Origin of the sequence: Xanthomonas sp. GW, assembly GCF_014236815.1 — a bacterium.
GTDB lineage: Bacteria > Pseudomonadota > Gammaproteobacteria > Xanthomonadales > Xanthomonadaceae > Xanthomonas_A.
Map to the genome: position 1 here is coordinate 2,101,948 of NZ_CP051189.1, position 114,535 is coordinate 2,216,482.

General features: G+C 67.5%; 97 protein-coding genes and 4 tRNA genes (2 of these 101 running past the window's edge). 67 read left to right on the forward strand and 34 right to left on the reverse strand.

What is annotated here, in order from left to right; genetic code table 11:
• Positions 1–284, forward strand: partial view of a type IV pilin protein gene (locus tag HEP73_RS08790; RefSeq protein WP_185823358.1) — the 3' portion only. 127 nt of this gene lie to the left of the window's left edge; only the last 284 of its 411 coding nucleotides appear in the window; the start codon falls outside the window, past its left edge; the stop codon is at positions 282–284.
• An 89-nt stretch (positions 285–373) separates the two neighbouring features.
• A tRNA-Asn gene (locus HEP73_RS08795) sits at positions 374–450 on the forward strand.
• A 41-nt stretch (positions 451–491) separates the two neighbouring features.
• Here HEP73_RS08795 and HEP73_RS08800 read toward each other — a convergent pair.
• Positions 492–1,028: a GspH/FimT family pseudopilin gene (locus HEP73_RS08800; RefSeq protein WP_185822892.1), complete on the reverse strand. Its 537-nt coding sequence runs from the start codon at positions 1,026–1,028 to the stop codon at positions 492–494.
• A 149-nt stretch (positions 1,029–1,177) separates the two neighbouring features.
• Between HEP73_RS08800 and uvrB the strand changes: the two genes are divergently transcribed.
• From uvrB to HEP73_RS08890, 18 genes are all read left to right on the forward strand, one after another.
• Positions 1,178–3,199 (forward strand): excinuclease ABC subunit UvrB, encoded by a 2,022-nt coding sequence (gene uvrB, locus HEP73_RS08805; protein ID WP_185816041.1) that lies wholly within the window; start codon positions 1,178–1,180, stop codon positions 3,197–3,199.
• 96 nt (positions 3,200–3,295) lie between these two features.
• Positions 3,296–3,370 (forward strand) — tRNA-Val (locus HEP73_RS08810).
• 173 nt (positions 3,371–3,543) lie between these two features.
• Complete coding sequence (locus tag HEP73_RS08815; RefSeq protein ID WP_185816042.1) at positions 3,544–3,801, forward strand: hypothetical protein; 258 nt, start codon at positions 3,544–3,546, stop codon at positions 3,799–3,801.
• Positions 3,802–3,836: 35 nt separating this feature from the next.
• Positions 3,837–5,510 (forward strand): type IV secretory system conjugative DNA transfer family protein, encoded by a 1,674-nt coding sequence (locus tag HEP73_RS08820; RefSeq protein ID WP_185822893.1) that lies wholly within the window; start codon positions 3,837–3,839, stop codon positions 5,508–5,510.
• A gap of 423 nt (positions 5,511–5,933) precedes the next feature.
• A complete protein-coding gene (locus tag HEP73_RS08825) occupies positions 5,934–6,362 on the forward strand; it encodes a hypothetical protein (RefSeq protein WP_185822894.1) in 429 nt (142 codons plus the stop codon).
• Between the two features lie 62 nt (positions 6,363–6,424).
• Entirely contained in the window at positions 6,425–7,429 is a 1,005-nt protein-coding gene (locus tag HEP73_RS08830) for a VirB8 family type IV secretion system protein (RefSeq protein WP_185822895.1), read from the forward strand.
• Positions 7,426–8,187 (forward strand): TrbG/VirB9 family P-type conjugative transfer protein, encoded by a 762-nt coding sequence (locus HEP73_RS08835; protein ID WP_185822896.1) that lies wholly within the window; start codon positions 7,426–7,428, stop codon positions 8,185–8,187. Before HEP73_RS08830 ends, HEP73_RS08835 begins: the two co-directional genes overlap by 4 nt.
• On the forward strand, positions 8,184–9,362 hold the full coding sequence (locus tag HEP73_RS08840; RefSeq protein WP_185822897.1) for a TrbI/VirB10 family protein: 1,179 nt from the start codon (positions 8,184–8,186) through the stop codon (positions 9,360–9,362). Before HEP73_RS08835 ends, HEP73_RS08840 begins: the two co-directional genes overlap by 4 nt.
• A gap of 18 nt (positions 9,363–9,380) precedes the next feature.
• Positions 9,381–10,424, forward strand: coding sequence for a P-type DNA transfer ATPase VirB11 (virB11, locus tag HEP73_RS08845; protein WP_185822898.1), 1,044 nt, complete (start codon positions 9,381–9,383; stop codon positions 10,422–10,424).
• A gap of 134 nt (positions 10,425–10,558) precedes the next feature.
• Entirely contained in the window at positions 10,559–11,443 is an 885-nt protein-coding gene (locus tag HEP73_RS08850; RefSeq protein ID WP_185822899.1) for a lytic transglycosylase domain-containing protein, read from the forward strand.
• A gap of 71 nt (positions 11,444–11,514) precedes the next feature.
• Positions 11,515–11,922 (forward strand): TrbC/VirB2 family protein, encoded by a 408-nt coding sequence (locus tag HEP73_RS08855; protein WP_185822900.1) that lies wholly within the window; start codon positions 11,515–11,517, stop codon positions 11,920–11,922.
• Entirely contained in the window at positions 11,915–12,226 is a 312-nt protein-coding gene (locus HEP73_RS08860) for a VirB3 family type IV secretion system protein (protein WP_185822901.1), read from the forward strand. The genes HEP73_RS08855 and HEP73_RS08860 overlap by 8 nt, the downstream gene beginning before the upstream one ends.
• A gap of 171 nt (positions 12,227–12,397) precedes the next feature.
• On the forward strand, positions 12,398–14,869 hold the full coding sequence (locus HEP73_RS08865; protein ID WP_185823359.1) for a VirB4 family type IV secretion/conjugal transfer ATPase: 2,472 nt from the start codon (positions 12,398–12,400) through the stop codon (positions 14,867–14,869).
• Between the two features lie 72 nt (positions 14,870–14,941).
• Positions 14,942–15,718, forward strand: a complete 777-nt coding sequence (locus HEP73_RS08870; protein WP_185822902.1) for a hypothetical protein — start codon at positions 14,942–14,944, stop codon at positions 15,716–15,718.
• 88 nt (positions 15,719–15,806) lie between these two features.
• Positions 15,807–16,901, forward strand: a complete 1,095-nt coding sequence (locus tag HEP73_RS08875) for a TrbL/VirB6 family protein (RefSeq protein ID WP_185822903.1) — start codon at positions 15,807–15,809, stop codon at positions 16,899–16,901.
• Positions 16,902–16,937: 36 nt separating this feature from the next.
• Positions 16,938–17,426, forward strand: coding sequence for a DUF4189 domain-containing protein (locus HEP73_RS08880; protein WP_185822904.1), 489 nt, complete (start codon positions 16,938–16,940; stop codon positions 17,424–17,426).
• Positions 17,427–17,526: 100 nt separating this feature from the next.
• On the forward strand, positions 17,527–17,796 hold the full coding sequence (locus tag HEP73_RS22750; RefSeq protein ID WP_345776854.1) for an XVIPCD domain-containing protein: 270 nt from the start codon (positions 17,527–17,529) through the stop codon (positions 17,794–17,796).
• Positions 17,797–18,157: 361 nt separating this feature from the next.
• On the forward strand, positions 18,158–19,768 hold the full coding sequence (locus tag HEP73_RS08890; protein ID WP_185822906.1) for an alpha-glucosidase: 1,611 nt from the start codon (positions 18,158–18,160) through the stop codon (positions 19,766–19,768).
• A gap of 590 nt (positions 19,769–20,358) precedes the next feature.
• On the opposite strand, the gene HEP73_RS08895 is transcribed toward HEP73_RS08890, so the two are convergent.
• A complete protein-coding gene (locus tag HEP73_RS08895) occupies positions 20,359–23,133 on the reverse strand; it encodes a TonB-dependent receptor (protein ID WP_185822907.1) in 2,775 nt (924 codons plus the stop codon).
• A gap of 601 nt (positions 23,134–23,734) precedes the next feature.
• A complete protein-coding gene (locus tag HEP73_RS08900; protein ID WP_185822908.1) occupies positions 23,735–25,843 on the reverse strand; it encodes a glycoside hydrolase family 97 protein in 2,109 nt (702 codons plus the stop codon).
• Between the two features lie 238 nt (positions 25,844–26,081).
• On the opposite strand from HEP73_RS08900, the gene HEP73_RS08905 reads away from it, so the two are divergent.
• The 3 genes from HEP73_RS08905 to HEP73_RS08915 are packed head-to-tail and all read left to right on the forward strand — an operon-like array spanning position 26,082 to position 31,449.
• On the forward strand, positions 26,082–28,283 hold the full coding sequence (locus tag HEP73_RS08905; protein ID WP_185822909.1) for a glucosidase family protein: 2,202 nt from the start codon (positions 26,082–26,084) through the stop codon (positions 28,281–28,283).
• Positions 28,280–29,773, forward strand: coding sequence for an MFS transporter (locus HEP73_RS08910; protein ID WP_185822910.1), 1,494 nt, complete (start codon positions 28,280–28,282; stop codon positions 29,771–29,773). Before HEP73_RS08905 ends, HEP73_RS08910 begins: the two co-directional genes overlap by 4 nt.
• Positions 29,770–31,449, forward strand: coding sequence for an alpha-amylase family glycosyl hydrolase (locus tag HEP73_RS08915; RefSeq protein ID WP_185822911.1), 1,680 nt, complete (start codon positions 29,770–29,772; stop codon positions 31,447–31,449). The genes HEP73_RS08910 and HEP73_RS08915 overlap by 4 nt, the downstream gene beginning before the upstream one ends.
• Before the next feature lie 79 nt (positions 31,450–31,528).
• Here HEP73_RS08915 and HEP73_RS08920 read toward each other — a convergent pair whose 3' ends face one another.
• The 4 genes from HEP73_RS08920 to HEP73_RS08935 form a co-directional block, all read right to left on the reverse strand.
• A complete protein-coding gene (locus HEP73_RS08920) occupies positions 31,529–33,100 on the reverse strand; it encodes a PepSY-associated TM helix domain-containing protein (RefSeq protein WP_185822912.1) in 1,572 nt (523 codons plus the stop codon).
• A gap of 10 nt (positions 33,101–33,110) precedes the next feature.
• On the reverse strand, positions 33,111–33,377 hold the full coding sequence (locus HEP73_RS08925; protein WP_458309662.1) for a hypothetical protein: 267 nt from the start codon (positions 33,375–33,377) through the stop codon (positions 33,111–33,113).
• On the reverse strand, positions 33,374–33,673 hold the full coding sequence (locus tag HEP73_RS08930; protein WP_185822913.1) for a hypothetical protein: 300 nt from the start codon (positions 33,671–33,673) through the stop codon (positions 33,374–33,376). Before HEP73_RS08930 ends, HEP73_RS08925 begins: the two co-directional genes overlap by 4 nt.
• Before the next feature lie 260 nt (positions 33,674–33,933).
• Positions 33,934–34,959 carry a LacI family DNA-binding transcriptional regulator gene (locus HEP73_RS08935; protein ID WP_185823361.1) on the reverse strand — a complete coding sequence of 342 codons (1,026 nt, stop codon included), beginning with the start codon at positions 34,957–34,959 and terminating at the stop codon, positions 33,934–33,936.
• A 404-nt stretch (positions 34,960–35,363) separates the two neighbouring features.
• Between HEP73_RS08935 and thrS the strand changes: the two genes are divergently transcribed.
• The 22 genes from thrS to HEP73_RS09045 all read left to right on the forward strand — a co-directional run bounded on the left by thrS (position 35,364) and on the right by HEP73_RS09045 (position 58,777).
• Positions 35,364–37,268 carry a threonine--tRNA ligase gene (thrS, locus tag HEP73_RS08940; protein WP_185822914.1) on the forward strand — a complete coding sequence of 635 codons (1,905 nt, stop codon included), beginning with the start codon at positions 35,364–35,366 and terminating at the stop codon, positions 37,266–37,268.
• Positions 37,269–37,316: 48 nt separating this feature from the next.
• A complete protein-coding gene (infC, locus tag HEP73_RS08945; protein ID WP_080601535.1) occupies positions 37,317–37,856 on the forward strand; it encodes a translation initiation factor IF-3 in 540 nt (179 codons plus the stop codon).
• Positions 37,857–38,363: 507 nt separating this feature from the next.
• Positions 38,364–38,561, forward strand: a complete 198-nt coding sequence (rpmI, locus tag HEP73_RS08950; RefSeq protein ID WP_002811096.1) for a 50S ribosomal protein L35 — start codon at positions 38,364–38,366, stop codon at positions 38,559–38,561.
• Between the two features lie 10 nt (positions 38,562–38,571).
• Positions 38,572–38,931 carry a 50S ribosomal protein L20 gene (rplT, locus tag HEP73_RS08955; protein ID WP_003466653.1) on the forward strand — a complete coding sequence of 120 codons (360 nt, stop codon included), beginning with the start codon at positions 38,572–38,574 and terminating at the stop codon, positions 38,929–38,931.
• A 198-nt stretch (positions 38,932–39,129) separates the two neighbouring features.
• A complete protein-coding gene (pheS, locus tag HEP73_RS08960) occupies positions 39,130–40,125 on the forward strand; it encodes a phenylalanine--tRNA ligase subunit alpha (protein ID WP_185822915.1) in 996 nt (331 codons plus the stop codon).
• Between the two features lie 120 nt (positions 40,126–40,245).
• Complete coding sequence (pheT, locus tag HEP73_RS08965; protein ID WP_185822916.1) at positions 40,246–42,624, forward strand: phenylalanine--tRNA ligase subunit beta; 2,379 nt, start codon at positions 40,246–40,248, stop codon at positions 42,622–42,624.
• A 21-nt stretch (positions 42,625–42,645) separates the two neighbouring features.
• Positions 42,646–42,945 carry an integration host factor subunit alpha gene (locus tag HEP73_RS08970; RefSeq protein ID WP_003466661.1) on the forward strand — a complete coding sequence of 100 codons (300 nt, stop codon included), beginning with the start codon at positions 42,646–42,648 and terminating at the stop codon, positions 42,943–42,945.
• Entirely contained in the window at positions 42,926–43,282 is a 357-nt protein-coding gene (locus tag HEP73_RS08975; RefSeq protein WP_003466663.1) for a MerR family transcriptional regulator, read from the forward strand. The genes HEP73_RS08970 and HEP73_RS08975 overlap by 20 nt, the downstream gene beginning before the upstream one ends.
• Positions 43,283–43,380: 98 nt before the next feature.
• Positions 43,381–43,457, forward strand: a tRNA-Pro gene (locus HEP73_RS08980).
• A gap of 618 nt (positions 43,458–44,075) precedes the next feature.
• Positions 44,076–44,777 carry a polysaccharide biosynthesis/export family protein gene (locus tag HEP73_RS08985; protein WP_185816062.1) on the forward strand — a complete coding sequence of 234 codons (702 nt, stop codon included), beginning with the start codon at positions 44,076–44,078 and terminating at the stop codon, positions 44,775–44,777.
• Positions 44,759–46,186 (forward strand): GumC family protein, encoded by a 1,428-nt coding sequence (locus HEP73_RS08990; RefSeq protein ID WP_185823362.1) that lies wholly within the window; start codon positions 44,759–44,761, stop codon positions 46,184–46,186. Before HEP73_RS08985 ends, HEP73_RS08990 begins: the two co-directional genes overlap by 19 nt.
• A 317-nt stretch (positions 46,187–46,503) precedes the next feature.
• On the forward strand, positions 46,504–47,964 hold the full coding sequence (locus tag HEP73_RS08995) for an undecaprenyl-phosphate glucose phosphotransferase (protein WP_185822917.1): 1,461 nt from the start codon (positions 46,504–46,506) through the stop codon (positions 47,962–47,964).
• Positions 47,965–48,211: 247 nt separating this feature from the next.
• On the forward strand, positions 48,212–49,468 hold the full coding sequence (locus tag HEP73_RS09000; RefSeq protein ID WP_255423784.1) for a polysaccharide biosynthesis protein GumE: 1,257 nt from the start codon (positions 48,212–48,214) through the stop codon (positions 49,466–49,468).
• Positions 49,465–50,562 carry an acyltransferase family protein gene (locus tag HEP73_RS09005; RefSeq protein ID WP_185822919.1) on the forward strand — a complete coding sequence of 366 codons (1,098 nt, stop codon included), beginning with the start codon at positions 49,465–49,467 and terminating at the stop codon, positions 50,560–50,562. The genes HEP73_RS09000 and HEP73_RS09005 overlap by 4 nt, the downstream gene beginning before the upstream one ends.
• Before the next feature lie 43 nt (positions 50,563–50,605).
• Positions 50,606–51,739, forward strand: coding sequence for a glycosyltransferase family 4 protein (locus tag HEP73_RS09010; protein ID WP_185822920.1), 1,134 nt, complete (start codon positions 50,606–50,608; stop codon positions 51,737–51,739).
• Positions 51,736–52,785 (forward strand): glycosyltransferase family protein, encoded by a 1,050-nt coding sequence (locus HEP73_RS09015; RefSeq protein ID WP_185822921.1) that lies wholly within the window; start codon positions 51,736–51,738, stop codon positions 52,783–52,785. The genes HEP73_RS09010 and HEP73_RS09015 overlap by 4 nt, the downstream gene beginning before the upstream one ends.
• Positions 52,782–54,287, forward strand: a complete 1,506-nt coding sequence (locus HEP73_RS09020; RefSeq protein ID WP_185822922.1) for a lipopolysaccharide biosynthesis protein — start codon at positions 52,782–52,784, stop codon at positions 54,285–54,287. The genes HEP73_RS09015 and HEP73_RS09020 overlap by 4 nt, the downstream gene beginning before the upstream one ends.
• Before the next feature lie 53 nt (positions 54,288–54,340).
• The gene (locus tag HEP73_RS09025) at positions 54,341–55,528 is read left to right on the forward strand and encodes a GumK N-terminal domain-containing glycosyltransferase (RefSeq protein WP_255423726.1); all 1,188 of its coding nucleotides are present in this window, start codon (positions 54,341–54,343) and stop codon (positions 55,526–55,528) included.
• Positions 55,529–55,583: 55 nt separating this feature from the next.
• Positions 55,584–56,375, forward strand: coding sequence for a polysaccharide pyruvyl transferase family protein (locus tag HEP73_RS09030; protein WP_185822923.1), 792 nt, complete (start codon positions 55,584–55,586; stop codon positions 56,373–56,375).
• On the forward strand, positions 56,362–57,123 hold the full coding sequence (locus tag HEP73_RS09035) for a WecB/TagA/CpsF family glycosyltransferase (RefSeq protein ID WP_185822924.1): 762 nt from the start codon (positions 56,362–56,364) through the stop codon (positions 57,121–57,123). The genes HEP73_RS09030 and HEP73_RS09035 overlap by 14 nt, the downstream gene beginning before the upstream one ends.
• 100 nt (positions 57,124–57,223) lie before the next feature.
• Entirely contained in the window at positions 57,224–57,694 is a 471-nt protein-coding gene (locus tag HEP73_RS09040; protein ID WP_185822925.1) for a cupin domain-containing protein, read from the forward strand.
• 96 nt (positions 57,695–57,790) lie between these two features.
• The gene (locus HEP73_RS09045; RefSeq protein ID WP_185822926.1) at positions 57,791–58,777 is read left to right on the forward strand and encodes a TraB/GumN family protein; all 987 of its coding nucleotides are present in this window, start codon (positions 57,791–57,793) and stop codon (positions 58,775–58,777) included.
• A gap of 67 nt (positions 58,778–58,844) precedes the next feature.
• On the opposite strand, the gene dxs is transcribed toward HEP73_RS09045, so the two are convergent.
• The 8 genes from dxs to HEP73_RS09085 all read right to left on the reverse strand — a co-directional run bounded on the left by dxs (position 58,845) and on the right by HEP73_RS09085 (position 68,291).
• The gene (gene dxs / locus HEP73_RS09050) at positions 58,845–60,758 is read right to left on the reverse strand and encodes a 1-deoxy-D-xylulose-5-phosphate synthase (RefSeq protein WP_185822927.1); all 1,914 of its coding nucleotides are present in this window, start codon (positions 60,756–60,758) and stop codon (positions 58,845–58,847) included.
• 150 nt (positions 60,759–60,908) lie between these two features.
• Entirely contained in the window at positions 60,909–61,574 is a 666-nt protein-coding gene (locus HEP73_RS09055; RefSeq protein ID WP_185822928.1) for an HNH endonuclease, read from the reverse strand.
• Positions 61,575–61,676: 102 nt separating this feature from the next.
• Positions 61,677–63,461, reverse strand: coding sequence for an acyl-CoA dehydrogenase C-terminal domain-containing protein (locus HEP73_RS09060; protein ID WP_185822929.1), 1,785 nt, complete (start codon positions 63,459–63,461; stop codon positions 61,677–61,679).
• 203 nt (positions 63,462–63,664) lie between these two features.
• Positions 63,665–64,663: an efflux RND transporter periplasmic adaptor subunit gene (locus HEP73_RS09065; protein ID WP_185822930.1), complete on the reverse strand. Its 999-nt coding sequence runs from the start codon at positions 64,661–64,663 to the stop codon at positions 63,665–63,667.
• An 8-nt stretch (positions 64,664–64,671) separates the two neighbouring features.
• Positions 64,672–64,878 carry a DUF1656 domain-containing protein gene (locus tag HEP73_RS09070; protein WP_179565340.1) on the reverse strand — a complete coding sequence of 69 codons (207 nt, stop codon included), beginning with the start codon at positions 64,876–64,878 and terminating at the stop codon, positions 64,672–64,674.
• Complete coding sequence (locus tag HEP73_RS09075; protein WP_185822931.1) at positions 64,862–67,039, reverse strand: FUSC family protein; 2,178 nt, start codon at positions 67,037–67,039, stop codon at positions 64,862–64,864. Before HEP73_RS09075 ends, HEP73_RS09070 begins: the two co-directional genes overlap by 17 nt.
• The gene (locus HEP73_RS09080; protein ID WP_185822932.1) at positions 67,036–67,533 is read right to left on the reverse strand and encodes a MarR family winged helix-turn-helix transcriptional regulator; all 498 of its coding nucleotides are present in this window, start codon (positions 67,531–67,533) and stop codon (positions 67,036–67,038) included. The genes HEP73_RS09075 and HEP73_RS09080 overlap by 4 nt, the downstream gene beginning before the upstream one ends.
• A 281-nt stretch (positions 67,534–67,814) precedes the next feature.
• On the reverse strand, positions 67,815–68,291 hold the full coding sequence (locus tag HEP73_RS09085) for an LEA/WHy family protein (protein ID WP_185816079.1): 477 nt from the start codon (positions 68,289–68,291) through the stop codon (positions 67,815–67,817).
• Positions 68,292–69,001: 710 nt separating this feature from the next.
• On the opposite strand from HEP73_RS09085, the gene HEP73_RS09090 reads away from it, so the two are divergent.
• The 3 genes from HEP73_RS09090 to HEP73_RS09100 all read left to right on the forward strand — a co-directional run bounded on the left by HEP73_RS09090 (position 69,002) and on the right by HEP73_RS09100 (position 70,549).
• A tRNA-Phe gene (locus tag HEP73_RS09090) sits at positions 69,002–69,077 on the forward strand.
• A gap of 327 nt (positions 69,078–69,404) precedes the next feature.
• Positions 69,405–69,686, forward strand: a complete 282-nt coding sequence (locus tag HEP73_RS09095; RefSeq protein WP_255423727.1) for a hypothetical protein — start codon at positions 69,405–69,407, stop codon at positions 69,684–69,686.
• A gap of 320 nt (positions 69,687–70,006) precedes the next feature.
• Positions 70,007–70,549 (forward strand): lipocalin family protein, encoded by a 543-nt coding sequence (locus HEP73_RS09100; protein WP_185822933.1) that lies wholly within the window; start codon positions 70,007–70,009, stop codon positions 70,547–70,549.
• 39 nt (positions 70,550–70,588) lie between these two features.
• Here HEP73_RS09100 and HEP73_RS09105 read toward each other — a convergent pair whose 3' ends face one another.
• From HEP73_RS09105 to queG, 3 genes are read right to left on the reverse strand one after another with little or no spacing between them, the layout of a single operon-like run.
• On the reverse strand, positions 70,589–70,984 hold the full coding sequence (locus tag HEP73_RS09105; protein WP_185822934.1) for a hypothetical protein: 396 nt from the start codon (positions 70,982–70,984) through the stop codon (positions 70,589–70,591).
• 44 nt (positions 70,985–71,028) lie between these two features.
• Positions 71,029–72,360 (reverse strand): exodeoxyribonuclease VII large subunit, encoded by a 1,332-nt coding sequence (xseA, locus tag HEP73_RS09110; protein WP_185822935.1) that lies wholly within the window; start codon positions 72,358–72,360, stop codon positions 71,029–71,031.
• A gap of 28 nt (positions 72,361–72,388) precedes the next feature.
• Positions 72,389–73,516: a tRNA epoxyqueuosine(34) reductase QueG gene (queG, locus tag HEP73_RS09115; protein ID WP_185822936.1), complete on the reverse strand. Its 1,128-nt coding sequence runs from the start codon at positions 73,514–73,516 to the stop codon at positions 72,389–72,391.
• A gap of 23 nt (positions 73,517–73,539) precedes the next feature.
• On the opposite strand from queG, the gene HEP73_RS09120 reads away from it, so the two are divergent.
• From HEP73_RS09120 to HEP73_RS09145, 6 genes are all read left to right on the forward strand, one after another.
• Positions 73,540–75,024: an NAD(P)H-hydrate dehydratase gene (locus HEP73_RS09120; protein WP_185822937.1), complete on the forward strand. Its 1,485-nt coding sequence runs from the start codon at positions 73,540–73,542 to the stop codon at positions 75,022–75,024.
• Entirely contained in the window at positions 75,021–75,500 is a 480-nt protein-coding gene (tsaE, locus tag HEP73_RS09125; RefSeq protein WP_185822938.1) for a tRNA (adenosine(37)-N6)-threonylcarbamoyltransferase complex ATPase subunit type 1 TsaE, read from the forward strand. Before HEP73_RS09120 ends, tsaE begins: the two co-directional genes overlap by 4 nt.
• Positions 75,501–75,581: 81 nt before the next feature.
• Positions 75,582–77,219: an N-acetylmuramoyl-L-alanine amidase gene (locus HEP73_RS09130; RefSeq protein WP_185822939.1), complete on the forward strand. Its 1,638-nt coding sequence runs from the start codon at positions 75,582–75,584 to the stop codon at positions 77,217–77,219.
• A 159-nt stretch (positions 77,220–77,378) separates the two neighbouring features.
• Entirely contained in the window at positions 77,379–79,241 is a 1,863-nt protein-coding gene (gene mutL / locus HEP73_RS09135; protein WP_185822940.1) for a DNA mismatch repair endonuclease MutL, read from the forward strand.
• Positions 79,241–80,170 (forward strand): DUF1684 domain-containing protein, encoded by a 930-nt coding sequence (locus tag HEP73_RS09140; RefSeq protein ID WP_185822941.1) that lies wholly within the window; start codon positions 79,241–79,243, stop codon positions 80,168–80,170. The genes mutL and HEP73_RS09140 overlap by 1 nt, the downstream gene beginning before the upstream one ends.
• 16 nt (positions 80,171–80,186) lie before the next feature.
• Positions 80,187–81,158 (forward strand): TraB/GumN family protein, encoded by a 972-nt coding sequence (locus HEP73_RS09145; RefSeq protein ID WP_185823364.1) that lies wholly within the window; start codon positions 80,187–80,189, stop codon positions 81,156–81,158.
• A gap of 119 nt (positions 81,159–81,277) precedes the next feature.
• Here the strand turns inward: HEP73_RS09145 and phaR are convergent, their stop codons facing one another.
• Entirely contained in the window at positions 81,278–81,793 is a 516-nt protein-coding gene (phaR, locus tag HEP73_RS09150) for a polyhydroxyalkanoate synthesis repressor PhaR (RefSeq protein ID WP_009597630.1), read from the reverse strand.
• On the opposite strand from phaR, the gene HEP73_RS09155 reads away from it, so the two are divergent.
• On the forward strand, positions 81,792–81,989 hold the full coding sequence (locus HEP73_RS09155) for a hypothetical protein (RefSeq protein ID WP_185822942.1): 198 nt from the start codon (positions 81,792–81,794) through the stop codon (positions 81,987–81,989). The genes phaR and HEP73_RS09155 overlap by 2 nt on opposite strands.
• A gap of 19 nt (positions 81,990–82,008) precedes the next feature.
• Here HEP73_RS09155 and phbB read toward each other — a convergent pair whose 3' ends face one another.
• Together phbB and gluQRS are read right to left on the reverse strand one after the other, a co-directional pair.
• On the reverse strand, positions 82,009–82,749 hold the full coding sequence (phbB, locus tag HEP73_RS09160) for an acetoacetyl-CoA reductase (protein WP_185816091.1): 741 nt from the start codon (positions 82,747–82,749) through the stop codon (positions 82,009–82,011).
• A gap of 57 nt (positions 82,750–82,806) precedes the next feature.
• On the reverse strand, positions 82,807–83,718 hold the full coding sequence (gluQRS, locus tag HEP73_RS09165; RefSeq protein ID WP_185822943.1) for a tRNA glutamyl-Q(34) synthetase GluQRS: 912 nt from the start codon (positions 83,716–83,718) through the stop codon (positions 82,807–82,809).
• A gap of 103 nt (positions 83,719–83,821) precedes the next feature.
• Between gluQRS and htpX the strand changes: the two genes are divergently transcribed.
• Positions 83,822–84,709, forward strand: a complete 888-nt coding sequence (gene htpX / locus HEP73_RS09170) for a protease HtpX (protein ID WP_185822944.1) — start codon at positions 83,822–83,824, stop codon at positions 84,707–84,709.
• Between the two features lie 187 nt (positions 84,710–84,896).
• On the opposite strand, the gene HEP73_RS09175 is transcribed toward htpX, so the two are convergent.
• The 3 genes from HEP73_RS09175 to HEP73_RS09185 all read right to left on the reverse strand — a co-directional run bounded on the left by HEP73_RS09175 (position 84,897) and on the right by HEP73_RS09185 (position 88,889).
• Positions 84,897–86,969 (reverse strand): EAL domain-containing response regulator, encoded by a 2,073-nt coding sequence (locus tag HEP73_RS09175; protein WP_185822945.1) that lies wholly within the window; start codon positions 86,967–86,969, stop codon positions 84,897–84,899.
• Positions 86,970–87,150: 181 nt separating this feature from the next.
• Entirely contained in the window at positions 87,151–88,347 is a 1,197-nt protein-coding gene (locus HEP73_RS09180; protein WP_185822946.1) for a BaiN/RdsA family NAD(P)/FAD-dependent oxidoreductase, read from the reverse strand.
• Positions 88,344–88,889 (reverse strand): YaeQ family protein, encoded by a 546-nt coding sequence (locus HEP73_RS09185; protein WP_185822947.1) that lies wholly within the window; start codon positions 88,887–88,889, stop codon positions 88,344–88,346. The genes HEP73_RS09180 and HEP73_RS09185 overlap by 4 nt, the downstream gene beginning before the upstream one ends.
• A 42-nt stretch (positions 88,890–88,931) precedes the next feature.
• On the opposite strand from HEP73_RS09185, the gene HEP73_RS09190 reads away from it, so the two are divergent.
• The 3 genes from HEP73_RS09190 to HEP73_RS09200 all read left to right on the forward strand — a co-directional run bounded on the left by HEP73_RS09190 (position 88,932) and on the right by HEP73_RS09200 (position 91,670).
• On the forward strand, positions 88,932–89,837 hold the full coding sequence (locus tag HEP73_RS09190; RefSeq protein WP_185822948.1) for a pseudouridine synthase: 906 nt from the start codon (positions 88,932–88,934) through the stop codon (positions 89,835–89,837).
• Between the two features lie 595 nt (positions 89,838–90,432).
• Positions 90,433–90,642, forward strand: a complete 210-nt coding sequence (locus tag HEP73_RS09195) for a cold-shock protein (protein WP_006451993.1) — start codon at positions 90,433–90,435, stop codon at positions 90,640–90,642.
• A 332-nt stretch (positions 90,643–90,974) separates the two neighbouring features.
• On the forward strand, positions 90,975–91,670 hold the full coding sequence (locus HEP73_RS09200) for a glutathione S-transferase family protein (RefSeq protein ID WP_185822949.1): 696 nt from the start codon (positions 90,975–90,977) through the stop codon (positions 91,668–91,670).
• A 69-nt stretch (positions 91,671–91,739) separates the two neighbouring features.
• Here HEP73_RS09200 and HEP73_RS09205 read toward each other — a convergent pair whose 3' ends face one another.
• On the reverse strand, positions 91,740–92,636 hold the full coding sequence (locus tag HEP73_RS09205; RefSeq protein WP_185822950.1) for an alpha/beta hydrolase: 897 nt from the start codon (positions 92,634–92,636) through the stop codon (positions 91,740–91,742).
• 439 nt (positions 92,637–93,075) lie between these two features.
• On the opposite strand from HEP73_RS09205, the gene HEP73_RS09210 reads away from it, so the two are divergent.
• Complete coding sequence (locus tag HEP73_RS09210) at positions 93,076–94,629, forward strand: protein adenylyltransferase SelO (protein ID WP_185822951.1); 1,554 nt, start codon at positions 93,076–93,078, stop codon at positions 94,627–94,629.
• A 130-nt stretch (positions 94,630–94,759) separates the two neighbouring features.
• Here HEP73_RS09210 and HEP73_RS09215 read toward each other — a convergent pair whose 3' ends face one another.
• On the reverse strand, positions 94,760–95,461 hold the full coding sequence (locus HEP73_RS09215) for a TetR/AcrR family transcriptional regulator (RefSeq protein ID WP_255423728.1): 702 nt from the start codon (positions 95,459–95,461) through the stop codon (positions 94,760–94,762).
• A gap of 62 nt (positions 95,462–95,523) precedes the next feature.
• On the opposite strand from HEP73_RS09215, the gene HEP73_RS09220 reads away from it, so the two are divergent.
• From HEP73_RS09220 to HEP73_RS09230, 3 genes are all read left to right on the forward strand, one after another.
• Positions 95,524–96,678, forward strand: a complete 1,155-nt coding sequence (locus HEP73_RS09220) for an efflux RND transporter periplasmic adaptor subunit (protein WP_185816101.1) — start codon at positions 95,524–95,526, stop codon at positions 96,676–96,678.
• Between the two features lie 6 nt (positions 96,679–96,684).
• Complete coding sequence (locus HEP73_RS09225) at positions 96,685–99,798, forward strand: efflux RND transporter permease subunit (protein WP_185822952.1); 3,114 nt, start codon at positions 96,685–96,687, stop codon at positions 99,796–99,798.
• Between the two features lie 81 nt (positions 99,799–99,879).
• Entirely contained in the window at positions 99,880–100,437 is a 558-nt protein-coding gene (locus HEP73_RS09230; RefSeq protein WP_185816103.1) for an adenine phosphoribosyltransferase, read from the forward strand.
• A gap of 196 nt (positions 100,438–100,633) precedes the next feature.
• Here the strand turns inward: HEP73_RS09230 and HEP73_RS09235 are convergent, their stop codons facing one another.
• Together HEP73_RS09235 and dbpA are read right to left on the reverse strand one after the other, a co-directional pair.
• The gene (locus tag HEP73_RS09235) at positions 100,634–101,152 is read right to left on the reverse strand and encodes a DUF6985 domain-containing protein (RefSeq protein ID WP_185822953.1); all 519 of its coding nucleotides are present in this window, start codon (positions 101,150–101,152) and stop codon (positions 100,634–100,636) included.
• Positions 101,149–102,525: an ATP-dependent RNA helicase DbpA gene (gene dbpA / locus HEP73_RS09240; protein ID WP_179565282.1), complete on the reverse strand. Its 1,377-nt coding sequence runs from the start codon at positions 102,523–102,525 to the stop codon at positions 101,149–101,151. The genes HEP73_RS09235 and dbpA overlap by 4 nt, the downstream gene beginning before the upstream one ends.
• 132 nt (positions 102,526–102,657) lie before the next feature.
• Here dbpA and HEP73_RS09245 point away from each other — a divergent pair, with 132 nt between their 5' ends.
• The gene (locus tag HEP73_RS09245) at positions 102,658–104,547 is read left to right on the forward strand and encodes an ATP-binding cassette domain-containing protein (RefSeq protein ID WP_185822954.1); all 1,890 of its coding nucleotides are present in this window, start codon (positions 102,658–102,660) and stop codon (positions 104,545–104,547) included.
• A 457-nt stretch (positions 104,548–105,004) separates the two neighbouring features.
• Here the strand turns inward: HEP73_RS09245 and HEP73_RS09250 are convergent, their stop codons facing one another.
• Both HEP73_RS09250 and HEP73_RS09255 read right to left on the reverse strand, forming a co-directional pair.
• Positions 105,005–105,505 carry a barstar family protein gene (locus HEP73_RS09250; protein WP_185822955.1) on the reverse strand — a complete coding sequence of 167 codons (501 nt, stop codon included), beginning with the start codon at positions 105,503–105,505 and terminating at the stop codon, positions 105,005–105,007.
• Entirely contained in the window at positions 105,502–105,975 is a 474-nt protein-coding gene (locus tag HEP73_RS09255) for a guanyl-specific ribonuclease (protein WP_185816110.1), read from the reverse strand. The genes HEP73_RS09250 and HEP73_RS09255 overlap by 4 nt, the downstream gene beginning before the upstream one ends.
• Before the next feature lie 334 nt (positions 105,976–106,309).
• On the opposite strand from HEP73_RS09255, the gene HEP73_RS09260 reads away from it, so the two are divergent.
• Positions 106,310–106,921, forward strand: a complete 612-nt coding sequence (locus tag HEP73_RS09260; RefSeq protein ID WP_185822956.1) for a superoxide dismutase — start codon at positions 106,310–106,312, stop codon at positions 106,919–106,921.
• A gap of 60 nt (positions 106,922–106,981) precedes the next feature.
• On the opposite strand, the gene HEP73_RS09265 is transcribed toward HEP73_RS09260, so the two are convergent.
• Positions 106,982–107,503, reverse strand: a complete 522-nt coding sequence (locus HEP73_RS09265; RefSeq protein ID WP_255423729.1) for a helix-turn-helix domain-containing protein — start codon at positions 107,501–107,503, stop codon at positions 106,982–106,984.
• Between the two features lie 111 nt (positions 107,504–107,614).
• A complete protein-coding gene (locus tag HEP73_RS09270) occupies positions 107,615–108,013 on the reverse strand; it encodes a hypothetical protein (RefSeq protein WP_185822957.1) in 399 nt (132 codons plus the stop codon).
• 176 nt (positions 108,014–108,189) lie between these two features.
• On the opposite strand from HEP73_RS09270, the gene HEP73_RS09275 reads away from it, so the two are divergent.
• Both HEP73_RS09275 and HEP73_RS09280 read left to right on the forward strand, forming a co-directional pair.
• Positions 108,190–111,195 carry a sensor histidine kinase gene (locus HEP73_RS09275; RefSeq protein WP_185822958.1) on the forward strand — a complete coding sequence of 1,002 codons (3,006 nt, stop codon included), beginning with the start codon at positions 108,190–108,192 and terminating at the stop codon, positions 111,193–111,195.
• Between the two features lie 46 nt (positions 111,196–111,241).
• Entirely contained in the window at positions 111,242–111,859 is a 618-nt protein-coding gene (locus HEP73_RS09280) for a response regulator (protein ID WP_179565666.1), read from the forward strand.
• 17 nt (positions 111,860–111,876) lie between these two features.
• Here HEP73_RS09280 and HEP73_RS09285 read toward each other — a convergent pair whose 3' ends face one another.
• A complete protein-coding gene (locus tag HEP73_RS09285; protein ID WP_185822959.1) occupies positions 111,877–112,791 on the reverse strand; it encodes an endonuclease/exonuclease/phosphatase family protein in 915 nt (304 codons plus the stop codon).
• A 64-nt stretch (positions 112,792–112,855) separates the two neighbouring features.
• Positions 112,856–114,535: the 3' portion of a glycoside hydrolase family 3 C-terminal domain-containing protein gene (locus HEP73_RS09290; RefSeq protein ID WP_185822960.1), read on the reverse strand. It continues 1,302 nt past the right edge of the window; the window shows 1,680 of its 2,982 coding nt (coding positions 1,303–2,982); its start codon lies beyond the right edge, outside the window; the stop codon is at positions 112,856–112,858.

The window sequence follows — 114,535 nt, forward strand, 5'->3', positions numbered from 1 at the left end:
CGAAGGCCGATCTGATGGAGCTCACCCAGCAAGCCGAACGCTACCGCACGACCGAGAACCATTACACGGGCTGGCCGCTGCCGTTCGCGCAGTCGCCTCGCGACGGGACTGCGCAGTACACGCTGTCGGTCGACAATCTGGCTGCAGGGACCTACACCCTGAAGGCGACGCCGGTTGCCGGCTCTCCTCAGGCAAACGATAGGTGCGGTACGCTGAGCATCAATCAGTCTGGGCTGAAGGGTTCCGGCGCCAGTGGCACAGCTTCGAACCCCGATTGTTTTTGAGAGATGGACGTCGCGGCTGTAGGCCACATCCGCGACTTGTCGCCGGGCGCTTGCGCTGCTCCTCGACTTCCTACTACAATGCGTCCCCCGCCCGAATAGCTCAGCCGGTTAGAGCACTTGACTGTTAATCAGGGGGTCGTTGGTTCGAGTCCAACTTCGGGCGCCAAAATCCTGCAGAAGCCGCGAGCAATCGCGGCTTTTGTCGTTTCATCCCGGTGCCGTGCACGGCGGTCGCCCTGAGGGCTTGGCCGAACGCACGCGCCCGACGTTGTTCACCACTACTTCCGCAAGCAGATGGCCGCGGCTGCATATCCTGACGGTGATATTGCTGCCGGAACTGCGGCCATCTGGAAGAAACCGAATGGCGCGTCTGCCCTGGCTGGACAGCAGCGTCATCGCCCCCGTGGCGGGCAAGCGTTCCTGGCTCAGGATGCTGCTCGCGTTCGTAGGCTGGCCCTGGCGGTCCGGATCGCGATAGACAATCCAACCTTGGCTCCAGTTGCTGTCGTCGCGGCAGCCGCCATCGCCCGAGGAGGGGCAGGCGCTCACCGCATCCCCCGAAGAGATCGCGCTGTTGCGTGCCAGTGCCAATTGCGTGCTGAGGCGGTGGATCGTGGCGGCAGTGCGCTGCCGCTCCAGCAAATCCTGGAAGGCTGGTAGGCCGGTTGCCGCCAGGACGCAGATCAGCGCCATCACAGCGGCAAGTTGGAGCAATGTGTAGCCTTGATCTCGGAATTTCTGCATGGCTGTCATCCATTCGGCTGGATGGCTGACAGTCTCCGCACTGCATGCAGGGGCTTGAATGAGAGGGTTCACCGTTCCCATGTAAGGAATCTTCCCGGCGCTGCGTCAGCCGAGGTTCGCTCCACTCAAATTCATCTCGAGGCCCGTTCATGTCCGACCGTTTCCAACTCGTATCGCCGTACTCGCCCGCCGGCGACCAGCCGCAGGCGATCGAGAAGCTGGTGGCCGGCTTCGAGGCCGGGCTGGCCAAGCAGACCCTGCTCGGGGTGACCGGTTCGGGCAAGACCTACACCATCGCCAACGTGGTCGAGGCGATCCAGAAGCCGACCCTGGTGATGGCGCCGAACAAGACCCTGGCGGCGCAGCTGTACGGCGAGTTCAAGGCGTTCTTCCCGAACAACGCGGTCGAGTACTTCGTCAGCTATTACGACTACTACCAGCCCGAGGCCTACGTACCGTCGTCGGACACCTTCATCGAGAAGGACAGTTCGATCAACGAGCACATCGAGCAGATGCGCCTGGCCGCGACCAAGACCCTGCTGTCGCGCCGCGACGCGCTGGTGGTGGCCACGGTGTCGGCGATCTACGGCCTGGGCGCGCCGGAGGACTACCTGTCGCTGCGCCTGATCCTGTCGATCGGTGAGCATATCGAGCAGCGCCAGCTGATCAAGCACCTGACCGACCTGCAATACACCCGCAACGAATACGAACTGCACCGCGGCACGTTCCGCGTGCGCGGCGAAGTCATCGACGTGTTTCCAGCCGAGTCGGACAGCGAGGCGCTGCGCATCGAACTGTTCGACGGCGACGTCGAGCAGCTGACCCTGTTCGATCCGCTGACCGGCGAGACCCTGCGCAAGCTGCAGCGCTACACGGTCTATCCGAAGACCCATTACGCCACCACCCGCGAGCGCACGCTCAGTGCCGTGGACACGATCAAGATCGAGCTGAAGGAACGGCTGGAGCAGCTGTATGCGCAGAACAAGCTGGTCGAAGCGCAGCGGCTGGCGCAGCGTACCCAGTTCGACCTGGAGATGATGGCCGAGGTCGGCTACTGCAACGGCATCGAGAACTACTCGCGGCATCTCACCGGCAAGGCCGCGGGCGAGCCGCCGCCGACCCTGTTCGACTATCTGCCGGCCGACGCGCTGCTGGTCGTGGATGAGTCGCACGTCACCGTTCCGCAAATCGGCGCGATGTACAAGGGCGACCGCTCGCGCAAGGAGACGCTGGTGGAGTTCGGCTTCCGCCTGCCATCGGCGCTGGACAACCGGCCGCTGCGCTTCGAGGAATGGGAGGCGCGCTCGCCGCGCAGCATCTATGTGTCGGCCACGCCCGGTCCGTACGAACTGCGCGAGTCGGCCGGCGAGATCACCGAACTGGTGGTGCGCCCGACCGGGCTGATCGATCCGGAGGTGGAGATCCGTCCGGTCGGCACCCAGGTCGACGACCTGTTGTCGGAGATCGGGCTACGCGTGGCGCTGGGCGATCGCGTGCTGGTCACCACGCTGACCAAGCGCATGTCGGAGAATCTCACCGAATACCTGAGCGAACACGGAGTCAAGGTGCGCTACCTGCACTCGGACATCGACACGGTCGAGCGCGTGGAGATCATTCGCGACCTGCGCCTGGGCAAGTTCGACGTGCTGGTCGGCATCAATCTGCTGCGCGAGGGCCTGGACATGCCCGAGGTGTCGCTGGTGGCGATCCTGGATGCGGACAAGGAGGGCTTCCTGCGTTCCACCGGTTCGCTGATCCAGACCATCGGCCGCGCCGCGCGCAACCTGCGCGGCAAGGCGATCCTGTACGCGGACCGGATGACCCGTTCGATGCAGGCGGCGATCGACGAGACCGGGCGTCGCCGCGAGAAGCAGGTGGAGTACAACCTCGAGCACGGCATCACCCCGAAGTCGGTGGCGCGGCCGATCGTCGACATCCTGGAGGGCGCGCGCGCCGATGGCGCGGTCGAGACCAAGTCCGGCAAGGGCAAGGGACGCCGGGTGGCGGAAGAGCCGGCCGACTACCGCATGCTGGAGCCGGCCGAGGTCGCATCCCGGCTCAAGGCGCTGGAGCAGAAGATGTACCAGCACGCCCGCGACCTGGAGTTCGAGGACGCGGCGCGGGTGCGCGACCAGATCAAGAAGCTGCGCGACGCCAGCCTGGTCAGCTAGCCGCACGGCGGCTGGCCTGGTCCGCGCGGCTATTGTTCTTGGCCGCAAGGTGGGCTAAGATTCGCGCCCCTGCAGCGGTATGTCCGCAGCAGCGATGGGCGGTTAGCTCAGCGGTAGAGCACTACCTTGACATGGTAGGGGTCACAGGTTCGAACCCTGTACCGCCCACCACGACATGCAGGCAATGCACTCGTGGAACACGACAAGCCGGCGCCCGCCGGCTTTTTTGTTGCCTATCGTCCAGAGCAGAGCAGAGCAGGGCGGTCGCGTACCGGCGGCGGGTGGCCCTGGCGCCCAGCTTGCTTTAGCATCCAGGCCGACGATCAGGCGAGGAGGCCGTACGCATGATGGAATATCATCATACGATTCAAGTCAAAGGACGCTACCAGCTGGTGGCGTTGACGCGCGAACCGGAATACAGCCCCGCCAACGTGGTGGGCTACACCGTGACCACCGAGGGTGGCGCACGCCTGGACTCGCGCGACATGTCCTGGGACGAGGCGCGGGTCTGGATGGATAACCTGGTCGAGCAGGACGGCGGCGGCGTCAGCGTCGAAAAAAAGCCGTCGAAGAGCAAGCCGAGTACCCGGCGCCGAAGCTAGAATAGTCGCCAAGGTGCATCAGGGAGGATAGGGGCTTGTCGAATCGTAAGATCGTTGCGGCTGTGGTCGTCGTCGCACTCACTGTCGTTGTCGGCTATTTCCTGTCCGGCTACATGGTGTTGCTGCTGCTCAAGCTGGACACGCGCCTGTTCGGGCTGGGCACCTATTACGAATACGTGCATGCCATCGGCTTGCCGCAGGTCGCGCCCTACGTCGGCAAGATCAAGTGGGCCGGCTACCTGGGCTTCGGCTTGCCTGGGCTGCTGTGCCTGCTGACCCTGTTCTTGATGTTCAAGCCGCGCAAGCAGGCCTTGCACGGCGACGCCCGTTTCGCCGGCGCCGCCGACCTGGCCAAGCACGGCCTGTTCAAGCAGAGCGGCAACGGCATCGTGGTCGGCAAGTTCCGCGGCAAGCTGGTGCGCCTGAGCGGTCAGCAGTTCGTCATCCTGGCCGCGCCCACCCGTTCGGGCAAGGGCGTCGGCGTGGTGATCCCGAACCTGCTCGAGTATCAGGAATCGGTGGTGGTCCTGGACATCAAGCAGGAAAACTTCGATCTCACCAGCGGCTGGCGCGCCAGCCAGGGACAGGAGGTGTTCCTGTTCAACCCGTTCGCCGAAGACCGGCGCACGCATCGCTGGAATCCGCTCAGCTACGTGTCCGACGACCCGGCGTTCCGCGTTTCGGATCTGATGAGCATCGCCGCGATGCTGTATCCGGACGGATCGGATGACCAGAAATTCTGGGTCAGCCAGGCGCGCAACGCGTTCATGGCGTTCGCGCTGTACCTGTTCGAGAACTGGGACGATGAGCGCAACATCGGCTTCCCGGGCGGCCTCGGCACCCCGACGCTGGGGGCGATCTACCGCCTGTCCTCGGGCGACGGCAGCGACCTGAAGAAATACCTGAAGTCGTTGTCGGAACGGCGCTTCCTCAGCAGCAATGCCAAGTCGGCGTTTTCCAACATGCTGTCGCAGGCCGAGGAGACGTTCGCCTCGATCCTGGGCACGTTGAAGGAACCGCTCAATGCCTGGATCAATCCGGTGCTCGATGCGGCCACCAGCGACAACGACTTCCTGCTGACCGACCTGCGCAAGAAGAAGATGACCATCTACATCGGCATCCAGCCCAACAAGCTGGCCGAGAGCCGCCTGATCATCAACCTGTTCTTCAGCCAGATCATCAACCTCAACACCAAGGAATTGCCCAAGAGCAACCCGGCGTTGAAGTACCAATGCCTGCTGCTGATGGACGAGTTCACCGCGATCGGCAAGGTCGACATCATCGCCTCGGCGGTGTCATACATGGCCGGCTACAATGTCCGCCTTCTGCCGATCATCCAGAGCATGGCGCAGCTGGACGCGACCTACGGCAAGGACGTGTCGCGCACCATCATCACGAACCATGCACTGCAGATCCTCTACGCTCCGCGCGAGCAGCAGGACGCCAACGACTACTCGGAGATGCTCGGCTACACCACCTTCCGCAAGCAGAACGTGACGCGCGGCAAGGACGTGACCCGCAGCGTGTCGGAAGAGAGGAGGGCGCTGATGCTGCCGCAGGAACTCAAGGCGATGGGGAACGATCACGAAGTGTTCCTGTACGAGGGCATCCCGCATCCTGTGAAGTGCGACAAGATCAAGTACTACAAGGACCGGCACTTCACCGCAAGGCTGAAGCCGAAGGTGGATGTGCCAACGCTTTCCTTGTGACATAGAGTGACGTAGTTCGCAAAATTATTGGCAATCTGGCTGGATTGAACGCTTTTTTGCCAAATGCTTGACGTGAGCATGGCCCTGCGGCACATTCTCGCGATGCTGGTGCGGGGCAATTGGCAATAGGAACAGGGGCGTGGGTTCTCGGAACGCACGCGAGGGTGACATGGAAAGTTTTCTGAAAAATTCCGTTTTTCTCGGCGCTGACAGCCTGTCCTCGGACGTTCTTCGTCCGCAGGAGCGCGTGCGTGCGCCGGATTTACGCGTCCCCCGACTCTGTCACCAGGTTCTTGCGCCGGCTGCGCATCGCGCCGTGCCGTCCCTGTGGCGAAACCTGCAGTTCTCAGACCGTCGGCCATTTGCCGGCCGTCCATCAAAAAACGTTTCCGCAATTTAGAGGCTCGCGTGAAAAGAACGCATATGTTTCGGATGATCGCCACTCTGAGCGCCGTTGCGCTGCTGAGCGCCTGTGCCACCAGGCCGGCGCCTGATTTCCGCGGCAGGTGGAAGCCGGTCAACCGGTTCTCCGAGTCGACGATGGAGATCCCGCTGTACTCCTCGTACGTCTATCAGGCTGCGCCGATGGACGGCACCCTGAAGACGATGCTCGAGCGCTGGGCCAAGGACTCGAACATGCAGCTGAGCTACAGCATCCAGTCCGACTACACGCTCTATGCGCCTGTAGCCAAGATCAACACCACGAGCATCCAGCAGGCGGTCGCCGAACTCAGTGTGGTCTATGCCCAGGAAGGCGTCACCGTCTCCGCTGCGGGCAACCGCATTCTTGTGCAGCCATCTTCGTCGCTGAGCGGGACCGTGTCGCCGGCCGGCGACGGCAACGCGAAGTGACTTTACTTTCGGAGGCGATCCATGCGCCTCCGCAGCCACATTACGTAACCTGGTGAAGTCTGATGTTCGGTAAAAAACCAGTTGAGAGCGAAAGCGTCAACAAGGCGGTTGCAAAGGCTGTCAACTACGAGGTCAGCATCGCTGATCTGGCGAGGCGCAGCGAGCGCCGTGCATGGTGGGTCGCGTTCGGCGCGATCGTCATGTGCCTGCTGCTGGGCGGCGGTTATTACTACATGCTGCCGCTGAAGGAGAAAGTTCCTTATCTGGTGATGGCCGATGCGTACACCGGAACTTCTACGGTTTCCGTACTGAAGAATCCGGGCGAGGTCCGCAGCATCACCATGAGCGAGGCCTTGGCCCGAAGCAACGTGGCCCGCTTCATCACCGCCCGCGAGTCCTACGACTTCGAGATGATGGGTCTCAACGACTGGAACACGGTGTTTTCGATGGCGCCGGCAGAGACCGCGGTAGGCGCCGAGTACAGGGCGCTTCACGCGCAGACCAATCCGTCGTCACCTTATTTCGTCTATGGCAAGATCCGCTCCATCCGAGTCAATATTCTGAGCATGAACCTGCTGGGCGGCGGCGACAAGCCCTATACCGGCGCAAATGTCCGCTTCCAGCGCAGTATCTACGACAAGAAGACCGGGCAGGCCACGCTGCTGGACAACAAGTTCGCGATCATGGGCTTTCGCTATAACGGCGACCTTGTCATGAAGGAGGAGCTGCGCGTACAGAATCCACTGGGGTTCCAGGTCACTGACTACCGCGTTGACAACGATTACGCGGCGATTCCTGCGCCACCACCCAGCGCGATCCAGCAGACGCCAGCCGCTGCGGCCGGCCAGCAAGTGATGCCTGGGCAGATTCCCGTGCAGCAGCAGGTGCCAGGCCAGCCGATGACGCAGCCGGCAGCGCCGGGGACCAATGGCGCAATGCCCATGCAGCAGGCACCTGCAGCCGCGCCCGGCACTACGCCTGTCTATCCCGGGTCGCAGCCCACTGCCGCCCCACCGCTACCCAACGCTGCACCTCAGAACAATGGCAATGGAGCGAACGTTCGATGAGTTTCATGACGAAAACAGGTTCGGCGTGTGCCGCGATGCTGGCACTGGCCTTGTTCGCGCCGCTTGCCTCGGCGCAGGTGGTCCAGCAGTACGAATACGAGCCTGACAAGATCTACCAGGTGCGGACCGGCCTCGGGATCACGACGCAGGTCGAACTGAGTCCGAACGAGAAGATCCTCGATTACAGCACCGGTTTCACCAGTGGCTGGGAGCTCAGTCGTCGCGAGAACGTCTTCTATCTGAAGCCGAAGAACGTCGACGTCGACACCAACATGATGATCCGCACGGCCACTCATTCTTATATCCTGGAATTGAAGGTGGTCGCCACGGATTGGCAGAGGCTGGAGCAGGCCAAGCAGGCCGGTGTGCAATACAAGGTGACTTTCACCTATCCCAAGGACACCAGCTTCGCTGCGGCCACTGACGAGGTGAAAGACGAGTCTCAGCTCGATACCCGTCTGTCCAAGGATCGACATTATTATTTCGATTATGACTATTCGACGCGCTCGAAGCAGGCATGGATCGTGCCGAGCAGCGTCTACGACGATGGTAAATTCACCTACATCAAGATGGATCTGACGCGCTTCCCGACAGGTAATTTCCCGGCCGTGTTCGGTCGCGAAAAGGAAAATGACGAGGATTTTCTGGTCAATACAACAGTCGAGGGCAATACCCTGATTGTCCACGGGACCTATCCTTTCCTGGTTGTCCGCCACGGCAAGAATGTTGTCGGCTTGCGTAGGAATAAGCAAAAGTGAACTCGAACATACCTCCGTCTGACGAAAATAACGGCCACGAACAGGGTCAGCCGCGTTCTGCGCAAGCGGGCGACACGGGCAAGGAAAATCCCTATTTCGCCCGTCAGCGCCAAGCTGCCGATCCGGATCTCGATGCCAACGAACCGGTGTTGCGCTCCAGCGACGTTCAGAAGCTCAACAGGAAGGCGCTTTTCTTCCTCGCCGGCATTGCGTTGTTGCTGATTCTGGCGATCTTTTGGCTGGTAAGCGGCAGTGGACCCAGTGAGCCGCCGCCCAAGCCGAAGCAGGAGGCGGTCGTCGCGCCTGCGTTGCCGCAGACTGCCGCGCCGTTGCCCACACAGCCAGCCGAACCGGTCGCGCTCGAGACGCAATCCCTGCCGCCGTTGCCGCCGCCGCCGACGGATATCGACATGTCCGATCAGCCGGCTTCGCGGCAGGAGCGCGGCCCATCGCTGCTGGAGCGGCGCATGGCGGGAATGCAGGATTCTGCCGGCCAGCAGGGTGGTGGACTTGCCGGTATGTTGCCCGGGCAGCAACCGGATGGGCCGATCCAGGAGGAGCAGCAGACCTCGGCAAAGCCCATCGCCAATCCTGACGGCCTGCTGGTGCGAGGCACCTACATTCGTTGCGTGCTGGAGACGCGGATCATCACCGACTTCCCCGGTTTCACGTCCTGCATCATCACCGAGCCGGTCTACTCCATCAACGGCAGGCGCTTGCTGTTGCCGAAGGGCTCAAAGATGCTTGGCCAGTATGGTTCGATGGAACCAACCGGTCCGCGGATGCAGGTCGTCTGGGACCGTATCACCACGCCAACCGGCATCGATGTGTCGTTGATGGGGCCTGGCGTCGACAACCTCGGTAGCGCCGGTCACCCTGGACAGTACAGTGCCCATTGGGCGAGCCGGATTTCCTCGGCATTGATGATCAGCTTGCTCAGCGATGCATTCAAATGGGCGGCGGCCAAGAACGGTCCCTCTACGACCACGGTGGGTATCAACTCCGGCGTTGTGACCGAGCAGCCGTTCGAAAGCAACACGGCGCAGGCCATCCAGCGCTTGTCGGAGCAGGCGTTGGAGCGTCGCCGTCCTGCCACCGTGACCATCAACCAAGGCACCGTCGTCAACGTCTATGTGGCAAAAGACGTTGACTTCACCGCCGTGCTGCCCCGTTGATCGCGTAGAGACAGCCTCGTGACCCTCGACGACTCCCCGACCGCGCAGATTTCCACGGACTTCCTGGATTACCAGTACTCGGTGCTGGGCATCCTGGATTACCTGAATTCGCCGGAAGTGACGGAAATCTGCATCAACCGTCCCGGCGAGTTGTACCTGGAGACGCTGCGCGGCTGGCAGAAGATGGACATCCCGTCGCTGACCTTCGATCGGGCTCGCCAGTTCTGTACGGCGGTGGTCAACGAAAGCAACACGGGTCAGCGCATCACCGATACCGATCCGGTGGTGTCGCTGACCTTCCCGACCGGGCAGCGCGCGCAGTTCGTCATTCCGCCTGCCTGCGATGCGGGCAAGGTGTCGATCACGATCCGCTTGCCGTCCAAACACACGAAGACGCTGGAGCAGTACAAGGAAGACGGATTCTTCGAGGAGATCCTGGAGCAGAAAGCGGGCGTCAGCGATCAGGATCGCGAGCTGCTCGAGCTCAGGCGCGAACGTAACTACGCCGAGTTCTTCAAGAAGGCGGTGCTGTTCAAGAAGAATGTCGTCGTCGCCGGTGCCACCGGTAGCGGCAAGACCACATTCATGAAGTCGTTGGTGAACCACATTCCCAATGAGGAACGCCTGGTCACCATCGAGGACGCGCGCGAGCTTTTCATCAGCCAACCCAATTCCGTGCATTTGCTCTATTCGAAAGGCGGACAAAGTACGAGTAACGTGACCGCAAAGAGCTGCATGGAGGCTTGCCTGCGCATGAAGCCGGATCGCATCATCCTGGCGGAGTTGCGCGGCGACGAATCGTTCTACTTCATCCGCAACTGCGCCTCCGGTCATCCCGGCTCCATCACCAGTTGCCACGCTGGCAGCATCGGTCAGACCTGGGATCAGTTGGCGTTGATGGTGAAGGCGTCTACCGAGGGTTCGGGCCTTGAGTTCTCGGTCATCAAGCGTCTGCTGATGATGACCATCGACATCGTGGTGCACATCAAGTCGCATGCCGGCCGGCGCTATATCACCGGCATCGATTTCGATCCGGAGCGCACGCTCAGTGGGAGTCAATGAATATGTTCATTGAGGTGAGATCCCATACCTCGTCGTATTGACTTTGATTTTTCCTTCGAACACGATTGTTTGCGTCATCTGCGACTCGCCAGCTATTCGCCGGCACGGTCGATGGACACAGGAGTAAGCGCGGCATGTTGCCAGGCATGGAACTATTGAGTTGCCCCGAAATGGCGGTTCCTGCCGAAGTGATGCAGCACGTCGTGCGCGTCGAGTCGTCGCATAATCCCTTTGCGATCGGTGTGGTCGGCGGCCGCCTGGTGCGGCAGCCGCAGAACATCTCCGAAGCCGTCGCCACCGCGCGCATGCTCGAACAAAAGGGCTACAACTTCTCGCTTGGCCTGGGGCAGGTCAACCGCTACAACCTGGTGAAGTACGGGCTCGATTCCTACGAGAAGGCCTTCAAGACCTGCCCGAACCTGCAGGCTGCCTCCAGGATCCTCGCAGAATGCTATAGCCGTTCGGGTGGCAATTGGGGGAAATCCTTCAGCTGCTACTACTCGGGCAATTTCGAGACGGGCTACAAGCACGGCTACGTACAGAAGGTCTACGCCTCGATCAACCAGGGGCGCGTGCAGGCGGACATTCCTGCAGGGGCGATTCCTCTGGCTTCATCCGGTGTACGTCGCATTGCTGGCGAGACCGCGAAAGCCGCGGTGGTGCGCGAGATCGATTCGATCGTGTCACGTCGCATCGAATCCGCAAGCCAGCTTGCGAACGGGCTGGCGACGCAGCCGCAGCCGTCTGCGCTGTACCGGGCCGCCGCCGAGGCGCCGGCGCAGCAGGCCGCAGTAGTCGCCGCTGGCGGCGCCGCTGCGTTGCCGGCAGCTGCATCCAACCCGGATCTTTACGTGATACGACCGACAGGTGCCGGCAAGGGAGTGGCGATGCCTGCGGTTAGCGGAGCCGATCCAGCTTCGCACGCGTCTGCAGGCGGGCCTCGGCCTGCTGCAGATGCGGCCGTCCCTGGCCTGAACCGTCCGCCGCCGCCCCCAGGCGACGGAGCTTTTGTGTTCTAGCCAGTAGCAGTAGCGCTGCCATGCGAATGGCTTTTCTCGATACCCCTCTGTTCCACTTAAGGAGATAGACCATGAAGTTCAACCAATTTGAAGTGAATTCGAACGCGAAGGTAGTCGGCATGGCCGCGTTGAAGGCCGCATTTTTCACCGCTGCTGTATTCGCCTCTGGCGTCGCCATGGCGTCGGGTGGAGATATGTATGCTGGCGCAGATACCAAGGTTTGCGGCTTTCTGGGCAAGACGAACAATATCCTGAATATGGCTTCGGTCGTCGTCGTGACCATCGCGGTCGTCTTCGCCGGCTACCAGATCGCTTTCGCGCACAAGCGTGTTTCCGAAGTGGCGCCTGTGCTGCTGGGTGGCGTGCTAATCGGTGCGGCTGGTCAGTTGGCCAAGATGCTGATCGGCGATACCGGTCAGACGGAGTGCAAGGCCACCGCAGCGATTCAGATGATCCAGCACGCACTGCACTATGCATAAGAACGTACTTTTCCGGGGCTGCACCCGACCTGCGATGTTTTTCGGGGTGCCTTACATCCCGTTCTTCATCGGCGCGGGCGGCGGCTTTCTGATGGGTATCTATTTCAATATGTGGCTGCTGCTGTTCATTCCGGTGATCGTCTTCGTCATGCAGCAGATGACCAAGCGCGACGAGATGATATTCAGGATGCTTGGGTTGCGCTGGATGCTAAGGATGCGAGTGCGCAACCTGCAGCGCTATTCCGGCATGTGGGTATTTTCTCCCAATGAATACAGGAGAAATGTTCCAGGCGCCAAGCCGTAGCCCGACTTGGCAGTGTGCCTCGACCCCATGCACGAACGGTTTCGTGCATGGGGTTGTTCGGTTTCCGCGATGCCGCAGACAGGGCGCGCGTAGACAGGTGATTGTTTGATTGTTCCCGCCTCAATCGAGTCGGGCCTTGGCAAGACGAAATGGATTCAGAGTCATCCCACTATGTTCATTCCAGATACTTCGATCAGCGAATTCATCTCCATCTCCACGCATGTGGCGCCTTCGGTGCTCAAGACGACGGGGGGAGACTTCATGTTGACCTGGCATCTGGGAGGGCTGCCGTTCGTCGGTCGCGAGGAGTGGGAGATCGAGCATCGCCACAATACCTTCAACCGGATGCTGCAGACCTTGCGCGCGCCGGACTTCGCCAACGTAGCTTTCTGGGTGCATGACGTTCGCCGCCGCCGGCGTATCAAGTCGAGCGGCAAGTTCCGCCAGGCCTTCAATCAGGCGCTGTCGGACGAATACTATGGCGCGCTTTCTTCGCAGAAGATCATGCAGAATGAGTTGTATCTGACCATGATCTACCGCCCCGTGGTCACGGGAAAGCGGCTGATGAACAAATCGTCGGATATCTCACAGCTGCAGAACGAGCAGGATCAGGCGATCACCAAGATCCTGGAGTTGGCCGGCAACGTCGAAGCCGTGTTGAAGGACTATTCGCCTTACCGGCTCAGCATGTACGAAGCCAGCAACGGCGTTGTGTTCTCCGAGGCGCTCGAGTTCTTCGGCTACCTCATCAATCGCATCGACGAGCCGGTACCCGTGCTGCAGGCGCCGGTTCCCGCCTACCTGCCGGTCAGCAAGCACATGTTCGCCAACAAGACCGGCGACTTCGTGATCAAGACGCCCGAAGGCGTCAACCACTTCGGTGCGATCCTGAACATCAAGGAATACACCGATGGAACCTATCCTGGCATCTTGAATGGTCTGAAGTATCTGGATTTCGAATATGTCGTGACCCATTCCTTCAGCCCGATGGGGCGCCACGACGCGCTGAAGGTGCTGGACCGGACCAAGGGCATGATGATCTCGTCTGGCGACAAGGCGGTGAGTCAGATCCACGAACTGGACCTGGCGATGGACCAGCTGTCGTCGGGCAATTTCGTGCTCGGCGAATACCATTTCACCATCGCCATCTATGCAGACTCCCAGGAAAAGCTGTCGCAACAGACCGCGACCACCCGTGCAGAATTGTCCAACGCCGGGTTCGTCTCCACAAAAGAAGACCTTGCCATCACGTCGTCTTTCTATGCGCAGCTTCCCGGCAACTGGAAGTACCGCACGCGCCTGGCCAACGTCAGTTCGCTGAATTTCCTTGGCCTGTCCCCGTTGCACAATTTTGCCCAGGGCAAGCGCGACAACAACCCGTGGGGCGAGTGCGTCACTACGTTGCAGACCACCAACGGGCAGCCTTACTACTTCAATTTCCACGCGACGCATCCGGCGGAGAATTCGTTGGGCGAAAAGGCGATCGCCAATACGATGGTCATCGGTAAGTCGGGTACCGGTAAAACGGCGCTGATCAACTTCCTGCTCAGCCAGGTGCAGAAGTTCGACCCAATTCCGACCATCTTCTTCTTCGACAAGGATCGCGGCGCGGAGATCTTCGTGCGCGCCTGCGGCGGCAACTATCTGGCCCTGGAAAACGGCCGCCCGACCGGCTTCAATCCGTTCCAGTGCGAGCGCAGCGAGGCCAACCTGCAGTTCCTGGCCGACCTGGTCAAGGTCCTGGCCGGCAAGCTTGAGTACACCTCGCGCGAGGAAGAGGACATCTTCCGCGGTGTAGAAGGCATGCTGGATACGCCCATGCACTTGCGCAGCATGACCAACTTCCGCAAGAGCCTGCCCAATATGGGCGACGACGGCCTGTATGCGCGCATGCGCAAGTGGACCGCGGGCAACTCGCACGGTTGGGTGTTCGACAATCCGGTCGATACCATCGACCTGGAGAAGGCCAGCATCATCGGCTTCGACTACACCGACGTTATCGACAACCCGGAAGTGCGGGTGCCGGTCATCAACTATCTGCTGCACCGCCTCGAGGCCTTGATCGACGGACGCCCGCTGATCTACGTCATGGACGAGTTCTGGAAAATCTTGGACGGCAAGGGCGGGCTCAAGGAATTCGCCAAGAACAAGCAGAAGACCATCCGTAAACAGAACGGCATGGGCATCTTCGCCACGCAGAGCCCGGAAGATGCGCTGGCCAGCGACATCTCGGCGGCCCTGGTCGAGCAGACCGCCACCATGATCCTGCTCCCGAACCCCAACGCCAGCAAGGAAGACTACATGGAAGGTCTCAAGCTCACCGAAGCCGAGTACCAGGTGGTGGTCAATCTCGACGAACGCTCGCGCTGCTTCTTGGTAAAGCAGGGTCATGGCTCGTCGGTCTGCCAGCTCAATCTGCGCGGCATGGACGATGCGCTGGCCGTCATCTCGGCCTCTACCGACAATATCGAAGTCATGCACCAGGTGCTTGAGCAAAAAGCCAAGGTACATGGCGTGGCGCCGGATGATCTAACGCCCGAGCAATGGCTCGGCGAATTTTATGCCAAGCGCAAGGGGTCCGGAAAATCGGCATCCGGGAAGCCGTCGCCTTCGGATAGCCGCGGTGCTACCACAGTCGTCTGATGGCGCTCGTTTGGATCGTGATCGCTATGTTCTCCTACAAGTTTCAGTGTTGAGGTGTTTATGGACAGAACTATGAAATCTTCCAATCGGTTCCGCATCGTCTTTGTCTTGTTCGCGCTTTGCGCGCTGGCGCCTGTCACGGCGCTTGCGGACTGGAGGGTGATTGACCAAACGCAAATTGACAAGAATAAAGAAAATACCAATACGTTGGATGGAAAGCTCAAAAGCATCCGCGATAACCACTATATCGGCAAAAGCACAGGCGAAAAACCGAGCGGGGAAGAAGTTGAAAAGCCGAAGGAAACGCTCGTAAAGAGGAAAGACGACGAGGGCATTTCGCAATGTGCGAAATCCACGTCGGGTACGTCTGTTTCCACCGAACAGCAGAAGACTTGCGAAATCATCACGCGCACACGCAACTCGCAATACAACTACATGGTTGCGATGTACGACATCACCGCCAAGCGGCTGGAACGCCTGCGCGTGATCGAGAGAGAGCGCCAGAATATCAAGCCGGAAGAAATCGGCAAACTCGAAGACAACACCAACAAGCTGATCGCCTTGAAGACATTGATGGACATCGACCGCCAACAGACCGAGGCGGCCATGTTCGCCTATGAAAAGCGCCTTGCATTTCTGAACGATGTGCAGTCGGCGGGGGCGCGGGCCGCGATGAATGGCCAGAAACCGCCATCGGCGGACGGAGCGCAGGCCGATGGTTTGTTCCCGGGCTGGACCGGGCTGGGAGACATAGCGAGCAAAATGATTGGCGGTGCGGTCATGACAGGAGCGCTGGAAACCGCAAAGTCGTCGAAACCCAAGGGTTTCCAGAAATTAGACATCGATTGATGATTCGCATTGTGCCGAGTCCTTTTTTAGGGGATCGGTTCGTAGGAATTGCGTTCAGCGATGAATGCGCCGCGCTATGGAGTAGTTTATGCCGGATGTGACGAGCTTGTTGAGCAACCTTGGCAATTACGCCTTATTTACGCTCATCAACAACTTTCTGCGCGACGAGATCGACTATTTTCAGTGGTCGCTCTTGATCCGCATGTCGTGGTGGGTGACGGTGACGGCGATGAGTGCGCTGACGCTGTGGGTCTTGTTCAAGGGGTACCAGGTGGCCACCGGTCAGTCGCGACAGTCGGCGATGGAGTTGGTGGTGACGTCGCTGCGCGCATCGCTGATTGTCGGTGTGGCGATGGGCATGGTGTCCGCGGCCAAACCGAACGGAGACGAGACCAGCCTCTACTGGAGGGCGACGGACGGGCTGAGCAGCGCGATCGTGAAAACGGTGACGGGGAGTTCGGACAGCCCGTACAAGGAGATCGACAAGAACCTGGCGCTGATGCAGGTGGGGATGACGATCATCGACCAGATCAATACGGCGGGCGATCCGGAGCGCGACAAGGAGAAGGATCGGGCGCGGATGTTCTCGGGCATAGGCATGGCCGGTCCTGGCGTGGTGGGCGGTTCGCTGTTGCTGCTGAACAAGCTGGCGATCGCCTTGTTCATCGGCTTTGGGCCGTTGTTCATCCTGTGCCTGCTATTTGATGCGACGAAGTCGTTGTTCCAGAAGTGGTTGCTGTACGGGATCGGGACGATGTTTTCGTTGTCGGTGCTGACGTTCACGGTGAGCCTGGCGACGAAGGTGACGACGGCGGTAGCGGCGGGATTCATTGCGAAGTGGGCGGCCACCAATGGCACAGCAGGCGAGGGCGTGATGAGCATGGCGTTGCAGCAGGGAGGGATCGGGTTGGTACTGAGCACGCTGATCCTGACCGCACCGCCGATGGCGGCGGCGTTCTTCCAGGGCACCCTGGGGCAGTTCAATGCGTATTCGCAGCTGGGTCAGGTAGGTAAGGACCCGGCGACGGGGCAGCCTTATACGCCGCAGGCGCCGGCTCATAACACTACAGCACGGCAAGAAACAACCGCTAATACTATGAATCATACAGTCACTGGTGCTCAATCCTCCTCACCTCAGCAAGAGCCGGGACGGCTTGGTAAGGCTAACAATTTAAATTCATAGAATTTTTGATGTTTTTATTTTTTGGAGTTCAATGGCATGAATTTTATTAGATATAGGGCAATTTTATTGCCCGTCGTTTTTTTTGTATTTTCGAGCGCCTCGTTTGCACAGACTCGCTGTCCTGGTGGAGTCCAGCCTGGGAGCGCTCAATGTCTTCCTGATGATCAGGGGGCAGCGCCTCCACGCCCTACGGGGGAATGGATTAAAACATGGGGAAGTATTGCAACTTCGCCAAGCGGCAAGAGTGGCGTGAGTTCGGGTAGGTTGTCCAAAGAAGAAGCCGAAGATGTTGCGTTGCAAAACTGCCAGAGTTCTGGTGCAAAAAAATGCACCGTCGACTTCACCTATAACAATCAGTGCGTTGCGGCGGTTTATCCCGTGGATGGAGCCGGAACTACGTTTGTTACTGCAGCAACTGTAGAGGAAGCGGTCAGTCGAGCGAAGTCTAAATGTGAGGCGTCTGCAAAAGGCGAGTGTAGAGTGGCTTTATCCGAGTGTTCAGAGCCTGTCTTTAAAAAGTATTGAATATAATCTTCAATGTTTTTTGGATGTTTCATTGTGTGCCGGTGTCTTGCGATAGTTGGAAGGCTTGGGTGAACGCGGCGGTTTGGCCGATGGCCAGGCTATGGAGCAGGCTGCCGGACAGATGGCGTTTGGGGCAAAGGTCAACGCTCTTGATCAGATCGATCACGTTGTGCTGCGCAAGGATGGCCGTGGCTTGATCGGCGTTCAGGGCGAGCTTAACGATCCGGCGATGCACCGGGTTTACGTGGATCGCGAACAGGCGCAAGTGCAGTCGTTGCAAGAATGCACGCGGCAGATGGCAGAGGAAGTGCGTGAGGCGCAGACGCAGCAAATTGAGTCGAGAGAGCCGACGCCCTCGATGGCGCGATAAACTTGAACGGTTTGCGCGCTCGGTGGTCGCCACTGATTCGCATGTCGTGGTGGGCGACGGCGACGGCTATGTGCGTGCTGACGCTGTGTATCTTGTTCAAGGATTACAAGGTGACCACTGGCTAGTCGCGGAAATCGGCGATGGAATTGGTGGTGAATTCGCTGCATGCGTCGCTGATTGTCTGTGTGGCGACGCGGGCGATGGTGATCCAATAGTTGCCCGCTTGTTATCTCCGAAGTCACGGTCCGTTTTCGCTGAATACGTATGCAAGCGTCTGTTCGATTCGCACATCGACGTTACCCTAACGCAGCTTTCCGCGTGCCCACTGCGCGCGTGATCTCTGCCCGAAGGGGGGCGTTGCATGACTCAGGCTCCATGGTGGCGCGGTGCCGTCATCTATCAGATCTATCCGCGTAGCTTTCTCGATGCGAACGGCGATGGCATCGGCGATCTGCCCGGCATCGTGCAGAAGCTGGACTACATCGCGTCGCTTGGCGTGGACGCGATCTGGATCTCGCCGTTCTTCAAGTCGCCGATGGCCGATTTCGGCTACGACATCGCAGACTATCGCGAGGTCGATCCGCTGTTCGGCACCATGGATGACTTCGATCGCTTGCTGGCCAAGGCGCATGCGCTGGGCTTGAAGGTGATGATCGATCAGGTGCTCAGCCACACGTCGGTGGAGCATGCGTGGTTCAAGGAAAGCCGCCAGAGCCGCGACAATCCCAAGGCCGATTGGTACGTCTGGGCGGACGCGCGCGAGGATGGCACGCCGCCGAACAACTGGATGTCGATCTTCGGCGGCGTCGCCTGGCAGTGGGAGCCGCGTCGCGGCCAGTACTACCTGCACAACTTCCTGTCGTCGCAGCCGGACCTCAACTTCCACAATCCCGAGGTGCAGCAGGCCACGTTGGACAATGTCGAGTTCTGGCTCGCGCGCGGGGTCGATGGGTTCCGTCTGGATGCGATCAATTTCTGCTTCCACGATCCCTTGCTGCGGGACAATCCGCCAAAGCCTTTGGAAAAACGGGTGGGGCGGGGCTTCAGTCCGGACAATCCGTATGCGTTCCAGTACCACTACTACAACAACACGCAGGCGGAGAACCTGCCGTTCCTGCAGAAGCTGCGCGGTCTGCTCGATCGCTATCCAGGCACGGTGAGCCTGGGCGAGATCTCGTCCGAGGACTCGCTCGCCACCACCGCCGAGTACACGCGGGCCGGGCATCTGCATATGGGCTACAGCTTCGAGCTGTTGACCGACGATTTCAGCGCGCGCTACATCCGCGAGACGGTGTCGAGTCTGGAAGTGGCGATGACCGAAGGCTGGCCGTGCTGGGCGATTTCCAACCACGATGTGCAGCGTGCGGTGACGCGCTGGGGGCGCGGCGCGCAGACGCCTGCGTTCGCGCGGCTGCTGATCGCGCTGCTGTGTTCGTTGCGCGGTTCGGTGTGCGTTTATCAGGGCGAGGAGTTGGGCCTGGACGAAGCCGAGGTGCCGTTCGAGGCACTGCAGGATCCGTATGGCATCGCATTCTGGCCGAGCTTCAAGGGCCGCGATGGATGCCGTACGCCGATGCCGTGGGACGACAGCGCGCAAGCCGGCTTCAGTACCGGGAAGCCGTGGTTGCCGGTGGCGCCGGCGCATCGCGCGCAGTCGGTGGCGGCGCAGCTGGCCGATCCGCATTCGGTGTTGATCGCGTTCCAGCAGTTCCAGACCTGGCGTAAACAGCATGCGTCTTTGCGCGAAGGCGATATCGTGTTCGTCGAGACCGCCGAGCCGGTGCTGATGTTCCAGCGCCGGCATGCGCAGCAGACGCTGCTGCTGGCATTCAATCTGTCGGCGCAAGCGGCCGAGGTGGCGTTGTCCGAGGGGCAATGGCGACAGCTGGCAGTGCCTGGTATCGACACAGGTAAGGTCGACGGCGGCCTGCAGCTGCCCGGTTATGCGATGGTTTGCCTGGAAGGCGTGTAGCCGTCGCGCAATCCTCCAGTTCCGCTGTCTGGGTGCCAGGCCGCGAAAGCGCCGTTCTTCTTCCCGATGGCTGACGCTGTCGGGCCTGGCAGTGCAGAGTTCCTCCATGGCGCAGGACGTTCGCCTGTTTCCTGCATGCCGCTGCGCTCGATATAAACGTGCGGACCGCTGCTCGCGATACATATCCAAAACCCGCATGGTGCCGCCATGGCAGCGCCCAGAGCGCGAGCGGGTTGCGAAGCATTGGCTTGCGTTGTCCTATCGTGCACACAAGCCGTTGCCCTGACTGAAGTCTTGCTTGTCCACGCTCCTTGGGCGAAAGCGCTTCTTGCGATGCATATGGCCGTCTCGTTGCGGACGACACCGACACTGGCATCGGTGCAGCCCTGGCCACTGTGCATTTGGCATAGGCAAAAGACGGGCGGCAATCGCCTGCGCCATCATTATTTTCGCGCCGGCATCGCCGGTTTGCTCCAAGTCGGACTGGCGGATCGATACGTCTCGCCGTGCGTCGCGGCACAGCACACTGGGCACAAAAAAAGCCCGCCGGCATCGCGCCGGCGGGCTTGCTGCAGGCACGGAGCGTTGGCCTAGAACTTGTAGTTCACCCCGAGCACGTAGGTGCGGCCCCACTCGGTGTATTCCAGTGGACGGTCCTTGCTGCCTGCATAGGTGCGGTACGGTTCGTTGGTCAGGTTGCTGGCCTGCAGCAGCAGGGTCAATCCGCCCAATGTGCTGCTGTCGCCGAAGGTATAGCTGAGCTGCGCATCGGTCACGTTCTCGCCGACCACGTAGCGCAGGGTGCGGTTGCCGTTGAAGTTGCCGATCTCGCCGATGAAGTCCGAACGCCGGCGTTGGCTGACGCGTGCTTCGAAGCCGTTGCGCTCGTAGTAGGCGGTGAAGTTGTACACCCGCTTGGACAGGCCCGGCAGGCTGATCGGATCTGAGCCCACGCTGGAGGCGCTCTCTGGGTCGAGGATCTTGATGTCGCTGTCGTTGAACGTGGCGCTGGCCTGTACGCCGAAGCCGCGCAAGCTGTCGGTCAGCATGTCCAGCGGCAGCGAAGCGGTGAGCTCCAGGCCGCGCAGGGTGCCGCCCTTGCCGTTCTGCGGCGAGGAGAACGTGCCGATGGTCTGCACCGGTGCGGTCATGCCCGGCGGCACGACGTAGCTGGCGACCAAGTCGGAGAAGTCGTAGTCGTCGCGCGATTGCGTGTAGACGTAGCTCTTCAGGTCCTTGTAGAAGATCGCCGCGGCCACGTAGGCCTTTTCGTCGAAGTATTTCTCGTATGACAGGTCCAGCGCGGTGGCGCGCCACGGATCCAGCAGCGGGTTGCCGCCGCTGCCGCCGGGCCTGCCGGTGGACGTGTCGACCCCGAACTCCAGGCCGGCCCGCATCTGGTCCACACGCGGGCGTGCGACCTGCTTGGCGGCCGCGAAGCGCAGGGTCTGCTGGTGCGGAAACGCGAAGGCCAGGTTCAAGCTGGGCAGCCAGTCGTTGTAGGTCTTGCCCGAATCGATCGGCAGGACGTTCTGGCCAGCCGGGCGCGAGCGATCGAAGTAGCTGGACTGCGAGCTCTGGTCGGTGTGCTGCATCTGCACGCCGATGTTGCCGCGCACGGCGACTTCGCCGATGTCGGTATTGATGTTGGCGCGTAGCCAGGCGGTGGTGATTTTTTCCTGCACGGTCCACGACTTCGGGATCAGATAGTCGAGATCGGTGACCGGATTGAACGTCATGTAGCGCCCGACCGCGGCCGGCACGTTCCAGGCCGGGATGTAGCCGATACCAGCGAAGCCCAGGTTCACCGGGTCGTATTGCAGATCGCTGGCGATGCTGGTTTCGCCCTGCGCGCCGAGCAGGATATTGCCCTCGGCCTGAGTCTTTTGCTTTCGCCGGTCGGCGTAGTTCACGCCGACGTCGATATCCGAGAACCACGACAAGGCCTGCGGCGCCGGCAGGGTCGCCGACAGGCGTCCGCCCTTCAGGCGGTCTTCGATCTGCGGCACCTTGCCGTAGCCGGAGCCGTAGATGGTATTGGTCAGAAACAGCGCATCGGGATTGGAATAGTCCAGGCCGGGGCGGATCTGCGAGAAGCCGTCGGGGCTGACGGCGACGCCGATGGTGTCGAACTGCGGGCGCGGAATCAGCTGGAGGTTGTTCTCCAGGTTGGTCTCCTTGCGGGTGGCCTTGGAGTAATTCAGGTCGGCGACCAGCTTGACGCTCTCGAAGTTGAACGCGTTGTTCCAGCCGAACGCATCGATCTTGTCCTTGCGCTTGTTGTACATGCCCCTGACCAGCGGATACGCGTTGGAGAGCGTGCCGCCGGTGAAGGTGCCGTCGGCGTTGCGCCCGACGTTGCTGAAGACCGGCAGGAGCGCATTCGGATTGCTGGCATCTTCGCCGTTGCCGCTCAGACTCAGTTCGAACTGGTTGGCGGTGTCGATCTGTTCGGCTTCGGTGTGGAACGCATCGAAGGTGCTGGTCCAGGTGCTGGACGGGCGGAATTGCACGGTGGCCATCACACCGTCGCGTTTGTTGTTGCCGGTGCGGCGTAAGGCCTTGATGCCGTCGGAGAAGTAGGTGCCCGGAGCGACGCCGGCGCGTTCGCCAGCGTCGGTGTGCTCGGTGGTCCATGGTTCGTACAGGCCGACCTGGTTCTCCTGGATCGGGTTGTCGCTGTGCGCGTAGCCGATCGAGATGCCCAGGGTCTTGTCGAAGAACTGGTCGATGTAGCTGGCGCTGAAGCGGTTGCCGTAGGCGTCGACGTCGGCCGCCTTGCCCAGCGAGGTCTTCTGCAGGCGGCCGCTGACGGCGATCACCCGTTCCGGGAAGCTCAGCGGGCGCACGGTCTGCATGTCGATGGTGCCGGACAGGCCTTGGCCGACCAGCGCGGCGTCGGGAGTCTTGTACACGGTCACGCCGTTGACCAGCTCCGAGGGGTACTGGTCGAATTCGACGCTGCGGTTGTCGCCGGTGCTGACCACTTCGCGGCCGTTGAGCAGGGTGGTGGCGAAGTCGGGCGACAGGCCGCGCACGCTGATGACCTGGGCGCGACCGGCCACGCGTTGCGCGGCCAGCCCGGGCAGGCGGCCCAGCGATTCGGCGATGCTCACGTCCGGCAGCTTGCCGATGTCCTCGGCCGAAATCGCCTCGACGATGGACGTGGCGTCCTGCTTCACCGCGATCGCGTTCTCGATGCCGCGGCGGATGCCGGTCACCTGGACCTTGTCCAGTTCGGTGACCTGGTTCTGCGCCGGCGCAGCAGCGGTGCCGGATTGCGTCTCGGACTGTGCGGCGGCCAGCATCGGCGTCATGGCGATGGCCAACGCCAGCGTCAGCGCATTGCGCTTGTGGTTCAACATTTTCCCCTCCCAGGCAATGTTGTCGTGCAAATTTTCTGATCCGGAAGATCGGCCGGATGTAGGGATCGCGCCACCGGTTTTCGGTGACGCGACTGCGACGTATGGTAGACACGGCAATCCGCTGCGAACGCGGCCTGCATACGTATTCACTGGGTGTCATCGCATTGGAATCGATTCCACGGTGGCGATGTCGTGTGGCGGTGAAGCATGGGCGTGTCGCGATCGCCAAGTCGGTGTGCGGGAATTTGCGGCGCAGTGCGCTGTGAAGTGCGTGGACGCGCGGCCTGCAGGCAGCGGCGGCAGTCGACGCATGCCGATGGGGAGAGCGGAGGCCTGGGAGCAAGATGCGGATACGGGGCGCGACCCGCTTGATGGGCCGGGGCGGCAGGCGTTTGCGCGCAGCATGCTCGGGTGACGGAAAAGGCGGCGTTGCGCGGATGCGTCAGTCATCCGTCCGACGCAGAGCTTTGCCGATCGCCTGAGCGAGTGCAGGCTGTTAAGCGACTTCGATCTTGGCGGGCCTTGTCGGTAAAGCCCGTCGCGGCTGAAGCCGCTCCTACAGGTAACGTCATCCAGCGACTCGGTCCGGAATGGAAATGCGCTATTGGCGAGCCGCTGGATCGCCCTTGGCAGCGGTCGCCGCGTCCAGCGGCGTAAAGCGGATCGCCTGGCCGCCGCCCGGTGCCAGCTTCAGCTCCAGCCGGTCGCCGCTGCCGACTTCGCGTTGCTCGCGCACGAAGTCGAACGGGTTGTGCCGGTAGTCGGCGGCGTCGCCGTCGCGGTAGATCTCGGCGCGGTAGCGCACGCCCGGTTCCAGGAACGACAGCGACACCGGCAGCACCCGGCCGTGTTCGTCGGTGATGCTGCCCAGGTACCAGTCGCGGCTGTGGCGGTCCTTGCGCACGATGGTCACGTAGTCGCCGACTTCGCCGTCGAGGACGCGGCTGTCGTCCCAGTCCACCGCCACGTCCTCGATGAAGCGGAACGCGTCGCGGTGCTGCAGGTAGTGCTCGGGCAGGTCGGCGGCCATCTGGATCGGGCTGTAGATCGCCACATACAGCGCCAGCTGCCGCGCCAGCGTGCTCGGGATCGGTTGGCCGTCGCGGCCCTTCAGGCTGAGGATGCCCGGGGTGTAGTCCATCGGCCCCGCCAGCATACGGGTGAAGACCAGGTTGACCTCGTGCTCGGGCGGGTTCGGCGGCTGACCCCAGGCGTTGTATTCCATGCCGCGCGCACCTTCGCGCGACAGCCAGTTGGGATAGGTGCGGCGCAGGCCGGTGTCCTTGATCGGCTCGTGCGCGTTGACCGACAGGTGCCGCGCCGCGGCTTCGCGCACCACCTTCAGGTGATGCTGCGCCATGAACTGGCCGTCGTGCCATTCGCGCCATAGTGGCCCGCCGGCCGGATTGCGCCGATCCACCTGGCCGTCGTCGCAGACGTAGCCGGTCTTGAACGTGTCAACGCCCAGGCGTGCGTACAGGTCGAGAGCGGCGTCGAGCTGGTCTTCGTAGTGCTGCACCGCGCAGCCGGTCTCGTGGTGGCCGATCAGGCGCACGCCGCGCTTGGCGGCGTATGCGCTGAGCGCTTGGATGTCGAAATCCGGGGTCGACCGGGTGAAGTCGAAGCCGCCGCCGTTGCCGAACCATTCGCCGTTCCAGCCGGGATTCCAGCCTTCCACCAGCACGCCACGGAAGCCGTGCGCGGCGGCGAAGTCGATGTAGCGGCGGGTGTTGGCGGTAGTCGCGCCGTGCTTCGGTCCGGTCGCCCAGGTTGCCTGGTTCAAATGCATCGACCACCACACGCCCACGTACTTGGCCGGATGCACCCAGCTCACGTCGCCCAGCGCATTGGGTTCGTTGAGGTTGAGGATCAGGTCGGAGTCGACCAGGCCGCCGGCGTGGTCGGCGATCTGCACGGTGCGCCACGGCGTGTCGAACGGCAGGCTGCGCTTGACCTTCCAGCCTTGCGCCGACGGCGACAGCTGCGCGTGCAGGCGCTGGCGGTCGCCGCGGCGCAGCCACATCCCTGCGTAATCGACCAGGGCCGCTTCGTGCAGGGCGATGTGCAGGCCGTCGCGGCTGCGCAAGGTGATCGGCGTATGCGCCAGCGCGACCTGGTTCAGCGGTGTTTGCCGGTACAGGTATTCGTAGTGGATCGGCTCGCCGGCCGGGATCCACCATGCGGTCGCTTCCGGCACGATGTCGAATTCGGTCAATTCCTCGTCGATGATCGCCTCGCGCAGACCCGGTTGCTGCGGAAAGCTGTAGCGGAAGCCGAGACCGTCGTCGTAGACCCGGAAGACGACCGCGAAGCGCCGCCGCTGGCCGCTGCGCTCGCCCAGCTCCACGCGCAGTTCGTTGTAGTGGTTGCGCACGTAGCGGCGCTCGCCCCACGGTTGTTCCCAGGTCTCGTCCACACTGCGCGTGGCCTGCGCCAGCACCGCCAGATCGCGGTCCAGGCGTCCGTCGCGCAACTGGAAGCCCAGTCTGGATTCGCCGATCACGGTGTCGCCCAGGCGCTGCACGCGGTAGCTCGGCTTGCCGTCGTCCAGTTGCAGCGCGACCTGCAGCACCTTGCCCGGCGAGTCCACGCTGGCCACGGTCCTGGGTTCTGCGCGCAGCAGCGGCGCGATGCACAGCAGCGCAGCGGCGAGCAGCAGCGACCGGCGTGGCGCCTTGTGCACGCGTGAGATGGCGTGAAGCTGCGGCATATCCCCTCCCAAGGCGGCCGTTGCAGGTGCGGCGACTATAGCGAGGGGTTGCGAGTGCGCTGCGGCCAAAGCGATGAATACGTATGCAGCTGCGCGCGGTGCGCTGCGGCGCGTCTACCATGTCGGCAGCGCTTCTCGAAGAGGCCGCGAGCGCGGTGCCGGCATGCCGGTGCGGCGAACCCACAATGCAGGCAAAGAGGGAGGGAGGCAGACGGGCGCGAGCCGGTCCGCCGCTTCGATGCTGAAGATGATCTGCTTGGCCGCCACCTTGGGTGCCGCGGTGTCGGCGTCTGCGTGGCAGACGTCGTTGCAATGGCGCGGCCGGACCGCGCAGGCCGTGGCCACCGCCGACGGCGGCTTCGTGCTGAGCTCGGCGCAGGGCACGCGCACGCTGGCGGCGCAGCCGCTGCGCAGCGACACCGCCAGCCCGCTGTTCGATGCGCTGTTCGCGCTGGCGCAGCAGGAGTTGCGCGACGACCAGGTCGACGCGATCCGCGATCCCGCCTTCGACCACGGCAAGCCGCTGCCGTGCGACTGCTACCAGACCGGCGAACGCTGGCCCTACGTGTGGACCCGCGACGTCAGCTATGCCGCCGATCTGGCGCTGGCGCGGCTGGATCCGCAGCGCACGCGGCGCTCGCTGCGCTTCAAGCTGTCGGCGATGCGCGGCGCGGATGCGCTGCCCGGCCTGTTCGTGGCCCAGGACACCGGCTCCGGCGGCAGCTGGCCGGTGAGCAGCGACCGCGTGGTCTGGTTCCTGGCCGCGCGGCATCTGCTCGACGATGCGCAATTCGCCGCCGACACCCGTGCCGCACTCGAGGCGACCCTGGCGCAGGACCGCGCATTCGCATTCGACCCGCGCATCGGCCTGTACCGAGGCGAAACCTCGTTCCTGGATTGGCGCGAGCAGACCTATCCGGCCTGGACCCGCAACGACGTGCGCTTCATCGCCGAGTCGTTCGCGCTGTCCACCAACGTGCTGCACTATCAGGCGCTGCGCCTGGGCGAGCGGCTGGCGCGCGGGCAGGGCGACAACGCGGTGGCGGTGCGCTATGCCGGCTGGGCGGACGCGCTGAAGCAGGCGATCGCGCAGCGCTTCTGGCGCGAGGATCGCGGCACCTACGTCAGCTATCTCGGCAGCGCTGCGCATCCGGTGGCCTACGAAAGCTACGATCTGCTCGGCCTGTCGCTGGCGGTGCTGGCCGACGTGCTGCCGCGCGAACGCGCGCGGCAGGCGCTGGCGCGCTATCCCGCGGTCGAGGCCGGCAGCCCGGTGGTCTGGCCGCAGCAGCAGGACGTGCCGATCTACCACAACCGCGCGATCTGGCCGTTCGTCAGCGCTTATGCGCTGCGCGCGGCGCGGCATACCGACGACAGCGCGCGCATCGCCTTCGAAGTGCGCTCGCTGCTGCGCGGCGCCGCGCTGGCCGGCTCGAACATGGAGAACTACGAATTCCTGAGCCAGGCCGCGCATGTGGACGATGGCCCGCTCAGCGGACCGGTGGTCAATTCGCCGCGGCAGCTGTGGTCGGTGGCCGGCTATCTGGCGATGGTGATCGAGGGCGTGTTCGGCGTCGAAGACGATGGCAACGTGGCGCCCAAGCTGCCGGTGAGCCTGGTGCCGATGCTGTTCGGCGAACGCGACGCGATCGCGCTGCAGCTGCGCGAGCGGCGCATTGTGCTGCGGCGGCCGGCGCAACTGCATGGCGACCTGCTGGTGGCCGGCGACACGCACACCCACGACGGCGTGACCACCGTGCAATTGGTCGCGCGCGACACCGAGAGTGTTCCTGTGCCGCTGCTCGCAGCCGCCGATGCGTTCGCCCCGCTCGCGCCGCCAGCGCCGCGCGTCGAGCGCGATGCGCAGGGTTGGCGCGTCGCGGCGGCCGCCGACACGGTGCTGTACGTCGATGGACAGCGCCAGCCAAGCGCTGCCAACGGCGCGCGCTTGCCGCTGCGCGAGCAGGTGCAGTGCCTGAGCCTGACCCGGCACGATGCGCATTGGGAATCGCTGCATAGCCACAGCGTCTGCGTCGGCGACGTGGTCCGCCTGGCCGGTGGCGACGACTGGCGCTGGACCGCGCCGCGCGATGGCGAGTACCGGCTGAGCCTGCGCTACGTCAACGCGCACGGCCCGATCAATACCGGCGTCACAGCTGCGGTGAAGCAGCTGCAACTGCAATGCGGCGATGCCGCGCCCCAGCGCATGCCGGTGGTGATGCCGCACAGCATCGGCGAACAGGAGTCCACCGCCGCCGTGTTCGCGCTCAAGGCCGGGCAGTCCTGCCGCATCCGCCTGGCGCCTGCGGCGAACATGAGCGCATTGCAGCACTTCGCGCGCTACACCGGCGGCCAGGGCGGCGCCGATGGCGTGGTCAATGCGGCCGACGTCGCCGCGCTGTTGATCGCGCCGGCCGGCGCCGTACAGGTGCGCCGATGAGCACGGTGCCGCGCGCCAAGCCGGCGCTGTCGTTCTGGCAGATCTGGAACATGTGCTTCGGCTTCCTCGGCATCCAGTTCGGCTTCGCGCTACAGAACGCCAACGCCAGCCGTATCTTCCAGACCCTGGGCGCGGACATGGAGCAGGTGCCGGGGCTATGGATCGCCGCGCCGCTGACCGGGCTGATCGTGCAGCCGATCGTCGGCTATCTGTCCGACCGCACCTGGAACCGCTTCGGCCGGCGCCGCCCGTATTTCATGGTCGGCGCGCTGTTCACCACGCTGGCGCTGCTGGTGATGCCGAACTCGCCGGCGCTGTGGGTGGCGGCCGGCACGCTGTGGATCCTGGACGCGTCGATCAACATCTCGATGGAGCCGTTCCGCGCCTTCGTCGGCGACCAGTTGCCGCAACGCCAGCGCGCCAGCGGCTATGCGATGCAGAGTTTCTTCATCGGCGTCGGCGCGGTGGTGGCGAGCATGCTGCCATGGCTGTTGGCGCAGTGGGGCGTGAGCAATACCGCCGCGCCCGGGCACGTGCCGGCCACGGTGCGCTACGCGTTCTACCTGGGCGGCGCGGTGTTGTTCCTGTCGATCGGCTGGACCGTGCTGCGCACGCGCGAGTATCCGCCCGAAACGCTGCACGCGTTCGACGACGCGCCGCCGTCGCACGCCGCCGAACACGCGACTACCATGCCGCGTTCGGATGCCGCCGCGGCGCTCTGGCTGCTGCTGGGCCTTGCCGGCGCGGCGGCGATCTTCTGGAGCGGCGGCGACCGCATGCTGTACGTGCTGGCCGGTTTGTTCGCCGGCTACGGGCTGCTGCAATGGCTGGCGCCGCGACTGCGGCCGGAGCACATGCTGGCCGCGATCATGCGCGACGTGCAGGCGATGCCGCAGGCGATGCGGCGCCTGGCCTGGGTGCAGTTCTTCTCGTGGTTCGCGCTGTTCGCGATGTGGATCTACACCACCGCGGCGGTGACGCAGACGCACTACGGCGCCACCGACACCACCTCGGCGGCCTACAACGGCGGCGCAAACTGGGTGGGCGTGCTGTTCGGCGCCTACAACGGCTTCGCCGCGCTGGCGGCGATCGCCATTCCGCTGCTGGTGCGCGCGGTCGGCCTGCGCCTCAGCCATCTGCTCAACCTGTGCCTGGGCGCGGCCGGCTTGCTGTCGTTCCTGTGGATCCGCGATCCGCAGTGGCTGCTGCTGTCGATGCTCGGCGTCGGCTTCGCCTGGGCCTCGATCCTGTCGCTGCCGTACGCCTTGCTGTCCGACAGCGTGCCGGCGGCGAAGATGGGCGTGTACATGGGCATCTTCAATTTCTTCATCGTGATCCCGCAGTTGGTCGCGGTCAGCGTGCTGGGCTTCGTGCTCACGCACTGGCTCGGCGGCCGGCCGCTGTACGCGCTGGGCATCGGCGGCGTCAGCCTGCTGCTGGCGGCGCTGTGCGTGCTGCGGGTCCCCGCCGAACAGGGAGCAAGCCAATGACGTATCGGATCTCGCTGCTGGCGCTGGCCTTGCTGGGCGCCGTCGCGCCACCGGCGCGCGCGCAGGCAGCGGCGGAGTACTACGGCACGCTGCAGCCGTTCGCCAGCGAGGCAGTGTATTTCGTGGTCACCGACCGCTTCGTCAACGGCGATCCCGGCAACGATCATCGCGACCAGGGCGGCGCGCACCGCACTTTCGACATCCCGCTGCCGGCACCGCCGGGCGAGAGCGACAACATCGGCTACCTGGGCGGCGACTTCAAGGGCGTGGTCGACAATGCTGGCTATATCCGCGGCCTGGGCTTCGGCGCGGTGTGGATCACCCCGATCGTCGACAACCCCGACGAAGCGTTCACCGGCGGCAAGCCGATCAGCTGGGGCAGCAACCTGAGCGATCGCGGCAAGACCGGCTATCACGGCTACTGGGGCGTCAATTTCTACAAGTTGGACGAACACCTGCCCAGCCTGGGTCTGGATTTCGCCGGCTTCACCCAGGCGATGCATGCGCAACGGTTGAAGGTGGTGCTGGACATCGTCGGCAACCATGGCTCGCCGGCGTACACGATGCCCAAGCGGCAGCCGATGTTCGGCCAGGTGTTCGATCGCGACGGCAAGCGCGTCGCCGATCACCAGAACCTGCCGCCGGCCAGGCTGGATCCGGTGCACAACCCGCTGCATGCGTTCTACAACACCGGCGGCGGCCTGGCCGAGCTGTCGGATTTCAACGAGCGCAATCCGGCGGTGATGGAGTATTTGGTCGGCGCCTATTCGCAATGGCTGGGGCAGGGCGCGGACGCCTTCCGCATCGACACTATCGGCTGGATGCCGGACAGTTTCTGGCACGAGTTCGTGCGCCGCATCCGCGCGCAGCGGCCGGGCATGTTCATGTTCGGCGAGGCCTTCGACTACGACGCGCGCAAGATCGCCGGCCACACCTGGGCGCGCAACGCTGGGGTCAGCGTGCTGGATTTCCCGTTGAAGCAGGCGCTGTCCACGGTGTTCGGGCATGCGCGCGGCGGCTTTGAGCAGTTGCAGGCGCCGCTGTACCTTGAGCGCGGCCCGTACGCGAATCCGTACGAGCTGATGACCTTCTACGACAACCACGACATGGCGCGGCTGGATGCCAGCGATGCCGGCTTCATCGATGCGCACAACTGGTTGTTCACCGCGCGCGGCATTCCGGTGCTCTATTACGGCTCGGAAACCGGCTTCATGCGCGGCCGCGCCGAGCACGCCGGCAATCGCAATTATTTCGGACAAGCGCGGGTGGATGCGGCGCCGCAGAGTCCGATCTTCGCGCCGTTGCAGCGCATCGCGTTGCTGCGGCAACGCACGCCGGCGCTGCAGCGTGGGCTGCAGCTCAACCTGCGCCTGTCCGGCGACGAGGCGATGTTCTATCGGGTGTTCCAGCATGCAGGCAGCACTCAGACCGCGCTGGTACTGCTGAACAAGAGCGACGCGCCGAAGACGCTGGAAGTGCGGCGTTACCTGCAGCCGGGCACCTGGCGCGACGGCTTCGACGGCAGTGCGGTCGAGATCGTGGACGGTTTGCGCGCCGAGGTGCCGGCGCACGGCGTGCGCGTGTTCCTGTCCGATGCGCCGATCGTTCGCTCGGATCTGCGCGCGCGGCTGGACTGGCTGATGGCGGCGAAGGACGGCGTGGAGCCGCCACTGTAGGAGCGGCTTCAGCCGCGACCGCGCATTACCGATCGCATCCGATCGCGGCTGAAGCCGCTCCTACAAAAAAAATGGGCGGTTACGCTGCCGCCGGCTGCGGTTCGGCCCACACGCTGTTCGGTTCGCCATGCCTGGCGCGGCGCGCGGTTGCGCGTGCCAGTGCGGCGAAGCCCACCGCCATCGCCACGGCCATGCCATCGACCCAGAACAACGGCCATTGCCCGGCGGCGGCGCTGGTCCACATCCACCAGCCGCTGGCCAGGCCGTGCGCCAGCGGGATCGCCGCGGTCACCGCGGCCGCGGTCCACAACAGTTCGCGCGCGGCCTGCGCCGGCGCGCGCAGCGCCGCCCACAGCGCGCACAGCGCCCAGCTGCCGAAGCAGGTCCAGCGCATGCCGGCATCCACCGCGTCCGGCGCGGCGCGTTCCAGCACCTGCACCGCGACGAACGCCGCCGAGATCGCTACGCACAGGCCGATGCACACGCCGACCGTGGCCCGCGCCATGTTGATCTGCGCGCGGCCCTGCTGCGCCTGGCGGCGCTTGCGCCGCGACTCGATCCACAGCAGGTTGCCCGAATAGAACAGGAACGCGCCGCCGATGCCGAGCAGGAAGTACAGCCATGGCACCAGCGCATTGCCGTACTCGCCGAAATGCAGTGCGTAGGCCGAGGTCAGCGTGGCGTGGTTGGCGTCGCGGCGGCCGGGCAGCTGAGTGGCGATCACCTTGCCGCTGGCCGCGTCCAGCGCCACCGTTCCGGTCGGCCCCAGCGTGCCGGGCGACTCGCCGCTGATTTCCACCGTGGCGTTACGGTCGCCTGCGTGCTGCAGCTTCATGTACACCGGCTCGAACTCGTGCAGCCCTTGCCGCCGCGCCTCGGCGACGGCGCGCGCGCTCCAGTCGGCCAGCGTGCCCACCGGCGCAGGCGTGCCGCTGGCGCTGCGCACCGGCGCGGTGTCCATCGCCACCGGCACCGCGTCCTGCACCTTGCCGTCGAAGACCAGCGGATTCAGCGCCGCCATCAGTACCAGCGACAGGCACAGCACCGCGCCGGTCACCGCGAACATCAGGTGCAGCGGCAGGCTCAGCACCCCGACCACGTTGTGCGCATCCAGCCAGAACTGCTTGAGATTGCGGCCCGGGCGCAGCGCGAACAGGTCCTTGAGCAGCTTCGGCAGATGGATGATCACCCCGGACACGATCGCCACCGCGTACAGCAGGCTGACGATGCCCATCAGATAGACGCCGGCCACCGGCAGGCCCAGCGTGTAGTGCAGTTCGTTGACCAGGGTCGCCAGGCCCGCCTGCGGCAGTTCCGGCCCGCCCTCCAGGTCGTCGAGTGTGGCCATCTGCCACACGCCCTCGGCATCGGGCCAGTAGATCAGCGCCTTGGGAAATTCGCTGCTGGGGAACAGCATGCCGAGCATCGGCTTGGCTTGCGGATGCCGCGCCAAGGTCGCGTCGAGCAGGCGCTGCGCATCGTCCACGGTCTGCACCGGCACCACCTGCTGCGATTGCCAGCGCGGCAGGTCGTGGTGGAACACGGTGATCGCGCCGGCATAGAAGGCGACGAACAAGGCGAAGCCGGCGACCAGGCCCATCCAGGTATGCAGCGCGGTGAAGGTGCGCAGCGTGGTGGCGTGCAGTTTCATGCGAATGTCCTCATTGCGCCCAGCCCAGGGCCTTCAGCGCCCACAGCAGGGCGAAGCCGGCCAGCGCCAGCGCGCTCAGCCAGCTCCAGGCGCGGCGCCCGCTGGCGCAGCAATAGGCGCCGATCGCCACGCCCACCCACAGCGGCACGAACGCGATCAGCGCCGGGACCAGCGCCTGCTGCCACGGTCCCGGCGGCAGCCAGCAGACCAGGCCGGTCAGCGCGGTGGCCAGGAAGAAACCGGGAATCAGCCCGGCCAGCCCGCGGCTCCACATCATCGCGGCCGGCTCCGCACGCCGTGGCCCGGATCGCCGCGCAGCGCGCCGAAGGTCGGTATCAGCATCAGCGCCAGCATCCAATTGGCCAGCATCGCGCACAGCCCGGCGCCGGCGCCCAATTGCGCGATCCACGCCACCAGCGAGGCACCGGCCAGCGCCAGGCCCAGCCAGTTGCCGAACCGGCGCAGGCGCCGCAGCGGCGCCAGGCGGCAGTTCGGCGAGCCGGCGTACAGGGCCAGCGCGGACAGCGCCGCGCACACGGCGGCCAGGACGATCCCGGCAATGGCCGCGCTCATCGGGTGCCGATCCACGCAGCCGATCGCGCCTGCCTGCGCTTTGCGGCGGCTGCGGGCGGTACGGCGGAGGGCGGATGGGAAGCGGGGCGGGCAGGGCATCGGCATTCCAGGCGGCGGCGTGCAGCCGCGGCAATCCGCGGCGCTCTCTCGCGGATGATAATCATTCTGCTTTCGTAAGGAAAACGCAGCCGGCGCGCGTGGGCCTAGCGGCCCGGAGCGAATGCAGCGTCTGCGGCCGCGTCCGCGGGCCGGTCGGGGGATCAGCTGCGCAGCGAGGAGCCGCGCAGCGCCAGTGTCACCGGCAGGGTGCGGCTGGCCACCGGCTGCCCGGCGATCTGCGCCAGCAGGGTCTCGACCAGCACCGCGCCGGCCAGCTTGGTGTCCTGCTGCACGGTCGACAGCGCCGGCGCCACGCAGGCGGCGATCGGGATGTCGTCGAAGCCGGCCAGGGCCACGTCCTCGGGCACGCGCAGGCCGTGTTCGCGCAAGGCCTTCAGCGCGCCGATCGCGATCAGGTCACTGGCGGCGAATACCGCATCGAAGCGTTCGCCGCCGCGCAACAGCGCCAGCGCCGCCTCGTAGCCGGATTGCTCGGTGGTGATCGCATCCAGCTGCAGGCCGGGAACGATGTCCGATCCGGTCGCGCGCAGCGCTTGGGCGTGGCCGCGGTAGCGCTCCAGAAATTCGGGATAGTGGTTGGAGGCGTCGCCGAGGAAGGCGATGCGCCGGCAGCCCTGTTGCAGCAGATGCGCGGTGATGTCGTGGCCGCCCTGGAAGTTGTCGCTGCCGATCGACACCCCCGGCTGCCCCGGCAGCACCGCGCCCCAGCGCACGAAGTGGGTGCCTTGCTCGACCAGGTGCTGCAGCCGCTGCTGCGCCTGCAGATAGTCGCCATAGCCGAGCAGGATCAGGCCATCGGCCTTCTGGCTGTCGCCGTAGTCGGCACGCCAGTTGTCCGACAGCTGCTGGAACGACACCAGCAGGTCGTAGCCGTGGCGCGCGCAGGCGCGGGTGATCGAGCCCAGCATCGAGTGGAAGAACGGGTTGATCAGCGAGTCGTCGGTGGTCGGGTCTTCGAAGAACAGCAGCGCCAGCGTGCCGGCATTGCGCAGGCGCAGGCTGGAGGCGTGCTTGTCGACCTTGTAGTTCAGCTCGTTGGCGATCGCCAGGATCTTGCGCCGGGTCTGCTCGTTGACCGCCGGGCTGCCGCGCAGTGCGCGCGACACGGTGGGCTGCGATACGCCCGCCAGATAGGCGATATCGAGCGATGTGGCCTTGCCTTTGATGACGGCGCTCGCAGTGCAGGGAAAACAGATCGAAGCATGCCATGGCGTACGGGAGAGCACTTGCTGCGGCGCAGCGTAGGCTCGGGATTCGGGATTCGGGATTCGGGATTCGGGATTCGGGATTCGCGGCGGCTGCGGCGGTGTGCCGACGGTGCGAATTCACAATTCCGCCAAATGGGTTACCATTTGCTAATTCTTCAATGCGGAACTACGGGTGGCCCGCGGCAACGCCGGCCGAGCGTGCGACATGAGCACTACCATCGTCCCAGCATGAACCCCCGTCCAAGGCTGTCCGAGCAGGCGCCCTTGTGGCGCCTTCTTTGTATCCCGAGCCTTGCGCCGCCGGCTTCCGGCGCGCGGCGGGAAACGCCCGATCCGCCTCGCTTTCCTTCTTGCCGACTCCCATGATCACGATCACGCTCCCCGACGGCAGCCGCCGCGAATTCGAACACCCCGTTAGTCCCATGGACGTGGCCCAGTCCATCGGCCCGGGCTTGGCCAAGGCGACCATCGCCGGTCAGGTCGACGGCCGCCTGGTCGACGCCTGCGACCTCATCGAGCACGACGCCAGCCTGCGCCTCATCACCGCCAAGGATGCCGAGGGCGTGGAGATCATCCGCCACTCCTGCGCGCACCTGGTCGGCCATGCGGTCAAGCAGCTGTATCCCGAGGTCAAGATGGTGATCGGCCCGGTCATCGCCGAGGGCTTCTACTACGACATCTACAGCGAGCGCCCGTTCACCCCCGAGGACATGGCGGCGATCGAAAAGCGCATGCAGGAGCTGATCGCGCAGGACTACGACGTGGTCAAGAAGGTCACCCCGCGCGCCGAGGTGATCGAGCTGTTCCGCCAGCGCGGCGAGGACTACAAGCTGCGCCTGATCGAGGACATGGCCGACGACGTCACCGCGATGGGCCTGTACTACCACCAGGAATACGTGGACATGTGCCGCGGCCCGCACGTGCCCAACACGCGCTTCCTCAAGGCGTTCAAGCTGACCCGCATCTCCGGCGCCTACTGGCGCGGCGATGCCAAGAACGAGCAGCTGCAGCGCATCTACGGCACCGCCTGGGCCGACAAGAAGCAACTGGACGCCTACATCCTGCGCATGGAGGAAGCGGACAAGCGCGACCATCGCAAGATCGGCAAGCAGCAGGGCCTGTTCCATCTGCAGGAAGAGGGTCCGGGCCTGGTGTTCTGGCATCCGAAGGGCTGGTCGATCTGGCAGGTGGTCGAGCAGTACATGCGCAAGGTGTACCGCGCCAGCGGCTACGGCGAGGTGCGCTGCCCGCAGATCCTGGACGTGTCGCTGTGGCAGAAATCCGGCCACTGGGACAACTACCAGGACAACATGTTCTTCACCGAGTCGGAGAAGCGCACCTACGCGGTCAAGCCGATGAACTGCCCGGGCCACGTGCAGGTGTTCAACCAGGGCCTGCACAGCTACCGCGACCTGCCGATCCGCTACGGCGAGTTCGGCGCCTGCCACCGCAACGAGCCGTCCGGCGCGCTGCACGGCATCCTGCGCGTGCGCGGTTTCACCCAGGACGATGGGCACATCTTCTGCACCGAAGAGCAGATCGAGTCCGAGGTCACCGCGTTTCACCAGCAGGCGCTGAAGGTGTACGCCGATTTCGGTTTCGACGACATCCAGATCAAGATCGCGCTGCGCCCGGAAAAACGCCTGGGCGACGACGCGACCTGGGACAAGGCCGAGGCCGCGCTGCGCGCCGCGCTCGGCGCCTGTGGCGTGGAATGGCAGGAGCTGCCGGGCGAGGGCGCGTTCTACGGCCCGAAGATCGAGTACCACCTGAAGGACGCGATCGGCCGCACCTGGCAGCTGGGCACGATGCAGGTCGACTTCATGATGCCCGGCCGCCTCGGCGCCGAGTACGTGGACGAGAACAGCCAGAAGCAGCACCCGGTCATGCTGCACCGGGCCATCGTCGGCTCGATGGAGCGGTTCATCGGCATCCTGATCGAACACCATGCCGGCGCGTTCCCGGCCTGGCTGTCGCCGGTGCAGGCAATGGTGATGAACATCACCGATGCCCAGGCCGACTATGTAGACAGTGTGCGGAAACTCCTTGCAAATCAAGGCTTCCGCATCGAGGTCGATTTGCGGAACGAAAAAATCGGCTATAAGATTCGCGAACACACGCTGCAGCGGGTGCCGTACCTGTTGGTGGCGGGCGACCGCGAGAAGGAAAACGGCGCCATTGCAGTGCGCACGCGATCGGGGGAGGATCTGGGAACCATGTCGGTTGCCGCCTTCGCCGAACGGCTGATCGCCGAGCAACTGGCGTAAGACAACCCCGATGCGGGCGGAGCCTCCGCCCGCGTCGGTCCGATTCCCCTGGGAGATTGCAACATCAGTACCCCTGACAACAAACAGAACCGTAAGAACCAAGAGATCCGTGTCCCGCGCGTTCGCGTGATCGGCAAGGACGGCGAGATGGTCGGCGTGCTGACCCGCGACGAAGCGCTGGCGCTGGCCGAAGAGGATGGACTCGACCTGGTCGAGATCCAGCCGCAGGCCGATCCGCCCGTCTGCAAGATCATGGACTTCGGCAAGTTCAAGTTCGAGCAGCAGAAGAAGGCGAACGAAGCCAAGAAGAAGACCAAGCAGGTCGAGATCAAGGAAATCAAGTTCCGTCCGGTCACGGACGAGGGCGATTACCAGATCAAGCTGCGCAACATGCGTCGCTTCCTCGAAGAGGGCGACAAGGTCAAGGTCAACATCCGTTTCCGTGGCCGCGAGATGAGCCACCAGGAACTCGGGCGCGAAATGGCGTCGCGGATCGAGGCCGACCTCGGCGAAGACATCGTCATCGAATCGCGTCCGCGCCTGGAAGGCCGGCAGATGGTGATGATGATCGCGCCGAAGAAGCGCTGACCGCAGCAGCTTGAGGATCGCGCCCCGCCCATGTGCGGGAGCGCGGCCGCTGCCGGGCGCCTGTTGGCGCCCTTCGCGTTTTCCGATCGTCGCTTCCCGCCGCCGCCTGGTGGTGGAGGCGCGTGGCTGCCCGCTGTCCGGGGGTAAGCCGCCCGCTGCGCCCATCCGGTGTCGCAAGCAGGGGCCGGTATCCGTTCGAGGCAGCAGCGCACTGCAAGCGCTTCCCTGTCCGATGGTGCGCAAGCGCCCGCCGATGCCGCAGCCTTTCCGAATCCCGAATCCCGAATCCCGGCGCGCCAGCGCCCATCCCGAAATACATGATTTGCAAGGCATTCCAAGCCCTGGCATAATGCGCGGCCCAGTACATCGGGTTTGCCGTCAACGCGGCAATAGGACCCGCCCTGATTCTTTGAGGATCAAGGGCTTACAAGCCGGTACGGGCACGGACGGAAAGCGTGGCGCAGCCACCGCCCTGACCAGTGACAAAACACCATCAAGGACATTGCAATGCCCAAGATCAAGACCAACCGGGCGGCGGCCAAGCGTTTCCGCAAGACCGCCTCCGGCAAGTACAAGTGCGGCCACGCCAACCGTAGCCATATCCTCACCAAGAAAGCGACCAAGCGGAAGCGCAACCTGCGGCAGACGAACCATGTTCGTGCCGAGGACGCTGGCCGTCTTGACCGTATGCTGCCTTACCTCTGAGGACTGAACCATGGCTCGAGTAAAACGTGGCGTCCAGGCACGCCGTCGTCACAAGAAAGTTCTGAACCTGGCCAAGGGCTACTACAACGCCCGTCGCAAGGTCTTCCGCGTCGCCAAGCAGGCGGTGATCAAGGCGCAGCAGTACGCCTACATCGGCCGCAAGCAGAAGAAGCGCGTGTTCCGTTCGCTGTGGATCACCCGCATCAATGCGGCGGCCCGCATCAATGGCCTGAGCTACAGCCGTTTCATGAACGGCCTGCTCAAGGCTGGCATCACCCTGGATCGCAAGGTGCTGGCGGACATCGCCGTGCACGACGCGCAGGGCTTTGCCGCCTTGGCTGAGAAGGCAAAGGGCGCGCTGGCGGCATAAGTGCGAGTCCCTCGCAGGAGCCCGCACATCCATGTGCGGGTTTCCAACGAGGAGCCATCGCCAACATGCAGGGGAAGGGCGCGAGTCCTTCCCCTTTTTGCGTTTTGTGCATCCCGATATCGGGTTTTCCCGTGATCGAGATTCTCCCGATCGCGTGATCCGGGTCGGGTTGGTCGGCTGAAGTGAGGCGCGAGTGCAATGAGTGAGATCGAATCCCTGAGCGGACAGGCGCTGGCGGACATCGCCGCGGCGCAAAGTCCCGAAGCGCTGGAGCAGCTGCGCGTCGCGCTGCTGGGCAAGAGCGGCAGCATCACCGCGCAGCTGAAGCAGCTTGGCGGGCTGCCGCCGGAGCAGCGCAAGCTGGCCGGCGAGGCGATCAACCAGGCGCGCGACGCGGTCTCCGCGGCGCTGGCCGAACGCCGTGCGTTGCTGGAAGGCGCGGCGCTGGACGCGCGTCTGGCGGCCGAGCGCATCGACGTGACCCTGCCGGGCCGGCGCGGCGAACGCGGCGGGCTGCATCCGGTCACGCGCACGCTGGAGCGCATCACCGAGATCTTCGCGCGGCTGGGCTACGAACTGTCCGACGGTCCGGAGATCGAGGACGACTGGCACAACTTCGAGGCGTTGAACTTTCCGCCGCACCATCCGGCGCGGGCGATGCACGACACCTTCTACTTCGGCGATGGTCGCCTGCTGCGCACCCACACCTCCGGCGTGCAGGTGCGCTATATGGGCGAGCATGCGCCGCCGCTGCGCATGATCGCCGCCGGCAAGGTCTACCGCAGCGACAGCGACCAGACCCATTCGCCGATGTTCCACCAGGTCGAAGGCCTGCTGGTCGACGAGCATTCCACCTTCGCCGACCTCAAGGGCACCTTGTCCGAGTTCGTGCGCGCGTTCTTCGAGCGCGACTTCGAGATGCGCTTCCGCCCCAGCTATTTCCCGTTCGTCGAACCCGGCGCGGAAGTGGACATCGCCTGGCAGCAGCCCGACGGCAGCACCCGCTGGCTGGAAGTGCTCGGCTGCGGCATGGTCCACCCGAACGTGCTGCGCAGCGTCGGCATCGATCCGGAGCGCTACACCGGCTTCGCCTTCGGCATGGGCGTGGAGCGCTTCGCGATGCTGCGCTACGGCGTCAACGACCTGCGCGCGTTCTTCGAGAACGATGTGCGGTTCCTCAGGCAGTTTGCCTGAGGGCTGGGATTGGGGATTCGGGATTTGGGATTCGCGAAAGCGGGTCCATCCTGGTTTCTGGTCCCGCATGAAGCCGCTGTTACGAATCTCCAATCCCGAATCCCCAATCCCGGCCTCTCAATGAAATTCAGCGAAAACTGGCTGCGCAGCCACGTCCCCACCCAGGCCACGCGCGATGAACTGGCCGCGACCCTGACCGCCATCGGTCTGGAGGTCGAAGAGGTCACGCCGCTCGGCGAATCGCTGCAGCAGGTGGTGGTGGCGCGCATCGTCGAAGCGACGCGGCACCCGGAGGCCGATCGGCTGCAGGTGTGCCAGGTCGATGCCGGGCAGGGCGGCTTGCTGCAGATCGTCTGCGGCGCGCCGAACGCGCGCGCCGGGCTGGTCGCGCCGCTGGCGCTGGTCGGCGCCCAGGTCGGCGGCATCGCGATCAAGGCGGCCAAGCTGCGCGGCGTGGAGTCCAACGGCATGCTGTGCTCGGCCAAGGAACTGGGCCTGGACAGCGATGCGTCGGGCCTGTTCGAACTGCCCGACGACGCGCCGATCGGTCAGGCGCTGAGCGACTACCTTGGTTTGCCCGACGCCAGCATCGAGATCAAGTTGACCCCGAACCGCGCCGATTGCTTCGGCGTGCGCGGCATCGCCTACGACGTGGCCGCGGCCTGCGCCAGCGAAGTGTTGCCGTTCGCGGCCGAGCCGGTCGCCGTTTCCAGCGAGCGCCGCCTCGAGGTGCGCCTGCAGGCGGGCGGCGATGCGCCGCGCTACTGCGGCCGCGTCGTCGAGGATCTCGATCCGGCGGCGAAGACGCCGCTGTGGATGGCCGAACGCCTGCGCCGCAGCGGCGTGCGCCCGGTGTCGCTGCTGGTCGATATCACCCAATACGTGATGCTGGAACTGGGCCAGCCGATGCATGCCTTCGACCTGGAGACGCTACATGGCCCGGTCGGCGTGCGCCGTGCGCGCGCCGGCGAGACGCTGAAACTGCTCGACGGCCGCGACGCCACGCTCGACGACGGCTTCCTGGCCGTCACCGACGGCGACCGCGTGGTTGCCCTGGCCGGCTTGATGGGCGGCCACGACACCCGCGTCACCGATACGACCCGGCATGTGTTCCTGGAAGCGGCGCACTTCGCGCCGGCGGCGATCATGGGCCGCGGCCGCAAGCTCGGCCTGCACACCGACGCCGGCCACCGCTTCGAACGCGGCGTGGACCCGGCGCTGCCGCGGCGGGCGCTGGAACTGGCGACGCGGCTGGTGCTGGAGTTGGCCGGCGGCCGCGCCGGCCCGGTGGTGGAGGCCGAGTTGCGCGAGCACCTGCCGACGCCGGCGCCGATCACGCTGCGCCGCGCGCGCATCGTGCGCGTGCTCGGCATCGAGATCGCCGACGCCGAAGTCGAGCGCATCCTGCGCGCGCTGGGCATGGAGGTCGTGGCAACCGGCAATGGCTGGCAGGTCACCGCGCCCAGCCGCCGCTTCGATGTCGCCTTGGAAGAGGACCTGATCGAGGAACTGGCGCGTATCCACGGCTACGACCGCTTGCCGACCACGCTGCCGGGCGGCGCCTCGCGCATCGCCATGGGCAGCGAGACGCAGCTGGACGAACTGAGCGTGCGCCGCCAGCTGGTCGCGCGCGAGATGCTGGAAACCATCAACTACGCCTTCGTCGATGCGGTGCTGCTGGACCAGTGGGGACTGGATGAGCGGCGCGTGGCGCTGGCCAACCCGCTCAGCGCCGAGCTGGCGGTGATGCGTCCGTCGCTGTTGCCCGGGCTGGTCGCGGCGCTGGGCCGCAACGTCGCCCGGCAGGCCGGGCGGGTGCGCCTGTTCGAGCTGGGCAAGGTGTTCGCGGCCGCGGCGACGGCCGGTGCCGCGCCGGCGGAGACGCAGCGGGTGGCGGCCGCGGTGTGCGGCGATGCCGAGGCGTTGCAGTGGGGCCTGCCGGCGCGCAAGGTCGACTTCCACGACCTGAAGGGCGACCTGGACGCGCTGGCCAGCGCCTCCGGCGCGCGCCTGGACTACCGTCCGTCGGCGTTGCCGTTCGCGCATCCGACCCGTGCCGCCGACGTGTACCGCGATGGCGCGCGGATCGGCTGGATCGGCCAGCTGCATCCGCGCCTGCTGCAGGCAATGCAGATCGACGTGGAGGTGCTCGGCTTCGAGCTGGACCTGGCGCCGCTGGCGGCGCGCGCGCTGCCGCGGGCCGCCGAGCTGTCGCGGTTCCCGTCGGTCCGCCGCGACCTGGCCTTCCTAGTACCGGAGGCGGTGGCCTGGTCGGCGCTGGCGAGCAGCGTGCGCGGCGCGGTCGGGCCGCTGCTGCGCGACGTGGTGCTGTTCGATCGCTACGTCGGGCCGGGGGTCGAGGCGGGTTTCAAGAGTCTCGCTATGGGCTTGATTTTGCAGGACAACTCGCGCACTCTGACGGATCGCGATGTGGATGCCGTGGTCGCCGATGCAGTGGCGGCGCTGGCGCGCGAACACGATGCGCGGATTCGCGGCTGAGACGTAGGGGATAGCAGGGCAATGGCGTTGACCAAAGCGGAAATGGCCGAACGGTTGTTCGACGAAGTCGGGCTGAACAAGCGCGAGGCCAAGGAATTCGTCGATGCTTTCTTCGATGTGCTGCGCGATGCGCTGGAGCAGGGACGGCAGGTGAAGCTGTCCGGTTTCGGCAACTTCGATCTGCGCCGCAAGAACCAACGGCCCGGTCGCAATCCCAAGACCGGCGAAGAAATCCCGATCTCGGCGCGGACGGTGGTGACCTTCCGCCCGGGACAGAAGCTCAAGGAGCGAGTGGAGGCTTATGCTGGACCCGGGCAGTAACCGCGAACTTCCGCCGATTCCGGCCAAGCGCTACTTCACCATCGGTGAGGTCAGCGAGCTGTGCGACGTCAAACCGCACGTGCTGCGTTACTGGGAAACCGAATTTCCCAGCCTGGAACCGGTCAAGCGCCGCGGCAACCGCCGCTACTACCAGCGCCACGACGTGCTGATGGTGCGGCAGATCCGCAGCCTGCTGTACGAACAGGGCTATACGATCGGCGGCGCGCGTCTGCGCCTGGAGGGCGAGGGCGCCAAGCAGGAGTCGGCGCTGAGCAACCAGATCATCAAGCAGGTGCGGCAGGAACTGGAAGAAGTGCTGCAGTTGCTGCGGCGCTGAGCGGCAACGGCGCAACCGGCTAGGAATGGCCGCGCCAATCCCGCTATAATCGCCAGCTCGCCGCAAGGCGTGACCGCCGCAACGGCGGACGTTTTTACCGGGGTATAGCGCAGCCTGGTAGCGCACTAGTCTGGGGGACTAGTGGTCGTCGGTTCAAATCCGGCTACCCCGACCATCTTCGAAGGCCCATGTCAGCGACATGGGCCTTTTTCGTTTTGCGGGGTTTGCGCGGCCTGGGCGTACACAGGTACGCAGCCAGCAGCTGCGGGAATCCGCGGCAGGAAGTCGTCGTAATGAACGCCCATGCGGCGGTCGCCGATTGCCCGCTCAGCCGATGCCGGCCCGACACCGATAGGGCGGTCAGTTCGGTTCGGACGAAGGTGTAGACAAACGCACCGGCGTCGATGCGATGTCTGCCGGAGCCGCCGCAGGACCTGCGACGGCCAGGACGGAAATCCGGCAGAGAACTGCGGACGAGGGCCGTCAATGCCTTGACATGCGTCACGTTAACGTCGTGTATTTTGCGACGCGGCTTCGTTCGTCATGCTGAATATTCGGACATGTACTTGAATCCACGCGGTATAGCGTCAAAAAAATGCCGCAAGATGTCTTGGTGAGGACGGGTAGCTGTGCCATAGTGCACTGCAACACGAGGCTTCGCTGTTGGCCTGGGCAGTCGTCCCAGGCAGGAAATGACACTGCAATCGTCTTGCCCGACCGGTGATGGAGCGCTGGCCGGATAGAGGAGTGCGGCGTTCCCAAAACCACTCGACAGAGGGCGTCTGCATCACGCATGGGTAAACTCTCCGGTACGTTCAACTGGGCATTGTGTTTGGCCCTTTCTTGTCTGGTCTTCCTGTCTGGCTGCAGTAGCGCCGGGCCGAAGATGCTGACGGAATTGCCGCCAGGCGATCCGCTGGCCGCCTCCATGGGACAGCCGGAGTACCTGCTCGGCCCCGGCGATCTGCTGACGATCAAGGTATTCCAGGTGGACGACCTGGAGCGCCAGGTGCGGGTCGACAACGCGGGCCGCATCTCGCTGCCGCTGGTCGGCGACATCAAGGCCGCCGGGCTCAGCGCCAACGCCTTGCAGAAGGACATCACCGAACGCTACCGCAACGGCTATCTGCAGAATCCGCAGGTGTCGGTGCTGGTCGACGAGTTCACCGGCAACCGGGTCACCGTCACCGGTGCGGTAGGCGAGCCGGGCATCTACCCGATCGCCGGCTCGGCGCTGACCCTGCAGCAGGCGCTGTCGCTGGGCAAGGGCGTCAGCGATGTGGCCAGCCGCGGCAACATCGTGGTGTTCCGCAACGTCGGCGGGCAGAAGATGCTGGCCCGTTTCGATCTGCGCGATATCCAGAAGGGCGCCTCGCCGGATCCTGAAATCTACGGCGGCGACATCGTCGTGGTGTACCGCTCCGATGCGCTCGTGGTGCTGCGCACCATGGTGCAGTTGACCCCGTTCGTCATGGTCTGGCGGGCATACCGATGAGTTCCTCGAGCATGCACACCCGTACCACCTCCTCGGCGCCGCTGAGCCCCGCCGACATCAGCCTGCTGGACTACTGGAACGCCCTGTACCGTCAGCGCTGGCTGATCGTCGGCCTCACCGTGGCGGTCGTCGCGCTGGCGCTGCTGGTAACGTTATTGATGACGCCCAAGTATCGCGCCACCAGCGTGTTGCAGATCGAGCGCGAGTCCTTGAACGTCACCAACGTGGCCAACCTGATGCCGGTGGAATCGCCGCAGGATCGCGATTTCTACCAGACCCAGTACGAACTGCTCGGCAGCCGCTCGCTGGCCCGCGCGGTGATCCGCGAGGCGCGGCTGACCCAGGACCCGGCGTTCAAGCCGCTGGTCGACGAGGCGCTGGAGAAGCTGCAGGGCAATGGCGATGGCCGTGCCCCGTCGCCGGAGGCGCGCGCCGCCGCCGCCGAGAACGCGCTGGTCGGCCCGGTGCTGGACGCGTTGACGATCGAGCCGGTGCGCGATTCGCGGCTGGTGCGGATCAACTTCGATTCGCCCGACCGGGTGCTGGCCACGCGCGTGGCCAATACCTACGCCAAGATGTTCATCGCCTCGACCCAGGAGCGGCGCCTGCAGGCGTCCTCGTTCGCCGCCAAGTACCTGTCCGAGCGGCTGGAGCAGCTGCGCGACAAGGTGGAAGAGTCGGAGAAGAACACGGTCGACTACTCCAGCAAGGAGCAGATCGTGTCGCTGGGCGACGACAAGCCGTCGCTGCCGACGCAGAACATGAGCGAGTTGAACGTGCGCCTGGCCGCCGCGCAGGATGCGCGGATCAAGGCGGAGTCGGCCTGGCGCCAGGCCGGGATCGGCGACGGCCTGGGCCTGCCGCAGGTGATCAGCAGCCCGCTGATCCAGAGCCTGCGCGCCGAGCAGGCCAAGCTGGCGGCCGACTACCAGCAGAAGCTGGCCACCTTCCAGCCCGGCTACCCGGAGATGCAGCGCCTGCAGAACCAGATCGCCGAGACCAAGCGCCAGATCGGCAACGAGATCGCCAACATCCGCAGCGGGCTGAAGAACGATTACGAAGCGGCGCGGCAACAGGAGACGCTGTTGTCCGAACGCATTTCCAGCCTGAAGAACGACGAGCTGGATCTGCAGACCCGCAGCATCCGCTACAACATGCTGCGGCGCGAAGCCGACACCAACCGCCAGCTCTACGACGCGCTGCTGCAGCGCTACAAGGAGATCGGCGTGGCCGGCAACGTGGGCACCAACAACGTGTCGATCGTCGACCGCGCCGATGTGCCGGGCAAGCCGAGTTCGCCGAAGACCTTGCTGAACCTGGCGCTGGCATTCGTGTTCGGCCTGTTCTCGGCGATCGCCATCGCCTTGATCCGCTATTTCCTGCGCGAAGCGCAGGCGGCCGCGGCATGAAGCGCGCGACGCGACGCCTGCTGCGATGCGCCGTGACCGCGGTCGCGACCGATGCGACGACGCAGGCACATCGTCATGTTTCCTACGCAAATTCTTCAGAGAGGTGATACGTGGTTCAGCTAAGTACAGAGGTGTTCCATTATTTTCCTGACCGGTTGTACGCAGTCGCGGTTCTGTTGAAATAAACACGGGCTGCCGTGGACCTGGGGTCGGTGAGGAAGGCACCGCAGCGGTCCACTGGCAGATGAGATCGAGGCTCGCATACGTCGCATGTTCCCCCGCATGCCACCGACCGAGTTTGGATGGGAATCCCGACCATGCTTCTGGCAGACCTGAGTAGCGCCACCTATACAACTTCGTCCCCCCGCCTGCTGTCCAAATATGCAGCCGCCGCGGACATCCTGCTGCGCGTGTCGGATCTGACGGTCATCGTCGCCGGTGCGTTGCTGACCCACCGCCTGCTGTTCGGCAACTGGATGCCGGAAGCGTCCTACCGCGTCGCGATCGGCACCACGCTGCTGTACGCGGTGATCTGTTTCGCGCTGTTCCCGCTGTACCGCAGCTGGCGCGGGCGCGGCCTGATGCGCGAGATGATGGTGCTGAGCCTGGCCTGCGGCGGCGTGTTCGCGCTGTTCGCGGTGCACGCCTTCGTGGTGCAGTTCGGGCAGCAGGTCTCGCGGCTGTGGATCGGCCTGTGGTTCGCCACCAGCCTGGCCACGCTGCTGGTCTCGCGCACCATGGTGCGCGGCGTGCTCAACCACCTGCGCTCGGAAGGCGTGGACGTGCAGCGCGTGGTGGTGGTCGGCCTGCGCCATCCGGTGGTCAAGATCCACAACTACCTGAGCCGCAATCCGTGGGTGGGCATGCAGCTGGTCGGCTATTTCAGCAGCGACTACGACCTGTCGGTGGCCGATCATCCGCAGAAGCTGCACTGCCTGGGGGCGGGCACGCCGGAGTCGCTGATCGACTACCTCAACAACAACGAGGTCGAGCAGGTGTGGATCTCGCTGCCGCTGGGCGAGCGCGACCACATCAAGCAGCTGCTGCAGCAGATGGACCGCTATCCGATCCAGGTCAGGCTGATCCCGGACCTGTTCGACTTCGGCATGCTCAACCAGTCCGGCGATCAGATCGGCAACGTGCCGGTGATCAACCTGCGCCAGGGCGGGGTGGACCGCAACACCTACTTCGTGGTTGCCAAGGCGCTGCAGGACAAGGTTGTGGCGCTGGCCGCGCTGGCGATGCTGTGGCCGGTGATGCTGGCGATCGCGGTGGGGGTGAAGCTGAGTTCGCCGGGTCCGGTGTTCTTCCGCCAGCGCCGCCATGGCCTGGGCGGGCGCGAGTTCTACATGTACAAGTTCCGCTCGATGCGCGTGCAGCAGGAGCCGAGCGACGTGGTGGTGCAGGCCAAGCGCGGCGACAGCCGGGTCACCCCGTTCGGCGCGTTCCTGCGCCGCAGCAGCCTGGACGAGCTGCCGCAGCTGTTCAACGTGCTCGGCGGCAGCATGTCGGTGGTGGGGCCGCGTCCGCATGCGGCGCAGCACAACACCCACTACGAAAAGCTGATCAACCATTACATGCAGCGGCACTACGTCAAGCCGGGCATCACCGGCTGGGCCCAGGTCAACGGGTTCCGTGGCGAGACGCCGGAGCTGCGGACGATGAAGAAGCGCATCCAATACGATCTGGACTACATCCGGCGTTGGTCGCTGTGGCTGGATACGCGGATCATCGTGCTCACCGCAGTGAAGGTGCTTGGGCAGAAGACCGCCTACTGATGCGCCAGATGTACCGTTATCGCGCCGACCGTCCCCACTGCCGGCGCCGCCCCGTCGTCGCCGCCGGTGGCGGGGACGGCGGCGGCCGGGCCGGGTGCCGCAGCGCCATCGAGGTCGCTTGCCACAGTGCCGTGCGCGCTTGGCGTGCCGCCGTTGGTGCGTGGCGCCGGCCGTTGTCGCAACGCCTGGCGCGTCGCGTCGCGCAGCGAGGTGCCGCGTGCTGAACGCCGCCATCGCTGCGCCGCCGATGACGCTGCGCGAGCAGCGCCACAATCTTCTGATCGAGCTGGTGCTGCTGTTCGCCATCGGCTACAACTTCCTGCTCGCGGTGGTCAACGCCAAGGTGTTCCGGGTCAGCCCGGCGATGACCTATGTCGCGGAACTGGCGATCTACGGCGCCTGCTTCCTGATCGGCCTGTGGTCGCTGGACCGCAAGCGCACGGCGATGGTGTTCACCGGCATCGGCCTGCTGGCGCTGCTGATGCTGGTGCGGTTGTTCCTGGTCTGGTCGATCGATCCCAAGTTCTTCCGCGATGCGCTGATCCCGTTTGCGTTCCTGGTGCTGGGCGCGGCCTATACCGGTTCGTTGCCCAAACTTTTTCTGCGCATGGCGCTGATCGTGTCGCTGGTGGCGGCGTTCGAACTGGCCTTGCCCAAGGTCTACGGCGATGTGGTCAACCCGAAGAGCTACTTCGTCAATGCGCGCGGCGCCAGCGCGTCGAGCTTCTGGAACCAGGACAGCAATCTGTTCGTCAGCGCGACCCGGCCGGGCGCGCGCAACTTCCTGCCGTCCTCCAACCTGCCGCGTGCCTCTTCGGTGTTCATCGAGCCGGTGACGATGGGTAACTTCATCATCTTCTTCACCGCGATCCTGCTGACCTTCTGGCGCTGGATGCGGCCGGTGGGCATCGCCGCGTCGGTGGCGATGATCGGCTTCCTGATCGTGGCCTCGGACGGACGCCTGGCCGCCGGCACCTGCGTGATGATGGTGGCGCTGACGCCGCTGCTGCTGCGCATGGACCAGCGCCTGGGCTTCCTGATCTTCTTCGGCGTGTTGCTGGGCGCGTGGCTGATGGTGTGGGCGTCCGGCATCCAGAGCTACGAAGACACCACCCTGGGGCGGGTGTTCTTCACCGTGTATTCGATCCGCAACATGACCGCCGAAGCGTGGCTGGGCCTGGATTTCGATACGCCGTACAAGTATTTCGACAGCGGCATCGCCTATTTCATCTCCTCGCAGTCGGTGGTGCTGGTGCTGGCGTTCCTGCTCGCCTATTCGTTCGCGATGCTGATGCGCACGATCGAGGGCCAGCTGTTCAAGAACCTGCTGATCTTCGCGTTCGCGTTGAGCCTGCTGGTCTCCAACGGCTACTTCTCGATCAAGACCGCGGCGCTGTGGTGGTTCGTCTGCGGCTGCCTGTGGCAGATGGTGCCGCGGCGCGCAGCGGCGGCTGCGTTGCCGCCGGCAACCGACACCACGCCGCGTGCGGCGGCGGCGACATGAGCGCCTCCACGCCGGCCCTGCAGACGGTGCTGGCCGAGCAGCCGGCGCGCAGCGGCGTGCGCGGTACGCGCGATGCGCGCATCGATGCGGCCAAGGCGCTGGCGATCCTGCTGGTGGTGTTCGGCCACGCCAAGGGCATCCCGCATGCCTATGTGATCCTGGCCTACAGCTTCCACGTGCCGATGTTCTTCGTGCTGTCCGGCTGGGTCGGCGAGGCGTTCGGCAAGCGGCCGCTGGGCATGGCGACCTGGACCAAGCTGGCGCGCAGCCTGCTGCTGCCGTATCTGGCGTTCTTCCTGGTCGCGTATGGCTATTGGATGCTGACCCGCAACATCGGTTCCAAGGCGCAGCTATGGGGCGACCGGCCGTGGTGGGAACCGTTGCTGGGCCTGGTCAGCGGCATCGGCCCCAAGCTCTACGTGATGCCGGCGCTGTGGTTCCTGCCGGCCCTGTTCGTGACCACGCTGAGCTATCTGTACCTGCGCCGGCGCCTGTCGCTGGAAGTGCTGGCGGTGTTGTCGCTGCTGCTGGCCTGGGGCTGGGCGATCTGGTTCCCGACCCAGGATTACCGGCTTCCTTTTGCGCTGGATGTACTACCGGTGTCGCTGTGTTTCTTCGCGATCGGCGCGGCCGCAGCCAAGCGCAGCGGCCTGCTTCCGACCAGCCGCATGGGCAACGCGCTGGCCGCATTGCTGCTCGGCGCGGCGTGGTTCGCGATCGCCTGGAACAACGGGCGGGTGGACGTGAACATGATGAAGTTCGGGCATTCGCCGCTGGGCTTCCTCGCCGCCAGCCTGCTCGGCAGCGCGATGGCGCTGTGCGCGGCGCGGCTGGTGCAGGAGTGGGCGTGGGTGCAGTGGATCGGACGCAACACCTTGCTGATCCTGTGCACGCATACGCTGCTGTTCTCGGTCATGGCCGGGGTGGCCAGCCGCACCGGCCTGGTCCGCGGCGATGCCTGGGGTCCGGCCTGGGCGGTGTCGGTGAGCGTGGTGGCGGTACTCGCCAGCGTGCCGATGCGCGCGGTGATCGTGCGCGTGGCGCCGTGGATGATCGGGCTGCGGCGCGAGCCGGCAAGACAGGAGGCGAACTGATGGCGCTATCGCAATGCTGTATGTGGTCCCGCGGGAGCGCGCAATGAAGGTGGTTCACGTCGTGCGCCAGTTCCATCCGTCGGTGGGCGGCATGGAGGAGGTCGTGCTCAACATCGCGCGCCGGCATCTGCAGCAGGGCCGCGACCAGGTCGAAGTGGTCACCCTGGACCGGGTCTTCACCCGGCCGCAGGAGCGGCTCGCGCAGCGCGATGCGTATCAGGACGTGCCGATCGTGCGGTTGCCGTTCCGCGGGTCCTCGCGTTATCCGCTGGCGCCGAAGGTGCTGGCCGCGCTGCGCGGCGCCGATCTGGTGCACGTGCACGGCATCGATTTCTTCTACGACTTCCTGGCCTTGACCCGGGTGCTGCACGGCACGCCGATGATCGTCTCCACCCATGGCGGCTTCTTCCACACCACCTATGCCTCGCGGCTGAAGATGCTGTGGTTCAAGACGCTGACCCGGGCCTCGGCCTGGGCCTACGCGCGGGTCGTGGCGACCAGCGAGAACGATGGCCAGGTGTTCTCGGCGGTCGTCGCGCCGCAGCGGCTGCGGGTGATCGAGAACGGCGTGGACGTGAGCAAGTTCGCCGGGCAGGGCAGCGCCATGCCGGGGCGCACGCTGATCTATTTCGGGCGCTGGTCGGTCAACAAGGGCTTGCTGGAAACGCTGGACCTGCTGCGCGCGCTGGCGGCGCAGGATCCTGCCTGGCAACTGATCGTGGCCGGGCGCGAATACGACTTCACCCAGGCCGATCTGCTGCAGGCGATCGCCGAACGCGGCCTGCAGGACCGCGTGCAGCTGCGCGTGGCGCCGTCGCAGGAGGAACTGGCGCAGTTGCTCGGCAGCGCGCAGTACTTCGTGTGCCTGTCGCGTCACGAAGGCTTCGGCCTGGCCGCGGTCGAAGCGATGAGCGCCGGCCTGTTGCCGGTGCTGAGCGACATCCCGCCGTTCGCGCGCCTGGTGCGCGAATCGGCGCAAGGCGTGCTGCTGGATCCGGCCGATCCGCAGCGCGCTGCCGCCGCGGTACAAGCCTATGCCGCCGCCACCGACGCGACGTTCCCCGCGCAACGGCAGGCGGCCATGGCCTATGCGCAGCGCTACGACTGGGAGCATGTGGTCGGCGCCTATCTGGACGAATACCGCGCGGTGCTGGGCAAGACGGAGGGAGGGCGATGAGCGGCGAACCGCGTTGCAGCGGCGATGCGCGCGTGCCGGGCCCGCCGGTCACGGTGCTGCTGTCGACCGAGCGGCCGAGCGCGACCACCAATCCGTACCTGACCCAGTTGTACGCGGCATTGCCGCAGCAGGTGCAGTTGCGGTTCTTCTCGATGCGCGCGGCGCTGCTGTCGCGCTATGACGTGCTGCACGTGCACTGGCCGGAATACATGATGCGGCACCCCACCGCCGTGGGCACGCTGGCCAAGCAGGCGTGCATGGCGCTGTTGCTGCTGCGGCTCAAGCTCGGCGGCGTGCCGCTGGTGCGCACCCTGCACAACGTGGCCCCGCACGAGGACAAGGGCTGGCGCGAAAGGCTGCTGCTGCGCTGGACCGATCGCCTGACCGCGCGCTGGATCCGCATCAACGCGACCACCCCGGAGCGTGCGCCGGCCACCGACACGATCCTGCACGGCCACTACCGCGACTGGTACGCGGCGATGCCGCAGCCGCCGCGGGTGCCGGGACGGCTGCTGCACTTCGGCCTGCTGCGCCCGTACAAGGGCGTGGAAACCCTGGTCGCGACGCTGCAGGCCTTGCCCGATCCGGCGCTGAGCCTGCGCATCGCCGGCAATCCGATCAATTCTGATATCCGCGCCGTGGTCGAACAGGCCTGCGCCGCCGATCCGCGGATCAGCGCGCGCCTGCAGTACGTGGAAGACGAGGTGCTGGCGCGCGAAGTCGGCGAGGCCGAACTGGTGGTGTTGCCGTATCGGCAGATGCACAACTCCGGCACGTTGCTGCTGGCCCTGTCGTTGGCGCGGCCAGTGCTGGCGCCGTGGAACGAGGCCACGGCGGCGATCGCCGACGAGGTCGGGCCGCAGTGGGTGCTGCTGTATCGCGGCGAGCTGGATGCCGCGCAGCTGGCCGGCGCGCTGGCGCAGGCGCAGCGCCTGCCCGCCGACGCGGTGCCCGACCTGTCGCGGCGCGACTGGAGCGCGATCGGCGTGCAGCACTACCGCAGCTATCTGGATGCGCGCGGCGTGCGCAGCGAGGCACGGGCATGAGCGCGACCGAAACCCCGGGTCCCGCCGCGCCGCCGGAGCGCAGCCTGGGTTCGCGCGCGGCCGGTGGCGCCGCGGTGACCATGGCCGGGCAGCTGGCGAAGATGGTGGTGCAGTTCGGCGGCATCGTGCTGCTGGCGCGCTTGCTGACGCCGTACGACTACGGCCTGATGGCGATGGTCACCGCGATCGTCGGCATGGCCGAGATCCTGCGCGACTTCGGCCTGTCCTCGGCCGCGATCCAGGCCAAGCACGTCAGCCGCGAGCAGCGCGACAACCTGTTCTGGATCAACAGCGGCATCGGCCTGGTGCTGGCGATCGTGGTGTTCCTGTCCTCGTCGTGGATCGCGCACTTCTATCGCGAACCGGCGCTGCTGGGCATCTCGCAGTCGCTGGCGGTGACCTTCCTGCTCAACGGCATGACCACCCAGTACCGCGCGCATCTCAGCCGCGGGCTGCGCTTCGGCCAGGTGTCGCTGAGCGATGTCGGCGCGCAGGTGATGGGCCTGATCGCCGGCGTCGGCGTGGCCCTGGCCGGCTACGGCTACTGGGCGCTGGTCTGGCAGCAGGTGGTGCAGGCGCTGGTCAACCTGGCGATCGCCGGCGCCTGCGCGCGCTGGCTGCCGCGCGGCTATCGCCGCGACGCGCCGATGCGCGCATTCCTGAGCTTTGGCTGGAACCTGATGGCCGCGCAGTTGCTCGGCTACGCCAGCCGCAACGTCGGCCAGGTGATCATCGGCCACCGCATCGGCGCCGAGGCGCTGGGCCTGTACAACCGCGCGTTCCAGCTGCTGATGATGCCGCTGAACCAGATCAATGCGCCGGCCACCTCGGTGGCGTTGCCGGTGCTGTCGCAGCTGCAGGACGATCCGCCGCGCTTCGGCAGCTTCCTGCTGCGCGGGCAGACGGTGATGGTGCATCTGATCGTGGCGTTGTTCTCCTGCGCCTGCGCGCTGGCGCTGCCGCTGATCGTGCTGGTGCTCGGCGAACAATGGCGGCCGGCGGTGCCGCTGTTCCAGGTGCTGACTCTCGGCGGCATCTTCCAGACCGCGTCCTACGCCACCTACTGGGTGTTCCTGGCGCATGGCCTGATGCGCGAACAGCTGGTGTATTCGGTGGTCGGGCGGGTGATGCTGATCGCCTGCATCTTCGCCGGCTCGGCCTGGGGCGTGATGGGCGTGACCGTTGGCTACACGCTGGGCCTGCTGGTGATGTGGCCGCTGTCGGTGATCTGGATCGCCAAGGTGGCGCCGCAGGTGCCGGCGCTGGAATTGTTCAACAACGGCCTGCGCGCGATCCTCGGCTACGGCGCGGCCGGCGTGGCGGCGTACTTCGCCGCGCAGCAGTGGGGCGGCAGTTCGCTGTGGCAGCAGCTGGCGGTGGGCGGCGCGGCGATGGCGCTGGGCTGCGTGCTGGTGTTCGCGCTGTGGCCGGCGTTCCGCCGCGACGTGATGGCAATCCTCAACATGCGCACCTTGCTGCGCGATGCCAGGGCCAAACGATGACCCGCGATCCGGCGATTTTCCCCGACACCCCTCTACCGCAAAGGAGCGATGGCATGAGCGATTCTTCCGCATCGGCGACGCTCGCCGCGGCACCGGCCGCCGCCCTTGCCGGGCGCCCGCCGTGCTATCTGGTGCTGTCGGCGCACGACTACCGCACGCCGCGCCGCGCCAACATCCACTTCATCGCCGACGAACTTGCCAAGCGCGGCACCACGCGCTTCTTCTCGCTGCGCTACAGCCTGCTGTCGCGAATGAAGGGCGACCTGCGGCTGCCGCTGGATGCCACCGCCAACACCGTGGTCACCCACAACGGCGTGGACTGCTACCTGTGGCGCGCGCCCGTGCATCCGTTCAACACGCGGCGGCGCTGGCTGCGGCCGCTGGAAGACCTGATGTTCAAGCTGTACGCGGCCAAGCCGCCGGCCACGCTGCTGCGTTGGATGCAGGAAGCGGATGTGATCGTGTTCGAAAGCGGCATCGCGGTGGCCTTCATCGAGCTGGCGGCGCGCATCAATCCGACCGCGCGCAAGGTCTACCGCGCCTCCGACGGCCTGAGCACGATCAACGTCGCCGACTTCATCGAGCGCGAGTTCGACCGCGTGGCGCCGAGCCTGGACGTGATCGCGCTGGTGTCGCCGGCGATGGCCGATGAGATTTCCAGCCGCCACAACGTGTTCCACGTCGGCCATGGCGTGGACCACAACCTGGACACGCTCGGCGATCCGTCGCCGTACGGCGAGGGCATCCATGCGGTGGCGGTCGGTTCGATGCTGTTCGATCCGGAATTCTTCGTCGCCGCCAGCCGCGCCTTCCCGCAGGTCACCTTCCACGTGATCGGCTCGGGCATGGGCCGCGCGCCGGGCTACGGCGACAACGTGGTGGTGTACGGCGAGATGAAGCACGCCGAGACCATCGGCTACATCAAGCACGCGCGCTTCGGCATCGCACCGTATGCCTCGGAGCAGGTGCCGGTGTATCTGGCCGACAGCTCGATGAAGCTGCTGCAGTACGACTTCTTCGGGCTGCCCGCGGTGTGTCCGAACGCGGTGGTCGGCAGCTACCAATCGCGCTTCGGCTATACCCCGGGCGACGAGGCCTCGATCGTCGCGGCGATCGAGAAAGCGCTGCATGCGCCGCACGTGCGCCACCGCCAATGCCTGAGCTGGTCCGAGACCACCGACCGCGTCCTGGATCCGTCGGCCTATCCGGAAACCCGGCTTTTCGCAGGCGACCCCGCCTGACACGGAGCTTGCTCGCCCGCGAACGGCGTTCGCGTACACAAGGGAGGATTTCGCATTGTCCGCACTGCAAAAATGGATCGACTACGAAGAACGCCGCGCGCTGTTCTGGTGGAAGCCGAAGAACGGGGAGATCAACGTCGGCGATCACCTGTCCAAGATCATCGTGTCCAACGTGCTGGCACAGCGCGACCGGACCCTGCTGGACAAGCGCGACAAGCGCAAGCGCCTGATCGCGATCGGCTCGGTGCTGCATTTCGCCAGCGATGGCGACACGGTGTGGGGCAGCGGCGTCAACGGCAAGATCCCGGCCGATCGGCATCGCTTCCGCATGCTGGACGTGCGTGCCGTGCGCGGACCCAAGACCCGCGCGTTCCTGCAGGAACGCGGGCTGCAGGTGCCGGAGATCTACGGCGATCCGGGACTGCTGATGCCGCTGTTCTTTCCGCGCGACGCGCTGGCGCCGCCGGCCACGCGGCAGCCGTTCCTGATCGTGCCGCACTTCAACGAGCCGTCGGACAAATACGCGCGCTACAAGGACCAACTGGTGCTGCCCAACCGGCAGCCGGCCGGGTTCGTGCGGCAATTGCTGGCCGCCGAACTGGTGGTCTCCAGTTCCCTGCACGGCCTGATCCTGGCCGAAGCCTACGGCGTGCCGTCGGTGTACCTGGACTGGGGCAACGGCGAGGACCGCTTCAAGTACGACGATTACTACTACGGCACCGGGCGCACGCAGTGGCATGCCGGCCACAGCGTCGAGGAGTGCCTGGCCCTGGGCGGCAACGCCCGGTTCGACCTGCATGCCGTGCAGCGCGGTCTCTTGGACAGCTTCCCCCATGACCTCTGGTGATGCGCATTCCGAACCGCAGGAGGTGATGGCGCTGGGCGGCTATCCGATCCTGCGCACCACCGAAGCGGCGTTCGCGCACACACTGTTCCAGGCACAGGCGCGCGGCGAGCAGCGCCAGGTGTTCTTCGCCAACACCAACTTCGTGGTGCAGTGCCAGGCGCTGCGCGAGCGCCTGCGTGCGCCGGGCGTGCGCATCGTCAACGACGGCATCGGCATGGACCTGGGCGCGCTGCTGGTGCACCGGCGCCGCTTCGCCGGCAACCTCAACGGCACCGACCTGATTCCGTACCTGTGCCGGCACAGCCGGCGGCCGCTGCGCTTCTTCCTGCTCGGCGGCCGTCCCGGCGTGGCCCAGACCGCCGCGCAGACCTTGCGGCAGACGCTGGGCCAGACCGTGGTCGGCACCTGCGACGGCTACGCCGAGTTCGCGGCCGCGGGCGCGGCACTAACCGAACGCATCAACGCCAGCGGCGCCGACGTGGTGCTGGTGGCGTTCGGCAATCCGCTGCAGGAAAGCTGGATCCTCGACCATGCCGCGCAGTTGGATGCGCGCTTGCTGTTCGGGGTCGGCGCGCTGCTGGATTTCCTGTCCGGCAACGCGCAGCGGGCGCCGGGCTGGGTGCGCCGACTGCACATGGAGTGGATGTACCGCCTGTTGCGCGAGCCGCGGCGCCTGCTCAAGCGCTACAGCTGGGACCTGCTGGTGTTCTTCGGGGTCTGCCTGCGCAACGGCCGGCGCCTGGGCTAGCCAGCCAGGGCGGGCCGGCACTCGCCGGCGCCCGCCAACCGCCGGAACGGCACGCGCCGGTGGTCTAGCCCAAGCCCGCCGACAGGCCCTAAACTGGGCCATGTCTACGAAATCGTCCACTCGTATCGCCACCTTGCTGCGCGACTTGTCGCTGCTGCCGCACCCGGAGGGCGGGCGCTATGCGCGCGTGCACACCTCCGCGCTGCAGGTCCAGCACGAGGGCGTCACGCGTCCGGCCTGCACTGCGATCCGCTTCCTGTTGGTGCGCGGCGAGTGCAGCGACTGGCACCGGATCGATGCCGACGAAACCTGGCAATGGGAGGAGGGCGGCGCGCTGGAACTGCTGAGCTTCGATCCGCAGCATGGCCTGCAGCGCTACCGGATGGACGCCAGCGAGCGCGGCGGCCTGCCGTCGGTGGTGATCCCGGCCGGCAGCTGGCAAGCGGCGCGGCCGCTGGACGACTACAGTCTGGTGCGCTGCGTGGTGACGCCGGGATTCCTGTGGGAGCGCTTCGAGCTGCTGCCCGCCACCGATCCGCTGGCCGCCTACTTGCCCAAGCTGTCGGGCTGATATCGTCGCGCCGCGCCGGATCGTCGGCGCCGGTCAGAATTCCTGGAGAGTGTCGCGATGCGCGTGGCGACTGCGGTGAGAGGTCTGTGTGCGGCAATGCTGCTGGCGTTCGCAGGCCTGGCCGTCGCCGCGCATCCGGCGGTCCCGCCGGCGCCGCCCGCTGCCGCGCCGGTGGTCGATCTGGAGGCGGTGCTGGTGACCGGCCAGCAGCCCGGTCCCGGGCTGTGGCAGGTGCGCCGCGGCGACCACGTGCTGTGGATCCTGGGCACGGTGTCGCCGTTGCCCAAGCGCATGCAGTGGGCGTCGGGCGAGGTGGAGCGGGTGATCGGCCAGTCGCAGCAGGTCATCGCGGCGCCGACGCTGTCGCTGTCCTCCAACCTGGGCGTGTTCCGCAGCATGCTGTTGCTGCCGTCGCTGCTGAAGGCGCGGCGCAACCCGGACGACCAGACCCTGCAGCAGGTACTGCCGGCCGACCTGTACGCGCAATGGCTGCCGCTGAAGGCGCGCTACCTGGGCCGCGACGCCAGCGTGGAGAAGTGGCGGCCGGTGTTCGCCGCGCAGGAGTTGTACGAGGCGGCGATGCGCAAGTCCGGGCTGAGCATGGCCAGCGTCACCGCGCCGGTGATCGAGCGCGCGGCCAAGCGCGCCAAGGTGCCGATCGTGCCGGTGGTGGTGGAAGTGAAAGTGCCCGACGCCAAGCGCGCGCTGCAGGAATTCCGCGCGACGGCCTTGAACGACCGCAACTGCTTCGCGCGCACCCTGCAGGTCATCCAAAGCGACCTGGAAACGATGCGGCAGCGCGCCAATGCCTGGTCCGAGGGCGACCTCGACGCGCTCGGCAAGCTGCCGGGCAACGACCAGTATCGGGTGTGCATGGACGCGGTCGGCGAGGCGGCGGTCGCGCGCAAGCTGGGCCTGGGCGATGTGCGCCAGCGCGCGCTGGGCAAATGGATGGAGGCGGCCGAGCGCGCGCTGGCGCAGAACCGCTCCAGCTTCGCGGTGCTGTCGATGCAGACCCTGCAGGACACCGATGGTCCGCTGGACCGGCTGCGCGCACGCGGCTACGAGGTGATCGCGCCTTGAGTCCGGCACTGTGCGGCGCGCCGCTGGGCTGGCGACGCCGCACCTGAAGTGCCGAAGTTCGCCGCGCTCAGCCGGCGGCGGAACGCGCTGCGTTGGCGCTGGCCGCCAGCTGCGGCCAGCGCGCCAGGATCGCCGCGCGGATGCCGGCGGCGTCGATGCCGGCTTCGGCCAGCAACTGCTCGCGACTGGCGTGGTGCTGGAATGCGTCGGGCAGGCCAAGGTGCAGCACCGGGCGCAGCACGCCTTCGGCATTGAGCAGTTCGGCCACGCCGGAACCGGCGCCGCCGGCCACCACGTTGTCCTCGATGGTCACGAAGCCGTCGTGGCTGCGGGCAAGCTCGAGCAGCAGCGCGCGGTCCAGCGGTTTGACGAAGCGCATGTTGACCACGCTCAGGCCCAGTTCGCGGCCGACCTGTTCGGCCGCGGCCACGGTCGCGCCGAACGCCAGCAGCGCCAGCGTGGCGCCCTGGACGCGGACCTGCGCCTTGCCGATCGGCAGCGTGTCCAGCGCCGTGCCGGGCGCCACGCCGGGACCGGTGCCGCGCGGATAGCGTACCGCGGCCGGGCCGGCGTGCTGCAGGCCGGTGCTGAGCATCTGCCGGCACTCGGCCTCGTCGGCCGGGGCCATGACCACCATATGCGGCACGCAGCGCAGGAAGCTCAGGTCCAGGTTGCCGGCATGGGTGGCGCCGTCCGGGCCAACCACGCCGCCGCGGTCGATCGCGAACAGCACGTCGAGCTTCTGCACCGCCACGTCGTGCACCAGCTGGTCGTAGCCGCGCTGCAGGAAGGTCGAATAGATCGCCACCACCGGCTTGGCGCCCTGCGTGGCCATGCCCGCGGCCAGCGTCACCGCATGCTGCTCGGCGATCGCCACGTCGAAGTAGCGCTGCGGGTATTCCTTGCTGAAGCGCACCAGGCCCGAGCCCTCGCGCATCGCCGGGGTGATCGCCAGCAGCGCCGGTTCGGCGGCGGCCATGTCGCAGATCCAGTCGCCGAACACGTCGGTATAGGTCGGCGCCTTGGCGCCCGGCTTGGACACCAGGCCCTTGCTGGGATCGAACGGGCCGACCGCGTGGTAGCCGATCTGGTCGCCCTCGGCCAGTTCGTAGCCCTTGCCCTTGGTGGTGATCACGTGCAGCAGCTGCGGACCTTTCAGCGTCTGCAGCGTCTTCAGCGCACCGATCAGCGCCGGCAGGTCGTGGCCGTCGATCGGCCCGGTGTAGTGGAAGCCCATCTCCTCGAACAGCGTGGAGGGCACGAACATGCCTTTCCAGTGCTCTTCCCAGCGGCGCACGAAACGCGCGGTGGGATTGCTCTTCTTGTCGCCGAGGATTTTCTTGCCGCCCTCGCGGATCGCATTGAGGGTCTTGCTGCCGCTCATCCGGCCGAGCATCTTGGTGACCCCGCCGACCGCTTCGGAGATCGACATGCGGTTGTCGTTGAGGATCACCAGCAGGTTCGGTTCCTGGTCCATGCCGCCGGCGTGGTTCAAGGCCTCGTAGGCCATGCCCGCGGTCATCGCGCCGTCGCCGATCACCGCCACCACCTTGCGCTCGTCGCCGGCGCGCTGCAGCGCGATGGCCATGCCCAGCGCCGCGGAGATCGAGGTGGAGGAATGGCCGACGCCGAAGGTGTCGTACTCGCTCTCCTCGCGCTTGGGAAACGGCGCCACGCCGTCGGCCTGCTTGACCGAATGGATCTGGTCGCGGCGCCCGGTCAGGATCTTGTGCGGATAGGTCTGATGGCCGACGTCCCACACCAACTGGTCGACCGGGGTGTCGTAGAGATAGTGCAGGGCCACGGTGAGTTCGATCACGCCCAGGCCGGCGCCGAAATGGCCGCCGCTCTTGCCGACGCACTCGATCAGGTAGGCGCGCAGTTCCTCCGCGATCGCCGGCAGCTCCGACTCCTCGAAGCGGCGCAGTTCGGCGGGGATCTGAATGCGCGAGAGGCGCGGATAGCGGGTGGGGTCGATCATCGGAATTCGGGTTCAGCGGACCGTCCATTTTCCTCTCCATTCCGGGCACGGGCAAGCAACCCGTTCAGTTGCGCACGGGCGCAGGCCACGCTGGAAGGCGGGTGCGGCAATCCGTCGCAGTGCGCGGCGCGTCGTGCGCCGGCCTGGAGCTCAGACCGAAAGCTTGGACCGCTTGGGCAGTTGCGCCTTCAGGAACGACATCTGGTCGGCGAGGATATTGCGGTTGGACAGGATCAGATGCTCGATCCAGCTCGGCCGGTACGGCACCGCCAGCAGCGGCATCGACGCCTGCTGCGGGGTGCGGTTGCCCTTGCGCGAGTTGCAGTGGAAACACGCGGTGACCACGTTTTCCCAGGTGTCGCGACCGCCCTTGGAGACCGGCAGCACGTGGTCGCGGGTCAGTTGCGGGCGGCTGAACTGCTGGCCGCAGTACAGGCACAGCTGCGCGTCGCGGGCGAACAGCGCGGTATTGGTCAGGGTGGGCGTGGGATCCAGCGCGCGCGAGCGGGCATGGCCGCGCGCGGCGATGATCGGATGCAGGTGCAGCACGCTGCGCTCGCCGCTGGCGCGCGACATGCCGCCATGGATGTGCATGCACGGCTCGCCCAGGGTCCAGGCCACCGCGCCGCGCGCATACAGGCAGGCCGCCGATTGCCAGTTGATCCAGTCCAGCACCCGGCCATGCGCGTCCAGCGACAGCAGTCGCACCGAAGGCAGGTGGGCGTGAACGGTGGGCGGCGGCAACGACGCGTCGCCGGCCGAAGCGGCGAAGGCTCCGGTATCGATCAGACCAAGCGTTGTTGTGTCTGTCTCCATCGGGAAAACAGCTTATACCCGATTGGTGACGATTTGTGTATCGAAGCGGGACGGATCCGCGCGACCGACGCAGTGCGTCGCCGGTCGCGCAGTGCGCGTTGCTCAGAAGTGCGCGTCGGCCATCGCCATCAGCGGTTCGGCACCGGCCTCGATCACCGCGGCGTGGGTCAGCGTGCGCGGCAGCAGCTTGGCGTAGTAGAAGCGCGCGGTCTCGCGCTTGGACTGCTTGAACGCTTCGCTCTGCGCCGAGGCATCGGCGGCGGCGACGCTGCGCGCCCACCAGTAGGCCAGCACCACGTAGCCAGAATAGAACACGTAGTCGTAGCTGGCCGCGCCCAGCTCGTCGGCATTGCCGGCGGCGCGCTGCAGGATGCGCTTGGTCAGCGCCGCCCATTCGCCGGCCTTCTCGCGCAGCGGGCCGGCGAACTCGGCCACGCTCGGGTTGTCGGCATGCTCGGCAAGGAAGGCCTCGATCTGCGCCAGGAACAGCTTCAGCCCCGCGCCCTGGCTGGACGCGGTCTTGCGCCCGATCAGGTCCAGCGCCTGGATGCCGGTGGTGCCTTCGTACAGCGTAGTGATGCGTGCGTCGCGCGCCAGCTGCTCCATGCCGTGCTCGTGGATATAGCCGTGGCCGCCGAAGCACTGCAGCGCGTGATAGGTGTTCTCCACGCCCCATTCGGTCTGGCAGGCCTTGGAGATCGGGGTCAGGAAGCTGACCAGTACGTCGGCCTGCTCGCGCTCGGCCGGGTCCTGCGCATGGTGGGCGACGTCGATCAGGGTCGCGGCGTGCAGCGCCAGCAGGCGGCTGCCTTCGGTCAGCGCCTTCACCGTCAGCAGCATGCGGCGCACGTCCGGGTGCACCAGGATCGGGTCGGCCGGCTTGTCCGGCAGCTTGGCGCCGGTCAGCGAACGCGACTGCAGGCGCTCGCGCGCATAGCGCAGCGCGTTCTGATAAGCGCGCTCGGACAGGCCGATGCCTTGCAGGCCGACGCCCAGCCGCGCCGTGTTCATCATCGTAAACATGGCCTGCAGGCCCTTGTGCGGCTGGCCGACCAGATAGCCCTGCGCGCCGTCGAAGTTCATCACGCAGGTGGCCGAGCCGTGGATGCCCATCTTGTGCTCCAGCGAGCCGCAGCGCACCGCGTTACGTTCGCCGACGCTGCCGTCGCGGGCGACCTTGAACTTGGGCACCACCAGCAGCGAGATGCCCTTGGCCCCGGCCGGCGCATCCGGCAGCCGCGCCAGTACCAGGTGCACGATGTTGTCGGTGAAGTCGTGCTCGCCGGCGGTGATGAAGATCTTGGTGCCGCTGACCGACCAGCTGCCGTCGGCATTGGGTTCGGCGCGGGTCTTGAGCAGGCCCAGGTCGGTGCCGCAGTGCGGCTCGGTCAGGCACATGGTGCCGGTCCAGCGGCCATCCACCAGCGGCTTCAGGAACACCTCCTGCTGCCAGGCCTCGCCGTGCTGCTTCAGCGCCTCGACCGCGCCATGCGACAGCAGCGGGAAGTTGCCCCAGGCCAGGTTGGCGGCGTTGACCATCTCGTTCAGCGGTACGCCCAGCGTATGCGGCAGGCCCTGGCCGCCGAATTCGACCGCGGCTGTCAGCCCGGTCCAGCCGCTGTCGGCGAACTGCCGGTAGGCCTCGCGGAAGCCGGGGGCGGTGGTGACCGCGCCGGTGGCCGCGTCCAGCGTGCAGCCGTGCTCGTCGCCGACCCGGTTCAGCGGCGCCAGCACGCTGCCGGTGAAGCGCGCAGCTTCCTCCAGCACGGCGTCGACCACGTCGGTGGTGGCCTCGGCATAGCCGAGGCGGGCGAACAGCGCCTCCACCTGCAGCACGTCGTGCAACGCGAAGCGCAGGTCGGTCAGCGGGGCTTGGTAGGTGCTCATGCGGTCGCTCGAACAGAGGCCGCGGCGCGGCCGAGGTGCGCAGGATACTACGGCGTATGGATGTGGAGCCGGGATTGGGGATTCGAGATTGGGGATTCGTAACGGCGGTCGCGTGGTGCGGATGGATCGGGACTCGCTGTTAGCTTTTACGAATCCCGAATCTCCGAAGCGCTTCACAACGGCCGTAGGCCGGTCATCCCAAATCACGGCTCCCCACGCACCGTGACCGTCGCGGTCATGCCCGCGGCCAGGACCGTGTTCGGCGGCACGCTGGCCGGATCGATGCGCACGCGCACCGGCACCCGCTGCGCCAGGCGGATCCAGTTGAAGGTGGGGCTGACGTCGGCGAGCAGCGAGGCGCTGGTCGGGTTGTCGCTGTCGGCGATGCCGCGGGCGATGCCTTCGACCTTGCCGTGCAGCATCACCCCGCCGCTCATCAGGCGGATGTCGGCGCGGTCGCCGACGTGCACCCGCGGCAGCTTGGTTTCCTCGAAGTAGCCGTAGATCCACATCGCGTCGTCGCGCACCAGCGCCAGCCGCGCGCTGCCGGCCTGGGCGTAGTCGCCGACGCGCACGTCCAGATTGGTGATGTAGCCGTCGGCGGTGGCGCGCACCTGGGTGCGTTGCAGATCCAGTTCGGCCAGATCGACCGCGGCCTGCGCCTGCGCCACTGCCGCCAGCGCCTGCGCCTGGGCGGCGCTGGCCTGGCCGCGCACGGCGGCGGTGCGGTGCACGTCCGCCTGCGCCGAGCGCGCGGTGGCCTCGGCATCGGAACGGGCTTCGGCGGAGATCACCGACGCGGCGCGGGCACGACGTTCGGCCTGCGCGCGGCGCATCTGGAATTCGGCCTCGCTGGCCGCCTGGCTGGCGGCCGCGGCGGAGATGCTGGCGCCGGCCGAGCGCGCCTGCGCCTGCGCCGCGGCCAGGTCGGCGCGGGCCTGCGCCAGGGCCAGCTCGAAGCGCCGCCGATCGACGCTGAACAGCACCTCGCCGCGCTTGACGTGCTGGTTGTCGGCCACCGCGACCGCATCGACCAGGCCGGACACGTCCGGGGCGATGCGCACCACCTCGGCACGCACGCGGCCGTCGCGCGTCCACGGCGACAGCATGTAGTGCCGCCACAGCGCGTGCGCGAGCAGGGCGGCGATCAGCACGATCGCGGCGGTCAGGGCGAAACGGATCAGGGCGGGCGTTGTTTTCATGGCGGGACTCACGGCAAGAGGAGCAGGCCGAGCGCGGCGAACACGCCGACGTACAGGGCCAGACGGAACAGCGGTGGATGCCAGGCGTAGCGATACAGCCCGGCGCGGCCGGCGAGCGCATCCACCGCCCAGGCGGCGAACAGCAGCGCCACCGCCAGCACCAGCAGGCCGGGCACGTACACGCCGGCGATCGAGATTTCAGCGGGCAGCGCCATCGGCGGCTCCTGGCGAGGTGGGTGCGGGCGCATGCCCGGCGGCGAGGGCGGCGAGCACCGAATCGGCATCGAGCAGCGCGCCGCGCAGCAGGTGCAGGTGCTCGCGGGTGCGCTTCCAGCGCAGCGGCACCGCGTCGTCGCGACGGCTCGCCGCCAGCGCCGTATCGATGCGCTGCAGCGCAAGCCGATGCCGTTCGGGCGAAGGCGCCAGATACAGCTCGGCCAGCGCCTGCACCGCAGCGTCCACCTCGTTGGACAGTGCGGCAGGCAACTCGCCTTCGGCGGCGTCGCGGCGCAATTCGACCAGGGTGCGCCCGGTCTCGTGCACCGACAGCGCCCAGCCCAACAGGTCGCGCAGCTCGTCGCTGCCCGGCGGGGTATGCGCGACGATCTGCTGGAACAGATCGCGGTTGACGCTTTCCAGGCGCAAATGCAGACCGGGCAGCGGCGCGCGTGCGGCCAGCGTGGTCTGCCGGCGCAGCTGTTCCAGCAGGCGCTGGCGATGCCAGCGCGTGCCGATCACCGGCGGCACGAACACGAACGCCACGCTCACCGCCAGCGTGCCCAGCAACAGCGGCACCACGCTATTGAAGGTGGCGACGGCGTTGAAGCTCGGCGTCGGCTGCACCGCCAGGATCGAGACGAAGGCCAGATTGGTGCCGGTGGCGAAGCCGAACAGCGCCGGCTTGGAGGCCAGGTACAGGGTCAGCAGCAGGAACGGCGCGGTACCGGCGACGAACAGGCCGTAGCCATCCATCTGCGGCAGCACCAGCAACTGGCAGACCGCGCCCAGCGCGGCGCCGAACACGAAGCCCTTGAACAGCGAGCGCGCCGCCGCCGGCGCGTTGGCGCTGGACGACAGGATCGCGCTCAACGCCACCGCCTGGAAAACCGCGGTGGCGCCGCTGATCCAGCCGGCCTGGATCCACAGCCAGCACATCGCCGCCACCAGCAGTGCGCTGCGCAGCGCGGTCAGCGCTGCGGCCGCGTAGTCGTTGCCGCGCAGGAACACCGCGGTATCGCCGCCGGCCTGCGGCGTGCGCCACTGCTGCGGGGCGACCAGCGCGGCCTCGGCGGCGACGTAGTCGTGCAGCTCGCCGAAGAAGCGCCGCAGCAGCGACACGCCGGTATCGAAATCCTCATGGCGCGCGCTTGGCAGGGCGTCGCGCACTGCGGCGGCGCGCGGCGCCAGCGCGTCGCGGCATTCGGCCAGCCGCCGCGCGGTCTCGGCGGTGCGCTCGCGGCCGCCGCGTTCGCTCAGCGCCGCCTTCAGTGGGCGGTACAGGCCGATCAGCGCCTCGGCGACATCGCCTTCGGCCTGGCGCAGCAGGCGGTTGATGTAGTGGTGCAGCGACTGGAAGCTGGTGGACACCGCCATGAAGCGCTGGTTGAGCAGGCGCAGGCGGCCGCTGCGCACGCGCGCCTCCGGGTCTTCGAACACCACCGAACTGCGCAGGTCCTCGATCTCCACCGCGTCGCGGACGAAGCGCAGGTGCGCCTGTTCCATCGATGCGCGCGACAACTGGCCGCCGGTGGCGTCGCGGACGAAATCCAGGAAGCCGTCGTAGGCGCGGCGCACGGTGTCGCGCAGGGTCTGGCGCAGGCGGCTCGGGAACACCACGTCGCTGATCACGCCGGTCACCAGCAGCCCGAGCAGCACCTCGGTGACGCGCGCGGTGACCAGCGCGAACACGTTCTGCGGCTGGTTCACCGCCGGCAGCGCGATCAGCGCCACGGTGTAGCCGGACAGCACGAACGCGTACGCCTTGAAGTTGCGGTACAGCAGCGCGCCGCCGGTGCACAGGCCGATCCAGATCGCCAGCACCAGCACGAACAACACTGGTTCCTGCGGGAACAGCGCCACCATCGCCAGCGCGGCGACGCTGCCGATCAGCGTGCCCAGCACGCGATAGAAGCCCTTCGCGAACACCATGCCGGTCTGCCGGTGCATCACCACCACCACCGTGATCATCGCGGTCATCGGCGAGGACAGGTCCAGGCGCAGCGCAATCCAGCCGGCCAGGTAGATCGACAGCAGCGTGCGCAGCACGAACAGCCAGGCCTCGCCTTCGCCGCGCAGGGCGTCGGCCAGCACGGTGCGCAACCGCGGCTGGGCTACCGCGGTTGCGTTGGCTGCGACATCGGCGCCGCGCGCGCTCATGCGTCGCCTTCCACGCTGCGCAGCAGTTGCTTCAGCAAGATTTCCAACTGCGCCAGTTCGGCGCTTTGCAGATGCTGCGTGTAACCGCGCAGCTGGGCGAATACGTCGGGCATGAACGCGGCGATCAGGCGTTCGCCCTCGGCGGTCAGGCGCAGCAGCAACATGCGCCGGTCCTCGGCGCTGGGGGTGCGCTGGATCAGGCCCTTGTCGACCAGGTGGCTGGTCAGGCGGGTGATGTTGGCCGACTTCTCGCTGGCCGCGTCGCTCAGCTGCGATGGGTTCAAGGTCCCGTCCGGGCTGGCGTCGATCATCATCAGCACGTTGTATTCGGAGTAGTTCAGGCCGTAGGCGCGCAGCATGTCGTTGCCCTGATCCAGGATCAGCTTGTGCAATAGCTTTATCAGGCGCACCACCATGGCCGCGTCACGAGGAAACCCCGGATGCTTTTGACCGGTGACGTCTAGGCGCTGTTCGGTGGCAGCGAAGCGGCTCATGACTGGCTAGGCATTTCGTACATATGTATATATTACATTTATGTATTAAATGCGCGGTAATGGCGGCTGAACGCGTGCTGAGAGGCACGGCGCTCTGAGTCAGGGATTTGGGGCGACGGCAGCGGTCGTGAAGCGACCCTAAGATGCGGTCGGCTTGCCAGCACAGCGGTTGTGGGGCCTGGCCGAAGCGCCGATCGACGGACACGGCATCGCTGCCCTAAGTCATAGCGGGCGTACGAAGTGAAGGCGGGACCGCGCCTTGTCGGCGCAGTGGGATGCGGCTAGCGCAGGACGCCGTCCAGGCCAGGGGCGGGCGTGAGCATGTTGCGCGTATCGATCTCGAACGTGCGCTGCTTCTTCTCTTCCGGGGTGGCGTCGATGCTGCCCTTGAGCGTGTAATCGAGGCTGCGGCGGCCGGCCAGGGCATCGGCGACGGCGATGCGTGCGGCCGAACTCGGGCGCAGCGCGACGCTGACCACGTCCGCGGTTTCCGGTCCGATCGAGATTCCGGGCGCGAGCTGAAGGGTCCCGGCGGCTTCGCCGCCCACGCCCAGGTCCAGGCGCACGCGGTCGTAACGCATCGGGATGCTGCTGTAGTTCTGCAGGCGCAACTCCACCTTCCAACTGCCGTCCATGTTGACGGTGAGCTGCTGCAGGCTGGCCGCGGGGTCGGACACGCGCCGCACCATGCCATCGCCGCAGGCGGCCAGCAGTGCAGTGCACAACACGAGCAAGCCGAAGCGAAGCCGCTGACGCATGACCGGATTCCAGGACGTGAAGACCGACGAAGAATACTACGGCGCCCAGGGACCCAGCGTGGCCAGCGCTGGCTGCCGTCGCGCGCCGCCAGCAGCGAACCGCCAGCCGCGACACCCTGGTGGCGCGGTTTCTCTGGAAGCCACGCCGTCTCCAGCCCGGCATTGCGGCAGGCGCGCTCGTTGCTTAAGTGCTTCGCCATCCGCTGTCCCGGCGCTTCGACACGCTCAGGTGCTTCGATATGCTCAGGTGCTTCGATATGCTCAGGTGCTTCGACACGCTTAGGTGCGGCGCCGCTCCAATGCGACCGCGGCCCGTCATCCGCTGCACTACTGCCTTGCAGGTCCGCAGGTCGGCGGCGCTCGCGGCTTTCGGGCGAAGGCGTTCGCGGCCAGTCTCGCGGCAGGGCCGGCTGGCCGGTCACCCGGATCGGACGCACTACGGCAGTGTCATCGCTCCAACAGCGGACACCCCGGACCGGACCGCGTCGCGGTGTCCTCGGCGGCCTGGCCTATGACCATCACCAGCGGCATCCGTGCCCGTGCATAGGCCAGGCGCCGAGGACGCCCTCAGCATGCGCGACGGCGGAATCCGGCGCAGTCGGCGTGGGCCGCGTCGTCCGGTAGGAAAATTCCGAAATGCCGCACTTGCCCAATCCCGAGCGCATCGCTATGATGCGCGTCCCCGCACCGGTCCTGCCGCGTTGCGCAGTGGCCGAGTAGCTCAGTTGGTAGAGCAGGGGATTGAAAATCCCCGTGTCGGCGGTTCGATTCCGTCCTCGGCCACCATTCCATGAAAGGCTTGCAGAAATGCAGGCCTTTTTCTTTGCGCTGCCATGTCCCGCGCGGCGCGATGACGGGCGTATCGCCGGGGAGGTCGCGCCCGGGTAGCACGCGGGTCCGCGATGCCGAACGCCTGCGACGGGCCAGACGAGCGCGGCATTGTGTGCCGACTTCCGCATTGGAGCTGGCCTATTCATGCTAGACCGTGCGGCAGTGGTCGCGTTTACGCTCGTAGACAAGTGCGCAAATTCTCAGGTTTCCCGTGATGTAGCGCTCAACTATGTAGAGCCGATGTCGTAATCATGGGTACATGGTTAATCTGGGAGTGGGCCAATGCACAAGGAATTGACATGGCTATGTGTACTGGCCCTTGCGTTGGCGGTGGCTGGTGGCGCCAGCGCCGCGCCGACGCCTGACAAGCTGGATGCCTCCTACCAGCGCGGCCACGATCCAGGCGCGCCGTATATCGAACAGGTCGGCTCCGAGTGCGTGATGGTCAACGTGTACCTGGAGCAGCGCGACGGTGTCGCCCAGCAAGTCGTTCTGCGCGAGCCGGTGGAATGCAGCAGCGGCAGCCAAGGCCAGGACCTTGCCGTGGCCGACCTTTCGCCTTAGCGCGTCGGCTTGGCACGCGGGAGGCTTGCGTCTCCAAGCGTTGCCGTCGCAGCGGGTGGCACCTGTTTCGCCAGGCGTAGCGTAGTCGGGTGCGCCGTGTTGCATGCGCTGCCGCCGCGCTTCGCGCAGACTACGTGATTCGTCCATTTCTTGCTTGCGTGACGCTGTCCTGCCGCCGCGGCGCGGACCATCGCGTGTGGTGTCGTCATGGCATGCCGCCGCAATGGCGGTTCGTCGCAGGCCTGCGCGAAGGCTGCGCTTTACATCGCAGCGTCGCTCCTGCATAAGGCTGGTCTTCTCCTTTTTGCTGGATCGCTCGCATGCGTCTTCCATCGATCGCGATGCTACTGGCATGCCTGCTGTGCCTGGCGCTGCCGGCACGGGCCGCGCGACCGGTGACGTCGGTCGCCGAGTTCGATCTCGGTCGCTATGCCGGGCAGTGGCACGAAATTGCGCACCTGCCGGTGTCGTTCCAGAAGAAATGCGTCGCGGACATCACCGCCGCCTACGTGCTGCGCGACGACGGGCTGATCGGCGTGCGCAACGCCTGCCGCACCGGCAAGGGCGACCTGCTTGCCGCCGAAGGCGTGGCGCGGCGGGTGGCCGGTCATCCCGGCCGGCTGCAGGTGCGGTTCGCGCCGGATTGGCTGGCCTGGGTGCCGCTGGTCTGGGCCGACTACTGGGTGATCGCGCTGGATCCGGATTACCAGTGGGTGCTGATCGGCGAGCCGGATCGCAAGTATCTGTGGGTGCTGTCGCGTTCGCCGCGGATGCCGCGCGCGCTGTTCGAGCAGGTCAAGGCCAGGGCAGTGGCGATGGGCTACGATCTGGATCCGTTGTTGGTCGTCGCGCCGCTGGATTGAGCGGCCTGTCGGTCTGGGCGCAAGAGCCGCACGGCGCCGCTAGCCGGCGAAGCAGGCGCGGGCCGCATCCAGCAGCCGCGCGCTGGCGCCGTCCCGCAGCAGCTGCCGCGGCGTATGCCCGCCGAGCTGCGCGTGGCTGCCGCTGAGCCACTGCGACAGCGCGGCGCGGTCGCCGCCGCAACCGTTGCAGACGATGCAGATCGTCTCGCCGATATCGAGCAGATGCTCGTTGCGCAACGTTGCCAACGTGTCCGCATCGCGCGCCAGCCAGTCGAGCACGCGTTGCGCGTCCTCGGTGGAGCCGTAGCTGGCGCCGTCGATCAGGGACAGCGTGTCGATCGAGCGCGACAGCCGGCCGGCCTTGTCGCGCTCGGCGCGACGCATGCCTTGCAGCACCGCCTTGACGCGTTGTTCGTTTGAGGCTGGCTGCGACATGGCAATGCACTGGCGGTGAGTAGCGGCCGACAGGTGTACAGCAGTCATTCTGTACGCAGCGTCACTTCGCCGTCGGCAAGCCTCGCGCGCAGGCGGTCGCCCGGCGCGACCTGCGCGGTCGAGCGCACCAGGGTGCCGTCGTCGACCCGGGTCAGGATCGCGTAGCCGCGCGTCACCGTGGCCAACGGGCTGACCGTCTCCAGCGCGCGGGCCAGCGCGCGCAGGCGTTGCGCATCGGCCTGCAGCTGCCGCGCCATCGCCGCCTGCGGGCGCCGGCCGAGCGCGAGCAGGCGCTCGTGCAGTGCGGCCAGTCGCCGTTGCGGCTGGGCTGCGCGCAATACCGCGGCGGCGTGGCGCAGGCGCGCGCCGCGGCGTTCGTGCTGTTGCCGCCACAACGCCAGCAAGCGGCGCGCGGCATCCTGCTGGCGCCGCTTCAGCATGTGCAGTTGCGCCTGCGGGCTCTGCGCCTGCAGCCGCAGCAAGGCGCGATCGGCGCGCTGCATCGCCTGGCGCCGGCGGTGCTGCTGCCACTGCAGCAGCCGTGCGTGCTGGCCGCGCAGGCGTGCGGCGAGGTCGCGCTGGTCGGGGGCGAGCAGCTCCGCGGCCACCGACGGCGTCGGCGCGCGCAGATCGGCGGCGAAGTCGGCCAGGGTCACGTCGGTTTCGTGGCCGACCGCCGACACCACCGGCGTGGCCGCGGCGGCGATTGCCCGCGCCAGGCGTTCGTCGTTGAACGCCCACAGGTCTTCCAGCGAGCCGCCGCCGCGGGTCAGCAGGATCGCGTCGTAGCGGCCACTGGCATCGGCGCGCTGCAGCAGCGAGGTCAATTGCGCGGCGGCGCTGTCGCCCTGCACCAGGCTCGGCAGGATGTCCACCTGCAACAACGGCAGGCGCCGGCCGAGCACGCTCAGCACGTCACGCACCGCCGCGCCGCTGGGCGAGGTGATCACCGCCAGGCGGCGCACGAAGGCGGGCAGGGCACGTTTGCGCTCGCTGGCGAACAGGCCCTCGGCGGCGAGCCTGGCCTTGAGTTCCTCGAACGCGCGGCGCAGCGCGCCTTCGCCGGCTTCCTCCAGGTGATCGAGTACCAGTTGGTAGTCGCCGCGCGCCTCGTACAGGGTCAGCCGGCCGCGCGCGAGCACGCGCAGGCCTTCGCGCGGAACGAACTTCAGCCATTGGCTCTTCGGCTTGAACATCGCGCAGCGCACCTGCGCGCGCGCGTCCTTCAAGGTGAAGTACAGATGGCCGGACGAAGGCCGGGTGACGTTGCCCAGCTCGCCTTCCACCCAGGCCAGCGGGAACGCGCTTTCCAGCAGGTCGCGCGCCAGCGTGTTGAGCTGGCTCGGGCTGAGGATCTGGTCGTCGCGATCGGGCATGCGGGCGCTGCGTGGGCGTGCGGGGCGCCTATCCTCGCACGTCGCCGTGAGCGGCCGGTCGCGGCACTGCGGCCTCGCCCGTGGACGCTCGGTCCGCATGCTGCGCCAGCGCCCACTGCACGTGGTCGCGCACCAGCGGCGAGGCATGCTGCGCGCGCGCGCCGAGCGCGGCCAGCACCTGTGGCGTGGTCGGTGCGTTGCCCAGCGCCACCGCCAGGTTGCGCAGCCAGCGCTCGTGGCCGCTGCGGCGGATCGCGCTGCCTTCGGTGCGGCGCAGGAACTCGTCTTCGTCCCAGGCGAACAGCTGCGCCAGCGTGGCCCGGTCGAGATCGTTGCGCGCGCGGAAATCGGGTTCGTCGCTGCGCTTGGCGAACTTGTTCCAGGGGCACACCAGCTGACAGTCGTCGCAGCCGAAGATGCGGTTGCCGATCGCCGGGCGCAGCTCTTCGGGGATCGCGCCGTCGTGCTCGATGGTCAGGTAGGCGATGCAGCGGCGCGCGTCCAGCCGGTACGGGGCGACGATCGCCTGGGTCGGGCACACGTCGATGCAGCGCGTGCAGGTGCCGCAGTGTGCGCTGGCCGGCGGATCGATCGGCAGCGGCAGGTCGACGTAGATTTCGCCGAGGAAGAACCAGGAGCCGCCGTTGCGGTCGATCAGGCAGGTGTGCTTGCCGATCCAGCCCAGTCCGGCGTCGCGCGCCAGGGCGCGCTCCAGCACCGGCGCCGAATCGACGAAGACGCGATGGCCGAATGGGCCGATCTCGGCCTGGATGCGCTCGGCCAGTTTCTGCAGGCGGTTGCGCATCAGCTTGTGGTAGTCGCGACCCAGTGCGTAGCGGGCGACGTAGGCGCGCTCGCCATCGTGCAGCGTGTCCCAGGCCGAATCGTCGTCGTTGCGTCCGTAGTCCAGGCCGACCGAGATCACCCGCAGCGTGCCTGGAATCAATTCGGCCGGACGCGCGCGCTTGTCGCCATGCTGCGCCATCCACTGCATCGTGCCGTACAGGCCTTGCGCCAGCCAGTCGCGCAGATGCGCTTCGTCCTGTTGCAGCTCGATCCCGGCGATGCCGCAGCGCTGGAAGCCGAACTCGCGCGACAACGCGCGGATGCGCGCGGCAACGGTGTGGGGATCGGCGGGGGCAATGCTGCTGGACATGACGCAAGTATAGAATCTCGCGCATGTCCGACTCGTTCGATCTCTACGACACCGCCGCAGCGCGGCGCATCGATGCGCAGGCCACGGCCTTGCTCGGCGGCGACGGCTACACGCTGATGCAGCGTGCAGGCCAGGCCGCCTGGCAGGCGCTGCTGCAGCATTGGCCGCAGGCGCAGCGCGTCCTGGTGGCCTGCGGCACCGGCAACAACGGCGGCGATGGGTACGTGCTGGCGCGGCTCGCGCATTGCGCCGGACGCCGCGTGCGGGTGCTGCATCTGCCTGGGCGCGGGCCGCAATCGGCGTTGGCGCAACGCGCCTGCACCGATTACATCGGCGTCGGCGGCCGGATCGAGGTGTTCGATGCGGCATTGGACCCGGCCGACGTGGTCGTCGATGCGCTGCTTGGCATCGGCCTCAATCGCGCGCCCGACGCTGAACTGGCCGCGCTGCTCGGCGCGCTCGCCGGGCTCGGTGCGCCGGTATTGGCGCTGGATGTGCCCAGCGGCGTGGATGCCGAACACGGCACCGTGCAGGGTGCGGCGTTGCCGGCAACGCTGACCGTGCAATTCATTGTCGCCCATGCCGGCTTGCATACCGGGGCGGCGCTGAACCATGTCGGCGCTACCGCGCTGGCGCCGCTGGAGGTGCCGGCCGCCGCGTTCGACGGCTGCGCGGCGCAGGCGCAGGCCTGGACCGGCGCGGCGCTGGCCGCGCGCCTGGCACCGCGTCGGCGCGACAGCCACAAGGGTGATTCCGGGCATGTCCTGTGCATCGGCGGCAATCTCGGCAGCGGCGGTGCGGTCATGCTCGCTGCCGAATCGGCGTTGCGCAGCGGCGCCGGCCTGGTCAGCGTGGCGACCCGCGCCGCGCATGTCGCGCCGCTGCTGGCGCGTTGTCCGGAGGCGATGACGCACGCGGTCGAGGACGGCGCGGCGCTGGCACCGCTGTTGCGCAGGGCGAGCGTGGTCGCGCTGGGCCCCGGGCTGGGCCAGGACGAATGGGCGCAAGGCCTGTGGCGGCTGGCACTGGCTGCCGAGCTGCCGTTGGTGATCGACGCCGATGCGCTGAACCTGTTGGCGCAGGCGCCGCGGGCGTTGCCGGATGCAGTGCTGACCCCGCACCCGGGCGAGGCCGGGCGCCTGCTCGGCATCGCCACCGCCGAAGTGCAGCGCGACCGCTTCGCCGCCGCCGCGGCGCTGGCCGAGCGCTACCAGGCGGTGGTGGTGTTGAAAGGCGCCGGCAGCATCGTCGCCGCGCCGGGGCGGGTCCCGCGCGTCATCGCCGCCGGCAATCCGGGCATGGCGGTCGGCGGCATGGGCGATCTGCTGACCGGGGTGATCGCGGCGCTGCGCGCGCAAGGCCTGGCCGCCTTCGAAGCGGCCAGCGTCGGCGCGTTGCTGCATGCGGCTGCAGGCGATCGCGCCGCCGCCGCCGGCCAGCGCGGCCTGCTGCCGTCCGACCTGCTGCCGGCGCTGCGCCACCTGGCCAATCCGGACGCGAACCGATGATGCGGCTGCAACTGCAAGACAGCGACGCCACCGAGCGCCTCGGCCAGGTTCTGGCCGCCACGCGCCCGGCGCAGGCGATGGTGCATCTGCGCGGCGATCTCGGCGCCGGCAAGTCGACCCTGGCGCGGGCCTTGCTGCGCGCGCTGGGCGTGCAGGGCGCGATTCGCAGTCCGACCTACACCTTGGTCGAGCGCTATCCGCTGGCCGATGGCGAGGCCTGGCACCTGGACCTGTATCGGATCGGTGCCGCCGGCGAACTGGATTTCCTCGGGCTGGACGAGGCATCGGCGACCCTGTGGCTGGTGGAATGGCCGGAACGCGGCGGCGATGTGCTGCCGCCTGCCGACCTGATCGTGGCCCTGGCACTGCACGACGACGGACGCGCCGTGCAACTGCAGGCCGGCACCGCGGTCGGCGCGGCCTGGTTGTCGCGGATGGCGGAACGGGACGACTTGCAGGGTTTTTCTGCCGGCTGACACTAGGAAGTGCGGGCAGGTTATGGATTATTAAGGGAAAACCGCTTGTGTTTATGTCCGCGGGATGCTTGAATCGCCTCCATGCGCCTGGGGACCCGTTTTTTCGCCTGTTCCGCCATCGCCGCAGGCTGGTGCCTAGCGGCGCAATCGGCGTTTGCCGGTCAGGTCCAGGCGGTCTCGGTTGGTAATGGCGCCACCGGCACGCGTGCCGAGATCCGGCTGCAGGGCAGTGGCGGCTTCACCACGCTGACCCTGGCCAACCCCAACCGGTTGGTCGTCGACCTGCCCGAATCCTCCGCTGCGCAGGGCTTGAAGCTGCCTGCGGGCAACGGCGTGGTCACGGCCGTGCGTACCGGTCATCCGGTCCCCGGCACCTTGCGCATCGTGTTCGACCTGAGCAGCCCGGTGGTGGCGTTCAAGCCGCAGATGCAGACCGTGGCCAGCAGTTCGGTGCTGGTGATCGAGTGGCCGGGCGATGCGGCGTCGGCGAAGCCGGTGGCCAATGCAGGCAATGGCGTGGCGACGCCCGCGCCGACGGCCTCCGCGGCGCCCACCACAGTAGCGGTCGAACCCAAGCCGACGCCCGATCCGCGCCTGGAAGCGGCGCGCGCGACGGCGGCCCTGACCTCGTCGGTGGTGCAACGCGCAGCGCCGCCGCCGACACCGGTACAGCAGGCACCCATACAGCAGGCACCGACGACGGCCGCGGCGACTCGCCCGGGCGTCGTGCCGGCGCCGGCTGCTGCACCCGGCACCTCCGTTGCCGCGATGGCGCCGACCGCATCTGCATCCGCGTCGGTCGGCGCCGCCGTGCCGGCGCAGCAGGGCGCCGTCGCCACAGCGCCGATGTCCGACCGGCCCGACGCGGCCAGCACCGACGATGTGGCCGTCGCCGCCGCCGCCGAGGCGCGCCCGGTGATGCCGAGCGCGCCGTCGCGGGTGGCGATGAAGCCGGGCATGCGGCCGTTGATCGTGGCCATCGATCCCGGCCATGGCGGCCAGGATCCCGGCGCGATGGGGCCGACCGGCAAGCGCGAGAAGGACGTGACCCTGGCGATCGGCCGCGAACTGGCGCGGCAGATCAACGCTACGCCGGGCATGAAGGCCTACATGACCCGCGATACCGACGTGTTCATCCCGCTGCCGATGCGCGCGCAGAAGGCGCGCGCGGCCAAGGCCGACATCTTCATCTCGATCCACGCCGACGCCGCCGAGAACCGCAGCGCGACCGGTTCCTCGGTCTACGTGCTGTCGACCAAGGGCGCCTCCTCGCAGCGCGCGCGCTGGCTGGCGGACAAGGAAAACGCGGCCGACCTGGTCGGTGGCGTGCGCCTGCAGAAGACCGACAGCACCCTGGCCAGCGTGTTGCTGGACCTGGCCCAGAGCGGGCACATGAAGGCCTCCGAAGACGCCGCCGGGCACGTGCTGGGCGGACTCAAGCGGATCGGCAACAACCACAAGCCGGAACTGGAGCGGGCCAACTTCGCGGTGCTGCGCACCTCGGACATGCCGGCGATGCTGGTCGAAACCGCCTTCATCTCCAATCCGGACGAAGAGCGCCGGCTGACCGATCCGGGTTACCAGCGGCGCCTGGCCGGCGCGGTGCTGGACGGCGTCAATACGTTCTTTACCCGCCAGCCGCCGCCGGGCACGCTGTTCGCCGCGCGCGCGCAGGCCGAGGCGGAAGCGGCCAGCACCGTGGCTGGCGGCAGCCGCTGAGGCGCTCGGCTATCATCGCCGGCTGATCCCGATGGCGGCGTCCGCGCCGTGAGCCGTGCCGATGTCCCGTAACAGTTTCTGTTCTGCCTTCTCCGAGTCCGGCGCGATCGCGCGTTGGCCGCGTTGCGCGTGCGCGCCGCAGTGTGGGAGGGAGCCGGCATGAGCATTCGCCAATTGCCCGAGATCCTGATCAACCAGATCGCCGCGGGCGAAGTGGTCGAGCGCCCGGCCTCGGTGGTCAAGGAACTGGTCGAGAACGCGCTGGATGCCGGTGCGCGCCGCGTCGACATCGACCTGGAAGAAGGCGGCGTGCGCCTGATCCGGATCCGCGACGACGGCGGCGGCATCCCGCCCGAGGAACTGCCGCTGGCGGTATCGCGGCACGCCACCAGCAAGATCGCCTCGCTCGACGACCTGGAATCGGTCGGCACGCTCGGCTTCCGTGGCGAAGCGCTGCCGTCGATTGCCTCGGTCAGCCGCTTCACCCTGTCCTCGCGCCGCCCCGGCGACGAGCACGGCGCCGCGCTGCAGGTCGATGGCGGCAAGGTCGGGCAGGTGCAGCCGCGCGCGCAGGCGCCGGGCACCACGGTCGAGGTGCGTGAGCTGTTTTACAACGTGCCGGCGCGGCGCAAGTTCCTGCGCGCCGAGCGCACCGAACTCGGTCACATCGAGGAATGGCTGCGTTCGCTGGCGCTGGCGCGCCCGGACGTGGAACTGCGTGTGTCGCACAACGGCAAGCCGTCGCGGCGCTACAAGCCGGGCGACCTGTATTCGGATGCGCGGCTGGGCGAGACCCTGGGCGAGGATTTCGCGCGGCAGGCGCTGCGCGTGGACCACAGCGGCGCCGGGCTGCGCCTGCACGGCTGGATCGCGCAGCCGCACTATTCGCGCGCCAGCGCCGACCAGCAGTACCTGTACGTCAACGGCCGCTCGGTGCGCGACCGCAGCGTCGCGCATGCGGTGAAGATGGCCTACGGCGACGTGCTGTTCCATGGCCGCCAGCCCGCGTACGTGCTGTTCCTGGAGCTGGAGCCGTCGCGGGTCGACGTCAACGTGCACCCGGCCAAGCACGAGGTGCGCTTCCGCGATGCGCGGCTGATCCACGACTTCGTCTATCGCACGCTGCAGGACGCGCTGGCGCAGACCCGCGCCGGCAGCACGCCGACCGCGGGCGATGCCGCGCAGGCGGCGCCGCTGGCGTATGCAGGCGGCGCGTTGTCGTCCGGCAACCCGAGCGGCGGTGGTTCGGGCGGCCAGGGCTACGGTGCGCAATGGCGCCCGGCGCAGTCGCCGCTCGGCCTGCGCGTCAACGAGGCGCCGGCCGCCTACGCCGCGCTGTACGCCGCGCCGGCAGGCGCCGCCGATGCCGCGGCGGGGATGCCGCTGCTCGCACAGGACGCAGCCGGCGGCCTGCCGGCGACCTCGCCCGACAGTGGCGTGCCGCCGCTCGGCTATGCGATCGCACAGTTGCACGGCATCTACATCCTGGCCGAGAACGCCGAAGGCCTGATCGTGGTGGACATGCACGCCGCGCACGAGCGCATCGGCTACGAGCGGCTGAAGAACGCGCACGACGGCATCGGCCTGCATGCGCAACCGCTGCTGGTGCCGATCACCCTGGCGGTGGGCGAGCGCGACGCCGACACCGCCGAACGCGAGGCGGAGACGCTGGCCGCGCTCGGCTTCGAGATCACCCGCAGCGGCCCGCAATCGCTGCACGTGCGCAGCATCCCGGCGTTGCTGGCGCAGGCCGAGCCGGAAGCCTTGCTGCGCGACGTGCTGACCGACCTGCGCGAACACGGCCACAGCCGCCGCGTCGCCGGCGCGCGCGACGAACTGCTGTCGACGATGGCCTGCCACGGCGCGGTGCGCGCCAACCGGCGCCTCACCGTGCCGGAAATGAACGCGCTGCTGCGCGACATGGAAGCCACCGAGCGCTCCGGGCAATGCAATCATGGGCGCCCGACCTGGGCGCGGTTCACGCTGGGCGAGATCGATCGTTGGTTCTTACGGGGGCGCTGATGGGCAAGCGGGGAAGGGCGGCGGCGCTGCTGGCAGCGCTGCTCGCGTTGGGCGCATGCGGCAAGCAGGCACCGGCACCGGCCGCGCCGGCGGTCGCCGACAAGGCGTTCCTGGCCGAGCAGCAGCGTTGGCGCGAACAGCGCAAGCAGGAACTGCAGGCCGCCGACGGCTGGACCAGCCTGGTCGGCCTGCACTGGCTGGAACTGAAGGAGCACTACATCGGCAGCGGCCCCGGCAGCGGCATCCGCCTGGCGGTCGGACCGGCGCGGATGGCGTTGGTGTCGCGGGTGGGCGCGCAGGTGTTCCTGACCCCGGAACCCGGCGCGGCGCTGAGCATGGACGGCAAGCCGCTGCAGCGGCGCACGCGCGTGTACAGCGACCACGACGCGACGCCGAGCGTGATCGACTTCGACGGCGGCAAGGGCAAGCTGAGCCTGATCGAGCGCGGCGGCCGCTACGCGCTGCGGGTCAAGCACGCCGATGCGCCGACCCGGCTCGGCTTCGCCGGGTTGAACGATTGGCCGCCAGCCGAATCCTGGCGCATCCGCGGCCGTTTCGTGCCCAACGCGCCGGGCAAGACCCTGCCGATCGTCGACATCATCGGCGTCACCACCGAATCGCCCAATGCTGGCGCGCTGGAGTTCGAGCGCGACGGCAAGCGCTTCCGCCTGGAAGCGATCGGCGAACCCGGACGCCCGCTGTTCGTGGTGTTCGCCGACCGCACCAGCGGCCGCGGCAGCTATCCGGCCGGACGCTTCCTGGACGTGCCGGCGCCGAACGCCGACGGCAGCGTGGTGCTGGATTTCAATCGCGCCTACAACCCGCCGTGCGCGTTCACCCCGTTCGCGACCTGTCCGCTGCCGCCGCCGGAGAACCGGCTGGACCTGGCGGTGGAAGCCGGCGAGAAGACCTATGCCGCCGCACATTGAACCGAGACTTCCGATGATGCCGATCCCGCGCCTGCTGCGCTGCCTGCTGTTATGTCTGACCCTGTTCGCCGCCGCGCCGGTGCCGGCGCGCACACCGCCCGCGCCTGCGCCTGCGGCGCCCAGCGCGACGCCCGCGCCGCCGACGCCGCTGCTGTGGAAAGTCAGCGGGCCGCGCGGCGCGCTGTACCTGCTCGGTTCGTTCCACCTGCTCAAGCCGGACGACTATCCGCTGGCGCACGAGGTGGACGCGGCCTATGCCGCGTCGCCGCGGCTGCTGTTCGAACTGTCGCCGCAGGACGTGGAGTCGCCGCAGCTGGGCGCGCAGATGCTGCAGGCGGCGCAGCGCCAGGACGGCAAGCGCCTGCAGGACGATCTGGACGCGGCCACCTGGCAGCGCCTGCGCCGCTACGCCGCCGGCCACGGCCTGCCGCTGGAGCAGATGGGCGGATTCGAACCCTGGTTCGTCGGCCTGAGCATCAGCATCGCCGAGATGAAGGGGCAGGGGCTGCAGGCCGATGCCGGCCTGGACCGGCATTTCATGGACATGGCGGTGCAGGCCGGCAAGACGGTCGAGGGCCTGGAAACCGCGCAGGCGCAGATCGCGATGCTCGACGGCATGGAGCCGGTGGAGCAGAAGCAGATGCTGATCGAGGCGCTGGACGATGCCGAACAGGGCGCGGCGCAGACCCAGCGCCTGCACGATGCCTGGCGCCGCGGCGACGAGCGCATGCTGTGGCAGGACATGGGCGTGGAGATGAAGCGCGACTACCCGCGGCTATACCAGCGCATCAACGTCGATCGCAATCAGGCCTGGGTGCCGCGGCTGGAGCAGCGCCTGCGCGACGGCCAGGGCGACACGCTGGTGGTGGTCGGCGCCTTGCACCTGCTCGGCCCCGACGGCGTGGTCGAGGCGTTGCGCGCGCGCGGTTACAAGGTCGAGCGGATCTGTGCCGGTTGCCGGACGTCGCCAGCGCCGCGTTCGCGCTGAGGTAGCGGCAAAATTTTATAGGAGCGGCTTCAGCCGCGACAGGCACTACTGATAAAGCCTGTCGCGGCTGAAGCCGCTCATGCAGTGGCCGTGAGCGGCGGAGCGCTCCGCGGCGCGGCTCAGCGCGCGCGCGACTTCGGTGCGGCGCCGGCGGCCGGCGGCTCGCTCGGCTTGGTGCCACCCGCGGCGGGGCGGCCGAAGCCGGTGCCGAGGTTGCGCTGGAATTCCTGCCACAGCTCCATGTTGCGCTCGGTGAGTTGGTTCATCATGGTCCACGGGGTCTGCCCGAGCAGATTGCCCATCTGCTGGCGGAACTGCTGCTGCTGGTCCAGGAACACCTGCATGCTGCGCTCCAGGTAGTTGCCCATGAAGCCCTGCAGCGAATCGCCGTAGAAACGGATGATCTGGCTGAGCAACTGGGTGGACAGCATCGGTTCGCCGTCCTGTTCCTGGTCGGCGATGATCTGCAGCAATACCGCGCGGCTGAGGTCTTCGCCGGTCTTGGCGTCGCGGACCTCGAATTCTTCGCCGTCGATGATCAGCTGGCGGACGTCTTCGATGGTGATGTAACTGGAAATCTCGGTGTCGTAGAGGCGGCGATTGGGGTACTTCTTGATGATGCGGATCTCAGCCATGAAGCGTTCGCTCTTGACGGTAAGCGCGCAGCATGGCGCAGCGCAGCAGGGCTTGCAACCGCCAAAAGCCCCTGAACTCGGGCGCGACGGCAAAAAAAATGCTGCGCAGCACGCACGCAGCACGGATGCGAAGCGCGCAATGCCAGCTGCAGCATTTTCGGTAGCGTTACCTCGACTGTGCCGCCCGCGCGCCTGAGCGGTTCAGTCGCCTGTCGCTACCAGCCCATGTGGTGGCCGCCGTTGATGTCCAGGTTGGAGCCGGTGATCCAGGCCGCCTCTTCGGCGACCAGGAACGCGACCGCGTAGGCGATCTCTTCCGGCCTGCCCAGGCGCCCGGTGGGGATGTCGGCGATGATCTTGGCGCGCACTTCTTCCGGCACCGACATCACCATGTCGGTGGCCACGTAGCCCGGCGACACGGTGTTGACGGTGATGCCGTAGCCGGCGTTCTCGCGTGCCAGGGAAATGGTGAAGCCGTGCATGCCGGCCTTGGCCGCGGCGTAGTTGGCCTGGCCGTACTGGCCCTTCAGGCCATTGATCGAACTGATCTGGATGACCCGGCCCCAGCGCTGCTTGCGCATGGCTTCGATCACCGGGCGGGTGACGTTGAACACCGAGTTGAGGTTGGTGTTGATGACCTCGTGCCACTGCTCGGCGGTCATCTTGTGGAAGGTGGTGTCTCGGGTGATGCCGGCGTTGTTGATCAGCACCTCGATCGGGCCGAGCTGCCGCTCCACTTCCTGCACCAGCGCCTGCGCGTGGTCGGGCGAGGCGACGTCGCCGGCGACGATGGCGATCTCGTGGCCGCGTTCGCGCATGCGCTGCTGCCAGGCGTGCGCCTTGGCCGCGTCGCGGTAGTTGCTGGCCACGCGGTGGCCCTGTGCGGCCAACCGCTCGCAGATGGCGGTGCCGATGCCGCCGGTACCGCCGGTGACCAGCGCAACGCGTGATGTCATGGATTCGCTCCGGATGGGGGAAGAGGAGAGGGCCGCGCCGCAGCCGAAACCCCGATTCTAGTCAGCCTTGGCGTCGCTGGGGATACCGGTCGCGTCCGCCAGCGTCCGATCCTGCGCCGGCAGCCGTGCCGGCTCGAACGCGCGCAGCGCCGCGGCCAGCAGTGCGGCCACCGAGCCGGCCCCAGCCAGCGCCGCCGGAACCTGACCCAGCAGGGTCCAGGCCAGGCGCAGCGCGGGCAGCGGATCGGCGTCGTCCAGCGGCAGCGCCGCATGCGATTTGGACAGCTTGCGGCCGTCGCCGCCGAGCAGCAGCGGCAGGTGCAGGTAGTTCGGCGTCGGCAGGCCCAGTGCGCGCTGCAGCAGGATCTGCCGCGGCGTCGAATCGAGCAGGTCGGCGCCGCGGACCACGTCGCTGATGCCTTGCGCGGCATCGTCGACCACCACCGCCAACTGATAGGCCCAGCAGCCGTCGGCGCGCAGCAGCACGAAATCGCCGACCTCGGCATGCACGTCCTGTTCGACATCGCCGCGCGCGCCGTCGCGAAACCCGACCGTGCTACCCGCGGCCACGCGCAGGCGCAGCGCCGGTTGCGGACGCACCTGCGCGGCCACGCAGCGGTGGTGCACGCCGCCTTGCGCGGCCAGTTCGCTGCGGCTGCAACTGCAGGCGAACGCCTGGCCGCTCTGCAGCAGGCGCTGCGCGGCGGCCTGGTAGACGGCGCCGCGCTCGCTCTGGCGCAGGATCTGCCCATCTGCTTCCAGCCCGAAGGCGCGCAGGCTGGCGAGTTGGCGTTCGGCTGCGCCAGGCACGCTGCGCGGCCGGTCCACGTCCTCGATGCGCAGCAACCACTCGCCGCCGGCATGGCGCGCCAGCAGCCAGCTGCCGAACGCGGCGAGCAGCGAGCCCAGGTGCAGCGGACCGGTGGGCGAGGGCGCGAAACGGCCGCGGTAGGGAGGGGGCGAGGACATGGGCAAGCTGAATCGTCGGTCAGGTATGCGCTTGAATTCAAGCTGTACGCGCCGCAGATTCGAGCCAGTCCTTCATTTTTCCTGGTGCGGAGTCCACGCCTACATGTTCAATCGAATCGCCCTGTTCCTCATCACCAATCTGGCGGTGCTGGTGCTGGCCGGCATTGTCATGTCCGTGTTCGGGATCAATCCCAACCAGATGGGCGGCCTGCTGGTGATGGCCGCGCTGTTCGGCTTCGGCGGCTCGCTGGTGTCGCTGCTGCTGTCCAAGTTCATGGCCAAGCGCGCCACCGGCGCGCAGGTGATCACCGAGCCGCGCAATCACACCGAGCGCTGGCTGCTGGAGACGGTGCGGCGGCAGGCGCAGGCCGCCGGCATCGGCATGCCCGAGGTCGCGGTCTACGACGGTCCGGAGATCAACGCCTTCGCCACCGGCGCCAACCGCAACAACGCGCTGGTGGCGGTGTCCACCGGCCTGCTGCGGAACATGACCGAGGACGAAGCGGAAGCCGTGCTCGCGCATGAGATCAGCCACGTCGCCAACGGCGACATGGTGACGATGGCGCTGCTGCAGGGCGTGCTGAACACCTTCGTGATCGTGCTGGCGCGGGTGGTCGGCGGGGTGGTGGACGGCTACCTGTCCGGCAACCGCGACGGCGGCCGCCGCGGCCTGGCCTACTACGCCATCGTGATGGTGCTGGAGATGGTGTTCGGCCTGTTCGCGACGATGATCGCGATGTGGTTCTCGCGCTACCGCGAGTTCCGCGCCGACGCCGGCGGCGCCAGCCTGGCCGGACGCAGCAAGATGATCGCGGCGCTGCAGCGGCTGGAACTCAACCACGGGCAGAGCACGCTGCCGTCGCAGGTGCAGGCGTTCGGCATCGCCGGTGGCCTGGGCCAGGGCTTGCGCAAGCTGTTCATGAGCCACCCGCCGCTGTCCGAGCGCATCGCCACGCTGCGCGCTTCGCACACTAACGCGACGGTGAGTTGATCGCCGGGGGCTGGCGCTCCTCCCGGATGGTGCTTCGCCGAACTCGAATCGCCGCCTGCAACCGCAGTCGGCTCAGGCAACGCCAGGCAGGTCACCCCGCCTGGCGTTTCTTTTTGCAGGATCGTGTGGAACGGCCTGGCCACTGCGCCGTTGCAAATCCCCAATCCCGAATCCCAAATCCCGGCCTTCAAGCAAAATCGAAGCTCATCCCCGGTCCCGCCAGGCCGACGAATTCGCCTTGCACGTAGTCGACGCCGGCGCTGAACAGCAGGCTCATCGAGGTGGCGTCGGCGACGAACTCGGCGATGCTGCGGATCCCGGCCGACTGCGCGCGCTCGGTGATCTCGCGGATCTTTTCCTGGTGCTCGCGGGTCTGCGCAAGATCCTGGGTGAAGCCGCGATCCAGTTTCAGGAACGAGGGCTGGAAATGCGCAAGCAGCTGGAACGAGTCCAGGCCCGAGCCGAACTGCTCCAGGCCGACCTTGCAGCCCAGCCCGGTGGCTGCCGCCAGGAACTGCTGCGCATTGCGCAGGTGGGTGAACACCTTGGCTTCCGGCGTCTGCAGCCACAGGCGCTCGCCGGGCACGCCGTGCGCGGCCAGTTCGCGGCGGATCAGCTCCACCATCTGCAGGTCGGCGAAGGCGTCCGGGCTGATCTTGACCAGCAGGCTGGTGGCATGGCCGGCACGCTGGCGCTCGCCGATCACCGCGATCGCGCGGGCCACCACCCAGCGGTCGATCTCGGCCATCAGCCCGTGTTCGGTGGCGATGCCGAGGAACGTGGTCGGGCCGATGATCTCGTCGTTGCGCTCCAGGCGCAGGTAGGCCTCGTACAGTTCGTGCGGCTCGCCCTGCAGGTTCAGCACCGGCTGGTAGTGCAGCAGGAAGCCGTCGCCGGCCAGCGCGTCGCGCAGTTGCTGCACCCAGCGCTGGATGCGCTCTTCCTCGACCCGGTCGGCGGCGCCGGGGTCGAAGATCTTGCAGGCGTTGCCGCCCAGTTCGATGGTGGCCTGCACGTTCTCGCTGGCGCGGGCCAGGACCTGGCCGACGGTGGCGATCTTCTCGCCGATCTGCACGCCGCCGATGCTGACGGTGACCGTGGCCGAGCGCTCGCCGACGCTGAACACGTGGGCGGCGTAGGCGTTGAGCAGGCGCTCGGCCTGCGCCGAGGTGCGGGCGTAGTCGCCCTGCAGCAGCAGCGCGAAATTGTGCTCGCCGAAGCGCGCCGCCTGCACGTCGCCGTCGATCGCCGCGGCCAGGTGCTGGGCCAGCGCCGCCACCAGCGCGTCGGCCGAGTCCAGGCCGATATCGGCCAGCAGCCGCGTGTAGTGGTCGGGTTCGACCAGCAGGAAGCCGTAATGGCCGTCGCCGCGGCCGACCTGGGCCACCGCGTTCTCCAGCGCCAGCATGAAGGTCGGACGGTTGAGCAGGCCGGTGACCTGGTCGCGCTGGCGCAGGTCCTCGACCTCGCGCGCCAGTTCCGGATCGAATTCCTCGCGGCGGCGGAACACCACCTGCACGCAGGCCTCGCCCTCGTAGCTGGCGGTGGCGAACTCCATCGTCGCCGGGAAGCTCTCGCCCTCCATCGTGCGCGCGTCGACCTGGTACTGCGCCGGCGGCGGTTCGCCCTTGCCCAGCGATTTCAGCAGTTGCTTGAATTCCTCCACGTGCTGCGGCGCGACCATGTCCAGCAGCGAGACGCCTTCCACGTCGTCGAACGAGTCGAAGCCGAACATCTCCAGGTAGGCGTCGTTGGCGCGGATGTGCATGCCTTCGTGGATGTAGGCGATCGGATCGCGCGAGGAGGCGATCAGCGCATCGCAGCGGCGCTCGGTCTCGCGCATCTGCGCCTCGATCCGGCGCAGGCCGCGGCGCGCGTGCAGGTCGGCCCAGGTGTTGCGCAGCACCGACAGCAGGTGCTCGGGACGCTGGCGCAGGGCGATCGCGCGCGCGCCGCCGGCCACCGCCTCGACCCATTCGTTCTCGTCGATGCTGTCGGCGAGCAGGATCACCGGGATGTCCTTGCCGCTGGCGCCCACGCGCTGCAGCACCTGCGGCAGCGGGATGGCCTGCGAGCGCGCGCTCAGCACCAGGTCGATCGGCTGCGCGGCGAGCATGGCGCCCAGTTCCTCTGCGTGCTGCGGCCGCGACGGCCGCACCGCGATGCCGCTGTTGCGCAGGCTGCTGACGATCGCTTCGGCGTCTTCACCGCTGTCGTCGACGATCATCAGGCGCAGGGTGGTGTCTTTGCCTGTTTGCATGAAGCCTCCCGGAGACGGGGTTTAATACACGATGCCCGCAGCGGCGTCCATGTGTGGCCGGGATTGGGGATTTGGGATTGGGGATTCGTTACAGCGGTTCCCGGTGCCTGAACGTTCGTGGGTTGACCAAAGCTGGGTGTAAACATCGAAGCGCGCCGTTGCGAATCCCCAATCCCGGCCGTCAGGCCCCGCCGCCAGCGGCATGGCCCGAGGCCCAGGCCCACTGGAAGTTGTAGCCGCCCAGCCAGCCGGTCACGTCCAGCACCTCGCCGACGAAGTACAGGCCGGGCACCTGGCGCGATTCCATGGTCGCCGACGACACCTGATCGGTATCCACTCCGCCCAGGGTGACCTCGGCGGTGCGGTAGCCCTCGGTGCCGCTGGCCACCAGCGGCCACGCGCCGAGCAGGGCCGCGGCGGCGCGCAGCTGCGGTTCGTCGAGCTGGCGGACCGGCTTGTCCGGCAGCCAGACCTCGCACAGGCGCTGCGCGAAGCGGCGCGGCAAGGCCTCGCCCAGTACCGTGCGCAGCTCGGCGGCGCCGCGCAGGCGCTTCTGCTCGCGCAGCCACGCGGCCGCGTCCTGCCCGGGCAGCAGGTCCAGGCGCAGGTCGTCGCCCGGCTGCCAGTACGAGGAGATCTGCAGGATCGCCGGGCCGCTGATGCCGCGATGGGTGATCAGCATGAAGTTGCGGAAGCTGGCGCCATTGCAACTGGCTTCCACCGGCAGCGCCAGCCCCGACAGGTCCTGCAGGCGTTCCTGGTGCTTGCCGCTGAGGGTCAGCGGCACCAGTCCGGCGCGGGTCGGCAGCACGGCGTGGCCGAACTGGCGGGCCAGTTCGTAGCCGAAGCCGGTGGCGCCCAGGCTGGGAATGGACAGCCCGCCGCTGGCCACGACCAGCGAGGCGGCGTGTACCGGGCCGTCGTCGCTGTCGATGCGGAACCCCTCGCTGCCGCGTTCCACGCCGCGCACCGCGCACTGGGTGCGAATGGTCACCCCGGCCGCGTCGCATTCGTCCACCAGCATGCGCACGATCTGCTTGGAGGAGATGTCGCAGAACAGCTGGCCCAGTTCCTTCTCGTGATAGGCGATGCCGTGGCGCTCGACCATCTCGATGAAATCGGCCGGGCGGTAGCGCGCCAGCGCCGACTTGCAGAAGTGTGGGTTGGCGGACAGGAAATTGCCTGGGCCGGTGCCGGTGTTGGTGAAATTGCAGCGCCCGCCGCCGGACATCAGGATCTTCTTGCCGACCTTGTTGGCATGCTCGATCACCCGCACACGGCGCCCGCGGCGGCCGGCGGTCAGCGCGCACATCAGCCCGGCGGCGCCGGCGCCGATGATCGCGACGTCGACCCGGATCGGCTCGGCGCGCGCGCTCATGCCGCGGCTTTGCGCACCGTCGGGGTGAAGGTGACGCTGCCCTCGTCGCCGAGCAGCTGCACTTCGCCGTCCTGGATCACCACGTCGAAACGCATGCTGCGCTGGATCAGTTCGGCGGCCGATGCGACCGCGTCGCCGGGCAGGTCGATCACCTGCAGCGGCTTGAGCTTGAGCAGGCCGGAGGCGTTCTTCTCCCACCAGATGTCGGCGACGCGGCCGCCGTAGTTGACTACCACCACGTCGCGGGCGCGGCCGCAGGCCTTGCGGATGCGCGATTCGTCGGGCTGGCCGACCTCGATCCACTGCTCGACCGCGCCGGTGTAGTCCATCCGCCACAGGTCCGGCTCGTCGTCGCTGCTCAGGCCCTTGCCGAACAGCAGGCGTTCCTCGGCGAACAGGGCGAAGGTCAGCAGCCGCGCCATCAGCCGCTGGTCGGTTTCGGACGGGTGCTGGGCCAGGGTCAGCGAATGCGCCGCGTAATAGCCGCGGTCCATGTCGGAAATCTGCAGCTCGGCCTTGCGGAGGGTGGCGGTGAGGGCCATGCGGCTACCGGGATCAAAGGGCGGCCATGATAATGCGTGACGATGTCCGATCCCCGCCCACCGTCCGCATTGGTTCCGGCCCCGAGCCGCTGGCAGCTGCCGCCAGGGCCGTGGCCGACGCTGCTGGACGGCTTGTGCGCGCGCTTCCCGCAGGTGTCGCGGGCGCAATGGCAGGATCGCTGCGCCCGCGGCCGCGTGCAGGATCTGCACGGGCAGCCGTTGCCGGCGTCGCTGCCGTACCGGGTCGGGCTGGACGTGCGCTATTTCCGCGAGGTCGCCGACGAGGCGCCGATCGCCGGGGTGGAACGCATCGTCCATGCCGATGCGCATCTGGTGGTGGCCGACAAGCCGCACGGGCTGCCGGTGACCCCGTCCGGGCGCTACCTGCGCGAGACCTTGCTGGCGCGGCTGGTGGCGCGGCTGGGCAATCCGGCGCTGGTGCCGCTGCACCGGCTGGACCGCGCCACCGCAGGGCTGGTGCTGTTCTCGGCCGATCCACGCAGCCGCGCCGCCTACCAGGCGCTGTTCCGCGAACGGCGCATCGCCAAGGCCTATCAGGCGCTGGCCCCGGCCTTGCCAGGGCAGGCGTTCCCGCTGCTGCGCGCGAGCCGGCTGGTACGCGGCGAGCCGTTCTTCCGCATGGCCGAGGCCGACGGCGAGGCCAACAGCCTGACCCGGATCGAGGTGCTGGACGCTCCGGACGGACCGCTGTGGCGCTACGCGCTGGCGCCGGTGACCGGCCGCAAACACCAGTTGCGCGTGCACATGGCGGCGCTGGGCGCGCCGATCCTGGGCGATGCGCTGTATCCGCAGTTGCGCGCGGAGGGGGAGGGCGCTGCCGCCGACACGCTGCACTTGTTGGCCTGCGGCCTGGAGTTCGACGACCCGCTCAGTGGGCAGGCGCGCAGTTTCGTCAGTGCGCAGACCTTGGTTTGGCCGCCGGTGTAGACAACGTAATCCAATTCCGCGAGCCGCTTCGCGCCGTACCCTCACCCCAACCCCTGTCCCGGCGGGAGAGGGGCTATGCACCCCTGGCTGTTCCCTTCTCCCACCGGGAGAAGGTGGCCCGCAGGGCCGGATGAGGGTACGGGCGCAGCCTCGTGCATCCCAAACTTCGCGAGACGCTGCGCGCCGGACCCTCACCCCAACCCCTCTCCCGATGGGAGAGGGGCTTGTAGTGTCATAGTGGGCGACTGTTCCGTGCGCCGGCACGCTATCCAGTGGAATGCCCGGCAAGGGCAGGGCGGCTGCGCAATTTGCGTAGAACGGCAGGTGTATCGACCGCACTGCCGCGAACTTTAGGCCTGGGTTCAGCATCTTTGTGGGCGATCTCGGTTTGTCTACACAAACTTGTCGCTTTTTGCGGACGACCCGCGTATGGTTGGTCCACTGTGTTTGCTAGGGTCACCGTGAATCGTGGCCTGGTGCAGTTGATCTCGCGATCCGCTTCATCGTTCCGCTTTACCAACGCCTGCAACTCAGTCTCGGCCCCGATACCCGGTGGCTGCGATTTTCTTCAATTCAATGTTTCAGGAGTTAGTAAATGTCTGATCGTCAGAGCGGTACCGTGAAGTGGTTCAACGATGCCAAGGGCTTCGGCTTCATCACCCCGGAAAGCGGCCCGGACCTGTTCGTGCATTTCCGCGCCATCCAGGGCACCGGCTTCAAGTCGCTGCAGGAAGGCCAGAAGGTGACCTTCGTCGCCGTGCAGGGCCAGAAGGGCATGCAGGCTGACCAGGTGCAGGCCGTCTAATTTAGACGCCAGCTACCGCAAGGTCGCCAGAACGCCGGGAGCGCAAGCTTCCGGCGTTTTTATTTGTGCGCGTACCTGCTGCATCTGCCTGGCCCAGCCTGGAGCCGTATCGGCGTCGGCGCCAAGCGCAGCTCCAGCGTCGTCGATACCGGAGACGCTGCGCGGCCATAGGGCTTCTGGAAACCCTCTATTTCTTAATTTCACGTAAGCGTATCAATGGCTTGCGAGCGTGCCGGTTGAATTTTTCGGGGTGATTGGAAGTTCCCTGTAGCCGCGATCCCCACGCAGACCCGGCTACCATGGCCGCCCCCCGCGCCTTCGGAACCGTCGCCATGATCACCGTCCACCATCTCAACCAGTCCCGTTCCCAGCGCGTGCTGTGGCTGCTGGAGGAACTGGCGCTGCCGTACCAGGTGGTCAAGTACCAGCGCGACAAGCAGACCATGCTGGCGCCGCCGGAACTGCGCGCGATCCATCCGCTGGGCAAGTCGCCGGTGCTGGTCGACGACGGCCATGTGCTGGCCGAATCCGGCGCAATCCTGGATTACCTGGTGGAGCGCTACGACACCGAGCGCGCGCTGTCGCCGTCACCGCAGCCGTTGGAGGCGCCCGAGCGCCTGCGCTACCGCTACTGGATGCATTACGCCGAGGGTTCGGCGATGCCGCCGTTGCTGATGAGCCTGGTGTTCGGGCGCATCCGTTCGGCGAAGATGCCGTTCTTCGTGCGGCCGATCGCCCGCGCCATCGTCGACAAGGCGATGCACGGCTTCGTCGGCCCGCAACTGAAGCTGCACCTGGACTGGATGGAGCGCGAACTGGCGGCCACCGGCTGGTTCGCCGGCGACCGCTTCACCGCCGCCGACGTGCAGATGAGCTTCCCGGTACAGGCCGCGGCCGCACGCGCCGGCCTGCAGGCCTATCCGAACCTGGCCGGCTTCGTGCAGCGCATCGAGCAGCGTCCGGCCTACCAGCGCGCGCTGCAGCAGGGCGGGCCGTTCGAACTGCTCGGCAGCGGCAAGGCCGGCTAGGGCGCGTCCTTCATCCCAGAGCGGATCGCGGCGCGCGGCGAGGGCGCCCGATACGCCGCGCTCCTTGCTTCACGGCTGCGGCATGCGCGGCTGGCATTGGCGCACGAAGGCGATGCTGTCGGCCATGACCGGCAGCGCGGGATCGTCCTTGCGCAGCGCCAGCGCCAGGCGCAGGTGGCCGACGCCTGGATAGAGCTTCAGCTCGGCGGGCACGCCGGCGCCTTGCAGGGCCGCCTGCAGCGAACGGCTGTCGCGCGGCTCGACCACGCGGTCGTCGGCGCCGTGCAGCAGCAGCGCCGGCGGTTCGTCGCCATCGACGAAGGCGACCGGCTGCGAGCGCCGCTGCTGCGCCGGGTCGCGGCCGAACATGCCGATCAGGTCGGGATCGGTCAGCGGCAGGAAATCGTAGGGACCGGCCAGGCCGACCAGGCCGCATAGGTACCGCGGCGACAGGCCTTGCGCCTGCAGCCAACTGCCGTCGGTGGCCAGCAGTGCGGCCATGTGCGCACCGGCGGAGTGGCCCATCAGCACCAGCCGGCGCGGGTCCCCGCCGTGCTCGGCGGCATGGCGCTGGCTCCAGGCGACCGCGCTGGCGGCGTCGTGCATGAAGCCGTCCAGGGTCACCTGCGGATACTTGCGGTAATCCGGCACGATCGCGACCACGCCATGCCGCGCCAGCGCCTCGCCGGCCCAGCGGTACTGCTGGCGGTTGCCGGTCTTCCAGGTGCCGCCGTGAAAGAACACCACCACCGGCGCGTTCTGCGCCGCGACCGGGCGATAGACGTCCAGCTTCAGGCCATGCGCCGCATCGAACACGATCCCGCGCTGCTCGCTCAGCCCGTTGCGCGCGGAACCGGCGTTGAGGCCGCCGAAGAACACGCTGCTGCAGGCGGAGACCAGCAGCGAGGACAGCGCAACCAGCAGGTGGCGCGGCCAGCGCGGCGGCAACGGCGAACGTTCGGACATGGACGGTACCTGCAGGAAAGGAGCGGGAGCATGCCGCATGCACGTGTCGGCAGCGAGTGCATGGCATCGGCGGCGCTACGGCAAGTACGCGCGAGATGTCGCTGCGGATGCGCTGGCTTGGTTGCAGTTCGCTGTTTTCTTCTCCCGGCAGGACCATGGCTCCCTTTTCGGGGAAGGTGCCTGGCAGGGCGGATGAGGCTAGGGTGCAGCCTCGCGCACCGAACTCCGCGAGACGCTTCGCGCCGGACCCTCACCCCAACCCCTCTCCCGATGGGAGAGGGGCTTAGGCTGTTCCCTTCTCCCGTCGGGAGAAGGTGCCCCGCAGGGGCGGATGAGGGTACGGGCGCAGCCTCGTGCACCCAAACTCCGCGAGACGCTTCGCGCCGTACCCTCACCCCAACCCCTCTCCCGATGGGAGAGGGGCTGTAAGCTGGCACGTATGCCTGCATTGCGCTTCGACAACCGTTTTACCGCCGAGCTGCCTGGCGATCCCGAGCGCGGACCGCGCCTGCGCGAGGTGCTGGGTGCGCTGTGGTCGGAGGTCGCGCCGACCCCGGTGGCCGCGCCGCAGTTGCTTGCCCATTCGCGCGAGGTGGCGGCCATGCTCGGTTTGTCGGAGCAGGAGGTGCTGGCGCCGCAGTTCGCCGAGGTCTTCGCCGGCAATGCGCTTTACCCGGGCATGCGGCCGTACGCGACGAACTACGGCGGCCATCAGTTCGGGCATTGGGCCGGTCAGCTCGGCGATGGCCGTGCGATCGCGCTGGGCGAGGCGCTGGGGGCGGACGCGCAGCGCTGGGAGCTGCAACTCAAGGGCGCCGGGCGCACGCCGTATTCGCGCGGCGCCGATGGCCGCGCGGTGCTGCGCTCGTCGATCCGCGAATTCCTGTGCAGCGAGGCGATGCACCATCTCGGCGTGCCGACCACGCGCGCGCTGAGCCTGGTTGCGACCGGCGAGCGCGTGGTGCGCGACATGTTCTACGACGGCCATCCGCGCGCCGAGCCGGGTGCGGTGGTGTGCCGGGTGGCGCCGTCGTTCGTGCGCTTCGGCAGTTTCGAGTTGCCGGCCGCGCGCGGCGAGACGGCTTTGCTGCGGCAACTGGCCGACTTCGTGATCGACCGCGATTTCCCCGAGCTGCACGCAAATGGCGCCAGGCGCCATGCCGACTGGTTCGGCGAGGTCTGCGCGCGCACCGCGACGATGGTCGCGCACTGGATGCGGGTCGGCTTCGTACATGGGGTGATGAACACCGACAACATGTCGATCCTGGGACTGACCATCGACTACGGCCCGTATGGCTGGATCGACGACTACGATCCGGACTGGACGCCGAACACCACCGACGCCGAGGGCCGCCGCTACCGTTTCGGCACCCAGCCGCAGATCGCGTACTGGAACCTGACCCGGCTGGCGCAGGCGCTGGCGCCGCTGTTCGACGACGTCGCGCCGCTGCAGGCCGGGCTGGCGCGTTTCCGCGAGACATACGCGCAGGCCGAACGCGACAACGCCGCCGCCAAGCTCGGCTTGGCCGCATGCGGCGAGCCCGATCTGGCGCTGATGCAGGACCTGCTGCAACTGCTGCAGCAGGGCGAGGTGGACATGACCCTGTGGTTCCGCGGGCTGAGTGCGGCGCAGCTGCCGACGCTGGCGGACCTGGCCGTTGCGTTCTACGACCCAGCCAAGCTGGCCGCGCAGGCGCCGGCGTTCGAGGCCTGGCTGGCGCGCTATGCGCAGCGGCTGCGCGACGATCCGTTGCCGGAAGCCGCGCGTGTGGCGAAGATGCGCGCGGCCAACCCGCGCTACGTGCTGCGCAATTACCTGGCGCAGCAGGCGATCGACCATGCCGAGCAGGGCGACGCCGACGGCATCGCCGAATTGCTGGAGGTGATGCGCCGGCCCTACGAGGAGCAGCCGGGACGCGAGGCATTCGCGGCGCGGCGCCCGGACTGGGCGCGCGAACGCGCCGGTTGTTCGATGCTGTCGTGCAGTTCCTGACGCGCGAAGCACTGTAGGAGAGGCTTCAGCCCCGACAGTTTCCCTGAAAGGCATCGGTGCTGGAGCGCATCTAGCAGAAAGCTCGGCATCGCCGCGATTTCCCCGTCGCGTCGTCAGGCCGGGCTCGGCCTCAGCGCGAAGGCGCGCGATAGCGCCAGGCGGCGAGGAAGCTGGTCACCACTTCCGCCGCCAGCGCCTGCTGGCCCTCGCGATCCGGGGCCTGCCCGTTGAGCATCGCGCCGGGATAGGCGTAGCCGATCGCCGCGCCGATGAAGGCGCTGGCGGCCAGCGTGGGCGAGGCCACGCGCACGTCGCCGCGCGCATCCAGCATCTGCAGCAGGTCGCTCAGGCGCTGGCGCAGGCGCCCGGTGCGGCGCTGGTGCATCGAGTGCAGCAGGTCCGGCATCTGCGCGCTGGCCTGTACCAGCAGCCGGTGCAGGCGCAGCGAGGACGGTGCGTACAGGTGCGCCTGCACGGTCAGCGCGATCTGCTGCAGCGCGCGCGGCAGGTCCTGCGAGGCCGCATCGCCGATGTTCTCCAGCTGCGCCTGCAGTTCTTCGTTCAACGCTTCGAACACCTGCATCAGCAGGTCGGCCTTGCTGGAAAAATGGTTGTACAGGCTCTGCCGGGTAAGCCCGGCATGCAGCGCGATCTGCTCCAGCGAGACCTCCAGGCCGTGCTCCAGCAGCAGCTCGCGGGCGGCGCGCAGCAAGCGCGGCCGCGCCAGCGCCGGGCGTCCGCGCTGGCGCGCGGGCGGCGCAATCGCGCGCGCTTCCGCCGCCGCCGGGGTGGCGCGAGGCGGCGTGGCGCGGGCGATTGTGCGATCCTTCATGCTTATTTATTTGTCTTTAAGTAAATTAAATGATCCTCCCCCCAGCTTCCAGGATCAAGCGCATGCCCGCGCCCTTCGTCCAGCGTCCCCGCCGCACGCTGTCGTTGCTGCTGTCCGTCGCCCTCGTCACGCTCGCCGGCTGCAAGGGCGAGCGCACCGCGCCGCCGGCGCAGGCCAGGACCGTGGGGGTGGTGACCCTGCAGGCGCAGAGCGTGCCGCTCAGCGCCGAACTGGCCGGGCGCACCGCCGCCTCCGAAGAATCCGAAGTGCGCCCGCAGGTCGGCGGCATCCTGCGCAAGCGGCTGTTCGAGGAGGGCGCGCTGGTGCACGCGGGGCAGCCGCTGTTCCAGATCGAGCCGGTCCTGTACCAGGCCGCGGCCAACGAGGCGCAGGCCAACCTGGCCACCGCCGAGGCCACGCTGGCGACCGCCAAGCTGCGCGCCGAGCGCTATCGCGAGCTGGGCAAGACCCGGTTGGCCGCGCAGCAGGACGTGGACGACGCCCAGGCCACCTACAAGGAAGCGCTGGCCAGCCGCGACGCCAACCGCGCCGCGCTGGACACCGCGCGCACGCAGTTGCGCTTCGCCACGGTGGAGGCGCCGATCAGTGGTCGCATCGGCCGCGCGCGGGTGACCCCGGGCGCGCTGGTCACCGCCAGCCAGGCCGATGCGATCGCCAAGATCCAGCAGCTGGACCCGATGAACGTGGACATCACCCAGTCCGGCAGCCAGTTCCTGGCGCTGCGCCGCGCGATCGCCGACGGCGGGGTGCAGCCGGCGACCGCCGAAGTGCGGCTGAAGCTGTCCGACGGCAGCGACTATCCGCTGCCGGGCACATTGCAGTTCGCCGACATCGACGTGGAGGAAACCACCGGCAGCGTGACCCTGCGCGCGCGCTTCCCCAATCCCGACGCGCAGCTGCTGCCGGGCATGTACGTGCGCGCGATCGTCGGCCAGGGCATCCGCCAGCAGGCGCTGCTGGTGCCGCAGGCGGCGGTGGACCGCACTCCGCGCGGCGATGCGCAGGCCTGGGTGGTGGGCACCGACAACATCGTGCGCCAGCGCCAGTTCACCACGCTGCGCGCTGTCGGCGACCGCTGGCTGGTCGGCGACGGGCTCAAGCCCGGCGAGCGGGTGGTGGTGGAGGGCCGGCAGGGACTGAGCGACGGCGCCAAGGTCACGGTCAAGCCGGCCGCCGCTGCCGCCGGCAAAGGCTGAGCCGGCATGCTCGCGCGCTTCTTCATCGCCCGTCCGATCTTCGCCTGGGTGCTGGCGATCTGCATCATGGCCGCCGGTGCCATCGCCGTGTTCACCCTGCCGGTGGAGCAGTATCCGGACATCGCCCCGCCCGGGGTCAACGTCACCGCCACCTACAACGGCGCCTCGGCGCAGACGGTGGAGGACAGCGTCACCCAGGTGATCGAGCAGCAGATCAAGGGCATCGACCACCTGCTGTACTTCTCCTCGACCAGTTCCTCGTCCGGGCAGGCGCGGATCAGCATCACCTTCGACCAGGCCGCCAATCCCGACATCGCCCAGGTGCAGGTGCAGAACGCGGTCAACCAGGCGCTCAACCGCCTGCCGCAGGAAGTGCAGCAGCAGGGCGTGACCGTGTCCAAGTCGCAGGGCGACAGCCTGATGGCGGTGGCGCTGTACGACAGCACCGACCGGCTGGACAACGTCGACATCTCCGACTACCTGATCAGCACCCTGCAGGATCCGATCAGCCGCATCAACGGCGTCGGCGAGATCAACGTGTTCGGCGCGCAGTACGCGATGCGCGTGTGGATGGACCCGCACAAGCTCAATGCCTACAACCTGATGCCTGGCGACGTGCGCAGCGCGATCGAGGCGCAGAACACCCAGGTCACCGCCGGCGAACTCGGCGCGCTGCCCACCGGCGCCGACCAGGAGCTCAACGCCACGGTGACCGCGCAGTCGCGGCTGCAGACCGCGGAGCAGTTCCGCGCCATCATCCTGGCTACCCAGGCCGACGGCTCCAGCGTGCACCTGGGCGACGTGGCGCGGGTGGAGATCGGCGCGGAGAACTACCAGAACAGCGCCACGCTCAACGGCCATCCGGCGTCCGGCTTCTCGGTGACGCTGTCCTCCGGCGCCAACGCGGTGGCCACGTCCGATGCGGTGCGCGCGACCATCGAGCGGCTCAAGCCGACCTTCCCGCCGGGCATGGAAGTGGCCTACCCGCGCGACAGCACGCCGTTCGTGCGGATCTCGATCGAGGGCGTGGTGCACACCCTGATCGAGGCGATCGTGCTGGTGGTGGTGGTGATGTTCCTGTTCCTGCAGAACGGCCGCGCCACGCTGATCCCGGCGATCACCGTGCCGGTGGTGCTGCTGGGCACGTTCGGCATCCTCGCCGCTGCCGGCTTCACCATCAATACGCTGACCCTGTTCGCGATGGTGCTGGCGATCGGCCTGCTGGTGGACGATGCGATCGTGGTGGTGGAGAACGTCGAGCGGATCATGCACGAGCAGCATCTGCCGCCGCGCGAGGCGACCGAGCAATCGATGGGCGAGATCACCGGCGCGCTGATCGGCATCACCGTGGTGCTGGGCGCGGTATTCCTGCCGATGGCGTTCTTCGGCGGCTCCACCGGCATCATCTACCGCCAGTTCTCGATCACCATCGCCTCGGCGATGGCGCTGTCGGCGCTGGTCGCGCTGACCCTGACCCCGGCGCTGTGCGCGACCCTGCTCAAGCCGGTGGAAAAGGAGCGCCAGCTCGGACGCTTCTTCCGCTGGTTCAACCGCGGCGTGGAGCGCAGCCAGCACGCCTACCAGCGTCGGCTCGGCACGCTGCTGCGGCAGCCGCGGCGCTGGATGGCGCTGTACGTGGTGATCGTGCTGGCGATGGCGGCGCTGTACGCGCGCATGCCGACCGGCTTCCTGCCGGTGGAAGACCAGGGCCAGGTGCAGATCCAGTTCACCACGCCCGAGGGCACGCCGCTGGCCAAGACCGAGGCGCTGGGCCGGCGCATCAACGATTACTTCATGGCCCACGAGAAGGACAACATCACCGCGGTGTTCATGGTGATCGGCCGCAACAACGCCGGCACCGGGCAGAACGCCGGCCAGGCCTTCGTCGCGCTGCGGCCCTGGGGTGAGCGCAACCGCGACAACACCGCGCAGGCGATCATCGACCGCGCCAACAAGTATTTCCGCGGCACCGCCGACGCCAAGATCAGCGTGCTGTCGCCGCCGGCGGTGCGCGGCCTGGGCCAGTCCAGCGGCTTCGAACTGTGGATCCGCGACAGCGACGGCGCCGGCCGTCCGGCCCTGCTGAAGGCGCAGCAGCAGGTGCTGCAGGAGGCCGGCGACGATCCGCAGCTGACCGCGGTGCGGCTCAACGGGCTGGGCGACAAGGCGCAGCTGCAGGTGGACATCGACCAGGCCCAGGCCAGCGCGCTGGGGCTGGCGCAGAGCGACATCAACGCCACGCTGTCCACGGCGTGGGGCGGCAGCTACGTCAACGACTTCATCGACCGCGGCCGGGTCAAGCGCGTGTACGTGCAGGGCGATGCGCCGTACCGCTCGCTGCCGGAAGACATCGGCCAGTGGTACGTACGCGGCAAGGACGGGCAGATGGCGCCGTTCGCCAGTTTCGCCAGCACCCACTGGACCCGCGGGCCGCAGCTGCAGCAGCGGTTCAACGGCCTGCCGGCGTCGCAGATCCAGGGCGGGGCCGCGGCCGACAGCAGTTCCGGCGAGGCGATGCAGCGGATGCAGGCGCTGGTCGCCAAGCAGAAGGGCTTCGACCTGCAGTGGAGCGGCCTGTCCTACCAGGAGCAGCTGTCGAGCAACCAGACGCTGTGGCTGTACACCGCCTCGATCGTGTTCATTTTCCTGTGCCTGGCGGCGCTGTACGAGAGCTGGTCGATTCCGGTGGCGGTGTTGCTGGTGATCCCGCTGGGCGTGCTCGGCACGGTCACCGCGACCACCCTGGCCGGCTTCGTCAACGACATCTATTTCCAGGTCGGCCTGCTGACCACGATCGGCCTGTCGGCGAAGAACGCGATCCTGATCGTGGAGTTCGCCGAGGCCGAGCAACGCGCCGGGCGGCCATTGCTGGAAGCGGCGCTGGAAGGCGCGCGGCTGCGCTTGCGGCCGATCGTGATGACCTCGCTGGCGTTCGTCGCCGGCGTGCTGCCGCTGGCGCTGTCCACCGGCGCCGGCGCGGCCAGCCGTCGTGAGATCGGCGTCAGCGTGATCGGCGGCATGCTCTCGGGCACGCTGCTGGCGGTGCTGCTGGTGCCGCTGTTCTTCGTGCTGGTGCGGCGCCTGCTGCATGGCCGGGCGGCGGACACGCAGGCCGGGTAGGCCGTAGACGGGCGATGCGGTGCCGCTGCGCGGCGCCGCATTGCGCCTAAAATGGGCGCTTCCCCACGCTGCGATGTCCCGATGAACGATTCCTCCTGCTGCGGCGCGCCCAGCGACGCACCGGCCCACTGGTCCGGCCGCATCCGCGATATCGCCGATTTCCCGAAGCCGGGCATCGTGTTCAAGGACATCACCCCGCTGCTGGCCGACGGCCCGGATTTCGCCTCGGCGCTGGACGAAATGGCTCGCCCCTGGCGCACCACGCCGCTGGACGCGGTGCTGGGCATCGAGTCGCGCGGCTTCATCCTGGGCGCGGCGCTGGCGCACGAGCTGCGCACCGGTTTCGTGCCGATCCGCAAGCCGGGCAAGCTGCCGGGCAAGACGGTGACTCAGGACTACACGCTGGAATACGGCAGCGACCGCATCGAGATGCATGCCGACGCGCTGCCGGCCGGCGCGCGGGTGCTAATCGTCGACGACGTGCTTGCCACCGGCGGCACCTTGCGTGCGGCGCTGTCGCTGGTGCGGCAGCTGCAGCTGGAGATCGTCGGTGCGGTGGTGCTGGTCGAGTTGCAGGCGCTGCAGGGGCGCGAGCGCTGGAGCGATGAAGTGCCGCTGTTGGCGACGCTGACGTATTAGGGCGGGACGGTGCACGCGGATGCTGTCGTAGCGTGCGGTGCGCATCCGCCGCGGCAGTGGTCGCGGTTCGTGCGGCTGCGCTGAGCGGGTCGAGGTCGAAGCGCCAAAGTCGGGTGCGCCGCGGAGCCGATCGTCGACTGGCGACCAGCCATCGACGGGGCCTATGCCGCGATCATGGCCGCCGCACGACGCCGCATCAGTGCGGATAGACCACCGTTTCCAGGCTGGGATCGGCGTAGGCGTCGGCATGGCTCAGGTGCCCATCGAACGGGCCGACCTTGCAGATCCGTCCTTCGTGCGTGAACACCAGTTGCAGTCCGTGTTCCTGTTCCCAGTCGCAATTGCATTCCAGGCTGATGCGGATACGGCCATCGCGATAGCGGCTGGCATAGGCCTCGTTGCCGAACTGGACGTGCTGCCACACCTGCGCCGGGTTATCGATGCGCGGCGAGGGCAGGCCGTGTTGCGCGTGCAAGGCGTGCATGCGCCGGTAGTAGCCGAACACGTCCGCCGCGGCGGCATCCAGCGCCGCCTGCTCGATGCGCAGGAACGCGGCGATGGCGGCGCCGAAGTCGGCTTGCGCCGCATCGGCGGCATAGTCTTCGAGGACGAAGCTGCAGTCGTGTTGCAGCCAGCGCACTGGCACCTCGGCGCTCCAGGCGCTGCCGTCCTCGTCCTCCTCCAGCGAGGCGAGGATCTGCGCCAGCGCGGTCACAGCTTGCTGACCCGGAACCGGCGGCCCTTGATCTTGCCTGCCTGCAGCTGGCCCAGTGCCCGGCCGGCGTGCTCGCGGGCGATGGCAACATAGGAACGGGTCGCGTAGATCGCGATCTTGCCGATCGCCGCGCCCGACAGGCCGGCGTCGCCGGTCAGCGCACCGAGGATGTCGCCGGCGCGCAGCTTGTCGGTCTTGCCGCCGTCGATGCGCAGCGTGACCATCGCCGCCTGCGGCAACTGCGCCGGGCGCGCGGTGGCCAGCGGCGCGCGCGACCAGCGCAGCGGCTGGCCCTGTTCGGCCTCCAGCGCCTGCGCGCGTGCCAGCTCGCGCGGCGCCACCAGGCTCAGCGCCAGGCCGCGCTTGCCGGCGCGCGCGGTGCGGCCGATGCGGTGGCGGTAGGTTTCGGTATCGGTCGGCAGTTCGTAGTTGAGCACCGCCGCCAGGTCTTCCACGTCCAGCCCGCGCGCGGCCACGTCGCTGGCGACCAGCACGTTGCAGCTGCGGTTGACGAAGCGCACCAGCACCTCGTCGCGGTCGCGCTGTTCCATGTCGCCGTGCAGCGCCAACGCCGAGAAGCCGAACTGCTGCAGCGAGCCGGCCACCTCGTCGACTTCCTTGCGGGTGTTGCAGAACACCACGCTGGACTCGGGGGTGAAGCGCAGCAGCAGCCCGGCCACCGCCTTCTGCCGGTAGGTGGGGTCGACTTCGAAGAACTGCTGCTCGATCTCCGGCGCGCTGTCGGCGCCTTCGATGGTGATTTCCGCCGGTTCCTTCAGCAGCTCGCGCGCCAGGGTGCGGATCGCATCGGGAAAGGTGGCCGAGAACAGCAGGCTCTGGCGGTGCTTGTCGCAGCGGCTGGCGATCTCGCGGATCGGCTCCTCGAAGCCCATGTCGAGCATGCGGTCGCCCTCGTCCAGCACCAGCGTGCGCACCCCGCCCAGGTGCAGCGCGCGCTTGCGCGCAAGCTCCTGGATGCGGCCGGGCGTGCCGACCACCACCTGCGGGTCGTGCGCCTCCAGCGAAGCCAACTGCGGGCCCAGCGGCATGCCGCCGGTCAGCACCACCAGCTTCATGTTGGGAATGCCGGTGGCGAGCTTGCGCAGCTGCTTGCCGACCTGGTCGGCAAGTTCGCGGGTCGGGCACAGCACCAGCGCCTGCGCGCGGGTCAGCGCCGGATCCAGCTTGTGCAGCAGGCCCAGGCCGAACGCCGCGGTCTTGCCGCTGCCGGTGGGCGCCTGCACGATGACGTCCTGGCCGGCCAGGATCGGCGGCAGGCTCTGCGCCTGCACCGGGGTCATCGTGGTGTAGCCGAGCGCGTCGATGCCCGGCGCAAGCGCCGGGGAGAGGGACAGGGTGTCGAAATCGTTCATGGCGCATTTTAGCCGGGACTTGGGACTCGGGACCGGGGACTCGGCAAATCCAGAGCAATGCGCGGTGCCAACCGCGGCCGGCTGCGCGCTTGGTCCCGAGTCCCGAGTCCCGAGTCCCGTACAATTCCCCCCATGCCTCTTATCACCCTACAGAACGTCGACTACAGCGTCGGCGGCCCCTTGTTGCTGGAAAAGACCGAACTGTCGATCGAGCCGGGCGAGCGTATCGCCCTGATCGGCCGCAACGGCGCCGGCAAATCGACCTTGATGAAACTGATCGCCGGCGAGCTCAAGCCCGACGATGGCGAGATCCGCGTCCAGCAGGGCGTGCGCATCGCGCGGCTGGAGCAGGAGGTGCCGCACGGCGCCGCCGGCAGCGTGTTCGACGTGGTCGCCGACGGCCTGGGCGAGCTCGGCCACTGGCTGGCCGAGTTCCACCGGCTCAGCCATGCCGCCGAATTCGACGGCGATGCGCTGGGCGCGGTGCAGTCCAAGATCGACGGCGCCAACGGCTGGGCGCTGGACCAGCGGGTCAACGAGACCCTGACCCGGCTCGACCTGGACGGCGACGCGGAGTTCGCGCGGCTGTCCGGCGGCATGAAGCGGCGCGTGCTGCTGGCGCGCGCGCTGGTGTCGGCGCCGGACCTGCTGCTGCTCGACGAGCCGACCAACCACCTGGACATCGAGGCGATCGACTGGCTGGAACTGTTCCTGAAAGGCTGGAACGGCAGCGTGGTGTTCGTCACCCACGACCGGCGTTTCCTCCGAGCCCTGGCCACGCGCATCGTCGAGATCGACCGCGGCCAGGTCACCAGCTGGCCCGGCGACTGGGCCAACTACGAGCGCCGCCGCGAGGAGCGGCTCAACGCGCAGGCGCAGGAGAACGCGCGCTTCGACAAGATGCTGGCGCAGGAAGAAGTGTGGATCCGCCAGGGCATCAAGGCGCGCCGCACCCGCGACGAAGGCCGCGTGCGGCGCCTGGAGTCGATGCGCAACGAGCGCACCCAGCGCCGCGAGCTCGGCGGCAATGTGCGCATGGAGGCGGCGCAGGGCGAGTCCTCGGGCAAGAAGGTGATCGAGGCCAAGGAGCTGAGCTTCGCCTTCGGCGCGCGGACCATGGTGCGCGATTTCTCCAGCACCATCCTGCGCGGCGACCGCATCGGCCTGATCGGCCCCAACGGCAGCGGCAAGACCACGCTGTTGAAGTTGCTGCTGGGCGAGCTGACCCCGGGCAGCGGCGAGGTGCGCACCGGCACCAATCTGCAGGTGGCCTATTTCGACCAGTACCGCGCCACCTTGCGCGAGGACTGGAGCGCGATCGAGAACGTCGCCGAGGGCCGCGACTTCATCGAGGTCAACGGCAAGCGCAAGCACGTGCACGGCTATCTTCAGGATTTCCTGTTCACTCCGGAGCGCGCCCGCGCGCCGATCACCCGCCTGTCCGGCGGCGAACGCAACCGCCTGCTGCTGGCGCGGCTGTTCGCGCAGCCGTCGAACCTGCTGGTGATGGACGAACCGACCAACGACCTGGACGTGGAGACGCTGGAGCTGCTGGAAGAGCTGCTCGGCGACTACACCGGCACCTTGCTGTTGGTCAGCCACGACCGCGATTTCATCGACAACGTGGTCACCTCGACCATGGTGATGGAAGGCGATGGCCGCATCGGCGAGTACGTCGGTGGTTACAGCGACTGGGTGCGCCAGCGCGCCGCGCCGCCGGCCAGCGCGATGGCGGTGGCCAAGGCCTCGGCCACTGCGGCGGCGACCGCCCCGGCCGCTGCCGCTGCCGCGGCGCCGGCGGCCAAGCGCAAGCTCAGTTACAAGGATGCGCGCGAACTGGAGCAGTTGCCGGCGCGGATCGAGACCCTGGAGCAGCAGGTCGCAGCATTGACCGCGGCGATGACGGAATCGTCGTTCTATCAGCGCGATGCGGCGGCGGTGACCGCGCATACGCAGGCGCTGACCCAGGCGCAGGCCGAGCTGGACGCGGCCTATGCGCGCTGGAGCGAGCTGGACGCGTAACGGCGCTGGTTGGCGCGGGGTTCTCTGCTACAGGCGCTCGCCCTTGGATGGACGTGCGCACTGTAGGAGGGACTTCAGTCCCGGCAGCATCCGAAGCTGGAGAATCCACGGCTTCGCTCGTCGCGACTGAAGTCGCTCCCACAGGGAGTTCGCGCCGAGTGGGCTAGGTGCACTGTGGGAGGGACTTCAGTCCCGACGCGGTTCGGTTGCGACGACTCCGCCGCTTCGTTTGTCGCGGCTGAAGCCGCTCCTACAAAGATCTTGCGGCCAGCGTGCTGGGTGCATTGTGGGAGGGACTTCAGTCCCGACGCGATCCGGTTGCGGTGACTTCGCCGCTTCGTTTGTCGCGGCTGAAGCCGCTCCTACAAGGTCTTGCGGCCAGCGTGCCGGGTGCGCTGTGGGTGGGACCCAGTAGCGAAGAGGCGCCAGCCGCGCGACTGCGCGGCCAGCACTTCGCTCAGCGCGAAGCGGCTTCCTCTTCGTCGTTGTCTTCGTCCAGGTCATCGGCCTGGCTGTCGCGCTCATCGGTCTCGGCTTCGTCGCCGGTCAGCAGGCCGACGAAGGCGACGAAGGCGATGCCGTCCTGGGCCCATTCCTTGGCCACGTCGTCTAGCAGTTCAAGCAGCACGTCGAAATCCTTCTTCGCCACCGATTGCAGTTCGGCCGCGTCTTCCAGCAGCAGCGCATAGCCGCCCTTGGCCGGCAGCCACGACAGGTCGCGCAGGCCGTCCATCAATGCATCCCAGTTGCGGCCGAAGCCGATCGGGAAGTCCAGCTGCGCGGCCAGCCGCATCAGCAGCATCGGCTTGCTGCTGCAGCCCTGCAGGTCGATCCGGCACAGCCGCAGGCCGGCGTCGCGGCCGAGCGCGGCGATGCTGTCTAGGTCGCTGTTGGCGACGCGGTAAACGCCGGATGCGGCCGGCTCGGCCAGGTTGAGCGAAAAATTGAAAGTGTTCATGGCGACGGCCTCCCGGAGGCGATGCTGAAACTGCGGAAACTGGCGTAGTGGTCGTCGCTGTAGTACCAGACGTCCGGCGGGTCGCCGCCGGTGACGATGCGCCGCGTCCCGCGGTGCTCCAGCCCCGGCGTGTCGACGGTGTATTCGCGATAATAGCCGCGCGGGCGTGACGGCAGCCGGTTTTCGCGGTTGCCGAACACGCTGCCGTCCTGGCGGTGCGGGAACGGACCGCCGCGCTGGATCAGGGCGATGGTGGCACGCGCTTCGGGCGGCAGGAACGCCGGCAGCGTGGTGTCAGTGCTCGCGGCCGGCGTGGCCGGCGGCTGCGCCGGTGCAGGCGCCGGCAGCGGCGCGGGATTGGTGAGCGCGGGTGCGAACTGCGGATGCGGCGGCTGCTGCACTGCGCGGATGCCCCACAGCCCGGCGGCGAGCAGCACGATCGCGGCGATCAGTAACACGGGCTTGCGCATCGGGGGGAGGCTCCAGCGAGAACGGCGGGCGCCGCGTTCTGGCGCAGCAGCGGCACAGTATGGGCGAGCGCGGCTGTTCGTGCTCTTAACCACGCGCCAGCAATGGGGGCCTGGCATCGCAGCGGCGTTGCGGACGCCGCTGCAACGCGCGATTCACATTCGACTAACCGGGTGCTGGCGCATGGTAGCCGCCGATCCGCGGCGTCGGCCGGCACTGCCGCTGCGCGTTGGGACGATGTTTCCCCAACGCCGGTCTTGGTATGGTCGCCGGTCGTCCCTACCATTCATCACGCAACGTCCGTCCCTCCGGCGGGCGAAAGTCCAGGAGAACCACATGGCCTACACCCTCCCCAAGCTGCCTTACGCCTACGACGCGCTGGAACCGCACATCGATGCGCAGACGATGGAAATCCATCACACCAAGCATCACCAGACCTACATCAACAACGTCAACGCCGCGCTGGAAGGCACCGAGTACGCCGACCTGCCGGTCGAGGCGCTGGTGTCCAAGCTGAAGTCGCTGCCGGAGAACCTGCAGGGTCCGGTGCGCAACAACGGCGGCGGCCACGCCAACCATTCGCTGTTCTGGACGGTGATGGCGCCCAACGCCGGCGGCACCCCGGTCGGCGAGGTCGCCAAGGCGATCGACAGCCAGCTCGGCGGTTTCGACAAGTTCAAGGAAGCCTTCACCAAGGCCGCGCTGACCCGCTTCGGCAGCGGCTGGGCATGGCTGAGCGTGACCCCGGACAAGAAGGTCGTGGTCGAAAGCACCGCCAACCAGGACAGCCCGCTGTTCGAGGGCAACACCCCGATCCTGGGCCTGGACGTGTGGGAACACGCCTACTACCTGAAGTACCAGAACCGTCGCCCGGATTACATCGGCGCGTTCTTCAACGTGGTGGACTGGCACGAAGTCGAACGCCGCTACCACGCCGCGATCGCCTGATCGCGCCGGCAGCGCCGTCGATCGAAAGGCCGGGTTCGCCCGGCCTTTCCTTTTGTGCGCTCAGGCGGCCGGCAGGCACAGCTTGGCGGTGCCTGGCATGCGATCGGAGTCGTTGCCGGGCACTGCGCCGGGCGTGTCGGCACCGGCGATGTCGCGGTTGTGCCGCGCATACCAGCCCGGGGTTGCGCCGGTGACGCGGCGGAAGCTGTTGACGAAATGGCTCTGGTCGAAGAAGCCGAGTTCGTAGGCCACGGTGCTGACCGAGTGGCGTCCGCTCAACAGCAGTTGCCGGGCGCGTTCGATCCGCCGCTGCAGCAGGTATTGCATCGGGCTGTGGCCGGTGCTCAGGCGGAACATGCGTGCGAAGTGATAGCGGCTGACGCAGGCAGCATTGGCGATGTCGGCCAGGCCGATGCGTTCGGCCAGATGGTGGTCGATGTAGTGCTGGGCGCGGGCCAGTGCGCACGGGCGCAGGCCTTGCCGGCGGCGCTGGCGGCGGGTGGATCGTCGGTGGCGGTGGAGCGCGGGGCGGGAGCGTGGGGCGGGGCATGGCGTGTCTCCTGGGAAGCGCCGGAACCGCACGCGCGCGATCTCCGCTGGCGCCTGCGGCGTGCGCGTGGATGCGTTTCCGGGACCTGTCCATGCTGCTGCCGCCGCCGCCGCGCGGCCACCCCATTCCGGCAGAGCGGATGCTCACCCGTTCGGGGGATTCCGCTGCGAGGTCTTGGTCGGTTCGCGCGGCAACACCAGCAGGCGCCGGCCGAAACAGCGCGCGTCGAGCGAATAGGCGCCGGGCCCGAGCAGCGCCAGGGCCAGCGCCGGCAGCGCCGCCAGCAGCGCGCTGCCCGCCGCAGTGGTGCCATGCCACAGCGCCAGCGCCGGCACGGCGCAGGCCAGCGCGGCGGCGAGCGGGGTGAGCGCGCCGGCCGCCGCCAACAGCGCCAGCGCCAGCGCCGCCCAACGCCAGTGCGGCGGCAATGCCCAGGCGCCGCTGGCGCTGGACGGCCACAGGCTCAGCGCCAAGAACAGACGCAGGGCCAGCAGCCCGAGTCCGGCGCTGCCGCCGGGGAACATGGAGTAAAGTCGTTGCATGGCCTTCAGGCTAAGGCCGGCGCAACACGCCGGCCTAGCCGTATTCGGGGCAGCGCCATATCCCTCGATCGGGGCGTTGGCGAGGTCGGCGCAGCCGCCGAAAATCCGGTTTTTTCCTTTAGCGAGCGAGAGAAAGCGCAGTGCGAAGTCTGCGAAGACGGCTTTGGGCGGGCGCCGTGCTGGTGCTCGGCCTGGCCTTCGCGGCGACGCTAGCCGCGGGCACACCAACGCCGTTGCGGCCGACGCCGCTGCACAACAGCGCCTGGCGGGTGGAGCAGGGCGCGCCGGCGGACGTGTGGGCGCTGGCGCAGTCGGGCGATGGCTATCTGTGGATGGCCACCGGATTCGGCCTGTACCGTTTCGACGGCGAGCGCTTCGAGCGCCGCGAGCCGGCGCATGGCGCACACCTGCTGTCGCAGAACGTGACCGCGCTGACCATGCTGCCGGACGGGCGCATGTGGCTGGGCTATTTCGACGGCGGCGCCAGCATGCTGCAAGGCGACCGGGTGCTGAATTACGGCGCGGCCGAGGGCTTCCCGGCCGGGCCGGTGGCGCGGTTGGAACTGGACGGGCAGGGCGCGCTGTGGGCGGCGACCTGGGCCGGGTTGGCCCGCTTCGATGGCCGCCGTTGGCAGCGCATCGGCGCCGACTGGGGGTATCCGTCCGCACGCGCCGACTGGCTGCTGCGCGACCGCCGCGGCGTGCTGTGGGTGAGCAGCGGCGACAGCGTGCTGCGGCTGCGCCCGGGCGCGCGCCGCTTCGAGCCGACCGGCATCGCCACCATGCTGTACGCGGTGCTGGCCGAAAGCCCGGACGGCCGCATCTGGCTGTCGGACCGGCGTGGCGGCACCCGCGTCATCGCCGCTGCCGACGGCACCCTGCTGCCGGCGGCGGCGCAGGTCGCCGCGCCGGCGCTGCGCAGCCTGGCGGCACGGCGCATGGGCTTCGCCCGCGACGGCAGCCTGTGGCTGTCCGACTTCCAGGCGCGCGGCGCGGTGCGGGTAGTGCTGGACGATCCGCACGCGCCGCGGCTGGAGCATTTCCGCCGCAGCGACGGACTGGCCTCCGACTACGCCGCGCCGGTGCTGGAGGACAAGGAAGGCAATGTCTGGATCGGCAGCACGCTCGGTCTCAACCGCTACCGCCAGCGCAACGTGATGGCGCTGCCCGGCCAGCCCGGCGCGCAGGCCGGCGAGGTCGAAGTGCATGCGCAGCCCGACGGCAGCGTGCTGGTCTCCGATCCGCAGGGCATGTTCCGCGCCGACCGCGCCACGGCCGAGCGGCTGCTGCGCGGCGAACCGCTGGCGCAGGAGTACGCGCGGCTGCACGACAGCGGCTGGGTGCTCGGTGCCGACGCCATCGTGCGCCTGCGCCACGGGCGCCGCGAGGCGGTCGCGCTGCCGGCCGGGTTCGCGCCGCGGCAGGCGCGCGCGTTCCTGTCCGATCGCGCCGGCGCTGCCTGGATTGCGGTCGCCGAACACGGCGTGTTCCGCTACCGCGACGGGCAATGGACGCGGCAGACCCGGCTGCCGCTGGCGACCTGCACCGCGATCGCCGAAGACGCGCAGGGCCGCTACTGGTTCGGCTACGCGTCCGGTGAAGTGCGGCAGTTGCAGGGCGAGCGGGTGCGCACGTTCGCGGCCGGCGACGGCGTGCAGGTCGGCCGGGTCAATACCATCCATGCCGGCGCCGGCGCGCTGCTGGTGGCCGGCGAACTGGGCATCGCGCAATGGCAGGGCGCGCGCTTCGCGACGCTGCCGCCGTCGCGTGCGCCGGGCCTGCGCGGCATCACCGGTATCGCCGAGAGCGAGGACGGCGAGCTGTGGCTCAACGGTGCGGTCGGCGTGTCGCGGATCGGCCGGCGCCAGCTCGACGCGGCGCTGGGCACCGCTGCGGCGACGCTGCAACCGGCCTACTACGGTGCCGCCGACGGCTTGCCCGGCCTGGCGGTGCAGGCCAGCCGCGGCGGCACCGCGGCGCGCGACGGCGACGGCCTGGTGTGGCTGGCCACCAGCCAGGGCCTGGCCTGGATCGACACCCGGCGCCTGTGGCGCAACCCGTGGCCGCCGCAGGTGTTCGTGCGCGCGCTGTTCGCCAACGAGCGGCCTATGCCGCTGGACGCGCCGCTGCTATTGCCCAAGGGCACCACGCGCTTGCAGATCGCCTACACCGCGACCAGCCTGACCTCGCCGGAGCGGATGCGCTTCCGTTTCCGCCTGGACGGCGTGGACGAGGCCTGGCGCGACGCCGGCGCGCGCCGCGAGGCGTTCTACACCAACCTGCGTCCCGGGCAGTACCGCTTCCGGGTGATCGCCGCCAACAACGACGGGGTCTGGAACACGCACGGCGCCACGCTGCGCTTCGGCATCGCGCCGCGTTTCGTGCAGACCCCGGCGTTCTGGCTGCTGTGCGCGCTGGCGCTGCTGCTGGCGTTGTCGGCGCTGTACCTGCTGCGCATGCGCCAACTGGCCACGCGGCTACGGCTGCGGCTGGAAGAGCGCTACCAGGAGCGCGAACGCATCGCCCGCGAGCTGCACGACACCTTGCTGCAGGGCTACCAAGGACTGATCCTGCGCACCCATGCGGCGTTGGGCACGCTGCCGGCCGAGGCGCCGTTGCGACGCGAGCTGGAGAGCACGCTGGATCGCGCCGAGCAGGCGCTGGAGCAGGGCCGCGACCGGGTCGAGGGCCTGCGCGCCAGCGCCGGGAACGCGCCCTCGCTGCCGACCGCCTTCGCCGACATGCTCGAGGAACTGGGCGCGGATTCGCAGGTGCAGCGGCGGGTGCTGGTCGAAGGCGCGCCGCTGCCGCTGCAGCCGCTGGTCGCCGACGAGCTGTACCAGCTCGGCCGCGAGGCGCTGCTCAACGCGTTCCGGCATGCGCAGGCGAGCAGCATCGAAGTCGAGATCGCCTACGGCCGCGATGCGCTGCGGCTGCGTTTCCGCGACGACGGCCGCGGCATCGAGCCGCAGGTGCTGGCCGCCGGCGGCCGCGCCGGGCACTGGGGCCTGACCGGCATGCAGGAGCGCGCGCGGCGGATCGAGGCGCGGCTGGATGTGTGGTCGCGGCCAGGCATGGGCACCGAACTCAATCTGCGCCTGCCGGCGCGCCGCGCCTACCGCGAACCGGCGCGAAACCGGCTATGGTGCCGCCTGCGCCGGTGGCTGCCGGGAACCGACTGAGTGAGCGACCCCAAGTGAGCGAGCCGAAGTGAACGAGGTGCCATCCATGCCGATCCGCATCCTCGTCGTCGACGACCATCCGCTGCTGCGCGAAGGCATGGCCGCGGTGCTGGCCGCGCAGCCGGACCTGCAACTGGTCGGCGAGGCCGCCGATGGCCTGCAGGCGCTGCAGGCGTATCGCACGCTGCGTCCGGACCTGGTGCTGCTGGACCTGCAGTTGCCCGGCCTCGGCGGCATCGAGGTGATCGTCGCCCTGCGCAAGGAATTTCCGCAGGCGCGGATCGTGGTGGTCACCGCCTCGCGCGGCGACGTGCAGGCGGTGCGCGCGCTGGAAGCCGGCGCCAGCGGCTATCTGCTCAAGAGCGGGCTGCGCCGCGAACTGGTCGATACGGTGCGTGCGGTGCACCAGGGCCGGCGCCAGGTGCAGGCCGAAGTGGCCGCGGGCATCGCCGAACACCTGCTTGGCGACAGCCTGTCCGCGCGCGAGATCCAGGTGCTGCAGAGCGTGGCCGCGGGCAACTCCAACAAGGCCATCGCCGCGCTGCTGTCGATCGCCGAGGAGACGGTCAAGGCGCACATGAAGAACATCCTGTGCAAGCTCGGCGCGCGCGATCGCACCCACGCGGTGGCGATCGCGGTCAAGCGCGGCATCATCGAACTGTAGAAACGCGCGCTGCGCGGTCAGGGTACCGGCAACGGCGGTACGGCGTCTGCCTGCAGCGGATCCAGCGGTTGCAGCGCCACCAGCAGGCCGCGCGGGTCGGCGCCACGCGCGGCGCCCGGCGTGCGCGGCAGCAGCCGCGCGCTGCGCAGCGGACGGAAGCGGTCGCGTTCGAAGAACACATGGTCGGCCTGCGCGGCCAGCGCGAACAGGTGCGGGTCCAGGCCGTTGCGCGAGGTGTCGTTGCCTGCGCCGCGCAGGCGCGCGTCGCTGTCGCCGAAGCGCGCGGCCAGCGGGGCAAGCTCCGGCGCGTCGGCGGCGGCATAGAAACCGCCGGCCAGCAGCGAGGGCACGCCCTCGGCGGTGGCGTCGATCCATGCCATCAGGTCGTCGGCCTGTTCGCGGCGGCTGTCGCCGCCATCGCGCTCGGCATGCAGGCGGGTGAAGTACAGGTTCACCGGCTGCCCGTGCAGGTCCACGCGCACCAGGCCGGCCACGCTGTAGTCCTCGAACGGATGCAGCAGCGTCTCCGCTTCCTCCAGCACCGGCAACCGGGTCAGCAGCGCATTGCCGCGGCGTTGCGGCCGGCTCGGCGGATCGGCGCTGATGAAATGGCAGTGGTAGCCGAGCTGTGCAGCTAGCCATTGCGCCTGGTTCGGCAACGCGGCCGTCTGCAGCACTTCCTGCAGCGCGATCGCGTCGGGTTGCAGGCGTTTCAGCGCATCGACCAGGCGCACGCGGCGCGCGGGCCAGTCGTTGCGGTCCTGCTCCAGATTGAGACTGACTACGCTGAGCGTGGCCGCGGGCACAGGCGGTGCGGGCGGTGGCATCGGCAAGCCGGCGGGCAGCGCTTGCGCGCCCGCATGCGTCACCAGGGCCAGCAGCAGCCAGCCGAGGCGATGCCGTCGTCGTGGGGTCCCGCTCGTGCGCGTCATGCGCTGGATGCTAGGACCTGCGGCTTCAGCGCCGCGTGTACACAGACACGCGGCGCTGCATTTCCTAGCGCGGCAGCACGCTTTCCTGTAGACGCAGCGGCACGCTGGCCGCGGCCTGCGTCGCCGAGCGGCCCAGCACCAGTTCGTAGTCGCCGGCGGCGATGCGCCACTGGCGCTGCGCCGGGTCGTAGTCGGCCAGGGTCTTGGGTTCGGCGACGATGCTGACGCGGCGGGTTTCGCCGGGCTTGAGCGTGAGCTTGTCCCAGCCGACCAGGCGGATCGGCGTGTGGTGGCCCTGCGGCAGGCGCAGGTACAGCTGCGGCACGTCGGCGCCTTCGCGGTCGCCGCTGTTGCGCACGTCGAAGCTGGCGATCACGCTGCTGCCGTCCACCTGCACGCTCAGGTCGGCGTAGTCGAAGCGGGTGTAGGACAGGCCGTGGCCGAACGCGTACAGCGGATCCAGCCCGCGCGCGGCGAACCAGCGGTAGCCGACGTTGGCGCCTTCGATGTCATAGTCGACATTGCTGCCGGCCGGTTGCGCCGGCTTGAAGCCCAGCCCCGGGATCGACGGCCGTGGCAGCTGCGCCACGTCGCGCAACCAGGTCACCGGCAGGCGCCCGGACGGATTGGCGTCGCCCAGCAACAGCCGCGCCAGTCCTTCGCCGCCGCGGATGCCCGGGTACCACGCTTCCAGCACCGCCGGCACCTGCTGCAGCCACGGCATCGCCACCGGGCCGTTGGTTTCCAGCACCACCACCGTGCGCGGATTGGCCTTGGCCATCGCCGCGATCAGCGCGTCCTGCTTGCCGGGCAGTTTGATGTCGGGCAGGTCCACCGATTCGGCCGACCATTGCGTGGCGAACACGATCACCGCTTCGGCGCCGCGCGCGAGCTTGGCCGCGGCGGCCACATCGTCGCCGCTGGCGTAGTCGATCTGCGCCTCGGGCATGGCCTTGCGCAATGCCTGCAGCGGCGAGGACGGATGGAACATCACCGGGCCCGGCCAGGTGGTCGGGGCCAGCCCCGGCACCGCGTTGGCACCGTTGACGGTGAAGCCGACCATCGACGAGCCGCCACCGCCGATCACGCCCTTGTCGGCATGTCCGCCGATCACCGCGATGCGGCGCAGCGTGCGCGGCAACGGCAGCGTGTCGCGCTCGTTGCGCAGTAGCACCGTGCCTTCCTCGACCACCTTCTGCACCGCGTCGCCGCCGGCGACATCGTCGATCGGCTGGCGCTGCGGCGGATGGTCGAAGCTGCCGGTGGCGATGAAGGCGCGCAGGATGCGCCGCACCATGTCGTCCAGGCGCGCCTGCGGCACCGTGCCGCCGGCCACCGCCAGGCGCAGCGGCTGGTCGAAGTACACCGCCTTGTCGAACACTTCGCCGGCCGACTGCTGGTCCAGGCCGGCCAGCGCCGCCTTGGAGCCGCTGTGCACGCCGCCCCAGTCGGACATCACGTAGCCGGGGAACTTCCACTCCTGCTTCAGCACCTTGTTGAGCAGGTAGTCGTGTTCGCAGCCGTAGATGCCGTTGATGCGGTTGTAGGAACACATCACCGAGCCGGGCTCGCCGATCTTCAGCGCCAGCTCGAACGCCAGCAGGTCCGATTCGTGCATGGCCTGCTCGCCGATGTCGGCGCTGTGGGTGTTGCGCCCGGTCTCCAGGTCGTTCATCGCGAAGTGCTTCATCGTCGACACCACGCGCTGGCTCTGCACGCCGCGGATCGACTCGCCGACCAGCAC

Bases quoted from the DNA above. Each gene is read 5' to 3' on its own strand.
- HEP73_RS08800 (WP_185822892.1), bottom strand. From the start codon at position 1,028: ATGCAGAAATTCCGAGATCAAGGCTACACATTGCTCCAACTTGCCGCT.
- uvrB (WP_185816041.1), top strand. From the start codon at position 1,178: ATGTCCGACCGTTTCCAACTCGTATCGCCGTACTCGCCCGCCGGCGAC.
- HEP73_RS08815 (WP_185816042.1), top strand. From the start codon at position 3,544: ATGATGGAATATCATCATACGATTCAAGTCAAAGGACGCTACCAGCTG.
- HEP73_RS08825 (WP_185822894.1), top strand. From the start codon at position 5,934: ATGTTTCGGATGATCGCCACTCTGAGCGCCGTTGCGCTGCTGAGCGCC.
- HEP73_RS08830 (WP_185822895.1), top strand. From the start codon at position 6,425: ATGTTCGGTAAAAAACCAGTTGAGAGCGAAAGCGTCAACAAGGCGGTT.
- HEP73_RS08835 (WP_185822896.1), top strand. From the start codon at position 7,426: ATGAGTTTCATGACGAAAACAGGTTCGGCGTGTGCCGCGATGCTGGCA.
- HEP73_RS08850 (WP_185822899.1), top strand. From the start codon at position 10,559: ATGTTGCCAGGCATGGAACTATTGAGTTGCCCCGAAATGGCGGTTCCT.
- HEP73_RS08855 (WP_185822900.1), top strand. From the start codon at position 11,515: ATGAAGTTCAACCAATTTGAAGTGAATTCGAACGCGAAGGTAGTCGGC.
- HEP73_RS08860 (WP_185822901.1), top strand. From the start codon at position 11,915: ATGCATAAGAACGTACTTTTCCGGGGCTGCACCCGACCTGCGATGTTT.
- HEP73_RS08865 (WP_185823359.1), top strand. From the start codon at position 12,398: ATGTTCATTCCAGATACTTCGATCAGCGAATTCATCTCCATCTCCACG.
- HEP73_RS08870 (WP_185822902.1), top strand. From the start codon at position 14,942: ATGAAATCTTCCAATCGGTTCCGCATCGTCTTTGTCTTGTTCGCGCTT.
- HEP73_RS08875 (WP_185822903.1), top strand. From the start codon at position 15,807: ATGCCGGATGTGACGAGCTTGTTGAGCAACCTTGGCAATTACGCCTTA.
- HEP73_RS08880 (WP_185822904.1), top strand. From the start codon at position 16,938: ATGAATTTTATTAGATATAGGGCAATTTTATTGCCCGTCGTTTTTTTT.
- HEP73_RS22750 (WP_345776854.1), top strand. From the start codon at position 17,527: ATGGAGCAGGCTGCCGGACAGATGGCGTTTGGGGCAAAGGTCAACGCT.
- HEP73_RS08890 (WP_185822906.1), top strand. From the start codon at position 18,158: ATGACTCAGGCTCCATGGTGGCGCGGTGCCGTCATCTATCAGATCTAT.
- HEP73_RS08895 (WP_185822907.1), bottom strand. From the start codon at position 23,133: ATGTTGAACCACAAGCGCAATGCGCTGACGCTGGCGTTGGCCATCGCC.
- HEP73_RS08900 (WP_185822908.1), bottom strand. From the start codon at position 25,843: ATGCCGCAGCTTCACGCCATCTCACGCGTGCACAAGGCGCCACGCCGG.
- HEP73_RS08905 (WP_185822909.1), top strand. From the start codon at position 26,082: ATGCTGAAGATGATCTGCTTGGCCGCCACCTTGGGTGCCGCGGTGTCG.
- HEP73_RS08910 (WP_185822910.1), top strand. From the start codon at position 28,280: ATGAGCACGGTGCCGCGCGCCAAGCCGGCGCTGTCGTTCTGGCAGATC.
- HEP73_RS08915 (WP_185822911.1), top strand. From the start codon at position 29,770: ATGACGTATCGGATCTCGCTGCTGGCGCTGGCCTTGCTGGGCGCCGTC.
- HEP73_RS08920 (WP_185822912.1), bottom strand. From the start codon at position 33,100: ATGAAACTGCACGCCACCACGCTGCGCACCTTCACCGCGCTGCATACC.
- HEP73_RS08925 (WP_458309662.1), bottom strand. From the start codon at position 33,377: ATGATGTGGAGCCGCGGGCTGGCCGGGCTGATTCCCGGTTTCTTCCTG.
- HEP73_RS08930 (WP_185822913.1), bottom strand. From the start codon at position 33,673: ATGAGCGCGGCCATTGCCGGGATCGTCCTGGCCGCCGTGTGCGCGGCG.
- thrS (WP_185822914.1), top strand. From the start codon at position 35,364: ATGATCACGATCACGCTCCCCGACGGCAGCCGCCGCGAATTCGAACAC.
- rpmI (WP_002811096.1), top strand. From the start codon at position 38,364: ATGCCCAAGATCAAGACCAACCGGGCGGCGGCCAAGCGTTTCCGCAAG.
- rplT (WP_003466653.1), top strand. From the start codon at position 38,572: ATGGCTCGAGTAAAACGTGGCGTCCAGGCACGCCGTCGTCACAAGAAA.
- pheS (WP_185822915.1), top strand. From the start codon at position 39,130: ATGAGTGAGATCGAATCCCTGAGCGGACAGGCGCTGGCGGACATCGCC.
- pheT (WP_185822916.1), top strand. From the start codon at position 40,246: ATGAAATTCAGCGAAAACTGGCTGCGCAGCCACGTCCCCACCCAGGCC.
- HEP73_RS08970 (WP_003466661.1), top strand. From the start codon at position 42,646: ATGGCGTTGACCAAAGCGGAAATGGCCGAACGGTTGTTCGACGAAGTC.
- HEP73_RS08975 (WP_003466663.1), top strand. From the start codon at position 42,926: ATGCTGGACCCGGGCAGTAACCGCGAACTTCCGCCGATTCCGGCCAAG.
- HEP73_RS08985 (WP_185816062.1), top strand. From the start codon at position 44,076: ATGGGTAAACTCTCCGGTACGTTCAACTGGGCATTGTGTTTGGCCCTT.
- HEP73_RS08995 (WP_185822917.1), top strand. From the start codon at position 46,504: ATGCTTCTGGCAGACCTGAGTAGCGCCACCTATACAACTTCGTCCCCC.
- HEP73_RS09000 (WP_255423784.1), top strand. From the start codon at position 48,212: ATGACGCTGCGCGAGCAGCGCCACAATCTTCTGATCGAGCTGGTGCTG.
- HEP73_RS09005 (WP_185822919.1), top strand. From the start codon at position 49,465: ATGAGCGCCTCCACGCCGGCCCTGCAGACGGTGCTGGCCGAGCAGCCG.
- HEP73_RS09010 (WP_185822920.1), top strand. From the start codon at position 50,606: ATGAAGGTGGTTCACGTCGTGCGCCAGTTCCATCCGTCGGTGGGCGGC.
- HEP73_RS09015 (WP_185822921.1), top strand. From the start codon at position 51,736: ATGAGCGGCGAACCGCGTTGCAGCGGCGATGCGCGCGTGCCGGGCCCG.
- HEP73_RS09020 (WP_185822922.1), top strand. From the start codon at position 52,782: ATGAGCGCGACCGAAACCCCGGGTCCCGCCGCGCCGCCGGAGCGCAGC.
- HEP73_RS09025 (WP_255423726.1), top strand. From the start codon at position 54,341: ATGAGCGATTCTTCCGCATCGGCGACGCTCGCCGCGGCACCGGCCGCC.
- HEP73_RS09035 (WP_185822924.1), top strand. From the start codon at position 56,362: ATGACCTCTGGTGATGCGCATTCCGAACCGCAGGAGGTGATGGCGCTG.
- HEP73_RS09040 (WP_185822925.1), top strand. From the start codon at position 57,224: ATGTCTACGAAATCGTCCACTCGTATCGCCACCTTGCTGCGCGACTTG.
- HEP73_RS09045 (WP_185822926.1), top strand. From the start codon at position 57,791: ATGCTGCTGGCGTTCGCAGGCCTGGCCGTCGCCGCGCATCCGGCGGTC.
- dxs (WP_185822927.1), bottom strand. From the start codon at position 60,758: ATGATCGACCCCACCCGCTATCCGCGCCTCTCGCGCATTCAGATCCCC.
- HEP73_RS09055 (WP_185822928.1), bottom strand. From the start codon at position 61,574: ATGGAGACAGACACAACAACGCTTGGTCTGATCGATACCGGAGCCTTC.
- HEP73_RS09060 (WP_185822929.1), bottom strand. From the start codon at position 63,461: ATGAGCACCTACCAAGCCCCGCTGACCGACCTGCGCTTCGCGTTGCAC.
- HEP73_RS09065 (WP_185822930.1), bottom strand. From the start codon at position 64,663: ATGAAAACAACGCCCGCCCTGATCCGTTTCGCCCTGACCGCCGCGATC.
- HEP73_RS09070 (WP_179565340.1), bottom strand. From the start codon at position 64,878: ATGGCGCTGCCCGCTGAAATCTCGATCGCCGGCGTGTACGTGCCCGGC.
- HEP73_RS09075 (WP_185822931.1), bottom strand. From the start codon at position 67,039: ATGAGCGCGCGCGGCGCCGATGTCGCAGCCAACGCAACCGCGGTAGCC.
- HEP73_RS09080 (WP_185822932.1), bottom strand. From the start codon at position 67,533: ATGAGCCGCTTCGCTGCCACCGAACAGCGCCTAGACGTCACCGGTCAA.
- HEP73_RS09085 (WP_185816079.1), bottom strand. From the start codon at position 68,291: ATGCGTCAGCGGCTTCGCTTCGGCTTGCTCGTGTTGTGCACTGCACTG.
- HEP73_RS09095 (WP_255423727.1), top strand. From the start codon at position 69,405: ATGCACAAGGAATTGACATGGCTATGTGTACTGGCCCTTGCGTTGGCG.
- HEP73_RS09100 (WP_185822933.1), top strand. From the start codon at position 70,007: ATGCGTCTTCCATCGATCGCGATGCTACTGGCATGCCTGCTGTGCCTG.
- HEP73_RS09105 (WP_185822934.1), bottom strand. From the start codon at position 70,984: ATGTCGCAGCCAGCCTCAAACGAACAACGCGTCAAGGCGGTGCTGCAA.
- xseA (WP_185822935.1), bottom strand. From the start codon at position 72,360: ATGCCCGATCGCGACGACCAGATCCTCAGCCCGAGCCAGCTCAACACG.
- queG (WP_185822936.1), bottom strand. From the start codon at position 73,516: ATGTCCAGCAGCATTGCCCCCGCCGATCCCCACACCGTTGCCGCGCGC.
- HEP73_RS09120 (WP_185822937.1), top strand. From the start codon at position 73,540: ATGTCCGACTCGTTCGATCTCTACGACACCGCCGCAGCGCGGCGCATC.
- tsaE (WP_185822938.1), top strand. From the start codon at position 75,021: ATGATGCGGCTGCAACTGCAAGACAGCGACGCCACCGAGCGCCTCGGC.
- HEP73_RS09130 (WP_185822939.1), top strand. From the start codon at position 75,582: ATGCGCCTGGGGACCCGTTTTTTCGCCTGTTCCGCCATCGCCGCAGGC.
- mutL (WP_185822940.1), top strand. From the start codon at position 77,379: ATGAGCATTCGCCAATTGCCCGAGATCCTGATCAACCAGATCGCCGCG.
- HEP73_RS09140 (WP_185822941.1), top strand. From the start codon at position 79,241: ATGGGCAAGCGGGGAAGGGCGGCGGCGCTGCTGGCAGCGCTGCTCGCG.
- HEP73_RS09145 (WP_185823364.1), top strand. From the start codon at position 80,187: ATGCCGATCCCGCGCCTGCTGCGCTGCCTGCTGTTATGTCTGACCCTG.
- HEP73_RS09155 (WP_185822942.1), top strand. From the start codon at position 81,792: ATGAAGCGTTCGCTCTTGACGGTAAGCGCGCAGCATGGCGCAGCGCAG.
- phaR (WP_009597630.1), bottom strand. From the start codon at position 81,793: ATGGCTGAGATCCGCATCATCAAGAAGTACCCCAATCGCCGCCTCTAC.
- phbB (WP_185816091.1), bottom strand. From the start codon at position 82,749: ATGACATCACGCGTTGCGCTGGTCACCGGCGGTACCGGCGGCATCGGC.
- gluQRS (WP_185822943.1), bottom strand. From the start codon at position 83,718: ATGTCCTCGCCCCCTCCCTACCGCGGCCGTTTCGCGCCCTCGCCCACC.
- htpX (WP_185822944.1), top strand. From the start codon at position 83,822: ATGTTCAATCGAATCGCCCTGTTCCTCATCACCAATCTGGCGGTGCTG.
- HEP73_RS09175 (WP_185822945.1), bottom strand. From the start codon at position 86,969: ATGCAAACAGGCAAAGACACCACCCTGCGCCTGATGATCGTCGACGAC.
- HEP73_RS09180 (WP_185822946.1), bottom strand. From the start codon at position 88,347: ATGAGCGCGCGCGCCGAGCCGATCCGGGTCGACGTCGCGATCATCGGC.
- HEP73_RS09185 (WP_185822947.1), bottom strand. From the start codon at position 88,889: ATGGCCCTCACCGCCACCCTCCGCAAGGCCGAGCTGCAGATTTCCGAC.
- HEP73_RS09190 (WP_185822948.1), top strand. From the start codon at position 88,932: ATGTCCGATCCCCGCCCACCGTCCGCATTGGTTCCGGCCCCGAGCCGC.
- HEP73_RS09195 (WP_006451993.1), top strand. From the start codon at position 90,433: ATGTCTGATCGTCAGAGCGGTACCGTGAAGTGGTTCAACGATGCCAAG.
- HEP73_RS09200 (WP_185822949.1), top strand. From the start codon at position 90,975: ATGATCACCGTCCACCATCTCAACCAGTCCCGTTCCCAGCGCGTGCTG.
- HEP73_RS09205 (WP_185822950.1), bottom strand. From the start codon at position 92,636: ATGTCCGAACGTTCGCCGTTGCCGCCGCGCTGGCCGCGCCACCTGCTG.
- HEP73_RS09210 (WP_185822951.1), top strand. From the start codon at position 93,076: ATGCCTGCATTGCGCTTCGACAACCGTTTTACCGCCGAGCTGCCTGGC.
- HEP73_RS09215 (WP_255423728.1), bottom strand. From the start codon at position 95,461: ATGAAGGATCGCACAATCGCCCGCGCCACGCCGCCTCGCGCCACCCCG.
- HEP73_RS09220 (WP_185816101.1), top strand. From the start codon at position 95,524: ATGCCCGCGCCCTTCGTCCAGCGTCCCCGCCGCACGCTGTCGTTGCTG.
- HEP73_RS09225 (WP_185822952.1), top strand. From the start codon at position 96,685: ATGCTCGCGCGCTTCTTCATCGCCCGTCCGATCTTCGCCTGGGTGCTG.
- HEP73_RS09230 (WP_185816103.1), top strand. From the start codon at position 99,880: ATGAACGATTCCTCCTGCTGCGGCGCGCCCAGCGACGCACCGGCCCAC.
- dbpA (WP_179565282.1), bottom strand. From the start codon at position 102,525: ATGAACGATTTCGACACCCTGTCCCTCTCCCCGGCGCTTGCGCCGGGC.
- HEP73_RS09245 (WP_185822954.1), top strand. From the start codon at position 102,658: ATGCCTCTTATCACCCTACAGAACGTCGACTACAGCGTCGGCGGCCCC.
- HEP73_RS09250 (WP_185822955.1), bottom strand. From the start codon at position 105,505: ATGAACACTTTCAATTTTTCGCTCAACCTGGCCGAGCCGGCCGCATCC.
- HEP73_RS09255 (WP_185816110.1), bottom strand. From the start codon at position 105,975: ATGCGCAAGCCCGTGTTACTGATCGCCGCGATCGTGCTGCTCGCCGCC.
- HEP73_RS09260 (WP_185822956.1), top strand. From the start codon at position 106,310: ATGGCCTACACCCTCCCCAAGCTGCCTTACGCCTACGACGCGCTGGAA.
- HEP73_RS09270 (WP_185822957.1), bottom strand. From the start codon at position 108,013: ATGCAACGACTTTACTCCATGTTCCCCGGCGGCAGCGCCGGACTCGGG.
- HEP73_RS09280 (WP_179565666.1), top strand. From the start codon at position 111,242: ATGCCGATCCGCATCCTCGTCGTCGACGACCATCCGCTGCTGCGCGAA.
- HEP73_RS09285 (WP_185822959.1), bottom strand. From the start codon at position 112,791: ATGACGCGCACGAGCGGGACCCCACGACGACGGCATCGCCTCGGCTGG.